The organism is Pontibacter oryzae (assembly GCF_003576375.1).
Taxonomy (GTDB): domain Bacteria; phylum Bacteroidota; class Bacteroidia; order Cytophagales; family Hymenobacteraceae; genus Pontibacter; species Pontibacter oryzae.
The window spans coordinates 632,725-748,067 of the sequence record NZ_QWGE01000003.1 but is presented as its reverse complement, the minus strand read 5'-3'; the positions used below and the strand labels follow the sequence as shown (position 1 = coordinate 748,067).

Here is a 115,343-nt window from a genome sequence, read left to right as displayed (position 1 = left end):
GTGCCGGACAATGTCCACAAAACCGATATCGTCGGCCCTGTTGCTGGATTCAAAGCTGTAGTTAAAGCTGAGCTGATTGTTTACCCTAAAGCGCGGCGAGAGACTATACCCAAAGGTGCGCCGGTTGTTCTCCTTAAAGGTGCGGTACCACGTGCTGACATCCAGGGCCAGGCGCTTGCGGTAATCCGATGACGCCCAGCCACTGACATTGTAATTAACCGGGTAGGCATAGACCCTGCCCTGCATGCGCGGCTCAAAAAAATCGTTGGTGCGCACGGGCTCCAGGTTCATGTTAAGGCCGGCACTCAAGAAATTCTTAAACGTGCCGTTCACGTTCCCGAAGATCACGAAATTCTGAAACTCATCGGGCCTGAAGCGGCGCTCGTGCACTGCCCCGATCGTAGTATAAAGATTGAGCAGCTTCCAGAACGGATCGTAGATGTTGTAGGAGAAGTATACTTCCTGCTCCGAGGAGTTATTTCTGAAAAGTATGCCCAGGTCGTTGGGGTTATACTTGTCGGAGCGCAGCACGTGCGAGGCCCCAAACTGGAAATTGCCGCTTACTTTAGACAGGCCCAGCCGGTACATATAGCCACGCTCAGTTTCGTCGGGGTGGAACTGCTGGCTCAGGGCTGCTTTGCCGTCGATGGCATACTTGTTCCCTTTGTTGGCCACCCTGAAAAGCAAGCCGGTTAGGTTGGCATCATAAGAAGAGCCCTGCCGCATCACGTTGGTGTTTACCAGCGTTACGAAGGAGTTGTTCTTCAGGGATTGGTCAAAAACGGCGATGTTATAGTTGGTAAGCGGCTGCGTTTTAACCTTCAGGCTGTTGCCTTCCTTGTCGCGCAGCTCGGCGTACTGCTCTCCTACCACTGCGTTAAACACCCCAATGCCCAAACCGGATTTGGTGCGCCCCGATACTTTGGTGCCGTTGATCATCTTGGTTTCGGAAGGGTTAGACACGATGTCGTAGCCTTCGTAGGCATCATCATACACCAAACCTGAATTGATGGGTCTGCCGCCGATGCGCCGAGAGTAAAAGAAATCGCCTTTGTTAAACAGCTCGGTGCCCTCCAGGAAGAAAGGCCGGTTCTCGCTGAACTGCTGCTCAAAAGCCGTCAGGTTAAGCACGCGGTTATCAGACTGCACCTGGCTAAAGTCGGGGATCAGGGTCATGTCCAGGGTAAACGCATCGCTGATGCCATACTTCAGGTCCATGCCGCCGCTCAGGTTGTAATCATACTTGTGGGTGGTGCTGCCGCCCTCGTGCTGCACCGGATAGCGCTCCATGTACGTGGAGATGTATGGCGTGAAGGATAGGCGCAGCGGCGCCTCTATGTTGCTGAGCCCTTCCAGCTTGCCCCACTGGTTGGCGAAGCCGTCTTTGGCCGGGTCTACGTAGTTCCAGAAGAAAGCCTCGCGCGTGGATTGCCGGTTGCGCATAAAGTTGATGCCCCACACCTGCTCCGGCTGGCTGCTGAAGCGAATGGCTGAGTAAGGTATCTTCAGCTCGGCTACCCAGCTGGTCTCGTTCAGTTTGGTGCTGCTTTCCCATACGGCGTTCCAGCTCCAGTCCTCGCCATTGGAGGAGTAGCGGGCATCCAGCTGCACGCCTTCCGGAGTGATCAGAAAGCCAAACCCGTTGATTTGGTCTAAGTATGGGTCCAGGAAAATCCCGAAGAAGTCTGTGTTGCCCAGGTCGTCGCGGCGGCCCAGTTCCCGGAAGATCGAGTCCTGCGACACATCGTGCATGATGGCTCCTACATAGATAGCGGCATCGTCGTAAAGTATGCGCACCTCGGTGGGGTGCTTCTCCAGGGGGCCGGGGTTGGGCCTGTTCTTGATAAACTGCGTCGCGATCTCGGCTTGCTGCCACACAGGCTCATTTAGCTCTCCGTCTATCTTCGGGGCTTGCTCTACACGTAGCGCCCGCATACTTTTTTGTGGGTAGTTATACTTTTTGGCCTGGTCTTGTTTTTTATCCTGCGCTTCTGCTGCAAAGCACAGCAATAGCATGACTGGCAACAGTAATAGTTTCTTCATAGAGTCCGGAAATGAATGGCTAGCGTACGTGATATAATAGATGCAGCACCAAAGGCAAAAGTTGCTTCTGGAGGACACTATTTTTTTAATGTTTAAACATGTCTTGAGGTGCTACTGGTTTATATCACTAAAGTATGAAATCTGATAATCACACGCTGAATTATTGCTGGATTACACCTTTCGTTACAAACTTCCCCAAACACAAAAAGGCCATACTTGCAACACTGCAAGTATGGCCTTTTTGCATAAATGACTTGCTGGCTAAAGATCTTCTTCACGCACCAGCATCAGCACTGCCGACTGCGGCACGATAAAGTATTTCTCGCCGAGGTAGTTGATCTCAATGGCATCGCGCTGCAGGTAAATGGCCAAGTCGCCTTCTCTTGCCTGAAGCGGGATGTAGCGCACCTCTTCCTCCTCCTGCCCCCACGATTCCTCATCGTAGCCGAAGTCTGCCGGAATCGGGTAGCCTGGGCCCACTTTCATAATATAGCCTTCCTGCACCTTTTCTTTTTCCTGCACGCCAGGCGGCAAGTATAAACCAGTCTTGGTTTGGTCGCGGGCGGTTTTGGGCTTTATGAGCACGCGGTCGCCTACTATGATGATCTTCTCTAACTTATTATCTTCTGAAATCCTCATTTGTAACGTATGCATCTTATAACGGATCTGCGGTTACTTTAAAGCGCATGTCGGCTTTAATAGTAATATCCTTTGATATGGCTTTTCTGAGCGCTGCTTTGGTTCTGATAGTATAACTATCTCCTTTAATGTACTTATCCAGCTTGGCGTTGGTAGACTCTAAGGTTAGTTCTGTCTGGCCTTCCGGCACTGCATCCAGATAAGCAATCTTTACTTCCGGTTCATCCTCGCTGGAAATGTATAGCTCGATTCGCTCCAGGAAATCAAAATTCTGTCCTTCCGGGTCCGTAACTTTTAGCGAGAGTCTGTTCAGGGTAACATCCTTTACCAGTTCAGCACGGGTCTTGTTGTTCTTGAATTTCTCCTCGGAGTTAGTAGTGATCGTAAACGGTGTGGCCGGCACTAGCACGCCCAATGGAAAGTCCGACTCAATTGTAAAAGTTTCCTCTTCGTTTATGTAGAAGGTCAGCAGGTCATCAATCTTGTCACAGGCTACTGCTGCCAGGGCTACCATCATTACTACAGCCATTGCTACTCTTCTCATCATCATTGTAAAATTATATAAGGGTGAAAAACAATTGCGGCGAGAGATACCAGCACCTGAGCACCTTCTCTCCCGCCGCAAGTTACAAAACTAGAAGCAGTTTAGTCAAACATATCTCCTTTGCGCACGTTTCCAGTGCCGTGCTCGTTCCAGCTCATCGGGTAGTTTTCGTCCAGGTAAGGTAGCGCGTCCACGGTTAAGTGTAGTGGCTTGAAGGTGTCTACCATCACGGCATACTCCTCGGTTTCCTTCTTGCCAATACTTGCCTCCACGGTACCCGGGTGCGGCCCGTGCGGAATTCCTCCTGGGTGGATGGTAAACGAACCCCGGTCCACGCCTTTGCGGCTCATAAAGTTGCCCTCCACATAGTATAGCACCTCATCGGAGTCTACGTTGGAGTGATTGTAGGGCGCAGGGATGGACAGCGGGTGGTAATCGAAGAGGCGCGGCACAAACGAGCAGATCACGAAGTTATGCGCCTCGAAGGTCTGGTGCACGGGAGGCGGCTGGTGTATGCGGCCGGTAATCGGCTCAAAATCCTTGATGTTGAACGCGTAGGGGTAGAAATAGCCATCCCAGCCCACAGCATCGAAAGGGCTGAAGTTATAGTAAAACTGGTGCAGCTCGCCTTCTTTCTTTACTTGTACCAGCCGCTCGCCCGGGCCGGTTTCGGTGTTGAGCTCCACGGGTGGGCGCATGTCGCGCTCACAGAATGGGGAGTGCTCCAGCAGTTGGCCAAAGTGATTGCGGTAGCGGCGAGGCGTTTCTATCGGGCTGAAAGACTCTATTACCAGCAGCCTTACCTGGTTCTCGCTCTTATCGAAGCGGAATTTATGGATAACGGTGCGCGGGATAACCAGGTAGTCGCCGGGGCCAAACGGGATGCGGCCCATCTGGGTAAGCAGGTCGCCGGTTCCGTCGTGCACAAACACTACTTCATCGGCCTGGGCGTTTTTATAGTAATAGTCCATTTCCTGCTCCGAGGGGTTGCAAAGGCTGATGGCCACATCGTTGTTAAAGAGCATGGTTTTGCGGGCGCTCAGGTAGTCGGGGCCGGTGGCGTTTACCTCTACGGTGCGCAGGTGCTGCGGCGCCAGCTTTACGCCCTCGGCACGCTTTGGCGCATAAGGCCTGGGCTCCCCGATGCGGCTGATCTGCGTGGGCGGGTTAATATGGTACAGCAAAGACGAAACGCCGCTAAAGCCCAGCGTGCCCACCAGCTGCTCTGCGTATAAGCTGCCGTCGGGTTGCCGGAACTGCGTGTGCCGCTTGTGTGGCACCTCCCCGAGTTTATAGTAATAGGCCATGTATGATTAGTTTTAAGGTGTCGTTGGGTTTGGAGCTGAAAGTACAGGGCATCAGGCACGTGGCCTTTTACACTGCCCAGTTCCCGTACGTTCAATCAAAAGTTAATCAATAAGTATAAACCTAGTAGCCGAAGGTTATTTTAGCCAACATATACTTACATATTGCCTGCCGCCAGCTTGCCTGCCCGGCTGAAGTACTTCAGGGCCTGCTGAAACTCTTCGTCCGACTCGTGCAGCACCGGGAAGAAGCCAGCATTGCCATACACGCTTCGGCCAATAAAGGCTTTCAGGTTGTTGCGTAGCAGGTTTTTGGATCGTTTGAACTGCGCATCGTTGTACTCTACCCCCGAGGCACGCGCCATTTTAACAACTTCCTGCAGCATGTTCTCGGTTACCTCAAAGCTCTTCTGGAACTTCTCGAAAGGCATTTTCTCAAGCTCCTTTTTATGCTTTTGGTAGTATGATAAAGTATACTCCCGGATAATGTTCTTGTTATACAGCTGGCTCAGGTACTCGGATAGCTCTGTGGTATCGCGGGGCACAAACACATCGGGCATAATGCCGCCGCCGCCATACACGGCGCGCCCCTTCAGGGTTTTATACTTCAGAGAGTCCACAAACAGGCTGCTATCGGGGTGGAAGTACTCGCCGTTCTCGAAGCGGTTCAGAATATCCATCTGGTAGTCTTCCGCGCCGTGGGTATATGGCTTTTGAATGGAGCGGCCACTTGGTGTATAGTAGCGCGAGATGGTGAGACGCAGCTCAGAGCCATCGTTTAGCGGGATCGGCATTTGCACCAGGCCTTTGCCAAATGAGCGGCGGCCCACAATCAGGGCACGATCATTGTCCTGCAGGGCACCGGCCACAATTTCGGAGGCCGAGGCGCTGCCTTCGTCCAGCAGCACGATCAGCGGGCCGTTCTCGAAAATACCGCGGCGCTCGGCAAATGTCTTGGAATCATACTTGTTACCTTTGCCATCGGTATACACGATCAGCTTATCGCCAGAGATAAACTCATCAGCCATGCGGATGGCGTGGTCCATGTAACCGCCAGGGTTGCCGCGCAAGTCCAGTATAAGTTGCTCCAGCCCTTTTCCTTTCAGGCTTACCAGCGCTTCCTTAAACTCCTCGTAGGTATTGGCCGAGAAGCGGCTCACCTTAATATAGCCCGTCTTCTTATCTACCATATAGCTCACATCCACGGAGTAAGTCGGGATCTTGCTACGCTCAATCGTAAAGTTCAGCGGCTTTTTAAGCGCTTTGCGAAGTATAGTCAGGTTTACCTGGGTGCCTTTTCTCCCGCGCAGGCGCTTAAACACTCCTTCGTTGTTAATGCCTATGCCGGCTACATTCTCCTGGTTCACTTTAATGATTTTATCGCCAGCCTGTATGCCTGCCGCCTCGGAAGGGCCGCCGCTCAGGGGCGTTATCACATAAATGGTGTCTTTAAAGATATTAAACTCAATACCGATGCCTTCAAAGTCGCCCTCTAGGTAGGACCGTGCCATGGCCAGCTCGTCAGCAGGAATGTAGGCTGTGTGCGGGTCTAGCTTTTCCAGCATTTCAGTGATTGCGAAGTCAGTAAGTTCCTCAATATCCACAGTGTCCACGTAATCGCGGTCTATATAGCTTAGTATATCCCTGAACTTCAGGTAACTTTTGGCTGTGCCCTGTGGGTTATTGGGCGATGGAGAGAAGGTTGTGGCTCCCAGCAACACGCCTATTACAAGCGCCATACCTATAATAAATGGCAATTTTATCTGAAATGGTGAGTTTCGGATCTTATCTCTCTCGTCCTCTTTCTCCATCATATCCATAGTTTTATTCTGATTTGTTTGGTGAGCCGGCACAGCAAGGGGCCGGCATGCAGTACGGTAATTTACCTTAAATATACTGAGGTGCCCTATATCTATACAAATTCAAAATTGTTAAAGTTGCGACTGGCGCTGCATAGTCATCCGGTGCATCTAGGTCAATGTTTATACACTGTATAGCTTATTTAAAATTATTCCAAATAAAGCTTGCCTAGATTAGAATAGCCTTTTAGCTTTGCATCACTATTTTAAATCAGTCTAAATAAAGAGATAAAATACCTATGCTTACCACCCTTAGAAGGCACACTACGTTAGCACTTATTGGGCTTGCAGCCTGCGTTTCGTTTACTTCTTGCTCTGATGACGAAGACGATACTGTTTCTTATCAAGTACCTGCCACTTATAACTTCGAGAACGTAAACTACTCTGGCCAGACAGCGCGTATAGCCATGCTTGATGAGTTGAACAACTACATCAAGACAGCGAATGCCGGCGCTCCCCTGGATGCTCAGAAGCTGCAGAACATGTACAGCAACACTGGCCAGCCATTCAGCGATGCCAGCCTGAATGCATCTGGTAAACAACTGAAAAACAAGACTGCCCTTACTGCTCAGCCGGTTTTTGAGCAACTCCTGACAGATGTGGCTTCTGCCAGCCAAAATGCCAATACAAACGCAACAAATGGCACAGCGGGTATACTTACCTCAACTACAGACAACACCAAAAAGTACTTTGTAAGCGCCAAAGGCGTGGAGTATGGCCAGGTTATCCAGAAGGGCCTGATGGGCGCCGTGTTCTATAGCCAGGCTGTTGATGGTTACCTCTCTACTGAGAAAATAGGCCCTGCCGTAGACAACACTACCGTAACGCCGGGCGAAGGCACTACCATGGAGCACCACTGGGACGAAGCTTTCGGTTACTTCGGTGCGCCAAAAGACTTCCCGACAAACGTAACGGACACGAAATACTGGGCTAACTACAGCAACCAGGTTAACCTTGCCCTGGGTAGCAACAAAGTGTTGATGGATGCCTTCCTGAAGGGCCGCGCCGCCATCTCGGCCAAAGACATGAAAGCCAAGGACGAGGCTATCGCCACCATCCGCACCGAGTGGGAGCGTCTGGTAGCCGCCTCTGCCATACATGAGCTGAATGCCGCCAAAAACAACCTGGCTGACCAAGCTAAGAAGAGCCATTACCTTTCTGAGGCTATTGGCTTTGTGATGGGCCTGCAGTATAAGACAGACCGCAAACTAACCGATGCTAAGTATCAGGAAGTGAGAGCGGCCATTGGAGAGAACCTGTACAATACTACCGCTGACAATATTAATACCGCCATCAACATCCTAAGCACTACTTATGGCATGGATAGCATTAAGGGCCAGCTATAAGCAAGCAGCCGCAGATTTTAGAGAGCAATAAAGCAGACGCAGCAGCTTGGGGTTCATCTATCCCGGGCTGCTGCCTTTCTCGTTTAAAAAGCAATATATCCTCATGAAGTTTAATTTCAGAAAGTATAGTTTAGTGGCATTAGCCAGTGCAGCGCTGTTGAGCAGTTGCAGCTCCTCGGACGGCGAATCCGCGCCAGCTGACACCTACGACCGCGATGCCATGGTGGCCCATTATGCCGACAACCTGATTATACCGGCATACGCCACCTTCAGTGCGAAGGCCGAGGCCATGCACACAGCCATTAATGCGTTTGCAGCCACACCTACCGCAGTAAACCTACAGGCGGCCCGCGCCGCCTACCTGGATGCCTACACGGCTTGGCAGGATGCAAGTGTATTTGAGTTTGGCCCAGCCAGCGACCAACTGCTGCGCACTAACCTGAACATTTACCCTACCTCATCCGCCGAGATCGAGGCAAACATTACTGCGGGAACTTACGACCTACAAGCTGCCGCTAACCTGGATGCCAAAGGCTTCCCAGCCCTGGACTACCTGCTTTACAATGCCGCTGATGCCACGCTGCTGGAGCAGTACACTAACGCTGCCAACGCAGCCAAGCGCAAAAAGTACCTGCAGGATGTAAGCGCATTGATAAAGCAGCGCGCAGCTGCAACATACCAGGGTTGGACAAACGGAGGCTATACTTCTACCTTTAAACAAGCCAAGGGCACAGCGGTTGGCAGCGCCATTGGCAGCCTAGTAAACGAGCTTAACCAGGACATCGACAATACAAAGCGAAATAAAATCGGTTTCCCGAGCGGCAGGTTTTCGCAAGGAACCACCCTTCCGGACAGAGTAGAAGCTTACTATAGCCAGAGCTTTTCGCTGGAGCTGTTAAAGCGCAGCATTAAAGCCGAGAAAGCCGTGTTCATGGGCATGACAACCAACGGCACCAACGGCCCGGGTCTGGACGATTATCTGGATTACGTGAAAGCGCCCTACGGACAAGGCTTGTTATCCGATGCCATTGAGCAGCAATTTGATGCCGCACTAGCTGCTGTAAATGCTATTCAAGAGCCATTGGTGCAAGCCGTTAATACGCAGCCGCAAGCCGTAACAAAAGCATACGACGAGTTACAGAAGCTCATCGTGCTCACCAAAACCGACATGCCGTCTGCCCTGGGCGTAACCATTACCTACAACGATAGCGACGGCGACTAAGCCATTATACTTTACCCTGCGCCGGCAGCAACCGGCGTGGGCTTTCTCAGGTTATCACAGCACGCATACTTTATGCTCCAAAAGCTCAAACCATACCTAACGGCTCAAGTATCGGCGGCTCCGCTGGCGGTGTTCCGGGTTATTTTCGGGGGGATGATGCTGGCCAGCATTCTGCGCTTTATGGCAAAAGGCTGGGTAACCGACCTGTACGTAACACCTAAAGTATACTTCCCCTACTACGGTTTTGAGTGGGTGCAGCCCCTCGGCGAAACAGGCATGCACGCCCTATTTATACTGATGGCGCTGGCTGCGCTCGGCCTGATGCTGGGTTTGTTCTACCGTTTGTCGGCGGTGCTGTTTTTCCTGAGCTTTACCTACGTCGAGCTCATCGATAAAACCAATTACCTTAACCACTACTACTTTGTAAGCGTGGTGGCGCTGCTGCTGGTGCTGGTGCCGGCGCATCGGCATTTCTCGCTGGATGTGTTGCGCAAGCCGCATACCTGGGTGAGCCACGTGCCGCGCTGGGCCGTGCTTATTTTTAAGCTGCAACTGGGGCTGGTATACTTCTACGCCGGCTTAGCCAAACTGCACCCTGACTGGCTGCTGGAGGCCATGCCGCTGCGCTACTGGCTGCCTGCCCACACGCACCTGCCGCTTATCGGCACGTGGCTGGATAAAGCATGGATAGCTTACCTGTTCTGCTGGTTTGGCGCGTTTTACGACCTCACCATCCCGTTTTTCCTGAGCTGGCGCAAGAGCAGGCTTGTGGCTTATGCCACGGTAATCGTGTTTCATGTGCTCACGGCCGTGCTGTTCCAGATCGGTATGTTCCCATACATCATGATGGTGAGCACCCTGATTTTCTTCTCTGAGAAGTTTCATGAGCGGCTGCTGCAAGGGCTCAAAGGTATAACCCGCGCGCGCACTCCCGCTTTCCAGAGATATAGCCATACAACCGCGCAGCCCATACTTTTATACTTGCTGGCACTGCATTTTGCCGTGCAGGCATTGGTACCATGGCGCTTTATACTTTACCCCGGCCAGTTGTTCTGGACCGAGCAAGGCTACCGCTTCTCGTGGCGCGTAATGCTGATGGAGAAAACCGGGACAGCCTTTTTCTACGTCCGTGATCCGAAGACAGGCCGCGAGACCGAGATCAATAACCGTGACTACCTGACCGTGAACCAGGAAAAGCAGGTAGCCACTCAACCCGACATGATGGTGCAGTATGCCCATTTGCTGAAGCAGGATTTTGCCAGCCGTGGCATAGCCAATGCTGAAGTGCGTGCCGAGATTTATGTCGCTATGAATGGGCGTGGCAGCAGGCTTTTTATCGACCCAACCGTTAACTTAGCGGCCGAGAAAGACAGCTTCCTGCCAAAAGCCTGGATTTTACCTTTAAACCCAAACACAGCCCCTCCGCAAGATGCATTGGGGCAGAATTAATATCTGATGCGCGTTACGTTTATAATTGCCCTCATACTTTGCAGCCTGTCTGCTGTGGCCCAGACCTTTTCCGTTTCCGGCAACATAACCAGCGCTGGCAGCCAAAAGCCTGTGACGCAGGCTGAGGTCTTGTTAACCAATACCGGCATGCTGGTAAAGGCTGATTCCAAAGGAGCTTATACTATAGACGGCTTGGTGCCCGGCACCTATACTTTAACGGCCTATAGCGTTGGCTGGGGCTCGGCTACGCAGCAGGTTAGCATCCGCAATGGCAACGCCATACTTCACTTTGAACTGAAGCCCCTGGAAGGCAAACTCCGCGAGGTAAATGTGAAGGGCGAGCGCGAAAAAACCTTTGGTATTACCCGCCTCAATTCTGTGGAGGGTGCTGCTATCTACGAAGGAAAGAAAAGCGAGGTAGTGGTGCTCAGTGATGTTACAGCCAACAAAGCCACCAACAACAGCCGGCAAGTGTTTGCCAAGGTGGCCGGCCTTAACATCTGGGAAAGCGATGGAGCCGGCATTCAGCTTGGCATTGGGGGCCGCGGCCTTAGCCCTAACCGCACATCCAACTTTAACACGCGCCAAAACGGCTACGATATTTCGGCTGATGCGCTCGGCTACCCCGAAAGCTACTACACCCCGCCTACCGAGGCACTGGACCGCATAGAGGTGGTGCGCGGCGCGGCATCCCTGCAGTACGGCACGCAGTTTGGCGGCATGGTTAACTTTGTAATGAAAGAAGGCCCGGAGGATAAACCCTTTGAATTGACAACCCGACAGACCGCTGGCTCCTGGGGCCTCTTTAATTCCTTTAACAGCATTGGCGGCACAAAGGGTAATTTGCACTACTATGGCTACTACCAGTACAAGCGCGGCGACGGCTGGCGCGATAATTCTGGATTTGAGGCACATACTGCTTTTAGCTCAGTACACTACAAGCCAAACTCTAAACTGGAAATAGGCTTTGATTATACGTACATGGATTACCTGGCCCAGCAACCCGGCGGCTTAACTGACCTTGAGTTTAACCAGGATGCGCAACAATCGAAGCGTGACCGAAACTGGTTTAAGGTGAACTGGAACCTGCTGGCCCTAACGCTGGACTATCGCTTGGCCGAACGCACCAAGCTGAACGTGCGCAATTTCGGTTTACTTGCCCAGCGTGATGCCTTAGGCTACATGGGCAAGATAAACCGCCCCGACGACCTGACCGCGCCCCGCACACTACTGCAGGATAAGTTCCGGAACGTGGGCAACGAAACGCGCCTCATCCACCGCTACGACCTAGGCAACTCTTTCTCCACGCTGTTAGTAGGCGGGCGCTATTACCGTGGCTTTACCGACCAACAGCAGGGCGATGGCTCTGTGGCCTCTAACGCTGACTTTAATTATTACACCGAGGTTAACGGCCCGAACACCTCCAGCTACGACTACTTGAGCCAGAACACAGCTCTTTTTGCCGAGAATATCTTTAACATCACCCCAAAGCTAAGTATTACCCCTGGCCTGCGCTACGAGTGGATTAACACCAATGCCGATGGCAGCTACCGAGACCAGAAAAAGGACCAGGCAGGTAACGTTGTATATGATGAAGTGGTGCCGGAAGAACGCAGCAATACCCGCCATGTGTTTCTGATGGGCCTAGGCCTGAGCTATAAAGCCAGCGATGCGATGGAAGTATACGCCAACTTTTCGCAGAACTACCGCGCCATCAACTTTAACGATATGCGCGTGGTAAACCCTAATGTGGTACCAGACCAAAACTTGCAGGACGAGAGCGGCTACAGTGCCGACCTGGGCTTGCGCGGCAATAAGAGCGGCCTGCTGAACTATGATGCCAGCCTGTTTTACCTGGCTTATAAAGACCGCATTAACTTTAAAAAAATACAGGGCACCACAGACCGCATCCGCACCAACATCGGCGACTCGTACCATTACGGCCTGGAAACCTTCGCGGAGGCTGACCTCCTGAAACTATACTATGGCGCGGAGCACCCATCCAGCCTCTCGGCCTTCTCCAACATTACGCTGGTGCATACGGTGTATAGCTCCCCGGACAAGACCGTAGACGGCAACCAGGTGGAGCTGGCCCCAGCGCTCATCGCCAAGGCCGGCCTGGCTTTCAAGCGCAACAACTTTAAGCTGGCCTACCAATACAGCTATACTTCGGAGCAATACACCGATGCGGAAAACTCAATACTGGAGCCAACCGCCGTGGTGGGCAAAATACCGGCGTACTGGGTTATGGACCTTTCGGGAAGCTATACATATAAGCGCTTCACGCTGGAGTCCGGCATCAACAACCTGACGGATAACCGCTACTTTACGCGCCGTGCCACAGGATACCCTGGCCCCGGCATTATCCCTTCGGATGCCCGCAGCTACTATGTTACCCTAGAGTTTAAACTGTAAGTATAAGGCCGCCGCAACGGGCAGTTAACAAGCAAACATTAAATTCCTTACCTTTGCGGCACAAGCATTTATACTATGGGCAGGATTTTAGCGATTGATTATGGCACCAAGCGTGTGGGACTGGCAGTAACAGACCCACTGCAGATAATCGCGAACCCGCTAGAAACCGTTCACGCCAAAGATGTGTTAGCCTACCTGAAGGCCTACATGCAGCGCGAACCCGTGGATGCTATGGTATTAGGCATGCCCAAGCGCCTGACCGGCGAGCCAACCGATGCCACACAGCATGTGGTAGGCTTCCATAGGAAGCTGGAAAAGGAGTTCCCTGGTATTCCGGTACACTTAGCCGATGAACGCTTTACCTCTAAAATGGCGCAACAGGCCATGCTTGCCGGCGGCATGAAGAAAAAAGACCGCCAGGATAAAGGCACTGTTGACCGCCTGAGCGCCACCATTATTTTACAGTCGTATTTAGAAAGCAGAAGCATATGATTTACCCAATTGTTGCCTACGGCGACCCTGTACTGAAAGAAGTAGCAGAAGACATTCCGCAGGACTTTCCTAACCTGAAGGAGTTGATCGAAGACATGTACACTACTATGTACCATGCGCATGGCGTGGGCCTGGCAGCTCCGCAGATCGGCAAAAGTATTCGCTTGTTCGTGATCGATTCTGAGCCAATGATGGATGATGAAGACGAAGGAAAAGGCGTGAAAAAAGCTTTTATCAACCCGGAGATTATAGAGGAAGACGGTGAGGAATGGGGCTTTGAGGAAGGCTGCCTGAGCATACCTGGCGTGCGCGAGGTGGTTTACCGCCCGGAGCGCATCGTTATCCGTTACTTCGATGAGGAGTGGAACGAGCACACCGACACCTATGATGGCATGACGGCCCGCGTTATCCAGCACGAGTACGACCACGTGGAAGGCATACTCTTCACGGATTTAGTTTCCGGCCTTAAAAAACGCCTGATCAAGAACAAGCTGACCAAGATATCGAAAGGCGAAGTGGACGCTGATTATAAGATGAGCTTTCCGGGGCTGTCTAAAAAGCGCTAGCCATGTATAACTTGTAAGCAAATGCCAGCCCCGTTACTGTGGCTGGCATTTGTGTTTTATTGCTCTTCTTGATTGTAATCGTAGTTTACCATCCATTGTATGCCAAACTTATCGGTGAACATGCCAAAGTAGGCGCCCCAGAAGGTCTTGTTGAGCGGCATGGTTACGTTGCCTCCCGCAGACAAACCGTTGAAAAGCCTTTCGGCCTCCTCCTCGCTGTCGGTGTTGATAGAGATAGAGAAGTTGTTTCCTGCCACGGTTGCCTGCCCAAAGGCTTCCGAAGAATCGCTGCCCATCAGCACGGTTTCCTGGCTGATCGGGAGTGAGATATGCATGATCTTGTTAACTTCCGCTTCTGGCAAAGGCTCATCAGAAGGCATGTCTTTAAACCGGCCCACATACGGGAACTCGCCCCCGAATACAGATCTGTAGAAATTGAATGCCTCCTCGCAATTGCCGCTAAAGGTTAGGTAAGGGTTGATGGTTGCCATTTTGTTTATCGAGTTTTGTGGAATAATGAGCACCTAAGATAAGGCTTTGCGCAGCAAAAACCAGTGGCTTATACTTTATGGTAGGCATCCTACGTGCTTCAGGTATGCCTTATACGTTCGCAGTTTTCAGCTTTTTCTTATACATGAGCCAACCCAAAGTGCAGGTATAATGGCGCTGACTCACGGATATGAAAGCGCGTGGCCCTCTATACTTGCACCGGAAAAGTGGTTCGGTAATATTATACCACCGAACGTAAGGCAAGAGCAGACCAATAAGAGGGAGATCAGGTCTGCTGCTAGCAACTCCACTATTCCTAAGCCTTTAAAGCTCTACAACTGACAACACACTGTACTATATAAAATAATTATACTTGATGTAACCTTGAGAATCAGCACTTCCCGTAAAAGGCAAGTATGAGAAGGCCAGCCATAAGTATACTTTTGCTAATTACACTTCTGCTGCCGCTCCAGGCTTATACCTGGGGCTTTTTTGCGCACCAGCGCATTAACCGGCTGGCTGTATTTACCTTGCCTCCCGAGCTGTTCGGGTTCTATAAAAAGCATATCCGCTACATCACCGAAAACGCCGTGAACCCCGATCGCCGCCGCTACGCCGTGGCCAACGAGGCTGCACGCCACTACATCGACCTGGATGTGTACGGCGACAGCGCCCTGTACAAACTGCCCCGCTACTGGCAGCAAGCCCTGAAAAAGTATGGCGAAGACACCCTGCAGGCCAACGGCATCGTGCCCTGGCACATCAGCCTGATGAAGTATCAGCTAACCCAAGCCTTTAAAGAGCGTAACGCCGACCGCATCCTGCGCCTGAGCACCGAGCTGGGCCATTATGTAGCCGATGCCTGCGTGCCGCTGCACACTACCCGCAACTACAACGGCCAGCTAACCGGACAGCGGGGCATACACGCTTTCTGGGAAACGCGCCTGCCCGAGCTTTACTCCGATTCCTATGACTTTTTTATAGGCCAGCCCGAGTACATTGCGCAGCCCCAGCTCAAGGCATGGCAACTGGTTGGCAGTGCCCACCTGGCCCTTGATTCGGTTTTATTCTTTGAGAAGCAGCTAACGCAGGAGTTTGACGAAGAGAAGAAGTATAGCTACGAGATACGAAGCAACCAGACCACCCGGGTTTACTCCCGCGCTTTTTCGGAAGCCTACAGCCGCAAGCTGAACGGGCAGGTAGAGCGCCAGATGCGTTTGGCCATCCATACCATTGCCAGCTTCTGGTACACTGCCTGGGTAGATGCCGGCCAACCCGACCTAAGCACCTTGGGTAGCCCGTCGGCGGCGGAGTTGCAGCGCCTTGAAATGGAGAAGCAGGAGTATGAGCACGGCGCCCACAAGCCGCGCGAGGAAGGCGTGCAGTAACACGAAACAGCGCAATTTTATACTTGCCTGCCCCTTTGCGCTGTTTCGCTATCGTTCTAAATATAAGTATATTGCTGCATCGTACAATTTCTATACTTCTACATGATACATGCCTATACTTTCCGGCAGCTCCGGTTGGCCCTGCTGCTGCTAGCCCTGCTCGTGCTGCCACAGGCCTGGGCCCAGCAAGGCAACGCTGCCACTTTAAATACCCTGGATGCCTACTATCAAAAAGCCCTGAAAGCCTGGGACGTGCCGGGAATGGCCATCGCCATCGTCCGCAACGACTCGGTTATTTTCTCGAGAGGCTACGGCGTTCTAAACAGCAAAACCGGCGGCCAGGTTGACGGGAACACGCTGTTCGGCATCGCCTCCAATACAAAAGCCTACACTGCCGCCGCGCTGGCCACGCTGGTAGACCAGGGCAAGATCCGCTGGAAAGACAAGGTGAAGGATTACGTACCATACCTGCAGCTGTACAGCCCCTATGTAACCGAAAACCTGACGATAGAAGACCTGCTGAGCCACCGTGTCGGCTTTAAAACCTTTAGCGGCGATTTGCTCTGGTACAACACCACGTACAGCCGCCCAGAAATTATCAAGCGCATGCGCTACCTGGAGCCTGTGTATGACTTCCGCGACGGATATGGTTACTCTAACCTGATGTTTATCACGGCAGGCGAAGTGATAGAGCAGGTAACTGGCAAAAGCTGGGAAGCATACATTAAGGAAACGTTTCTGCAACCGCTGGGCATGAGCCGCACTTATACTTCCGTAAACGACCTGAGAGGCGTTCAGAACGTCGCCTCGCCGCACGGCTTTGATGCCAACGGCAAGCCTTCTGCCACAACCCTCACGGCCTGGGATAGCTGGAACCCCGCCGCCGGTATTTTCACAAGTGTTAACCAGAATGCCCAGTGGCTGCGCCTGCAGCTGAACCGCGGCACCTTCCAGGGCAAAGAGATTTTTAGCGAGGAATCCAGCCGCAACATGTGGCAGGCCCACAACCCTATTCCGGTATCGAAGCAGGCAGAGGAAGCTGTGCCTTCCACGCATTTTGTGGCTGCGGGGCTGGGCTGGTTTGTGAGTGATTATGAAGGGCGCAAATTGGTTTACCACGGCGGCGGCCACGAGGGCATGAACAGCCGAACCGTGCTGGTGCCCGAAGAAAATATCGGCATCGTGATCCTGACCAACAGCATGAGCAGCATCATGACGCCGCTTGCAAACTATACTATCGACCAGCTGCTGCACGTAGCCAACAGCCGCGACTGGAGCCAAGAGTACCTGGACCGCGCCGCTAAAGCAAAAAAAGCCGCCGAAGAGGCAGCTGCTAAAGCACCGAAGGAGAAAAAACGCAAAGAGAAAATCACACGGGAGCTAGCCGCTTACGCCGGAACATACCGCAGCCAGCTGTACGGCGATGCCACCATAACACTCAAGAACGGGCAATTGCACCTGCAACTGGAGCCCGCACCAGCGCTCAGCGGCACACTCAACTTCTGGAAGCAGGACATCTTTAACCTGGACTGGAAAAATGACTTCGCCCTGCTGCACCCGACCAATGTGCGCTTCTTACCCGGCCCGGACGGAAGCATCACGCAAATGCGCCTCGACTCCGACAATCCGGATTTCCACTTTGATGAGCTGGAATTTGTTAAAGTAAAGTAACTGCTATACTTGTTTCCCTGTTAACCTACAATCAAAAGGTTTGCAGGGAAACAGTTACAAACCGGCTGCCACTGCAGCAATGGCGCTTACTACAGCAAAGTAACCAGCAATGATCCAATAAGCCATCGCATCGCTGTTTTGGTAAACCTTTTTCATGATCAACAATCTTTGAGGTAGAACATACATTGAAATAAGCCAAATATTTTAGCTTATAGTAAAACATACGTCACATTAAGAAATATGTTGATTATCCTTTATATTTTTGAACTTTGTAAGATTAACGATATATAAGTATGCTCTACTGCTTAATCAGAAGGCAGGCACTACTTGTACTTTGTTTTATTATTTAAACTATAGGTTAAAATTTTTTGCCGGGCTTGCTTTAGCAATCGGATAGGTAGCGGCAACCGATTATAACGCCACTCATAGAAAGGGATAGCCTCTGAGCCAAAGCTTTTGTAGAACCCAGCAATGCTCTCTATCATTGGGCTCTCGAAGTCTAAAACCATACTTGTTTCAGCGTTGCGCTGGATAACGTTGTCGAGGATGAGTGTACGGGCGTTAAGCTGCCGGCCTTTAGCATCGGCAGCGTTAAAAAGGTATATAATGTGGCCCCCATAGTATACAAACAAGCCGCCAGCTAGGATGTTGCCGGTTTCGGTGGTCGCATACATCAGCTGCGCTATCCCCTTTTCTAGACAGGCCGTGAATAGCCGGCGCAGCATGATATAGGCCTGCTCAGCTACGCCCCCGTATACTTTGTGCGCAATGTTCTCTCTGAAAAGCGAGATAAGCGGCTCTATATCTTGGCTATTGATCAGTTTCAGGTTTGCGCGGCGGGCCTTGTTCAGGTTGTATTTTCTATCGCGGGTATAGCCTTGCCATATCTGTGGGTAAGGGAGTTGCAAGCTTAGGTGATGGGTGTAAAGTTTGCCCCAATCCTGGCCGCCGCTAATCTGGTTTAAAACTAGGGTATTGTCTGTAGAAAAAGCATAGCCTGCAGTATACCCGAATTTAGCTTGGATGAGTTCTAAGAAAGTGCCAAGTTGGGAGTCAGAGAGCGTGCAGGTTGTATATAGCCCAAGCTGCTGACAGAACAAGGGTTGCTGCAAGTATGAAATACCATACTTCTTACGCACTGGCAGCGGCATTACTGCCACGTATTCTCCTGTCTCACCCTTCATCACCAGAGCCTGCCAGCCCGGAGATACTATATCCAAGTACCACGACAAGGCATATACCTGCCGCTGCGCCAAGTTATGTACACAAACATCCCAAGCGGTTTTATCTATTTGGTTATGATGGAGCAGATGGGGCACAGCGTTATACTTCTTCCGCAACGCCTGACGCGAACAGGGCACGGTATACTTTCATCCGGATAGCCCGGACAACCTTTACATAGAACGGCAGCGCATTATGCCGCAGCGCGAAGTACTTAACTTTATGCGCCCCGAAGCTGGCATAGAAATGGTCAATCTGCTCGATCATGGGGCTCTCAAAATCCAAAGTATAACCGGTGCCTGCATACTGCCTGATGATCTCGTCCAGTACCAGCGTGCGCCCGTTGGTTACACGCCCCTCACTGTCTGCGGAGTTAAAGGCATAGCTGATTACGCCATTATACTTTATGAACAGGCACCCAGCGTTTACCTCGCCGCCTGCCGTAGTATAAATGAGTTGGGCAACGCCTTTCTCCTGCATCACTTTAAATAGCTCCCGCAGCATCTGGTAGGTGCTCTCAGCCACGCCGCCTACCACCTTATGCTCTATATGGATTTTGAAATGCTGGATAAGCGGTTCTATATCGTCGCTCTCAAACATGCTCAGGTTGGCACGCTGCGCCCGCTTCAGGTTCATTTTGCGGTCGCGGGTATAGCTTTTATAGAGCGCCTGATAAGGTTTATCAAGTATAAGGTAGCGGGTATAGCGGCCTATTAACTCATACTTGCCCTGCAGCGTTTCGAGCGTGGAGGTATCGCTCATGTTGAAGCGATAGTTATGTATGAACCGGAAGCGCTTTACGGCTAGCTCCAGCATTTCCTTACGGATGCCGCTACTGCTTTGGGCAGTGGTAAAAACGCCAAGCTGGTGCGTATGGTAAGGCTGCGACAGATACGGAAAGCTCATTTTTGTGATGCCTGGCAGCGGCATTACCGTCACATAAGCACCACCAAGTTCCTCTACCAAACCCTGCCAGGCCGGGGCCACCACATCCAGAAACCACGACAGAGCATACACCATGTTATCAGCGGATGCCATGATGCAGGCATCCCACTTGGCTTTATCCAGCTGTTCGTGTTTTAGGTATGTGATCATGGGTAATGGGCAAAGTCTTAGGCAAGCGAAGGCCTTGCCATCAAATTTAACTGATTTTCTAACAAGCCATACTATTCTGGACCTATCGGCATGAAAAAGGCCGCTGCAAAACGCAACGGCCCTCTCTGTATTTATACTTGTGCTAAAGATGAGTTATACTTTAGGCAGCTCAGCTTTATACTAGCTTCTTATAGCGGATACGCTTCGGCTCTGTGTCGCCCATGCGCTTCTTCTTATTCTCCTCGTACTCTGTGTAGTTACCCTCGAACCAGTACACCTGCGAGTCGCCCTCGAAAGCCAGAATGTGCGTACAGATGCGGTCCAGGAACCAACGGTCGTGAGAGATAATCACGGCGCAGCCGGCAAAATTCTCCAAAGCATCTTCCAGCGCCCGGATCGCGTTTACGTCCAGGTCGTTGGTCGGCTCATCGAGCAGCAGTAGGTTACCGCCTTCTTTCAGCGTCATGGCCAGGTGCACGCGGTTACGCTCTCCACCCGACAGCTTTTCTACCTTCTTCTCCTGGTCGCCGCCCGAGAAGTTGAACTTACTCACATAAGCGCGGGATACCACTTGGCGGCCAGCCATCATCATGTGCTCTGTGCCACCCGAGATCACCTCAAACACCGATTTGGTCGGGTCTAGTTGCGCGTGCTCCTGGTCTACGTAAGAAATCTGCACAGTGGAGCCCACAGTAAAGTCGCCAGCGTCTGGTTTCTCTTGGCCAGTAATCAATTTAAACAGCGTGGTTTTACCAGCGCCGTTCGGCCCAATGATACCAACAATACCACCCTGAGGCAATGCAAAGTTAAGGTCTTCGAAAAGCAGCTTATCGCCGTATGCCTTACTTACATGGTTCACCTCGATTACCTGCGAGCCAAGGCGCGGGCCATCCGGGATAAACAGCTCCAGTTTCTCTTCTTTCTGAGAAGCTTCCTCTCCGGCTAGTTTGTCGTACTGGCTAAGGCGCGCCTTCGATTTGGCGTGGCGTGCTTTCGGGGCCATTTTAACCCACTCCAGCTCGCGCTGCAGGGTTTTCTGGCGCTTGCTTTCGGTTTTCTCCTCTTGGGCCAGGCGGCTTGCCTTTTGATCCAGCCAGCTGCTGTAGTTACCTTTCCACGGAATGCCTTCGCCACGGTCCAGCTCCAAAATCCAGCCAGCTACGTTGTCCAGGAAGTAGCGGTCGTGAGTTACGGCGATTACCGTGCCTTTGTACTGCTTCAGGTGCTGCTCCAGCCAGTCCACCGATTCTGCGTCCAAGTGGTTGGTAGGCTCATCCAGCAATAGCACGTCTGGCTCCTGCAGCAGCAAGCGGCACAGGGCTACGCGGCGCTTCTCGCCACCCGATAGGTTCTCTATTTTGGCATCCTCTGGCGGGGTACGCAGGGCATCCATGGCGCGCTCCAGACGGTTATCCAGTTCCCAGGCGTTCAGTTGGTCCAGGCGCTCCTGCACCTCACCCTGGCGCTCGATGAGCTTGTTCATCTCATCGTCGGTCATCTCCTCGCCAAACTTCATGTTGATCTCGTCGAACTCCTTCAACAGACCAACTACCTCGCTCACGCCTTCCTCAACTACTTCACGCACAGTCTTGGTCGGGTCTAGTTGCGGCTCCTGCTCCAGGTAGCCCACCGTGTAACCCGGCGACCAAACTACCTCACCCTGAAACTCTTTATCAACGCCAGCAATGATCTTTAGCAAGCTGGATTTACCCGAGCCGTTCAGGCCGAGTACGCCAATCTTAGCTCCGTAGAAAAAAGACAGATAAATATTTTTAAGTACTTGTTTCTGTGGTGGGTAAATCTTACTTACCCCAGCCATTGAGAAAATAATGGTTTCGTTGCTCATGCTATAACTTATAGTGTTCTGCTAATATATTTCTAACAAAGCTGCAGCCTGTTGTGTGCCCGTTGGCAGTTGCCCTGGCCATATACCTGGCTGTATGCTTATTATTTCCCAGAGAATTACAAATATCGTAAAAATTCATGTGTTTGCACTTCACAAAAGTGCGCCGAAATCATTAAACTTGTAAAAAACTGATGGATAAGGGCTGCACTTACTGAATTTAGCACCAAGCTGTGGCGAACGCTACTAGAATGCCTGCGTATGCTAAATCTAGTTTATTCCTGGTATATCCTTACCCAACTATTACTTACGACGCTTAACACGATCCAGTAAAATGGAAAACAACAACCTATTGGAAGAAGCCAAGAAATATGGTTTCATTCAGGACCAGCAAGTATGGCTTAAGCCCTTTATGAACTACCCGGCCAGACAGGTGGGTGAGGTGAAGGAATCGGAAGATGACTCGCTGGTATACTTTGCCAAGCGTTTCGGTATGTTCCAGGAAAAGGTGAATGGCCTGCTGGAACGCATCGCAACCTCAGAGAACAAAGGCTCTTTCCTGATGAAGGTGCTGCACATGAAAGAGCAAGTGGGCAGCTACGACGCTCTTGGTGATTTTGAGCAGATTTTCCATGCCCTTAGCAAGGCCGAGGAAGAGATCAACGGCACCATCCAGCAGAACCGAGAAAAGAACCTCACCATTAAGATTAGCCTGATACAAGAGGCTGAGGCACATAGCGAAAGCATTGAGTGGAAAGAGGCAACTGAAAAGCTGAAAGACCTGCGCACCGCCTGGATCAAAACCGGCCCTGTAGAAAAAGAACTCACCGACGAGATTGAAGAGCGCTTTAAAAACGCTGTGGAGAATTTCTTTGAGCGTAAGAAGAACTTCTTCGAGGACAAAAAACGTATGCAGAACCGTGCGTACGAGCGTTACAGAGAGCTGATCAACCAGTCTTACGCCATCATGAACTCGGAGGAGTGGGAGGAAACTACCGCTAAGCTGAAGCAACTGCAAAACCAGTGGAAAGAGGTGGACGGCACGCTGCCACGCAAAACCATGACCAACCTCTGGAACAGCTTCCGCAAGGCCCACAACCACTTTTTTGAGCGCCTGAAACGCAAAATACAGAAAGAGAAAAACGCATCCAGGGAGCAGTTCTATGAGCAGAACTACGAGCGCAAGCAAGAGCTAGCCGCAGAGGCCGAGCGCCTGCTACAGGACCAGAGCCTGAACGATGCCGTGAAGCGCGCCAAAGAACTGCAGGCCGAGTGGAAAAAAGTTGGCCCGGTTCGCCCAGAGGTGTCTGACGCGGTTTGGGAGCGCTTCATTAAAGCCTGTGACCGCGTGTTTGAAATGAGCAGCCTGGAGCACTACATCCGCAAGCGCCAGCAGGCAAGCAACGAAACCTTCTCGGAGACAGATGGCCTGCAGGCCCGCATCAACGCCCTTAAAGACTTTATCAAATCGGACAGGAGCGAGCTGGAAGTGCTGGAAACAAACCTCGACAAGTTGAACGACTCGCCGAGCAACGATGCGTTTCGTAACATGCTTAAAGGCAAGATTCGTAACTTCAACCGCAAGATTGGCACCAAGACTGCGCTTATCGAGATGTTTCAGAGCCAGTTAAGCGCTATTTCGCGTTAACAGCCTAACTCTTTTAGCATATCACTTTCAAAAGCGCCTGTTGCCTTTGCAGCAGGCGCTTTTTAGGTTTTAAGTATAGCTTATTACCATACTTACACCTAATGTTATACCTGCAAAAGAATCGTTTAAATTTGTAGGGTCCGTTTTGAACATTTGTGTTTTATTTGCGTTGTGTTGTTAAAAACGGACAAAAAAGCAATTAATATTCTGCAAAAATTTTAGTTGTTATTTTTATTTATACTTTTGCAAACTATTTTATATTAGCCAATAAGTTAAAGGAGAAAATACTATGTACTGGACACTTGAATTAGCTTCATACCTGGAGGACGCACCCTGGCCAGCAACTAAAGATGAGCTGATCGACTTTTCTATCCGCTCAGGAGCGCCAATGGAAGTGGTTGAAAACCTGCAAGCACTGGAAGACGACGGACAGCCATACGAGAACATCGAGGAGATCTGGCCTGACTATCCGACCAAAGAGGACTTCATGTTCAACGAGGACGAGTACTAAAAAATTAGAAATTGAGAATTAGATATTAAAAATTGCTCCTGGATACATTCACTCCATTTTTAATTTTTCAATTTCTAATTTTTAATTGATCTGATCTTGATCGTTGAAGCAAAAAACTTGGTTGCGGGTTATGGCCAAAGGGTCCTGATTCGCAACCTTTCGTTTTCTATCCCCTCCCCTGCCTTTGTTGCCATTGTTGGCCATAACGGCGCTGGGAAAACTACATTCTTCCGTGCCTTTCAGGGCAAGATTTCCTACCAAGGGCAGCTGCTGGTGCAAAACCACGACCTGCGCCACCTCCCCGATGCGCCTGCCAAAGGCCTTGTAGCCTACCTGCCACAAAAAAATGTAATCAACTTCCCGATTAAGGTGCACGACCTGGTGGTGATGGGCCTGTTCCGCAAGAAGCGATTTTTCGAGAATTATTCTGCGGAGGATTACATGTTGGCAGCCCATACTTTAGAGCAATTGCAACTCTTACACCTCATCGACCACGACTTCACGACGCTCTCTGGAGGCGAGCAGCAGCTTGTCTGGCTGGCACAGCTAATGCTGCAGGATGCTTCTATTAACCTCCTAGACGAGCCAACGCAGCAACTGGATGTATATTATAAAAACCAGGTGTTTGCCCTACTACAGGATTGGGTAACCCAGCAACAGAAAACCGTGCTGTGCATTACACATGATCTGTACAACCTTATCCCTTTGCAAGGCTACCTGCTAAACCTCTCCAAACCGGAGCCTATTCTGGAGAAAATCTCCCGCGAAACAGTGCTAGAGAACCAGGCCTTTCTGGAGTCTGGCCGGCAGCCAGTTGTATAGCTTTCTAACCACCCTTACCCCCTCCTTGCCTAAGGCGGGGAATTGTGTTATTACTTCAGCTTAGGGGGCGATGTTCAAGCATCCGTTACACTTTCCTTACACAAGATTTATTTAACACTGCAATTACCTCTTTTAACCTTACAAAAAGAGACTATAGCTAGCAGGCAGTTAAATTGGCAAGTATAAGTTCCCCTCCTTAGACAAGGAGGGGCTAGGGGTGGTTGGATTAAGATACTATACTTACCTGCTACCGTGCATCATCAGTCTTACAGACCCATTGTTTCATTTCTGGTTTTGGCTCCCTCAAGGCTAGGAGGCATTAACCGCCCACAATTTTATACCCTTTCCTTCAGAGTAATGGGGAAAGAATTCATCTCTAATCAGAGGGGCTAGGGCTGGCTTCCAGCAAAAGCCTCGGCAAGTATAAGGTCTTCGGGCGTGGTTATTTTGATGTTCCGGTAGCTGCCTTCTACCAGGGTTATGGCTTCGCCTATACTTTCTACAACTGATGCGTCATCGGTAAAGTGCTCTTGCTCTGGCTGCTCATAGGCTTTGCGCAGTATACTTGCCCGAAAGCACTGAGGTGTTTGCACTAATTTATACTTTGCTCGCGGCACAGCACGGCTGCCATCATCTGTCAGCTCCCGGATAGAGTCTTTCGGCGAGACGGCTACCACTGCGCTGCCATCCTTTTCAGCAGCCTCAAATGCAGCTTCAATAGTCTTTACTTCTACAAACGGGCGCACGCCATCATGCACTGCCACAAGCGCCTCCCCAAACACTGTATCCAGGCCATTCTTCACAGAACCGAAGCGGGTGTCTCCGCCCGGCACCGTCATGTGGAACAGCTTGAACTGATGTTTCTGGCAGAGCTTGCGCCAGGCATCCAGTTGCTGCTGGGGCAGTACCACCACTATCCTGATCTGGGGGTTATACTTGTAAAACTGCTCGATGGTGTGCATCAGGATGGGTTTGCCAGCCACCTCTAAAAACTGCTTGGGGATAGCTGCCTGCATGCGGCTTCCTGAGCCTCCTGCCACTATAATTGCATATTTCGGTAATTTCGCCATGGCAGCAAAGTTAGAAAGTTAGCAGTTTAAAAAGTTAGAAAATCTGGAGTTATGGCAATACAGCATAGAGATGCAATACTCTAAAATACAGCAAGCCCTTCCCCCTGCTAAAAGCAAAAACCCTGGCTTTTTAGGCCAGGGTTTTAAGTATCTTAATCTCTAGGACGCACTTACAGAATCAGCATTACATCACCGTAGCTGAAGAAGCGGTAGTTTTCTTTAACAGCCTCTTCGTATGCTTTCATCACTAGCTCGTAGCCACCAAAAGCAGCAGCCATCATAAGCAGGGTGCTCTCTGGCATATGAAAGTTGGTAAGCAGGCAGTTTGCGATCTTAAACTCGTACGGAGGGAAGATAAAACGGTCTGTCCAGCCCTCGTTTGCCTTTAGGCGGCTGTTAGCCGACACCGATGACTCTAAAGCACGCATAGTAGTAGTACCAATGGCACACACACGCTTTTTGCTATCCAGGGCCTTGTTTACGCGCTCCGCTGTGGTGCCGGGAACCATAAAGTTCTCAGAGTCCATTTTATGCTTGGTCAGGTCTTCCACATCCACCGGGCGGAAAGTACCCAGGCCAACGTGCAGCGTAACCGGCTCTACATCCACACCTTTAATTTCAAGGCGCTTCATAACCTCTTTGGTAAAGTGCAGTCCAGCGGTTGGGGCAGCCACTGCACCTACGTTTTTGGCATACACAGTCTGGTAACGCTCACGGTCTTCCGGCTCAGCCTCGCGCTTGATATACTTTGGAAGCGGCGTTTCGCCCAGGTCGTTAATGGTTTTGTAAAACTCCTCATCGGTGCCATCAAACAAAAACTTAATGGTACGGCCACGGGAGGTAGTATTGTCGATTACCTCAGCTACCAGGTCGCTGTCGCCGAAGTATAGCTTGTTACCCACACGGATTTTACGGGCCGGGTCAACCAGTACATCCCACAGGTGAATGTCTTTGTTCAGCTCGCGAAGCAGGAAAACCTCAATTTTGGCTCCTGTCTTCTCCTTATTGCCATACAGGCGCGCCGGGAATACTTTTGTGTCATTCACCACCATCACATCGCCATCCTCGAAATATTCCAGGATGTCTTTGAATACGCGGTGCTCGATCTTTCCTGTGTCGCGGTGCACTACCATCATGCGAGACTCATCGCGGTTCTCGGCAGGGTAAGGAGCAAGAAAGCTTTCAGGGAGATCAAATTTAAATTCGGATAACTTCATATATCAAATATTACGGTATTTGGTTTCCAACTAGTATAGGGCACCTTCGGTTACAGAACAGCCGAATACCCTTGCGGGGTTCATAAGCAACCGCTACTAAAAAACAAAAAATCAAGCCGCAAATTTACTCAGTTTGAGCGAAATATTCTTACTTTTAAGAAAATTACTTCGATCTGTTTAACCTGATATAAGAACATAACTATGATATACCTGCGTTTGGTAGCTGAAAGCTTCCGGTTTGCCTGGCAGGCTCTACGTGCCAACCTGTTGCGCACCATCCTGTCGTTGCTGGGGGTCACCATCGGTATCTTCGCAATTATCTCTGTGTTTACGCTGGTAGACTCTCTGGAGCGGAACGTGCGCGATAGCATGAGCTTTATCGGCGATAAGGTAATCTATGTGCAAAAGTGGCCTTGGTCTACTGGTGGCAACTACCCATGGTGGAAGTATTTTCAGCGGCCAGAACCCACGGAGCGCGAGTTTAAGCAGTTAGAGCGCTACATTACCAACAGTAACGGCATAGCCATATTTGCAAGTAAGGGCGGCAATACCTTTAAGCAGAGCAACAACAGCTACTCCAACGGCAACCTGATGGGTGTATCTTATGACTACCCCAAGGTAAGCGAGGTACCGGTGATAGAAGGGCGCTACTTTACGCCGCAGGAGGCAAATGCGGCACGCAACGTTATGATCATCGGCGACGAAGTGGCCTCTACTCTCTTCCCGTATGGCAGCCCCGTTGGCCGGGATCTTAAAGTGGCAGGTCACAAGTTTAAAGTGGTTGGTGTAATTGAGAAGCAGGGCGAGAATATGTTCGGAATGCCGAACATGGACCAAATGGGCATGATCCCGTATAGCACCTTTTCTAAAATGTATGACGTGGGGCCAAGCGGCATGGGCTCTACCATCGCGCTAAAAGGCCGAGAAGATGACCCTGGCCTGCTGGAACTGGAGTATGAAACAAGAGGAATGATGCGAAACATACGTGGCTTGCGCCCCCGCGACGAGGATAGCTTTGCCATGAACCGCCCTGAAATGATACAGGAGGCTATCGGAGGCTTTTTCCAGGTAGTAGGCCTGGCGGGCTGGGTGATTGGAGGGTTTGCCATACTTGTAGGTGGCTTTGGCATTGCCAACATTATGTTTGTATCGGTAAAGGAGCGTACCAATATTATTGGCATTCAGAAATCATTAGGCGCTAAAAACTATTTCATACTTTTCCAGTTCCTGTTTGAATCTGTGTTTCTAAGCCTGTTAGGTGGCGGCATTGGCATTATGCTGGTGTTCCTGCTTACAATCATCCCGCAGGATTTTATGAAAATCTCCCTCTCTATGGGCAACATCATACTTGGCCTTGGCGTATCGGCCGTGATAGGCATGCTCTCAGGAATTATTCCTGCCGTGATGGCATCAAATTTAGACCCGGTTATTGCAATCCGATCCAAATAGATATATTTACACTTTTGGCATTGCAGCACACCTCACCGTGCCGCAAACCACCCTTTTATTTTAATATGTGACGACGCGCGCCTGGTAACCTATGGCGCAGGAGGCAGGTGCCTCCTCAGACGATGACGAGAAAAAATTATGACGAAGCTTAGAAAAACGAGCAAAACCAAGCTGCACGAGGACTCAGTTAACAGCGGCAGCGGGCAAACCATTCTTAAACCGGATGTAAACGATAACAAGGCCAGGTCGGTAACAGACTTGCGCGAGAGCGGCCAGTCTACGGCAGCGCCAGCCTCTGAAGAAGACAAGAAAATACGCCAGGCATTTGTAGACAAAGACTGGAACGAGATTAAGATTGCCGATTCCTGGCAGATTTTTAAGGTAATGGCTGAGTTTGTGGATGGCTTCGAGAAGCTGTCTAAAATTGGCCCATGCGTATCTGTGTTCGGCTCGGCACGCACCAAGTCGGATAACAAGTACTACATTATGGCCGAGGAGATTGCCGCTAAGCTGGTGCGCCACGGTTATGGTGTAATTACAGGCGGTGGCCCGGGCATTATGGAAGCCGGTAACAAAGGCGCGCACTCTGAGGGTGGCAAATCTGTAGGCCTTAACATCCAGCTGCCGTTTGAGCAGTTCAACAACATCTACATCGACTCCGACAAGCTCATTAACTTTGACTACTTCTTTGTGCGCAAAGTAATGTTTGTAAAGTATGCGCAGGGCTTTGTGGTAATGCCAGGCGGCTTCGGCACGCTAGATGAGCTTTTCGAGGCCATTACACTAATCCAGACCAAGAAGATCGGTGCATTCCCAATTGTGCTAGTAGGCCGTTCTTACTGGGAAGGCCTGTTTAAGTGGATCGAGGATGTGATGCTGAACATGGAGACTAACATCAGTGCAGAAGACTTGGACTTGGTACACATCGTGGACGATGCCAGCGAGGCCGTAAAAATCATCGACGATTTCTATAGCAAATACCTGCTGTCTCCAAACTTTTAAGTTTACACGTTACTGCAAGTATACTTTCAGAAGCAGGCTCTCCTTGGGAGGGCCTGCTTTTTTGTTTTGGGCTGCTTCGCCGCTTCCATTGCACACTTTAAGCACCTGACTCCGTATACTTGGGCATGGGAATCAGAGCGATGTTTAGCAGGCAGGCAGCCAAAACAAGCTATCTGCGAAGACCTGAAGGTACAATAAAAGTTGAATGGCCATGGCTTTAGAACTGGCCGGGCTTACATTTATTAAACTGTTTGAGGATATGCTTTACAAAAGTATAGTATAGGTGCGGTGTTTGTACCTGCCGGGCTAGCTATTGCAGTGTATGGCTACCGCAGGTTCTGCAAAAAGCAGGTATCCATGCCAACAAGCCCCGTGCACGCCGAGGTTACCGCACAGGAAAAAGAGAAAGCCAACTCAACAGCTGTATAAGGCAAGCCTATCCTGCACTGTTTAGAATGCGTTAGAGAGTATCTGCTTACTATATAATTTGCCCAGCGGGGCGGCACTTAGATACAAGGTTATGTCGGATGCCGAGAAACAAAAGATCAAGAAGCTGAAGAAAAAGCTTCGGTTACAGGAACAACAGAACAGGGAGATCCGTGACCAGATGGCCATGCAACGCACCACATTTGCAAATGAGCGCACGCTGATGGCCTACCTGCGCACAGCTATGGCCGTAGCAGCCGGTGGCTTCGCCGCCATTAAGTTCTCCAACGACTTTTACCTGAAAGGCATTGGCATTATACTGATTCTAGGAGGCATTGCGCTGACCGTTTACTCATTGACCCGATACCGCAGCAAACAGAAAGCCATTGAGGGGCACCACCAGCGCTACGCACCCACCAGCCATCACCACGCCACGCTGCACCGAAATAGGTATAACGACGCCGATCTAATGGATTAGCCTTTTAAAGCACAAGGCCCTAAACCTATTCTCGCTTATTTCTGTTAACAATGGTTGGGGTTTTGCAGCAGCAGAAACCTAAGATTATGTAACTTTGCTATTTAAGAACAACCCATTCCGAATGGCTTTAAACCAGGAGCAAGAAACTACGACTACCGGCACCGATACCGCCGCCATCATGCCAAGCCAAAACGGCGATGCGCAGCAGATAGAAGTATACGGTGCCCGCGAGCATAACCTCAAGAATATATCCATCAAGCTGCCACGCTACAAGCTGGTGGTGTTTACTGGCATTAGCGGCTCTGGCAAGTCCTCGCTGGCCTTCGACACGATATATGCCGAGGGACAGCGCCGCTACATGGAGACCTTCTCAGCCTACGCCCGCTCGTTTATGGGTGGCCTGGAGCGCCCCAATGTGGATAAGATTGAGGGGCTGTCGCCGGTAATCTCCATTGAGCAGAAAACCACTAGCCGCAACCCGCGCTCTACGGTGGGGACCATCACCGAGATCTACGACTTTATGCGTTTGCTTTGGGCCCGGACTGCCGAGGCCTTCAGCTATGTATCCGGTGATAAGATGGTGCGCCAGAGTGATGATCAGATTGTAAACCATATTCTCGAGAACTTCGATGGCAAGCGCATTGTAGTGCTTGCCCCAGTAGTTAAGGGCCGTAAAGGCCATTACCGCGAGCTTTTCCAGCAAATCCGTAAGATGGGCTTTATACGTGCCCGTGTAGATGGTGAGCTTGTTGAGATAGCTCCGAAAATGCAGGTAGACCGCTATAAGATTCACGACATCGAGATTGTGGTGGATAAGATTGTGGTGAAAGAGGAAGATCGTTTCCGATTGTCTGGCTCCATCCAAAACGCGCTGACGCATGGCAAAGGCACGGTACTTATACTTGACGTGGATGCCGACAAAACGCACTTCTTTTCGCGCCACCTCATGGACCCCGCCACCGGCATCGCCTACGACGACCCGGCCCCTAACTCTTTCTCGTTTAACTCACCATACGGTGCCTGCCCGGTATGTAATGGTTTAGGCGAGATACAAGAGATTACCGACGAAACCGTGATCCCGGATAAAAACCTGAGTATACGCCGCGGAGGCATTGCACCACTGGGCGAGTACCGCGATATCTGGATATTTAAGCAGATCGAGGCGCTTTTCAAGCATTTTAAGGCATCCGTTTCTACTCCAATCAAAGACCTGCCCGAGGACTTGCTGAAAGTGCTGCTTTATGGCCTGGAGGAAGACCTGGAGGTAAAAACCAAAAAGGGCAATTACATTGTGGAGTTTGAGGGCATCGTCAACTTCCTGAAAAACCAGATGGAGTCCGACTCGGACAATATCCGCTCCTGGATAGAGGACTTTACCCAAACCACCACTTGCCCGGAGTGCAACGGCTATCGCCTTAAAAAAGAATCGCTGCACTTTAAGATCGATAACAAGAACATCGGGGAGCTCTCAGTGCTGGATATTAACAAGCTAGCCAACTGGTTCGAGGGCCTGGAAGACCGCATGAGCGAGCGCCAGAACGTGATTGCCCGCGAGCTGCTGAAGGAGATCCGGAAACGCATCGGCTTTCTGCTGGATGTTGGCCTGGATTATCTGAGTTTGCACCGCCCTGTGCGTACGCTTTCCGGGGGCGAGAGCCAACGCATCCGCCTGGCCACGCAGATCGGTACGCAGTTGGTAGGCGTGCTATACATTATGGATGAGCCAAGTATAGGCCTGCACCAGCGCGATAACGAGCGCCTGATAAACGCCCTGAAAGACCTCCGCGACCTAGGCAACTCCATTATTGTGGTAGAGCATGACAAGGATATGATCCTGCACGCGGATTATGTAGTGGATATCGGCCCTGGCGCTGGCATACATGGTGGGCAAGTTGTAACAGCCGGCACGCCACAGGAAATGATGCAGGCTGGCACCACCACCGCCGACTTCCTGAGCAACCGCCGCGGCATTGCCGTACCCCGCGAGAAGCGCCCAGGCACCGGCCAGACATTAAAACTGATTGGCGCAACGGGCCATAACCTAAAAAACGTGACGTTGGAGTTGCCGCTCGGTAAAATGATCTGCGTAACCGGTGTGTCAGGCAGTGGCAAGTCGTCGTTGATACACGATACGCTGTACCCTATACTTAACACGCACTTTTTCCGGGCCAAGCGCGAGCCGCTTCCTTACAAAAGTATAGAAGGCCTGGATAAGATCGATAAAGTGATCGAGGTGGACCAATCACCGATTGGGCGCACGCCGCGCTCTAACCCTGCCACTTACACGGGCGTGTTTACCGATATCCGTAGTTTGTTTGCGCAGCTTCCCGAGGCAAAGATCAGAGGGTACTCGCCGGGCCGTTTCTCGTTTAACGTGAAAGGCGGCCGTTGCGAAGCCTGTGAGGGCGCGGGCATGCGCACCATTGAGATGAACTTTCTGCCGGACGTGTATGTGCCATGCGAGGTATGCAAAGGCAAGCGCTACAACCGCGAAACCCTGGAAGTACGCTTCAAGGGCAAAAGTATAACCGATGTGCTGGAGATGACCGTGGAGCAGGCCGTGGAGTTCTTTGAGAGCCAGCCACGTATCCTGCGCAAAATCCAGACCCTGAACGAGGTTGGCTTGGGCTACATTACGCTGGGGCAGCAGGCAACCACGCTTTCCGGCGGCGAGGCGCAGCGCGTAAAGCTAGCCACAGAGCTTTCTAAAAAGGATACGGGCCAAACCCTGTACATTTTGGATGAGCCAACCACTGGCCTGCACTTTCAGGATATTGAGCATCTATCAGAGGTGCTCCACAAACTAACCGATAAGGGAAATACCGTGCTTCTGATCGAGCACAACCTGGACCTGATCAAAATTGCTGACTGGCTTATAGATATTGGCCCGGAAGGTGGTGAAGGCGGTGGCACCATTGTGGCAGCAGGCACGCCTGAGGAAGTAGCCGAAAGCGGAAAAGGGTATACTTCTCGCTTCCTGAAGGAAGAGCTAAGCACCAGCCACTACCTGGAACCGGCTACGCCAGAACCAGAGGGCTAACATAACTCGGTATCATCATAAAGTATAAAACAAAGAGCGCCGCTGCTTATGCAACGGCGCTCTTTGTTTTTAAAGGTCATCAATCGAGTCTTCTAGCTCCTCCAAAATCTCCTGGTGCTGCCTTAGCAAGGGCAGTTGCTTGCTGGCATACTGCTTCAGTTCCATAATTTGCGCATACTCTGCTATGTCGTCATAGCGTTTTACCAGCTTTTCGTTTTGCTCCACGATATTCTTCAGATAGGTCAGGTCGAAAGATATTCCGGACTTGCTTGTTACCTCTTCGTACACCTCGTGGTGAGACTTGCCAAGTGTGGTTGGCAGCACAAAACCACTCTGAGTGGCCATCTGCCTTAAATCGTTCAGCATACTTTGGTGTGCACGAATCATTTCCTGGGCCAACCCTTTTACCTCCGGGCTCACAGCCATCCCTTCGGCAGCCTCGCCTAGTTGCACCTGCAGCATGCTGGCGCTGGCAGCTTCGGCGGCAAACAAAGCATCATTCTTTAAATCGCCTTGCACACCAGCAGCCTTAAGCTGCTCCAAGCTTTGTTCAGTGGCTTGTTCAATACTATCGTCGGGGCCGCAGCCAGTCATAAAAATGAGGGCCAACACGGCAAGTATAGTTCTTTTCATAAACGGATTTTGTTTAAAGTATAAAGCATCTGCAAGATAAGACTTACAGATGCTTTATTAAAACTGGGTGAACAGCCTATTACCACTATTTCAGTCCCTCATGGATTTGCTTGGCACGGTCTAAGTGCTGCTGCAATACGGTAACTGTGCTAGAGGCAAAGCTCTTCACATCTGCGTCCTGCATATTATCTGCTGCTTTTTGAAACAGATCTACATCCTCCTGGTGGTCGTTTACCATCAACTCCATATAGGCTTTGTCAAACTCAGCGCCGGATTTCTCGCGCAGCTCATTTACGTGTTCCATGTGCTTCTCGCCCATACTGTCTGGCAATACAATGTTTTTCTGCATTGCTAGCTGCTTTAGTTTATCGTTGGCGCTTGTATGGTCAGTTACCATCATCTGGCCAAAGTTTTTCACGTCCTGGCTAGCACCTTTCTCTTGGGCCAGCTTACCTAGCTCAACTTCCATCATACCACCACTGGCAGCTTTAGTCATAAACTCCGACATATCCTCCATTTCATCTTCCATGGCGGTGTCATCAGCCATCATTTCGTTGGTTTCCTGCGCTTCTTCTACGGCACCATTCTCTTGGTTACAAGAGGCCATGCCGACTAAAAAGGCACTAAGGATTAGTCCTGTTGATGCAATTTTTTTCATAGCTTTATTGTCGTTTAGTTATCATGTGCTTACTAACAAAATTGATTATACGCCTTTAGTTACATGGAGTTATCAGAAGACCATCATACTATAAGGCTAGGCATTTTTTAGCATAATAAGCTGCAAAGTGCAACTCATACTTTTGCTTAACTTTGCAAGAATCTTCGGAACTATGACACACTTAGCTGCCTTGTACTTTGGCTTACCCCACTTCAAAATCTATATATGAGAGATAGTAACCGCTTGGCCTGCCTGTTATTGGCCTTGCTCCTACTGCCGCTTGGGGCGGCAATGGCACAACATATTAGTGCACCCCACCAGGAAGAAGAGCTTCAGGTCAATCCAGATCACGACAGAATCATAAAGCTACATCCTTTGCAACTCGGTGAAGTATACCTGTCTTATGAAAAGATGCGTGCTGACCGTGTGTCCAATGAGTTTGGTCTCAGCTATATTTACAAAGCATACTTGGATGGCAGCTCTTTTTTTGTGGAGAACGACAAGGCTGTGAACGGCATAGCTATCCGGATGAGCCAGCGGCATTATACTTCCAAGAAGCGCAGGGGCACGCCGTTCGGGTTTTTCCATGGGCCTATGTTCGGGTACCGCTTTATGGCTTTCGAGGATAATGCACTGGAGGTGGAGCAGGACCCCAGCAGCCCGGACTACCGCTACGTTGGCCGCCTGTATCAAAACTCGCTGGAGCTAAATTACCAGTTAGGCTGGCAGTTTAAACTGGGACAGCAATTTACCGGAGAAGTTTCCGGTGCGCTAGGTGGCCGTGTAAAGTATGCGCTTGCCAAAGGTGCCGGCGATCTGTTGGCCGACTATATCATAGGGCATGAACTCGTAACCGAAGAAAATTCTGCTATTTTTGTGGTGCCCTCCCCTCAACTTAACATTTCGGTGGGCTACTCTTTCTAGGCTTTAAAGCAAATTAGCTATATATAGCATTAAACCTTTATGTTGCAATTTGCTCCAAAGAGCATAACCAACCCTAAAAACCCTTAGCATATGAAGAAGCATTTTTTTACCCTAATGCCGAAAGCTTTGTTGCTTTGCGCACTGTTTGCAGCCACCAGTTGCCAGGAAGACGAAGAAACCAGTGTCTCTAACGAAGAAGTTGAATCTGCAGAGGTGAATGCCTTAATGGAAGAAGAGTACTCTTCAGTGAGTGCCTTTGTAGAGGATGCTACCCAAGCAGAGCCCGTGCAGGGAGGCCGCGTAGCCACTACCGCCGAAAGCCTGCCCAGCTGCGCCACCATCAGCTATGTTGGCCAGACTAAAACCTTAACCATAGACTTTGGCACTACTAATTGCACGTGCCGCGATGGCTTGGAGCGTCGCGGTAAAATTATTGCCGTGTTCAGTGGCACACGAGGCGAGGTTGGCTCAAAGAGCACAATCACTCTCGAGAATTACTTTGTAAACAACGTGCAGTTTACAGGCTCCATGGTACGCACCTATCAGGGTAACCATACTGTATCGGTAGCGGTGCGCAATGCTAGCATGATCACGGATGAAGGCACAGCCACTTGGAGCTCAGACCGAACGGTACAGCAGATTGCAGGCATGGATACGCGCACTATCTTTGATGATGTATGGACCGTATCCGGCAATTACACTGGGGTAAACAGACGCGGTGTGGCCTATACTACTGTTATTGAGCAGCCGCTTAAAAAGGTATTGGCTATTGGCTGCGCGCGTAATTTTGTTTCGGGTGTGATTAGCATTACAAATGAAAATGGCGGCAACCTAAAGCTAAACTATGACCCAACAGGTAAAGAGCCTTGCGACAATATTGCTGAGATTACTATAAACGGCCGCAGCAAACTTATCTCGCTGCGCTAGCCGCAAGATTATACTTTGATAAAAAGCGCCAGCCATATTTCAGGGCTGGCGCTTTTTGCTTTGGACGATGAACTTCTGCTACGTTAATTTATCTTACTGAGCACGGTATAAGACTGCAACTTACCATTGCGGTAAGTTTCGGAGCGCACCACGCCTACCTTTGGCACATAATACTCTACGGTTTCCATGCGCATGCCGGGCATCTTTATACCCATAGCCTGGTTCTGCATCTCGGTCTGCTGCCGGATTTTGTAGCTGCTATAGTTGCCGGCTGGCACCTGCACGTTTTCTTTGGCTTCTACGGTACGGTTGCTGATGTTCATTACCATCGTCATGGCGTTTTGCATGCTGCCTTTATCAGTCATCTTCAAGGTCATGGTGCCGTCAGCGAGCTTCTGCCCCACTTTCAAATTGTTTGGGTAAACCATGCGGTCGCCTTCCATGGTCATTTCCATGCTATTAAAGCCCTCCATGCTTTGCTGGTTCATCATAGAGCGCATATCCATCCAGATGGTGCCATCATCGCAGCCAATGGCAAAGTCGCCTTCGGTTACCATCTTACCTTTTTCATCGAAAACCTGCGTATGGATTTTTGCCTCCACTTTGCCACCACTTCGGCTCAAGTCGTCTAACTTATAGACCACGCTACCGGTTTGCCGGTCCTTCCGGTCGAAGCTTGTCATCTCGTAGCTTGCATTTTCGCGCAGCAGCTCGTAATCGGCACAGTGGGCTTGGGCTAGGGAGCTAACACAGGCTGCCACCATAAGCAGGCAACCCAGCATCAGGGATATAAAAATTTGGCGCATAATCAGTTAGGTTAGATCAAACGAAGCATGAGTGATATATTTATACTTTGTTTGATGGTACCGCGCCAAGCTTCTGCCTCGTTTTAAAGTATAAGCAGCTGATTGCTAAGTATAAACCGCAGTTTTTAAAGTAAAAAAGCCAGGCTCCTGGCCTGACTTTTCAGATTTATACGGATGCTATACTTTAAGCGCCCTTAAACTGCGGCTTGCGTTTTTCATTGAAGGCCGTTACCCCTTCTTTATAGTCTTCGGAGTTGCCGGCTATTTTCTGGCAGTGCGCTTCATAATCCAGCATCTCATCCAGGGTGGAGCTAAAGGATTTGTTCAGCATTTTTTTCATGAGGCCGATGGCTTTAGTAGGGCCGCCAGCAAAGCGCAGTGTCAGCTCAGCCACGGCAGCATCCAACTCCTCCGGCTCAACCACTTTGTTTACCATGCCTAGCTGCAAGGCTTCCTCAGCTGATACCTTGGAGCCCAGTGTGCTCAGTTCAAACGCCTTTAAAGAACCTACGGCGCGCGGCAGAAAGAAGGAAGAGCCTGAGTCGAGCACCAGGCCTACGTTTACAAATACCTCAATCATACTTGCTTTCGAGGAGGCCACCACCATGTCGCAGGCCAAGGCAAGCGAGCAGCCCGCACCGGCCGCCACGCCGTTAAGCTTGCAGATGATTGGCTTTGGCAGGTTGCGCATGGCCCGGATAATAGGGTTGTAGCGCTTCTCCAGCGATTCCGACAAATCCCTTTTGCTGGCGCTGGCAATCGCTTTCAGGTCCTGGCCGGAGCAGAAGGCCTTACCCGCGCCGGTTAAAATCACTACACGTACATTGCTATCGCGGCTTACCTGTTTCAGGGCATCCTGCAGGTCGTAGCTTTGCTGGTCGTTAAACGCATTAAACACATCCGGGCGATTCAGGGTAATGGTGGCCACACCATCCTGCACTTCATATAACAAGCACTCGTAAGTCATCGGTTTTGGGTTTAGGTTATACTATCAAAGTTAAGAAATACCGCTTTATCCGCAAGCCAAAGCATTTTACCTCCTGATATATAAAGTCTGCCAACCAGGAGCGCTGGTTTACGGTATTTATAACTGATCCTGTGCAACTTACACGGCATCCCTTTTATTTTGCAGTGTTAGTTTGCCACTATCCCCATCACGCGGCTTCACAGCCAGCATCACCCTTAAGTAAATTTAAAGCTATGATAATCTATGAAAAAACATTTTACGCTCCTGTTTTTCGGCCTGATTTTGCTTGGGCTTACCAGCGCCGCTTCGGCACAAAATAACTCCCAATCGGCCACAGGCCTGTTTCATAAAACCCGGCTGCAACAGCTCGAGACCACGCTGCGCGTGCCGCAGCAGGTTGTGCAGGCATCCTTTAGTGCAAACCAATGGCAGGACGAGCTGCGGACTACTTATACTTACAATAACCGGGGCTTGGTAGAGGGCCAGCTACAACAGGAGATTGGCGGCCAGCAAAGCCAGACACGCTTTAACTACACCTACGATGCCCAAGATAACCCAACAGAAGTGGTGGTGCAGGGCTTACAGGGCCAGAACTGGGTAAACCTGGGCAAAACCACGTTTACTTATGAGGGGGAAAATCTTAAGAGCCTTGAAATCTATATATGGACCGGCAGTTGGGTGTTGCTGCAGGGCATGCGGTACACGTATACCTTTGACGCCGGGCGTATCACAGAAATGGTGCGTGAGGTTTTCGATGGCACTGCCTGGGGCAACAGCGAAAGAGAAACTTATACCTACACCGGTACCGACACGCGCCCTTCCGGCACCATAACCTATGCCTGGAGCAGTAATGCCTGGCAGAAAACCGCAGAAGAAACGCAGATAACCTACGTTGGAGGGACAGATGAGCGAAGCAGCTACTTTATTCAGGTTTATGATTTGCTTACCGGCATCACCGCTAAGTATAAGCATGAGTTGCAATACACGCAGCACAGCAGCGATACCCGCACCACTACCGACAATGTGTTTCATGTAGACCTGACTAATGGTAATACCTCCCCTTACCAGCGCATCACCGAAACTATACTTACCACCAACGAGACTTTTGTGGAAGACCCTACCACGCGCTATCTCTTAGAAACCTATAACAGCAGCAACCAGCAGTGGCAGCGCACCGAGGAAGAACAAGCCATTATTACACGCGAAACAAACGGCGATATTGCCCAGATTGTGTACCAGGAGTATGATGCTTCCGCAGGTGCAATGGTCAACACCCTTCGCCTAACTTACTCCGACTATGTAAACATTACTGTGAGCAGTGTGGAGGATGACGCACTGGCAGCAGCCATGCTGGTTTACCCTAATCCGGTACAGGGCGAGCTTCGCATTCAGTTAGATGGCACTAAGGTGCAGCGTGCCTCGCTAAAAGTATACAGCATAACCGGGCAACAAGTATACCAGCAGCAGGATGTTAGAAACGGCAACACCGTAAACATGAGCCACCTGCCCAGCGGGGTTTACTTGCTGCAGCTTTCCAGTGATAAAGATGCGGTTACCACCCGCAAAATTGTAAAGCGTTAGCGAGAAGTATAAATCAGGGGTTAATAAAGCGCCACCGTAGCTGCTGTTATAGCCAGTAGCAAGCCGCTGCCAAAACCGGCGTATACTTGGGCAGGTGTGTGCGCATGCAGCGCCAGCCTGGCCGAAAGAACGGCACCCGTCAGGAAAATGGCAATAGCTATAGGAAGGATAAGCATGGCATCTGGGGCCATACTGTTGAGCACCAGCAGCAGCCCCAGGCAGCCACCCATGCCTATGCTGTGCGCGCTTATCTTCCAGAACTGCGACACAGCGAAGGTGAGGAACACAGAGGCAGCGATAATCCCCATCACGAAGTAGAAAATGGCATCGTAGGCAGACTCGCGGTAGAGAAGGTAGGTAGTGGTGGCGTAGCAAATGCCCGTGAACAAGAGCGGCAGTCCGCGTTGGGAGCGCTTGTGCATCTCTACGGAATCGAGGTGGCCGAAGCGCACCATGGCCGCCGCTGCCGCGCCAGGAATGATAAACGTGGTAAAAAAGATCATGGCCAGCACCACCCAGCGCACCCGGAGGGGCAGCGTAAGCAACGAGGCAGGCATGTAGTAAAGTATAACTGCAAAGAGGTACGTGGGCAGCAACAGCGGGTGAAAAACCACTGAGAGCACCTGCGCAAGCGAACGATTCACGCGAAAGACTTATTAATTAGAAACCAAGATTAAGTAATGCTGAACCAGCAAAGGTATACATTCACAAGAAGCTATACTTGATAACAGCGCTTTGGGTTAAATGCCGCCGATGTTACAGCGCCTGCACCTGCGCCCAGATCTCAGGATTAACCGGTATGCCCTCTTTTATATTTTTCTGCCGAGTGGCCAATGTGCCCTCGCCGGGGTAGCGCGCCTCTCCGGCATCATCACTGGCCGGGCTGCTTTTTGTGTAGCTGATGATCTGCTCAAGTATCTGCTCGTTCAGGTTCTCAGCGTTGATGCACAGGAAAAACTGTGAAACACCAGCTTCCTTCCCGTCTGCGGTTATCTGGCCCACAGTGCGGCCGCCACTCAGAGAGGCCACCAACACATCTAGCATCAGGGCCAGGCCCGAGCCTTTCCAGAACCCGATGGGCAAGGCTTTGGTTGATGCCCTGATTGCGGCCGGATTGGTACTTAAGTTGCCTTCTACATCGTAGCCTCCATAAACTGGCAACTCCTCGCCCTTCAGCTCATACTCCTGCATCTTGCCATAAGAGAACTGCGACATGGCCATATCCAGCACCATGTGCCCCTGCTTGCGCGGCACTGCAATTACCAGCGGGTTGTTGCCCAGTCTGGGTTCTGTACCTCCGTAAGGCGGCATGTTGGCAATAGCATTGGTGGCGCAAATGCCAATGCAGCCGGCATCTGCGGCTTGCCAGCCATAGGTACCGCCGCGCATCCAGTGGTTGGTGTTGCGCACGGCCACGCAGCCCATGCCGTTTTGCTTTGCCAACTCTATGGCGCGCTCCATGGCTTTGGATGCCGTGTACATGCCGGGCGCCAAGTTTCCGTCCCACTGCTCTACCACGCCGTTGCTACCTATCTTTTCTGGTTCTGCATCAGCCTTTATCAACCCTTCCTTCACCAGTTTTACAAAAACCGGGAAACGGTTAAGCCCATGCGAGTAAACGCCATCGCGGCTGTTCTCTGCAAAAATGCGGGCGCATAGCGCTGCCTTCTCTTCGCTAAAGCCATACTTCAGCAACACGCTTGTAAACTGAGCCTCTAGCTCCTCAAAGGATACTTTCATTTACTGTGGTTATATTCTTGGGAGGTTTAACGGGAGTGCAAGTATAAAGTATGAGTCAGATCGAGCCATACTTTATACTTGGCAAGGGCCATACGTATTATAGCTCTTTGCGCAGGCGGGCAACCGGTATGTTTAGCTGCTCCCTGTACTTGGCCACGGTGCGGCGGGCAATGTTATAGCCTTTGTCGTTCAGGAGCTTTTCAATCTTCTCGTCGGAGAGCGGCTTGCGCTTGTTCTCTCCATCAATAATTTCTTTCAGGATGTGCTTTACCTCGCGGCTACTCGCGTCTTCGCCCGAGTCGGTGGCGATACCTTCCGAGAAGAAATACTTGAGTGGGTAAATGCCGAACTCCGTTTGCACGGCCTTGCTGTTAGCCACGCGGCTCACTGTGGAGATATCCATCCCGATCTCCTCAGCAATATCTTTCAGAATCATCGGGCGCAGCTCGCTTTCATCACCTTCCAGAAAGAAATCGTGCTGGTACTTAATAATGGCCTCCATGGTGCGCAGCAGCGTGTTCTGGCGCTGGCGTATGGCATCAATAAACCATTTAGCCGCATCCAGTTTCTGCTTCACAAAAGTTACCGTCTCCTTCAGCTTCTTGTCCTTCTTGTCCGATTTGTCATAGGCATCGAACATATCAGAGTATGAGCGGCTGATGCGCAGGTCGGGGGCGTTGCGCGAGTTAAGCGAAAGCTCGAGCTGGCCGTTGTTGTTGGCAAGTATAAAATCCGGGATGATGTACTGCACCCGCGTCATGCTGGCGCCGGCGCCGCCCGGTTTCGGGTTCAGGCGCACAATCAGGTCGATGGCCTTTTTCAGCTCCTCTTCCGATACGTTAAACTTACTCTGGATCTTAGAGTAGTGCTTTTTCGAGAACTCATCGAATGTATCCTGCAGGATGCGCTCGGCAAGCCTGGTGGTCTCGTCCTGCTCGCGGCGCTCCAACTGCAGCAAAAGGCACTCGGGCAGGTCGCGGGCGGCAATGCCGGCCGGGTCAAAGGTCTGGATCAGGTGCAGCACCTGCTCTATCTCCTCCTCGGTAGTTTCTATGTTCTGCGAGAAAGCCAAGTCATTGGCAATGGAGCGCAGGTCGCGGCGGATGTAGCCGTCATGGTCTATACTTCCAATCAGCTGCATGCCGATGTTGTACTGCTTATCGTCCAGATCTAGGAAGCCGAGCTGGTCCATCAGCGAGTCGGTCAGCGTGGATGTCATGGCGATAGGCGTTTCCTTGTCCTCGTCATCACCGCCACGGTCGCCCTGCATTTTATAGCCGCTGATCTCGTCATCGTTCAGGTACTCGTTCAGGTCGATGTCATCGTCCTTGCTGTAGTCTTCCTCATACTCATCAGACTCGCTATACTCCTCTGTGGGTTCCTCGCGGCCTTCCTCCAGAGCAGGATTCACTTCCATCTCTTCTTTAATGCGCATTTCCAACTCGGCAGTAGGTATCTGCAGCAGCTTGATAAATTGTATCTGCTGCGGCGATAGCTTCTGGGATAAAAGTTGTCTTAAATCGAGTCGCTGCATAGTTTTTAAAGAAAATTCCGCGCCCTTGTGCGCACATCCAAATTTAGGATAATTTTACTCGCATTTACAAAAAAGGTTAAAATATCGTTACTTTGAGGGATTTTTGAAAAGACGCAAGTATAAGGGCATCAGGCACAGAACTTCTGAGATAAACTTTCACCGGTTTGGCGCAGAACTGCGGCAGCCATTGCGGCTCCAGCGAACCCAAAGCGCCTGCCAGCGCAACGGTAAGTTTTACAATGCCAGCGATAAAGTGAGGAGAAATTAAATTTAGTCTTGTATCTTGATACCTGCGTCTTGATACGCCATAAAAACCATACACATGCAACGCACAAAAGTTAAAGATCTGCTACAGGGTGCCGAGGTAGGCCAACAAGTCCTGCTGAAAGGCTGGGTGCGCACAAAGCGCGGAAACAAGTATGTGAACTTTATTGCCGTGAACGACGGCTCCACAATAAATAATTTACAGGTAGTTGCCGAGGCTGAGAAGTTTAGCGAGGAGGCACTGAAGGACGTTACCACGGGCGCTGCCGTAGCTGTTACCGGCGAGTTGGTTGCCTCGCAGGGTAAGGGCCAGGCTTTCGAGATACAGGCTACAAGTATAGAGGTGCTTGGCAAAGCTGATCCGGAAGCCTACCCATTGCAGAAGAAAGCGCACTCGCTAGAGTTCCTGCGTGAGATCGCGCACCTGCGCTTCCGCACCAACACCTTCGGCGCTGTATTCAGGGTACGCAACGCACTGGCTTTCGCCGTGCATAAGTTCTTCAACGAGAAAGGCTTTGTATACATGCACACGCCTATCATCACGGCTTCTGATGCCGAGGGCGCCGGTGAGATGTTCCGTGTAACGACCCTGGACCCGGTTAACCCGCCACGCACAGAGAGCGGCGAGGTAAACTACGAGGAGGACTTCTTCGGGAGAGCCACCAACCTTACCGTTTCCGGGCAGTTGGAGGGCGAGCTGGCAGCCATGGCGTTCAGCGATATTTATACTTTCGGGCCAACCTTCCGCGCCGAGAACTCCAACACCACGCGCCACCTGGCCGAGTTCTGGATGATCGAGCCGGAGATGGCTTTCCACGACCTGAAAATGAACGCCGACCTGGCCGAGGAGTTCATAAAATACATCATCCGCCACGCTCTGGAGAACAACCGCGAGGACATTGAGTTCCTGGCGCAGCGCCAGGCCGAGGAGGACAAGACCAAGCCACAGAACGAGCGCCAGGAAATGACCCTGCTGGAGAAACTGGAGTTTGTGGTGAACAACGATTTTGAGCGCGTTACCTACACCGAGGCGATTGACATCCTGCTGAACTCGAACCACTACAAAAAGAAGAAATTCCAGTACGAGGTGAGCTGGGGCATTGACCTGCAGAGCGAGCACGAGCGCTACCTGGTGGAGAAGCACTTCAAGAAGCCGGTGATCGTAACAGATTATCCGAAGGATATCAAGGCGTTTTACATGCGCCTGAACGACGACGGCAAAACCGTGGCCGCCATGGACATACTTGCGCCGGGCATCGGTGAGATTGTGGGTGGCTCGCAGCGCGAGGAGCGCATCGATATACTTGTTGAGCGCATGAAAGGCGTTGGTATTGAGGAAGAGGCCCTTTGGTGGTACCTGGATACACGCCGCTTCGGTGGCTGCCCGCATGCAGGTTTCGGACTAGGCTTCGAACGTATGGTACAGTTTGTAACCGGCATGGGTAACATTAGAGACGTGATTCCTTTCCCGAGAACGCCGCAAAACGCAGAATTTTAAGCGTATTTATACTTGCAGGAGAGCCCGGCTATACTTTGGCCGGGCTTTTTTATTGCACTGCTACGCCAAAAACAGATTTTTCATATATTTACCTTTCAAACCTGATCCTTAGCGTGCTATGAACAAACTTTACCAGCTTTTAGCTGCCTGTGCCCTGCTCTTTTCTTTTACCGCCTCCGCGCAAACCACTTCTCCGCAACAGGCCAAGCAGAAATACACCAGCATTAAAATCGGGCCCAGCCTTACTACGCTCGCCATTAAAGGTGCCTCCTGGCAGGACATGCAGCCCGGAGCGCACGTAGGCTTATACTTTCTATTCATGGAGAACGACAAGTTTGGCATCCAAACGGAGGTGCAGTACTCTTTACAGGGCGCTGGTGTGGAGCAAGGCCATTTAACCCTGCACTACATTAACGTTCCGGTGCTTGCCAAATACTTTATAGAGCCTAAGGTGAGCTTACAGGGCGGTGCCTATGCCGGCCTCTTGCTTTCGCAGCGCTTCGCCCGCGAGTCGAGGAGCGCTGCCACTAACCTGGATTCCAAAGATTATGGGCTTGCCTATGGTATATCGTTCGGTAACGAGAGCAAGGCCACCGTTAGCCTCCGCCACCAGGTAGGGTTGGCCAACATCAACGATGCCAAGAACCAGGTTTTTCAGCTTTCCGTGTCATACTGTCTTAACAAGTAACACCTTCTCCCCACATGAAAAAATCATTTACCCTAACCCTGCTGCTTGTGCTGCTGGCCCAACTCACCTTTGCACAGCGCCCCTTTGCAGAGCTGCCCATAGACGCCCAAAACATTAGCCGCATGCTGGCTGCCACCAACAGTACCGGCGATGTGTGCATGCTGACCTTCGGCACCATCAACACTGATTTTGTGGTGATAGACGGCAAAGGCCAGGCTGTAGCTAGCGGCGCTTACCCCTTTAACTTCAGCAGCGGCAGCACCGTGCTTGGCACCCTGGGCTTACCGGGCAGCTTCCTGTTCTTTGATAAGGCGCAGCAGGAGGAAACTAAGATACAGCCATACCGCATAGACCGCAACACAGGCGCATTTACGGCTCTTGCCTCCCTGCAAGCCGTTCCAGACCCTAAAAGCAAGCTGGTCAGGGCTTTTAACGCCGATGGCAAACTGTACATGCTTTTCATCAACAAAAAAACGAATACGCTGTACCTGAGCATTTTTAAGGATGAACAGGCCCCGGAGGTGCGCACCTATGCTTTAGAGGATAAGCACATGTATGACCGCCTGTTCAAAAATGGGGAAATACAGGTGATGGAGCCCGGCATGGACCAGAGCATGTACTCAACCTACTACATCAACAAGGTTTATACTTACCCTGACAGCCTGGTGCTCACTTTCGACCTTTTTGAGAACCCGGATGCCCCGAACCGCGGCGCCCTAACCACCGAGCTGCTGACCCTGGACCTGCACCAGGACAAGTCCTCTTTCAGAAAACTGCCTTACCTGCTCACCATGAAGGGCCTGACCTTTAACTCATACTTGCACCAGGGCAACGTTTACCGCTTCATCATCACGAAACAATCGTTGCAACTGCAGGTGCACAACCTGGCCACCGATAAAACCCAGAAGCACTATTACTACACCCAAGAAGACGCCATCGGCATTATGACGGCGGGCGTCTTCCGTGCGGGCACGGCCAACTCGTGGTCGCCGCACCCCGACACGCTGCAGAATACGGCCAAGGTGTTACGCAAAATGGGAAACGGCTACCCTGCCACAGTTGTGCAGCACCTGGAGGCCGGCAAGGTACAGTTGCTGGTGGGCACCTACGAGGTGCAGCAAAGTAAGAACAGCACCGTAGCCAGCAGCGTTGGCCGGGGCATAGCCAGTGCCGCGGGGCCGGCAGCCATACCTTTAATGATGGCCGGCCTTGCCATGCAGGTAACGAGCTACACACTGGCCGATGGGGCTGGCGTAAGCACCTACTTCCAAAGTATACTCACCAGCGATACCAAAGAACCGGCCCAGGCTAGCCCGCGCGGCTCCTTGCAGGATGAGGTAAGGGACTTTGAGAACTCGCTTGAGGTGCAAAAAACGAAAATGGGCGGGGCCATACTTTACAGCTATCAGGGCCAGGCGCACTATGCCTACCTCGACAAGAAGCTGAAGAAGCTAGTGATTACATCCTTTCCAAAATAACAGAAAAACGGTATATTTAGCCTGGCAGGCAAGGCAGCAGGAGAGCTTATATTTCTGGTGCTTTGCCTGCTTTATTTTATACTTTGGCTAAATATTTGCACGTTGTAAAACTGTAAATTCCAATCTTTTATACTATGCGTAAACTATTCTTCAGCCTGCTCTTTGTGGGGGCCTTTGCTACGGCAGCCAGCGCCCAGAAGGAGTTTGCCAATATAGAACTGCCCATGAACCGTGCCGAGGACCTTGTTTCGGTGGCAGATAAAAACGGAAATGTTTGTATTTACTTTTACCAGGGCGGCGACCTGAACTTTGCACTGCTCTCGCCGAGTGGCCAAAAACTGGCGCAGCACGAAATTCCGTATCGTTTTTCTAAAGACCCGCAGGTGCTTGGCACACGCGTAACCGATGAGGAGTTTATCTTCTATAGCCGTTACACCAACGGCCGCCGCGAGTATGTGCGGCCTTTTGCCATTAACCGTAGAACGGGCGCGTTCCGTAGCTTGCAAGATGTGCAGCTGCAGCTAGAGCGTAACGTAGACTTTATCGGTGGATTCGGGGATGACCAGCATTTTTATATGCTCTACACTGATAAGGATGAAAACCTGCACCTCTACCGCGATTCTGACCAAAACGTGGCTACCATGGAGTATAAGGTTTTTAAAACAGACCAGATGCCCCGCACCCGCGACCGCTATGCCCGCGAGTCGGGGATGATTTACGTGCACCCTGATTTGGAGCGAAACGTGTTTACCGGCCATCACCGCAGCAAGATCTACTCGCGCGGTGACAAGCTGTACATGATCTTCGATGGCTACTTCCTGCGCGGCAAAGGCTCCGACGACACAACCACCGAAATCCTGACCTTGGACTGGAACTCCGGGCAAACGCAGTACCGCACCCTGCCTGCCATAGCGCAGCGTAACTCCCCAACCTTTAACTCCTTTTTGTATCAAGATAAAATTTTTCGGGTAAACCTGGAGAAGGATAAGTTTAAGCTCACGGCTTATGACTTTAATAGCCTGCAGCCGCTAAAAGAGTATAGCTATGCCGAGAACGAGGAAATCGCGATTAAGTCTACGCCGGTGCATCAGCGTGGCGCAGGTGGCCTGTTCTCTTCCGGCGATGATATTATCGAAAAGCAGGATAAGGTGATGAAGAACCTGGCGGGCGGCATACCTGCCATCACCGTGGATACGTACAGCGACAGCACCCTGCAGCTTACCATTGGCTCATACAAGGCTCCGCGCGAGCGCAGCAACAGCCAGGACCGCAGCCGCATGGTGCGCACCCCAGATCGCTATGTGCGCACCTCGCGTGGCCTGGCCCTGATCCCGGGCCGCTGGACGCCGGCTTACAATATCCCGAGCTATTACCTGAATTCGCCATACTATAGCCGTTATTTCTATGACCCGTACGGGCAAAGCGACGGCCTGCCATCTGGCCCGGGTATTAGCACATACTTCCATAGTGTACTGGATGCCAAAAGCCTGGCTAAGGTAGAACAGGAAGGTGAGGTAGATGTGCTGCAGGAGCGCGTGGAGCGGTATGAGCGCGAATTAAAGCCTGAACCTGAGTTCCAGACGGTGTACCGCTACGGCGACAAGCTGCACTATGGCTATTACGACCGCAAGGCCCGCACTTTTCGGATTGTAGAGTTTGCACACGGCCAGGCGCCAACGCCCTCTGATAACCAGCAATAAGTATAAACACGAATCATCAAGTATAAAAAATCCCCGCCGGTTATGCCAGCGGGGATTTTTTATGGATAAACTTATTGGTTTAGTTTTGCTGCATGAGCGCATTCACGCGTTGTTGCAGGGCTTCGTCTTGGCGGTAGGCAATCATGATCTGCTCATACTTCTCCAGTGTCATACCCTCTTTTTGTATGGCCGCTTCCACGTCTTTCTCCAGGGTTGGTTGCAGTTCCATCATGCGCTGGGCAGCCTTGTTAAAAGCGGCTTTTTCTTCGGCAGAGGCCTCAACTTCGTCCAGCTTTTGCTGCTGGTGCGCCTGGGCCATTTCGTTAAACTTATCGATGCTCAGTTTCTCTTCCTCCAGAATGCTCATCATGGCTTTCTCTCCTTTTTGCTGCACCGCCACCAACCGTGAGCTGGCACTGGCAAACTGTTTCAGGTCGGTATCGGAAAAGCTCTGCTGTTGCTGCTGCGATTGCGGCGTGGTTTGCTGAGCTGAGGCTTCGGGGGCGGCCATACTTGCGGCCACAAACAGCGCGGCCAAGGCTGCGCCTTTCAGTTTATACTTAAGGTTCATAATTTCCGGATTTTGATTTAGTAGTGAGAAATTGATTTTGAGGCGGGTACTTGTGTGATTTCCTCTTTCCATATACCTATTGTATAAAGAAATTGTTCTACAGCCTTATTACAAGCATACTCCGCTTCATACCTCCCCCACTTTATTTGCCCGGATAGAATGGTGATATTATTTAACAGAAAGGTTTATTTGGTCATGTTTATAAGATGTTTCTGCGCGCTACCCAACACCAGTGGCTCACCAGCAGCTCCATGGCAAGCTGTAATAAGAATTCTTTAGATGGTGAGCCCTCAGCAGCACGCTAGAATTACGTTTTACTCTAAGCCAGCGCTTTTGTCATACTTCTTCAGCTTCTCTTTTGTCACCAGCTGCTTTTCCAGCAGCTTCTGCACCTCGGGCTTGTCGTAGTCTTCTATACTTTTGATGTGCTTCATCACCTTCTTCATGATCTTGTCCTGCTGGCGGCCAGTTTCGAGGGCGTATGAGTAGGGCAAATCGGTGAAGGTAACCATGGAGTATAGCGGAATCCATTTATCGGGGTACTGCTCTGATATTTTACCTTCAATCTTTTTGCGGAGCAGGAACCGCGGGTCGGCCACTTTGTCGCGCATCTCGATGAAGTTGAGCACGGCCAGGTCGGCGATGGCGTCGGCATTGGGTTTGCGGCGGCGCTCAAATGCCTCAAACAGCTGTCCCCAGTTTTCCCCGTCAAAGCTATCGAGCATCTGGTCCAGCACCGTGATGTCTTCGAAGCCGGCGTTCATACCTTGCCCGTAAAACGGCACCACGGCATGGCTGGCATCCCCGATCAGCAAGGATTTATCCTCGTAGCTCCATGGGAAGCACTTCACTGTAACCAAAGAGCCCACTGGGTGCTCAAAGTAATCCTGCACCAGTTCAGGCATCAACGGCAAGGCATCCGGGAAAACCTCCCTGAAGAAACCAAGCAGATCCTGCTCGTTCTGGATAGCGGCAAACGAGCGCTCGCCCTCATACGGGAAGAACAGCGTGCAGGTAAAGCTGCCATCCAGGTTGGGCAGGGCAATCATCATGTAATTGCCGCGCGGCCAAATGTGCAGGGCGTTTTTCTCGATGGCCCACCCCCCACCGGCCGCAGCCGGAATCGTGAGCTCTTTGTAGCCATACTCCAGGTAGCTTTGCTGGTAATCGAAGCGCTCGGTTCTCTGCATGGCGCCGCGCACCACCGAGAAAGCCCCATCGGCCCCGAAAAGCAGATCCGGCTGTATGGTTTCGGTGCTGCCCGTTTCCGTGTTGCGCAGCTGCACCTCGTTGGTGCGCAGGTTCACATCGGTTGCCTGCCTGCTAAAGTGGTAGGTAATGTCGTTGTTTGGCTCCGAGAGGTTCATTAGGGCCATGTTTAGCCCACCCCTGGATACCGAGTAAATGGCCTGCCCCTCTTTGCCGTAAGGCTGGTAAGTGAGCTTGCCTTGCTCGTCGTGCATCATGCGGCCATACATGGGTATAGACACTTTGCGCACCTCTTCTTCTATACCGATGCCTTTCAGGGCGCGCCAGCCGCGGTCGCTGAGCGCCAGGTTAATCGAACGGCCACCGTCGATAACGTTTTTGCGCAGGTCCGGGCGGCGCTCGTAGAGGTCTACCTTGTGGCCGCGCTTGGCCAGGTACAAAGACAGCAGCGAGCCGACCAAACCAGCTCCCATGATGGCGATGTTCTTCTTTTCGGTCATAGTGTATCCGGGGCCAAAGCCTCTTGTTGGCGTAAAGTAACGGTTTCCGGAGCGCTTTGGCAAGAGCCCTAGCTAATCACCTGCCGGAAGGTAAGGTTGATGCGTGGTTGTACGGCGCGCGTGGTTTTAGGGATTTGATGCAGCCAGTGGTGCTGCGTTGGCCCTTGCATCAGCAGCAGGCTGCCGTTTTGCAGCGGCAAGCGCACTGGCTCCACATCTTTCCGGTTGCGGTGCTTAAAGGCAAAGCGGCGCTCGCCGCCCAGGCTTAGACTGGCTATGCGTGGCTGCGGCCCCAGTGCCTGCTCATTGTCCGCATGCCAGCCCATACTATCCTGGCCGCTGCGGTAAAGGTTTAGTAGCACGCTGTTATAAGTATGCCCGGTGGCCTGCTCTACTTGCTCGCGCAGCTCCTGCAGCACCGGCAGCCAGGCCTGCGGCTTGTTCTCCAGGCCCGAGTAAGTATAACTTTTATCGCCGTACCAGGCCGTTAGCCGGGGCATGGGCTGCAGTTTGCCAAACAGCTTTATACTTTCCTGCTGCCAGTTTACCTGCTCCATCAGCTGCATAAAGTATGTGTCGGCCTGCGGGCCAGGTATAAAATCTGGGGCAAAGTATACTTCGGCATCAGGCATAGGCAGTGGCTGTAGCGTTGGGTGCATGCGGTGTTGTGTTTGTTTAGAGGTGATGGGCTAGGCTCTTAAGGTATTGCTTTTCGGTGCCGTGGTTTGCGCTCCGTTGCCATTATAACGCTTGCGCTGGTAATCGAGGTAGCGCATAGACCGGGAGGCGGTAACGCCATGCAGTACAATAGACACCAGCACAATGAAGCTCACCACCGACCACAGTTGGTCTCCTTCAACAAAGGTAACCTTATCCAGAGCAAACGACAGGTAGAAAAACGAGCCTATGCCCCGAATCCCGAAAAAGCTGATGCCCAGCTTCTCCTGCAGAGGCATAGATATCCCCAACATGCCTATCAGCCCCGCCAGCGGCCGAATAAGGAAAAGGAAGACTAACCCAACGGCTGCCCCCTGCCAGGTAAGATTATCCAATAGGCCAAAAACCAGGCTACCACCAAACACCATCAGCAGCATCACCATTAATATATGCTCTACTTGGCTTACAAAATCGTGCATTTCGGTATGGTACTCGTGCTCTGGCTCCCAACTACTAATCGTAATAGCGGCTACAAATACGGCAATAAAGCCGTAGCCATGCGCCATTTCGGTAATGCCATACACTACCAGCGTAGCCGACAGGGCCAGAAAACCTTCCTGTGCTTTTGGGAAGCTTGAGATGCGGGGTAATCTGAAAATCAGGTAAGCAAGGCCCCTACCAATCAGAAAGCCAATTAAAATGCCGGCTGCAATACGGTACAGCAGGTCGCGCAGCAGCCAGCCGCTCAGCCATTCACTGTCGGTAGCTTCGGCGGCAATGGCAATAACCACGGCCAGCCATGTAAACGGAAAAGCCATTCCGTCATTCAGTCCCGCTTCGGCTGTCAGCGAGAAACGCACTTCATCCTCTTCTTTTTCGTGAGGCGGGCCTACCTGCACTTGCTCTGCTAGCACGGGGTCTGTGGGAGCAAGCACAGCACCAAGCAGTATGGCGGCAGCCGCACTCATGCCCAGCACACCCCAGCCAAGCAAGGCCAACCCGCCAATACAGAGCAACATCGTTATACTCACCAGCCGCAATGGCACTTGCCAGTTTCGCCAGCTTACCTTACGCCTTATCTTCAGGCCAGTGCCCATCAGCGATATTATCACACTAAGCTCGGTAAGGTGCACCACATAGTCTTCCTGCCACATTGGGTCCGGGATGGGCAGCTCCACGGGCAGCAGGTAAATACCCACGCCAGCCAGCAAAAACACGATAGGGTATGAAATAAAGGTGCGTTTGAGCAAGGCGGGTACCCACGCCATAGCAAGCGCCGCTAACCCCACCAGCGTTATTACAAGTATGTATGTTGACATATAGTTGTGTTAAAACCTGAGCAGCCACTCATTGTAATGCGAGGTTAAACCTGCGCTTTAGCCGCCGTGTAGCATACATACGTGTTTTCAGGTTTTATGCCTATATTTATACTTTAGCAAATACTAAATCACGAGCAATTGAGCGCTATAGAGAATATACTGGTAGAGTTTAGCAACGCGGCCTGGGGCATGCCTTTGCTGATTTTATTGATGGGAGGTGGCTTTTACTTTATGCTATACTCCGGCTTTCTACCCTTCCGCTACCTGGGCCACGCCATCAACGTACTGCGCGGCAAGTACGACGACCCCAACGACCCCGGCGACATTAATCACTTCGAGGCGCTTTCCAGCGCGTTGGCTGCCACCGTGGGCATGGGTAACATCAGTGGTGTGGCCGTGGCCATTGCCACTGGCGGGCCAGGCGTTTTGTTTTGGATGTGGGTGAGTGCCTTCGTGGGCATGGCCACCAAGTTCTTTACCTGCTCGCTGGCTATTATGTATCGGGGCCGCGACACCAACGGCCACCTGGAGGGCGGGCCGATGTACGTGATCACGGAAGGCCTGGGCCGTAAATGGAAACCGCTGGCCGCCTTTTTCGCCATAGCTGGTTTGTTCGGTACTTTGCCAATTTTCCAGGCCAACCAGCTTACGCAGGTGCTCCGCGAGGTAGTGCTTGTACCCAACGGCATTGCCACCGAAAATCCGTTTTACTGGAACCTGGGCATCGGGCTTATACTTGTTGTAATTACCTCAATGGTGATTTTCGGGGGGATTAAGCGTATTGGCCACGTGGCCGGCAAAATGGTACCAAGTATGGTTTTGCTCTACATGGCGGCTGTTTTTTACATCATGTTCTCGCATGCCGAAAGTATACCCGCCGCTTTTGCCCTGATCCTGGAAGACGCTTTCTCGGCTAAGGCTGTGCTGGGCGGTGCCGTGGGTGCTATTATTATCGCTGGTGCACGCCGCGCGGCTTTCTCTAACGAGGCGGGCATTGGTACGGCAGCCATGATGCACGGCGCCGCCAAGACAGACGAGCCCATCCGCGAAGGCCTGGTAGCTATGCTCGGCCCTTTTATTGACACGCTCATAGTATGCACCCTTACGGGGCTTGCCATCATCATAACGGGTACCTGGCAGACTTCTGACAGCAATGGCGTAACCATGACGGCCACGGCCTTCGGGTCTTCGTTGCCGGGTGGCATTGGCAGCTATGTGCTGGTGGTTTGCGTACTGATTTTTGCGTTTACCTCGCTATTTTCCTACTCCTACTACGGCACCAAGTGCTTCGGCTTTCTCTTTGGTGCAAAGTATAAGCATTACTACAATTACTTTTATGTGTTCACGATAGCCTTTGGTGCTGTTGCTTCCATTACCGCTGTGCTGGCCCTGATCGACGGGATGTATGCCATGATGGCGATCCCTACGGTGGTATCGGCGCTCATACTTTCGCCGAAGGTAATGCGTGCCGCGCGCGATTATTTTAAGCGCATGAAAGAGTTCCGCGAGGAAAAGGTGCAAGTATAATTAGCAGCGCTCATCATCAGTTTAAAAGCTATATTTTAGCAAGCCGCTAAAGTATAGCCTTTGTTATTCATTCTTCAGATCCAGCATACTTGCCTGGCTAACTTTAATGATGGCTCGCTTTGGCCGGTCTAAGTCGATGATGATAAAAACGACCAGCGTGATCAGGACAATGAAGATGGTGGTAGGTATGCGCGATCTGTTTTTACTCAGGCCCTTCGCGTAGCCCATCAGTGCGCCTGCCACTATAAAGACCATAAACAAAAGTAGGAAAATAGGCTCTGGCACGTGCTGCTCCTGTATGGTGTTGCGTTTTTCCTGGGCATCTATCATTTTGTTGAGTGCCGTAATGAACATGCCTGTAGTAACGGGCCGGGGGTCTATTTCTACGGCAGCGGTAGCCGTTGCCCAGATGGCATCCTGAATTTTCTCGGTTTTCCGGAGCAGGCGTCTTCGCTCTGCTACTTTTGTAAGGTCCACGTTAATCAACTCCAGCCGTACATCCACGTATTGTTGCAGCAACTGATGGCCCTCTATGTGGTATGGCTCGGGTAGCAAGGCTGTTCGGAGCAGGGCCGTGCCTATGGCATTGGCCTCCTCAATCTGCGCCTCTGTTCTGCTGTCAAAGCGGTTAAGGGCTATACTAAACGTGAAACCGAGCAGCAGGGCAAGCAAGCCAAAAACGCCACCCATAATGGCATTTGTCTGCGATTTTATATCCTCCCCGGTCTTTTTGTGGTACCGCTTGCCAAACAGGTTGCCGATTTCGATGGCTACCAAAATCAGTGTAAATAAAATGCCTACGATTAAAAAACTGCTTTCGTCATACATTATATATCTGTAAACCTTCAACGCTTTTCGGCCTCATTAGCTAAAACCTGGCAGGCTTAAGTTGTGGCAGTATAGCAGCGCATATTTGTTTTACGCTCATCGGGGCTTAATTGTGCATAAGTTTTTTGACAATTAGGCTAAACACAGTCCTAACCCTCTGCTAGCTACGCTTTATCTTAAGAATAAACCGAGCCAGTAGGTTTCTGAAACATCAGCTTTAGACCAGAGCTAAATTGCTTAGACAGTTTTGCCATTCTCCCCCACAGGCTATCTGGCAATTATACCCCAAGCATTAGCCTGAAGCCAAACACAGGGAGCTGCCCCTGCATAAAATCCAGTTCCTCGGCCCTTTTAAAGCCCATGCGCTCATATAGCTGCCAGGCTACTTGCATGGCTTTGGTAGTATGTATAATTAGCTGCTTATGTTGCTTGCTTTTAGCCCTGGAGATACACGCATCAACCAGTAATTTGCCGATGCCATGCCCTCTAACGGATGGGTCTACAGCTAGCAGTCTGAAGCCCGAGGCATTTGGCTCTTTCGTGGCCGTACCGCCGGAACCGTAATACTGCATATCGCTGAAGTATACCACCCCTCCAGCCAGCCTGCCCTCCGGCGAAACGGCAACCAAAAGTTCGGCGCCAGGCTTCTGGGCAAACTCCCCGATGTTGGCAAGCATGCGGTAATAAGCTGGTTGCTCATCGGGTTTTGGGAAATCTGGCAGTTGTGCATACGCCTGTACCATTAACGCACCGAGCGGCTTAAATTCAGCTGCAAAAGCAGCCCTTGCGGAATAAGACGGGGTAGATGTCATGTTTAGGAGACCTAAGTATAAACTGCCGAAAGATAACACAATATCCTGCCTCTCTAAACTATCTATTGCAGAGACTACTCAGCACTCCTCAAACTCTCTAGCAACTCAAAAGATGACGTTGGTATTTACTATACCAAATAAGCACATTATCACTAAATTATAGGTAATAATTTGTACGCACGAAGCTTCAAGAAGCGGCACGTACCTTTAGTATTGTCGTAAAGTGGCGCTATGGCAATATGCTCTTTTATTTTACAATGCAGCTCCCTTTCATCCTCATGGTCTACAGCGTAAGTAACCCAAAGGTATTGAAGCCGTTAAAATTGGGAAACCTTACGTTATAATGCATTATCTATGAAAGCAGTACAAGTAAAATCTCCAGGAGGGCCGTTTGAAGTAGTGGAAAAACCTGTTCCTACACCGGCAGACAATGAAGTGCTTATCAAGGTACAGGCCTGCGGTATTTGCCATAGCGATGCCATGGTAAAGGATGGCACTTTCCCTGGTATTGATTACCCTCGCGTGCCTGGTCATGAGGTGGTTGGTATTGTTGAGAAAGTAGGCGCAAACGTCATGCAGTGGGAAGTAAACCAGCGCGTGGGCGTTGGTTGGCACGGGGGCCATTGCTTTGAATGTGAACAGTGCCGCCGCGGTGATTTTGTGCTTTGCGAAAAGGGCAAAGTATGCGGTATCTCCTACGATGGCGGCTATGCCGAGTACATGGTAGCACCAGAAGAAGCAATAGCTTCTATACCCGACGACCTGTCCTCTGCCGAAGCTGCCCCTTTGCTTTGTGCGGGTATTACAGTTTTTAACTCGCTGCGCAACTCGGGTGTCAGACCTGGGGGAATAGTGGCCGTGCAGGGTATTGGCGGGCTTGGGCATTTGGCGGTGCAGTATGCTAAAAAAATGGGCTTTTATACGGTTGCCATTTCCGGCACAAACAGTAAGCACGACTTAGCTATGGAGCTTGGCGCGGATGTATTTCTGAATGAACAAGACCATAATGTGGTAGAAGAGCTGCAAAAGCTGGGAGGCGCTGATATTATCATGGCTACCGCCCCTAATAGTGATGCTATTAGCTCTTTGATTGATGGCCTGGCTATTAATGGAAAGCTAATGGCACTTGCCGCAACCGTAGACCCTGTAAAAGTAACTCCTTTACAGCTGATTATGGGCAGGAAATCGATAACAGGCTGGCCCAGTGGCACAGCTAAAGACTCTGAGGACACCCTGAAGTTTAGCGCCAGAAGCAAGACTGTGCCTATGATAGAAACTTACCCCCTTGAGAAAGCAGAGGAAGCTTACGAGCAAATGATTACAAATAAGGCCCGTTTCAGGGTTGTGCTTACAATGGAGTAACTTTAGAACTTTTTCAAAAACCAAAAGCGGCTGGCATTATACTTTGCCAGCCGCTTCGGTTTTTTGTGAGTTTATACTTGCTATCTGCCCACTGTGCCTTCCAGGCACTCGTGCAGGATTTCGGAGAAGCGGTATACTTCCTCAAAGCTGTTGTAAAGTGGCGTCGGGGCTACGCGAATTACGTTGGGCTCGCGGTAATCCACAATAATGCCGGCCTCCATCAGCTTATCAAAGAGCAGGCGTGAGTTCTGCTTAACCAGCAGCGATATCTGGCAGCCGCGGGCACTTGGGTCTGTTGGCGTGATCATTTCCAACACATCTTTGCCTACTTCCACGTCGTTGATCAGGTACTCCAGGTAACCGGTTAGCTTTTCGCTTTTGGCGCGCAGGGCCTGCATGCCGCCGGCCTCGTCTACCAGCTCCAGGGCTGCACGGTGCACCGACATAGTCAGAATCTGGCCATTGCTGAGTTGCCAACCGGGTGCGCCCTGCATCGGCTTAAAGCCTTTCTGCATTTTAAAACGCTCCTGGGCATCGTGGCCCCACCAGCCGGCAAAGCGCGGAATGCTGCTATCGTTGCCGAAGCGCTCGTGCACATACACGCCCGAGGTGCCGCCCGGGCCCGAGTTCAGGTATTTATAAGTACACCACACGGCAAAGTCCACGTCCCAATCGTGCAGGTGCAGCGGAATGTTACCGGCGGCATGCGCCAGGTCGAAACCTACCAGCGCGCCTGCCTCGTGGCCTGCTTTGGTAATGGCCTGCATATCAAACACCTGTCCGGTGTAGTAATTTATGCCACCCATCATGATCAGGGCCAGCTCCTCGCCGTGCTCTTTTATACTTGCCAGGATGTCTTCGGTGCGCAGCGTGTGCTCGCCCTCTCTCGGGAACAGCTCAATAATAGCCTCGCCGGGGTTGTAGCCGTGGAACTTGGTCTGGGTCTCCAGGGCATACTGGTCCGATGGAAAAGCGCCGCCTTCGGTTATGATCTTAAATCGTTTGCCCTCCGGCCTGTAAAACGACACCAGCATCAGGTGCAGGTTCACGGTCAGCTGGTTCATGATCACCACTTCGCTCTCCTTGGCGCCTACCACGCGGGCCGCACCGGGTCCAAGCAGCTCGTGATAGTTATACCAGGGCTCCTCGCCTTTAAAGTGCGCCTCTACGGCCAGGTTGGCCCACTTGTACATTTCATGGTCTATGAAACGCTGCGCCGATTTTGGCTGCAAGCCCAGGGAGTTACCGCAAAAGTAAATGGCATCGTTGCCGTTTACCTGCGGAAAGTAAAACTGGTCGCGCAGATAGTGTAATGGGTCGTGCTTGTCTTGTTCCTGCGCAAAGGCGAGGTTATTTTGGTAATTCATACGTGTGCAAGTTTTATACTTTGGCTACAGTAGCAGCCTATACTTCTAAATCCAGCTAAGTTAAGAAATGTTTCACGGGATGGCACAACTTTACCAGGCAGCGGCCCCAAAGTCATACTTCAGGCCTACGCTAAACGATTGCGGGATATTTTCGATGAAAATAATATTATTGAGCTCAGCATAGACAGCCGTTCGTGGAAGCACCTTGGCCTCTGCCCCCAAGCTCGGGTTTAGCCTAGGTAAAAATACTGTCTTCTTCTCGCTGGGCGGGTTAGGCCACTCACCTTCGCTGTCTAGCCTGCCTATATCCGCTAAATGCAACTGAAAGTATAAGTTAAACCTATCTGTCTTCTTCAGGTCGTGCTGGTACCGGATGCCAAGGCCTTTGAACGTCAAGTTTTCTTTGTTCAGGTAAAACCGGTTGTAATCGGCGGAGAACTTAAAGGAATAGCGCCCGCCTTTAAAGATGTAATACTGCAAGCCCATTACCTGCCCTGTGGACCTTGCTATGGTGCGGTCGCCGAAAATAGACCCGAACTGGCTATATTGAGCAAAAAAGACCCAGTTCGAATCTTCTGTTAGCTTTTTCCCTGAATTCCAGAAGTATGAGGTTTCGCCTTTGTTATACCCTGTAACAATTGCCGCTAAGTCACTCTCTATCAGCTTAATTTTATACAGCTTTTCTACCAGATCCATCCTGTCGGGCATCAACGTGCTTAGGGTGCTAATGTATTTGTTATCCTTTCTTTTGTGTGTGGTGCCGCCCTCACTTTCTATAATCTCATTGTTTTCAAGTCTATACATCGCATCATCCTTGGAAACATAGAAGATTTTATCTCCTCTCTCCTCCCGAACGTAAAGGCTCATTGCCTGTGACTCTACCAGCACCTGAAACAGAAGCAGGCTATCTCGGTGCACGTATGGGCGCGCTACAAACTTCTCCCCGCTGTTTAGCTTTATCTGCTGAACTTGTTTAGGAGTATAGATTTCTTTTGAGCCTTGCTGTTGTTCAAAAATAATTTTGTTAGGCGAGTCGGAGTAATAAGTCAGGGTGCCCTGCAGTTCCTTGCCGTCTTGCAAGGTAAGGTTTCCGGCTTGATTGTTAATTTGTGCAAACCCGGCTGTAGCGCACAACAGGAGAAAAAGTAAAAGTTTGAATTTCATTTATAAGGTTCTCTTTAGTATGATTTTAAAGAACCAAATATAAATGAATATTCAAGTATTTTAATAAAGCAGGCATACCACTTTGAAGAAATAGTATGAGTAACTATACTTATGAGCGGCGCTTATACTTTCTCGCTTTTCTGCTTAGGCACAAACCGCTCTTTTTTCAGGTTTAACCACTCCAGCGCGGTGCCGCTCAGCATACGCTCTTTGGTTGCTTGGTCGTACGGCATAGATTCGATGAGTTTGCCGGGCTCCAGCTCGCCAAGCGGAAACGGGTAATCGGTGCCCAGGGCAATGCTGTTGGCGCCTACCAAGTTTACCAGATACTCCAGCGCGGCGGGGTCGTGCACCAATGAGTCGAGATAAAATTTGCCGAGGTACTCGCGGGGGTTTACGTTGTTATCAATGGCGCACAGGTCGGGGCGCACCTCAAAGCCGTGGGCAATGCGGCCAATAGTTGCCGGGAAAGAGCCTCCGCCATGGGCAAACGCCACCCGCAAGTTAGGCAGCCGCTCCAGCACACCGCCAAAGATCATAGAACAGATAGCCATACTTGTTTCGGCGGGCATTCCTACCAGCCAGGGCAGCCAGTATTTGCTCATTTTCTCCTTACCATACATATCCCAGGGGTGCACAAAAACCGCCGCGCCCAACTCTGCTGCCGCCTCAAAAACCGGGAAAAGCTCCGGTGCCTCCAGATTCCAGTCGTTGATGTGCGTACCGATCTGCACACCGGCCATGCCCAACTCCTTCATGCAGCGCTCCAGTTCTTTAATGGCCAGGTCGGGGGCTTGCATGGGCAAGGTGCCCAGGCCCACAAAGCGGTCCGGGTAGTCATACACAATGCCAGCAATATGGTCGTTCAGGATCTGTGACAGGTCGTACGTATGCTCGGGTTTGGCCCAGTAGTTAAACATAACGGGCACTGTGCTTAGCACCTGCACGCCAACGCGGTGCTGGCTACACTCGTGCATGCGCACTTGTGGGTCCCAGCAGTTGTCCTGTATCTCCCGGAAGAACTTGTCATCCATCATCATGCGGGCACAGCAAGGCTTATGGTGCTCCAACCGTACAAACCCGCCATAGCCGTAGCGCTCTCGCAGGTTGGGCCAGGTAGCAGGCAGGATATGCGTATGGATGTCTATCTTCAGCAGCTTGTCGGCGGTAAGTATAGGCTGTTTGCTTTCTGGCATACAAAAGGGTAAAGTTTATTTTAGATTTTAGACATAAGACGTAAGATTTTAGACTTCAGGCGAAGGACTTTACTGAGCCTTGAGGCAGGTTCGAATCTTAGCGCCTTTGGTTCCGTTTCAATTCTCTCAAGCAGCAAATCTGCCTTTATAAAAATCATACAATGATCTTTATCTAACGACTAATGTCTAAAATCTAACGTCTTACATCTTTGCCGGTGGCTCCATAACGGTTGCGCAATTGTTGCAGGTGCGGTGCTCCAGGCTATCCCAGAAGTGGCCCATGATAACAGGCAGCTGTCCAACAATGTCGGTTACGTCGGCATACTCTTCATAGAGCTTGTTGCCGCAGTTTTCGCAGAACCACAAGAAGCCGTCTTTCTCGCCGGGCTTGCGGTAGCGCTCCATTACCAGCCCCACCGTATTGGCCGGGCGTTGGGGCGAGTGCGGCACGCGTGGCGGCAGCAGGAATATCTCCCCTTCCTTGATCGGAATATCTACGGGCTTGCCGTCTTCAATTATCTTGAGCACAATATCGCCTTCCAGTTGGTAGAAGAACTCCTCACCTTCGTCATAATGGTAATCCTTGCGTGCGTTAGGTCCGCCTACCACCATCACTATAAAATCGTCGTTGCCTTTAAATACCTGCTGGTTGCCTACCGGCGGTTTTAGCAAGTGGCGGTGTTCATCTATCCACTGCTTAAAGTTGAAAGGTCTGCTTATAGCCATACGTGTAGCATATCTTGGTTAATAGTATGAAAGTACGAAAAAGCCGGCATATATGATAGTTTATACCTTAGTTGCCCCCTTACATCTTTAAGCATATTTCCGTACATTTAACCTATGGACTTAAACCTGAAGAACAAACGCGCCTTGGTATGCGGCAGCACACAGGGCATTGGCAAAGCTGTAGCCCTGGAGCTGGCCCAGCTTGGCGCCAGCATCACCCTTATAGCCCGAAACGAGGGTAAACTACAGCGCGTGCTCCAGGAGCTGGATGGCGAGCAAGGCCAACACCATGATTATGTAGTGGCCGATTTCAGCAACCCATACGAGGTAGACCTGGCCGTGCGCGTGCGCCTGCAGGAGCTGCAACAGGTGCATATTCTGGTGAACAATACCGGAGGCCCTCCGGGTGGCCCCATTGCAGACGCTGATACCGAAGAGTTTTTAAATGCTTTTAACCAGCACTTGGTCAATAACCATCAGCTTACGCAAGCCGTGCTGCCTTACATGAAGGCTGCCAAGTATGGCCGCATCATTAACATTGTGAGCACTTCGGTAAAGCAGCCGCTTAATGGGCTAGGCGTGTCTAACACCATCCGTGGCGCCGTAGCGAGCTGGGCCAAAACCATGGCAAACGAGCTGGGGCAATACGGCATTACAGTAAACAACGTGCTGCCGGGCTCTACCCACACAGGCCGCATTACGGCAATCATCGAAAGCCGGGCACAGAAATCCGGGATGAGTGCGCGCGAGGTGCAGCAAAGTATGGAATCCGAAATACCAGCCCGCCGCTTTGCAGACCCTGAAGAGGTGGCCGCCGCAGCCGCGTTCCTGGCATCGCCGGCAGCGGCGTATATTAATGGCGTGAACCTGCCCGTAGATGGTGGCCGAACAGGGTGTTTGTAGGTGATTAGGTTTTAGAGATGTTATTGGCGGCACTATTATTTAATGGAGGTTTTCTGGCAGCAATTTTTCTTTTATCGAAGTGGTACAGTATAAGCAATGATGAATATGTATTCCATATGATATGCCTGAACCTTACCGTGTTCCTGATGTATCTGAATAAGCATTTTAATATTGCGCCTGACTACTCCTCATTCATTAAGTTCTTTATATCGCTTGTTATAGTACATGTTTCGCTAGCACCATTCAGGAACGGTATACTTAAGCAAATTAAGCACATACGTCGCAGGTTTTCAAGCTAATAAATGCCTCACAATTCTTAACTCTTAATTCATCATTTCTCATCCGTGAAGCTCCAGAACTATATAAACGGCCAATTGATAGAACCCACTGCCGGGCAGTACATCGATAATTATAATCCGGCAACCGGCGAGCTTTACGCGTACATCCCCGACTCGGATGAGCAGGATGTGGTGCAGGCAGTGAAGGCGGCACAGGCTGCTTTTCCGGCATGGGCCGCAACGCCAGCCGAAAAGCGCGGCCAGCTGCTGATGCGCATCGCCGACCTGATAGACCAGAACCTGGACCGCCTGGCCGAAGCCGAAAGTATAGACAACGGCAAACCGCTGAAACTTGCCAAGACCGTAGACATACCGAGGGCTAGCAGCAACATGCGCTTTTACGGCACCGCTATCCAGCACTTTGCCTCAGAGGCGCATTACATGGAGGGCACCGAGGCCATTAACTATACCGTGCGGCACCCGCATGGCGTGGCGGGCTGCATCTCGCCCTGGAACCTGCCGCTATACTTGTTCACCTGGAAAATAGCGCCTGCCTTGGCCGCCGGCAACTGCGTAGTGGCCAAACCATCCGAAGTAACCCCCATGACGGCCTACCTGCTGTCGGAGCTATGCATGGAAGCTGGCCTGCCGGCTGGCGTACTGAATATTGTGCATGGCTATGGGCATAAAGTGGGGGCAGCCATTGTCTCGCACCCTAAGGTGCCTGTTATCTCTTTTACAGGTGGCACCAAAACCGGCCGTAGCATTGCCGCCACGGCCGCACCCATGTTCAAAAAGCTCTCACTGGAGCTGGGCGGAAAAAACCCGAATATCATATTTGCGGACTGCGACTTTAACAACGCGCTTCATACTTCTATCCACTCCTCGTTTGCCAACCAGGGCCAGATCTGCCTATGCGGCTCTCGCATTTTTGTGGAGCGGCCGCTTTATGAACAGTTTAAACAGGCTTTTGTGGATAAAGTGAATAAACTGACCGTAGGCGACCCCCTGGAGGACGGAACCAAACAGGGCGCTGTGGTGTCGGAGCAGCACATGCAAAAAGTCCTTTCTTATATTGCGCTCGCAAAACAGGAAGGCGGCATCATACTTACCGGTGGGCACCAGGTGCAGGTTGAGGGCCGCTGCGCCAACGGCTGGTTTATAGCGCCAACCGTTATAGAGGGCCTGCTACCAGATTGCCGCACCAACACCGAGGAAATATTTGGCCCAGTGGTTACGCTCACGCCCTTCGACTCTGAAGAGGAAGTGATTCGCTATGCCAACTGTACCGATTACGGCCTCTCCGCCACCATCTGGACACAGAACCTGCAGCGCGCCCACCGCGTGGCGCACCAGGTGCACAGCGGTATTGTTTGGGTGAACACCTGGCTGCTGCGCGACCTCCGCACACCCTTTGGCGGCATGAAAAGCTCCGGCGTGGGCCGCGAAGGAGGGTTTGAGGCGCTGCGCTTCTTTACCGAGCCGCAAAACGTTTGCGTAAAGCTATAACCCAGCTAGTTACGCCTTTACGCAACATTTCCACCCAAAACGGATTATAATTTACAGGAGGGCCATACTAAACCCCTCTTGTAATGCGCCAACACAAACCTGCCCATACCGCCACTGTATCATTCATACTTTCCGTTGTTAACAAAAGTGAGCAGGAACTGCGCGCACTGCATATAAACCCGCACGAGTTACTGGCCATTTACCAGGACTATGTACAAAGGCAAGCCGAACTCACTGATACAGCCATCTATATTTCCCGGATACTGGAGGGAGCAAGCCATGTGCATAGTATAAAATTCAGGGTGAAAGAGCCACAGCACCTGCTCAAAAAGATCATCCGAAAGAAACGGGAGTACCCAAACCGCCACTTTAACCGCCATACATACCTGCACCTGATTAACGATCTGATAGGCATGCGGGTACTGCACCTGTACAAGGGGCACTGGGCAAAAACCGGGCATTACATAAACAAGCATTGGCAGCTTAAAAGGCCGCCATACGCCTATGTGGTTAGCAGCGAGAGCAACCTAGTGCCCCATACTTTCGGGAGGTTTGGTTGCCAGATAATGCCGCACCCTTCGGGATATAAGGCTGTGCACTTTGTGATAGAGACCCAACCGGGCAGGCAGCGATACTTTGCCGAGATACAGCTGCGCACCTTGTTTGAGGAAGGTTGGAGCGAGATAGACCACAGCCTGCGGTACCCCGACCATAACAACAACGAGCTTACCAACCTGCTGCTTCAAATACTAAACAGGTTTACCAGCCAGTCCGATGCCATGGCCTCGTTTATGCGCCAACTTACGATTGCGCTGCATTCCTGCAAGCACCCGGCCGCCCTAGATGCCTTGTATGCACAGCTCGCCAACCTGCCTCTTACGCAAGCAGAAAAACAACAGCTTTATACTTTAATCTCCAGCGCAAGCAGGCAACAGTAGCTTTCAGATCCTTTGTAAAGTATAAAGGCCCACCGTTTCCGGCAGGCCTTTATACTTTGGTTTATACGATATGCTTACTGGTTCACAGATTCCCCTTTCGGGTTGATCAGGTTGCGCTCCAGGAAGTCAGTCATCATGGTGAAGCGGTGCATGTAGGTGTTGCCTCCATAGATGCCGTGGTTACGGTTCGGGTAGTAAAAGCTCTCGAACTGCTTGTTGGCATCGATCAGGGCATCCTGCATGGCCACTGCGTTTTGGAAGTGCACGTTATCATCGCCGGTACCGTGGATGAGCAGCAGCTCGCCCTTCAGTTTGTCGGCAAAGAACAGCGGGGAGTTATCATCATACCCTGCAGCATTTTCCTGTGGTGTTTTCAGGTAGCGCTCCGTGTAGATGGTATCGTAAAATCTCCAGTTCGTAACCGGAGCCACCGAGATACCCGCTCTAAACACGCCCTCGCCTTTGGTAAGGCCCAGCAGCGTCATGTAGCCGCCAAAGCTGTGGCCCCAGATACCGATGCGGTTTTTATCTACGTAAGATTGGTTACCTAACCACTTGGCAGCCTCAATCTGATCCTCGATCTCATACTTGCCCAGGTTGGCGTAGGTCACTTTCTTGAAGTCTGCGCCACGGGCACCTGTACCGCGGTTGTCCACGCTCACCACAATCAGGCCTTTGTCGGCCAGCACCTGGTACCATAGGTAGTTGCTTCCGCCCCAGCTGTTGGTTACCGTTTGCGAGCCCGGGCCACCGTACACAAACATCAGCACCGGGTACTTCTTGTTCGGGTCAAAATCGGTTGGCTTAATCATCCAGCCGTTCAACTTATTACCTTCCGAAGTGCTCATGGTAAAGAACTCCTGCTTGGCAAGGTCATACTGCGCCAGTGTGTTCTGCAGCTTCTGGTTATCCTCCAGCATCTTGATCAGTTTTCCGTCTTTGGCGGTGTGCAGGCTAACGGTAGGCACCTGGTTGGCAGCCGAATAATAGTCCAAGTAGTAGGTAAAGTCGTTGCTCATGTTCACGTGGTGCGTTCCTTCCTTGTCGGTCAGGCGCTGCTTCTTTTTGCCTTTGCTGCTGATGCTGTACAAGTGGCGTTCCAGCGGCGACACCTCCGTAGACATGTAGTACAGGCGGTCGTTCTTCTCGTCGTAGCCCACGTACTCGCTTACCTCCCAGTTGCCATCCGTGATCTGGCGCACCAGCTTACCGTTCATGCTATACAGGTACAGGTGGTTGTAGCCTTTTACTTCTGATGAGTGGATAAAATACTTGCCATCTTTCAGATAGGTCAGGTCGTCGGTGATGTCGATGTAGGCTTTGTCGGTTTCCTTCAGCACCACGCTGGTTTTGCCGGTGGTAGCGTTGGCGTGCAGAATTTCCAATGTGTTCTGCAGGCGGTTCATCTTCTGGATCGACAGCAGGTTGGCATCGTTCGTCCACTTAATGCGCGGGATGTAGATATCGGCCTCGTTGCCGGTATCCATTTTCACGGTTTTGCCGCTGTTCACGTCATACACCGATACTTTTACTGTAGAGTTGGCCTCGCCGGCTTTCGGGTACTTAAACTTGTTATCCTGCGGATACAGCTCGCCCCACATCTGCATGTTAAATTCTGGCACGTTGGCCTCATCAAAAGTATAAAAAGCTATCTTTTTACCATCCGGCGACCAGTGGAAGCCTTTGGCAAAAGAGAACTCCTCCTCATACACCCAGTCCGCATACCCGTTTATGATGGCGTTGAACTTGCCATCCGTGGTAATCTGCGTTTCCTGCATGCTGCTCAGGTCCGTCACGAACATGTTGTTGCCACGGGCAAAGGCAACGCGCTTGGCATCCGGCGAGAAAGAGGCATACAGTTGCTTGCCGCCGTCGCTCAGCTTGGTCAGTTTTTTAGAGGCGATGTCGTAGATGTAGAACTCTGCCTTGGAAGAACGGCGGTAGATCTGCTCGGTATCGGTAGAAAAAAGCACCTTCTGCTCATCCGAAGAGAAGGTATAATCGTCGTACTGAATTGGCTGGTTGCTGCCAGTTGGTACCAGGTTCTCGCCTTCGATGATGGTGGCTACGGGCTTGCCGGTAGTTACATCATACTTTACGATGTCGTATACTTTGTTGGTGGCATCCGGCACCTGCGAGCTGTAGTAGCGGCCGTCGTTCATCCAGTTTACGCCGTACACCGACTGGCTACGGAAAGTACCTTTCTTGTAGATATCCTCCAGGGTTATATCTTTCTTCTGCTGCGCCTGCGCCACAAAGGCAAAACACAGAAGCATGGCAGCCAAAAGGTTTGATCTAAGTCTGATATGCATGTTTTTAGTTGAAGTTTAGTTTTTGCTCCTCTAAGTTAGAAGAATAATGTGGTTTCGCCATAATAGCACATCCAAAACCATACCTGGGGTTTGAATAGTTTTGAATGGATAATTGATTGAATGACCCGGAGAGCTGCTCATACTTTAACGCTGGCTCACAAAGCTTAAACCAAAAGCGACAGCCCATGTAAATGGACTGCCGCTTTTGGTTTATACTCGGGCCGTTAGAAGTTAAAGCCCAGCGTTACAAGCACTGTATTCTGTTTTTTATCGATGTTCACGGCAGGCTCCCCGGTTGTTTTAAAGGTATACGGTGAGTAGCTGGTACCGCTCACGAAAGGCGCATATACTTGATCCTGCTGTGAGTGCACATAGGCAGCATCCACATAAAATTTTTGCAGCCTTACACCAGCCCCTAAAGTATAATGCTTGGTGGCACCGTACTTGTAGTTAATGAACCCATCTCTGTAACTGGAGCCGTTATCAAGCTCGGCATTATATGCATAGCCTGCTCGCAACCGAAACACATCATATCTACCCTCAGCGCCTAATTTATAGTTTACTGCTGATCTGTTGTTTGTTGCTATACCGTTGTTGATGTCATCAAAAAAACCGCCAGACGAGAAGTCATCATCTTCGCGGAACTTCGCGTCGCCATAATCTACATACTCCACATCGGCGGTGATAAAGCCATACTTACCAATGAAATAAGCCACGCCGCCCGTTGCTTTAAAGGGAGTTACCAAACGGTAAGAAAATTGCCCGGGCACTTCTGCTGCGCCCTCTATCCCATCATCAAAGGTTGTTATTATGGAGCGCTGGTAATCGTCGTCAAATGTATAAGCTGTTGGGGTTTGTACGCTCACACCTAACCGAAGCGCATCTATCGGGCGGGCAATCATACCCACTTTAAGGTTTACACCTGCACCCGTAGTCGAAAACTCATCTCTGTACTCTAAGCTGGCAAAGGGTGTGGTTGGGTCGCCTTCGGATTCTGTGTAAATGGTTTCTTGCGAGAAATCCACGGTTACGATGCCAAGCGACGCGCCTATATATAGCTTGTCCTTGTAGCTGGAACCTATTCCAATGTCAATCTGGTTCTGAGATCCTTTTCTGATAATTTCCTCGCGATGTGTTATTAGACCATTTCTATACTCAGGCAGAATATATCCATCATTATTATACCCAAACAAGAAGCTTCCGTATGCTAAGCCTTCCAACGACGTAATTCCATCATCGTATTCTTGATTCAAACTAGCTTCTGTCCTTGCATTATACTCTGCTAAATCAGCAAAGTATCCAACTATCGTAGGATCAAACTCAGATATAAGCGGCATTGCCCCTTCAAAATTATTATCCTCCCAAGCTTTCATAGCTTCTAGATACTGACCATACTTTTGCTGATACATTTCCCCATTAATATTTGTATTAGTTCGATAGGAAGTATAACGCTCATTAAAATCATTGAGCCTGGTTATGCCAATCCCGAAGGTCGTACCGCGCCAATCGCTGCCATCGCTGTCGCCTTTTCTGTTGGATATGACAACACCTAGCTGCGGGAAGACAAAATTACTGCTGCTACCTGTGCTACGTTCAGAGGAACCGTCTGACAGTCTTATTGAATTATTATAGTTAGCAGACTGGATGCCCGGCGTAATAGTAAACTCAGAACGGCGGAACATGCCCAAACCCGCAGGGTTGCCGGAAAGGCTGGAAATATCTGCTCCGAGGGCTGTTTGGGCGCCACCCATACCCTGAATGCGCGCAGTACCTGATACCCCGGTCTGAGAGTAGCGCAGGGCGTCTACCTCGGTTTGGGCAAAAGCAGTACCACCCCAGCCCAGCAAAAGCGCCAGGCTGGCCAAAAGTGTCTTCTTCATATGCTTATAGGAAGTTTATGCTAGATTAATTGTTTCCTCTTCTTGATGATCGCCCGCTACTCTCCCCAGACGAAGAAGAGGACGATGAACTGCTGCTGCGCTCAACAGTGCGTGATGGCGTGCTGCTTGGGCGGCTCTCAAAAGTCCGGCTCGGCCGGCTTTCTATGGTACGGCTTGGTCTGCTCTCTATCGTGCGGCTCGGTCGGCGTTCAATAGTGCGTGCTGGTCTTTCGCGTTGCTCCGGTGAACGGCTTGGCGTATACTCACGGGTGCGGCGGCTGCGGTTAGCGTTTTCTGGCTGTGGCTGTACATTTTGCTCACGGGGCTGCACCGTAGTATTGCGGCTTGGCCTGCTTGGCAACGAGGGCTTAGCAGACTCAGTGCCTCTGGCCGGAGATACTGTACTGCGGCTGCTGCGCGATTGGCGGCCGACCACTCCCTCTGTTTGCTGCTGCCCCGTGCTTTCACCACGGTTTACACGGCCTCTATCTGGGCGCCCGGCGGCACTGCTGTTATCCACAGAGGTTCTGCGGCTGTCGCGTGGCCCATACTGCACTTTAGCAGCCTTGCCAAAAACAACGGGTCTGTCGTGGTACCAATTATATGGGTTATGGGCGTAATAGCCATTAGCATAGCCTCTGTAGTAGCCATTATAAAAGCCGTGCCCATAGCTGTTTGGCCACCAGTTACTATACCCGTAACGCGGATAGCCATAAAAACCACCGCCCCATCCTACACCGTAGCTAATGCTTACTGTCAGGCCGCTTCTGTAGCGCGATGGCCCCCAGAAAGGATCATAGTAAAAAGGATCGTAATAAAACGGGTCGTAGAAAGGATCATAAAAGGCATAACTTGCGCGGCGAGGCACATAAGCTGCGCCCCAATAAGGATCTACGAAAGAGTAATCAGGCCGATACCAGTTATCGCGAGGGTTATAATCGCGCCCATCGTAATACTCATCGCCGCTATAATTTTGAGTGATAGAGTTATCGGAGTATTCCGGGTTAAGCACCTCTCCTTCGGCAAGCTGATCGTTGCTGTAAGCGGAGGTGTTATCGTTATAAGTTTGGTAAGCCCGCCCCGAGGATTGTGCCTCCGGCTCTACGTACACGGTCTGGTCGGCTGAGCTGTAATACATATCGTCGTACTCCGACGATTGCATTGCAGTGGGGCTGCTACAGCCAGCTGCCAGTAAAGCGAGCGCGGGGGCTATGGTAAAAATCGTATACTTTTTCATGGCCTTCTGCTGTTGTTCTGCTGGGATTAACTGGTTCTATATCAAAGATAAGCACACAATGGGGCAAAACCTTATCATAGTATAATATATTAACGTATTTTTGGGCCGGAATGATGTCCAGCCCTCATACTAACGCTGCAAACTTTGTTCCAAAAGCATCATAAATTAGCCATATAAGATAATATTAAAGAAAAATGAGCAAAGGGTTACCTAAAAGAAGCGAAGATTACTCTCTGTGGTACAACGAGCTAGTGAAGAAGGCGGGCCTGGCTGAGAACTCAGCCGTGCGCGGGTGTATGGTGATCAAGCCATACGGCTATGCCATTTGGGAGAAGATGCAGCGTGTGCTGGATGATATGTTTAAGGCAACCGGCCACCAGAATGCGTACTTCCCGCTGTTTGTGCCCAAAAGCTTGTTCGAGGCCGAGGAGCAGAACGCAGAAGGCTTTGCCAAGGAGTGCGCCGTGGTAACCCATTACCGTTTACAAACCGACCCGGATAAAGCCGGCAAGCTGCGCGTTGACCCAGCCGCCAAACTGGAAGAGGAACTGATTGTACGCCCTACCTCCGAAGCGATTATCTGGAGCACTTATAAAAACTGGATCCAAAGCTACCGCGACCTGCCCCTGCTGGTAAACCAGTGGGCAAACGTAGTACGCTGGGAAATGCGCACGCGCCTGTTTTTGCGCACAGCGGAGTTCCTGTGGCAGGAAGGCCACACGGCTCACGCCACCGCCGAAGAAGCCGTAACCGAGACAGAGCAAATGCTGGAAGTATACGCCACCTTTGCTGAGCAGTACCTGGCGCTTCCGGTTATCCGAGGCGTTAAAACACCAAACGAGCGCTTCGCCGGCGCCCTAGACACTTATTGCATCGAGGGTCTGATGCAAGACGGAAAAGCACTGCAGGCAGGCACATCTCACTTCCTGGGCCAGAACTTTGCCAAAGCGTTTGATGTGAAGTATGCTACCAAGGAAGGCGGCTTAGAATATGTATGGGGCACCTCGTGGGGCGTGAGCACACGCATGATGGGCGCCCTGGTTATGGCTCACTCCGACGACGAGGGGCTTGTGCTTCCTCCAAAGCTGGCTCCGATACAGGTTGTAATTGTGCCGATTTATAAAGGCGAAGAGCAGCTGGCACAGATATCTGAGAAAGTACACCAACTGAAGCGCGAACTCGAATCTAAAGGCATAAGTGTAAAGTATGATGACCGCGACACAGAGCGACCAGGCTTTAAGTTTGCTGAGTGGGAGCTGAAAGGTGTGCCGGTGCGCGTAGCCATCGGGGCACGCGACCTGGCAAATGGCACTGCCGAAATTGCCCGCCGCGACACCAAAGAGAAAAGCTCACAGGAGTTCGCCGGCTTGGCCAACTATATCCCTGCCTTGCTAGACGAGATCCAAGAGAATATTTACAACAAGGCATTTACTTACCGCGAGGAGCACACTACCAAAGTTGATACCTACGAAGAGTTTAAGGACGTGCTGGAAAACAAGGGTGGATTTGTACTGGCTCACTGGGATGGCACACCAGAAACAGAGGAGCGCATTAAGGAAGAGACTAAAGCCACTATCCGTTGCATCGCCCTGGATACGCAGGAAGAAGAAGGCGTGGACATGCTAACTGGCAAGCCAAGCAAACAGCGCGTATACTTTGCCAAAGCGTATTAATTGCTGCTTGTTTGTGGCTGATTGTTGATCGGCTTTAACATATTTATACTTGAAGCGCCACCTGCACACAAGCAGGCGGCGCTTTTGCATTACAGCATTCATGCCTACACCACCCAGAATCCGTAGATATAAGTATAACTACTCTATTTAAGTTGCAGAAGTATAAAACTCTGCCGCGCACGAGATAGGGTTGCATAACAAACGGTAATTCGTAATTCGTAATTCGTAATTCGTAATTCGTAATTCTATCTAAAAATCTCTATATTTACTTAACAAGCACACAAACTTATGCTACTGGACTGGATAACGGTAATACTGCTCATCGGCATCGGCCTGCTACTTGTAGTGGTGGAGCTCATATTTGTGCCGGGCACTACCATAGTAGGCGTGCTGGGATTTATACTTACCGCTATCGGCATCTGGATTGGCTACGCAGCCTTGGGCACCGAAACAGGCCATATCATACTTGGAGCCACTGTGCTGATAAGTGGCCTGGCCTTTTTCTATAGTTTCCGGTCGGATAGTTGGGCGCGCTTTGCCCTGAAAAACCAAAATAAAGGCCGCGTTAACGAAGACCACCAGCACACCCTGGAAGTGGGCGTCACTGGCAAGACCGTATCTGCGCTGCGGCCCCAAGGCACTGCTCTGTTTGCCGAGCGCCACCACGAGGTGCAAACCCGCGGCGAGTTTGTAGCGCCAAGCACACCCGTGCGCATTATCAGGCTTAACCAAAACAAGATAATTGTAGAAGCAATCTCCTAACCCTTTTCAGATGGAAAACCTATCCGTATTATTTTTAGTGGCAGGCGGAATTATCCTGCTCATCATCTTTTTATACTTCGTGCCGATCAGCCTATGGATAACAGCGCTGTTCTCGGGCGTGAAAGTAGGCCTGCTGGAGCTCGTGTTCATGCGCATCCGGAAGGTGCCGCCAAGCCTGATCGTGAACTCCATGATCAACGCCACCAAAGCCGGCATCGACGTAACCACCACCGAACTGGAAACGCACTATCTGGCTGGCGGTAACGTGCCAAACGTTATCAAAGCGCTTATTTCTGCTGACAAAGCTAACATCCCGCTATCGTTTAAACAGGCAACCGCCATAGACCTTGCGGGCCGTAACGTGTTTGAGGCCGTAACTACTTCGGTAAACCCGAAAGTAATTAATACGCCAAATGTGGCAGCCGTAGCCCAGGATGGCATTCAGCTGATTGCCAAGGCCCGTGTAACGGTGCGCGCCAATATTATGCAATTGGTGGGTGGTGCTGGCGAGGAAACGATTCTGGCCCGTGTTGGCGAGGGTATCGTAACCTCTATCGGTTCTTCTACCTCACATAAGAGCGTGCTCGAAAACCCGGACATGATCTCGAAGCTGGTATTGCAGAAAGGCCTCGATGCGGGCACGGCCTACGAAATTCTCTCGATTGATATTGCCGACATTGACGTGGGTGAAAACATTGGCGCCAAACTTCAGATAGACCAGGCCGGAGCCGACCTGCGTGTAGCGGAGGCTAAAGCCGAAGAGCGCCGCGCTATGGCCGTAGCCGTGGAGCAGGAAATGAAAGCCAAGGCACAGGAAGCCCGTGCTAACGTAATTCAAGCCGAGGTGGAGGTGCCGCAGGCCATCGCGGCGGCTTTCCGCAACGGCAACCTAGGCATTATGGACTACTACCGTATGCAGAATATCCAGTCTGATACTGATATGCGCAACAACATTGCCAACCCCGGCGACCAAGGCAGTTCTGGTAAGCCGAAAGAGTAATTAAAAGTAAAGTATACAATAAACAAAGAGGCCGCCTCAGTTACTGAGGCGGCCTCTTTGTTTATGCAGATTTATACGGTGCAGCATAAGCCTCAGCTAATAACCAGTTTATACTTATCTAGCAGCCCAGCCAAGCCATCAGCCGAAAAGCGTGCGCCTTTCATGCGGTTATTCTCGGGGTTGATAGAGTAGTTGTATGCCATCCGGAAGTCAGCTTTCTCTAGCACCGAGCCATCGAAGGTGACACTGGCCAGGTCGCAGTTTTCAAAGCTGGCTTTGGTAAGGTCGGCTTCGGTAAAATCGGCTTCGCGCAGGCTACAGTTTTTAAAGGCGGTGTTCTTCAGTTTTAGCTTGTAGAACGATGCCAGGTTAAGCACACAGTCCTCAAACCCAACCGACAGCAAAAAACTGCTACAATTGTTAAAGCTCAGGCCCAAAAGCTTGCAATTGCTGAACTTCACATCCTTCAGCGCCGTGCCGCGGAGGTTTGCCATACTGAGGTTACATTCCCGGAATGTGCACTCCATAAAAACCACTCCCGCCAGGTCGGAGCCTGAGAAATCGCAGTTCAGGAAGGTGCAGTGCTCATACTCTCCTTTTGGCAACGCACGATTTGTATAGTCAACCCGCTCAAATACTTCGTCTTCAATTATACTTTCTGCCATAGTCATAGCTCTTTGTCTCCGGGTTAAGTTAAGTATACTTCGGATACAAGTGCAACTCATATTCTGCGGCATATTCCCTAAAAACCCAAAAGGCCCTGCTCATTTAAGAACCGGGCCTTTTAGGTAATACTTTAAGGCGATAAATATTATTGCGCCTTTAGGGTAAACGTACGGGTTACGCTGTTATATGGGCCAGGCAGCACGTTGCCATTGTTGCCGATCAGCTCTAGCTTAACGGTATTCTCACCCATTGGCAAGCCTTCCATAATGTATGGCATCCAGCGGTCAAGCATAAATTCGGTACCGTTTATGGTAGCGCGCACTTTGTTGCCAGTAGTAGACAGGTTAGTATTTACCAGGTAGAAATCCAGCATCACTTGCTCTGTATCCTTACCAACATACTCGCCTTTCGGGCGGCTGTAGAACATGTGCGGGGCATCCAAGTCAATATCCAGTTGCTGTGCCGGGCGGCCTACGGTTATCTTGCGCAAGTCATAAGCGCCTTTGTGCTTAAGGCTTTCGTGGTATGAGCGCGATAAGAACGAAAGTATTACGTGCTCGCCTTCCGCAATGTCTTTGGTGAACTCAGTCTCGTAGTGTGCTGTATAGGGCTCGTTATCCACGATGTTATGGATGTGCTGCCCTTGCTGCGAGTTGGCCATGTGGTCTGCATTGGAGTGCGGCGTCATGCGCGTGAGCTGGTAGTTAGATAACGTATAGGAGAACTGCACGGGGCCGGGCTCCACTACGCTGTTTGCAGCGGGCGTGTTTAAACGCAACTGCGACTCAGGGTAGCGCTGCGAATTATCAAAAGCAAAAACCCGGAGGCCATTCTTACTCATTACTGCTCCTACGGGTTCCGGGCCTTCACTCACCGTGCCCTCATTAGGCTGCTGTGTTTCGGCTTCCTGCGTCTGGCGTGCAGTATCACAGGCAGAAAAGCAGAGCATTGCGGCTGAGGCCAGGAGTAAATACGTTTTTTTCATGTATAAAGTGTTTGGTTAGCAATTCAGCTAATTTAGTGATTTTCTTCGTATATTGCGAAGTACGTGAACATCACAAAAAAGTATACGCTAGAATAATATGAGCGAGATTTTGTTTGACGAGATCCCTTCCCTTGACTTGGCGGATTTCACCTCTGGAGATGCAGAAAAAAGGGCTCGGTTTGTAAAGCAGTTAGGCGATGCCTATCAGAATATCGGCTTTATAGCCCTACGCAACCACGGCCTTAGCGACAAGCTGACAGAACAGCTTTACGCAGCCACTAAAGAGTTCTTTGCCTTGCCAGACGAGGTAAAACAAAAGTATGAGAACCCGGAGCTTGCCGGCCAGCGCGGCTACATTGGTAAAGGAAAAGAAAAGGCCAAAGGCTTTAACACCGGCGACCTGAAAGAGTTCTTCCATGTGGGCCAAGAACTGAGCGACATTCCAGACAGTGACCCGATTAAGGCAGAGTATCCTGAAAATATCTTTCCAGAAGAAGTTCCTGATTTTAAAACCGTGTCGCTGGAGGCTTACCGCAAGCTAGAGGCAGCCGGCAAACAAGTGCTGCGTGCCATTGCCATCCATTTAGGTTTAGAGGAAACCTACTTTGATGAGAAAGTAAAGTATGGCAACAGCATTTTGCGCCCTATCCATTACTTCCCGATCGAGAACCCGGACAGCGTACCGGCTGATGCGGTAAGAGCTGCCGAGCACGGCGACATTAACCTGATCACCCTACTAATGGGTGCCAGCGCCGATGGCCTGCAGGTATTACGCCGCGATGGCCAATGGATTCCGATAACGGCCTTGCCGGAGCAGGTGATCGTGAACGTGGGCGACATGCTGGCGCGCTTGACCAACAACAAGCTGAAGTCTACTATCCACCGTGTAGTTAACCCGCCGCGCGAGCTGATGCACACCTCACGCTACTCTATTCCGTTCTTTATGCACCCACGCTCCGAAATGGACCTTACCTGCCTGGAGAGTTGCATTGATGAGAAAAACCCTAAAGCTTACCCGGATGCAACCGCAGGCGAGTACCTGAATGAGCGCCTGATTGAGCTGGGTCTTAAAAAAGCCTAAGTATAAAAATTTACTATAAAAAAGAGAGTCGGCTGAAAAGCTGTCTCTCTTTTTTTATTTTTATGCGATTATGAGTTTGCGCTACTACATCTTCCTAAAAGACGTACTGTTGCTGGCCCTCACTGCGTTTGGCGGGCCACAGGCGCATATTGCCCTCATGTTTAAGCTACTCGTGGATAAGCGCCGCTATGTTACCGAGCAGGAACTGATAGAGCTCAACGCCCTCTGCTCCATACTTCCGGGGCCAACCTCCACGCAAACCATCACCGCCATCGGGTTTAAGATCGGTGGGCCCAACCTAGCATACCTCACCCTCCTGATCTGGATTTTGCCTGCTGCCTCCATTATGGCCGTGGCTGCGCTTGCTATTTCATACTTGCAGGAACAGGGTATCTCGCTGGAGTTTCTGCGCATTATTCAGCCCATGGCCGTGGGCTTTGTGGCCTATGCCGCCTATATGATCAGCTCTAAAGTAATCCATACCAAAACAGCGGTGGTACTGATGGTGATTTCGGCTATACTTGCCTACTTCTTTTCTTCGCCGTGGGTATTTCCGGCCTTACTGATTGCAGGAGGCGCCGTAACAGCGCTGCGCTTTAAGCAGCACCCCATGGAAAAGGATAAGCAACTCAAGATACAGTGGGCCAACTTTATACTTTATGTGGCGGTGCTAGTGGTAGCCGCTGTGCTGGGTGCCTATACTTCATCGTTGCCAGTGCGCTTGTTCGAGAACTTTTACCGTAACGGCAGCCTGGTGTTCGGTGGCGGCCAGGTGCTCATCCCGCTGCTCTACTCCGAGTTCGTGGATTTTAAGGAATACCTCACCGGAGAGGAGTTTCTGTCGGGCTATGCCATTGTGCAGGCGCTGCCGGGGCCAACTTTCTCTTTCACTTCCTTTATCGGTAACCTGGCCATGCGGGAGTATGGCCTTGGCGGGCAACTATTGGGCTCCTTTGTGGCCACGGTGGGCATATTCTTGCCGGGCACATTCCTGATCTTCTTCGTGATTCGGTTTTGGGATGAACTGAAGAAGTATAGAGTGGTGCGTGCCTCGCTGGAGGGCATAAGTGCCGTGAGCTCGGGCATGGTGGTGGCTGCCGCCATTCTGCTCTATCACCCCATCGAAAATACTATCATCAATTTCAGTATTGTAGTGGCTACATTTTGCCTCCTCATGTTCACCAAAATCCCTGCGCCAGTGCTTATACTTACCGGGTTATTGCTGGGGTTCTTAATTTGAGGGAAGGGTTTTGATATACCTTAAGGAAGGAATACTCTATCTATAAGTTTGCTCGACAAGTAAAAAGGCCACCCTCTCAGGTAGCCTTCCATGTTATATTTTCTCTTTCAGCATCCGGAGCAGATACTCGCCATAGCCGCTCTTGCGCAGCGGCTCAGCCACCTCGCGCAGCTGCTCCCCGTTGATGAATCCCATGCGCCAGGCCACCTCCTCGATGCACCCGATCTTGAGGCCCTGCCGCTCCTCGATCACCTGCACAAAGGTAGCCGCCTGCATCAGGGACTGGATGGTGCCCGTGTCGAGCCAGGCGGTGCCGCGGTTGAGCACGCCCACCTGCAGCTTGCCCCGTTTCAGGTACTCCTTGTTCACGTCCGTGATCTCGTACTCGCCCCTAGGGCTTGGTTTCAGGTTCTTGGCAATCTCCACAACCTCGTTGTCATAGAAGTATAAACCGGGCACCGCGTAGCTGCTCTTCGGCTCCCGGGGCTTCTCCTCTATCGAGATGGCCTTCATTTGCTCATCAAACTCCACCACGCCGTAGCGCTCTGGGTCGTGCACGTGGTAGGCGTAGATCACGCCGCCGTCCGGGTCTGCGTTAGCCTGCAGCAGCTTGCTCATGCCCGAGCCGTAGAAGATGTTATCGCCCAGCACCAGCGCCACCTTGTCCGTACCGATAAACTCCTCCCCGATCACGAAGGCCTGCGCCAACCCGTTAGGCTCCTCCTGCACCTTGTAGCTGAACCTGCAGCCGATCTGGCTGCCGTCGCCCAGCAGGCGCTCAAACATTGGCAGGTCGTGGGGCGTGGAGATGATCAGGATCTCGCGGATGCCCGCCAGCATGAGCGTGGAAAGCGGGTAGTAGATCATCGGCTTGTCGTAAACCGGCATAAGCTGCTTGCTCACGGCCAGCGTAAGCGGGTGCAGCCTGGTGCCGGAGCCGCCGGCAAGTATGATTCCCTTCATATTATTTATACTTTAGGTTACTTTATAGCAGCTGCTTTATCGGTATCTCTGTAAATAAATTCCTGGTTGTGCTTGAACCACTCAAAAGTTAGCTTCAGGCCTTCGCCAATGCGTACTTTCGGGTCGTAGCCCAGCAGGCCTTGCGCCTTGGAGGTATCAGCCAGACTGTCGCGGATGTCGCCGGGGCGGTCTGGGCCATGGATAGGCTCCACATCGGCTCCTGCCGTTTCTTTCAGGATGTTGAACATCTCCAGCAGCGAGGTTCTATCGCCCACGGCAATGTTGTATACTTGGTTCACAGCCTCCGGATTCTCTACCAGCGCTGCTCTGATATTGGCCTGCACGCAATTCTCCACAAATGTAAAATCGCGGGTTTGGCCACCATCGCCGTTAATCTTCGGCGATTGGTTATGAATCAGGGCATCAATAAACAAAGGAATAACGGCCGCGTAGGCTCCGTTAGGGTCCTGCTTCGGCCCGAAAATATTGAAGTAGCGCAGCCCGATAATCTCCATGCCATAGGTTTTACCGAATACATCCGCATACAGCTCGTTGGCATACTTGGTCACGGCGTACGGCGAGAGCGGCTTGCCGATGCGGTCTTCCACTTTCGGCAGCTCCTTGCTGTCGCCGTAGGTGGAGGATGAGGCCGCGTATACAAAGCGTTTGATATTGTTCTCCTTGGCCGCGACCAACATGTTCACAAAGCCGCCCACGTTCACGTTGTTACTCGTGATCGGGTCGTTTATACTTCTCGGCACAGAACCCAGCGCCGCCTGGTGCAGCACCACGTCCATTCCGGCGCAGGCATCCATACAGGTCTGCGGGTCGCGGATGTCGCCTTCTAATAATTCAAAGGCAGGGTTATCCAGAAATTGCTCAATGTTTTTGCGGAAGCCATTCGAGAAGTTGTCCAGCACACGCACCTTGCCCACGTTATACTTGAGCAGGTACTCTACAAGGTTAGAGCCGATAAAGCCGGCGCCTCCGGTTACTAAAAAAGACAGGTTCTCGAGTGGTTTCTCGTGGTAAGGAAAATCGTACATGTATACTTTGCTTGATAAATTAGCGATCAGTGTATTGCTGCTCGTAGTAACTCTGGTAGTTGCCAGAGGTCACGTTTTCGAGCCATTCCGGGTTTTGTAGGTACCAGTCCACTGTTTTGCTCAGGCCTTCTTCAAAAGTCACCGATGGTTTCCAGCCCAGCTCGTCCATCAGCTTGGAGGAGTCGATGGCATAGCGCAGGTCGTGGCCGGCGCGGTCCTTCACGAAGGTGATCAGCTTGCGGGAGTGGCCTTTCTCGCGGTTCAGCTTCTCGTCCATCTGGTCGCAAAGCAGCTCGATCAGGTCCAGGTTCTTCCACTCGTTTACGCCCCCAATGTTGTAGGTATCGCCCAATTTCCCCTCATGGAATATTACATCGATCGCGCGTGCGTGGTCCAGCACGTAGAGCCAGTCGCGCACGTTCTCGCCTTTGCCATATACAGGCACCGGGCGCTCGTTTTTGATGTTGTTGATAGCCAGCGGAATCAGCTTCTCTGGGAAGTGGTTCGGGCCGTAGTTGTTCGAGCAGTTCGAGATCTTCACCGGCAGGCCATATGTATGGAAGTATGCCCGCACGAAGTGGTCAGAGCTTGCTTTTGAGGCTGAGTACGGAGAACGCGGGTCATAAGCCGTCTCTTCGGTAAATAGGCCGTCCTCGCCCAGCGAGCCGTATACTTCGTCGGTGGAGATGTGGTAGAACAGGTGCTTGCTCAGGTCATCGGCCCAGTGCTTGCGCGCTGTGTTCAGGAGGTTTACCGTGCCGATCACGTTTGTCTGCACAAAGGCCAACGGATCAGAAATGGAACGGTCCACATGCGACTCGGCCGCCAGGTGAATCACCGCATCAAACTTATACTTTGCGAAAGCCTCCTCCAAAAAAGCCGCATCCACAATGTCACCCTTCAGGAAAGTATAGTTCTCGCGCTCCTCTATGTCCGACAGGTTCTGCAGGTTACCCGCATAGGTAAGCTTGTCGAGGTTGTAGATCTGGTAATTCGGGTACTTGGTTACGAACAAGCGCACCACATGCGAGCCAATGAAGCCCGCACCGCCTGTAATCAATATTTTCATACTTATACTTTTTCTTTTTGAAGGGATAACTGCCAATCCCAGGCGCTTTTCATAGCCTCTTCCAGAGTGCTGGTGGTTCTGAAGCCAAGCTCCTGCGTGGCTTTTGTCACGTCGGCATAAATTTTCGGCACATCGCCGGCGCGGCGCGGGCCTACTTTATAGTTGAGCTTTTGGCCGGATGCCTTCTCAAACGCATGAATTGCTTCTAACACAGTGTTGCCGTTGCCGGTGCCCACATTAAAGAACTCTATACTTTCGGCTTTGCCTTGCAGCAGACGCTCTACTGCCACCACATGCGCTTTGGCCAGGTCTACCACATGGATGTAGTCACGAATACACGTGCCGTCCGGTGTATCATAATCTTTACCGAAAACAGTTAGCTGTTCGCGTATACCTGCGGCGGTTTGTGTGATAAAAGGCACCAAGTTGTTTGGAATGCCAAGCGGTAATTCCCCAATCTTTGCAGATGGATGCGCCCCAATCGGGTTGAAGTAACGCAGCGCCGTGGCTTTGATATGGCTATTGCCGCTGTTGGCCAGGTCCGTCAGGATTTCCTCGCATACTTTTTTGGTGTTACCGTAAGGTGAGTTGGCTTTCTGCACCGGCGTTTGCTCGGTTACCGGTAAAGTATCCGGAATACCATACACTGTGCACGACGAAGAAAATACCAGGTTAAACACGCTAAACTCAGCCATCACCTGCAGCAGCGTTACCAAAGAACCTACATTGTTGTGGTAATACTTCAGCGGCTCTGCCACCGATTCGCCCACAGCCTTGTAAGCCGCAAAATGAATTACGCCTTTGATGTCCTGCTCCTGCGCAAACACCTCACGCAGCGCCTCGGCATTGGTGCAATCAATGCGGTGGCACGGAATGTTGCGGCCAAGTATGGCGGCTATTCCTTCCAGTGCACTTTCCTCAGAATTTGAGAAGTTATCAATAATAATAGGCTCGTAACCAGCTTCTACTAGTGCTACCACCGTGTGGGAACCAATATAGCCTGCGCCTCCTGTTACCAGAATCTTTTCGTTTGCCATAGCTTATAAGCTTGTATATTCTATCTCGTTAATTTTGCCGCGCAGAATTCCCTTCAAGTCTACCAGGATCGGGGTGTCGTTCATGATCCTCTTGAAATAATTCTCGTCTAGCTCCAGGTATGGTTGGTGCGGCACCGCCACTACCACTGCATCGTAATCTTTGCCAGCTTCTTCTACCAGCCCAAAGCCATACTCGTGCTGCAGTTCCTCAGAGCTTGCATAGGGGTCTACTACCTCAACGTTTACCCCAAAGCTTTGCAGCTCACGGATCACATCTACCACTTTGGAGTTACGGATATCCTCTACATTCTCCTTAAACGTGGCACCCATCACCAGCACTTTGGTTTGGGAGATGTTCTTGCCGCGCATGATCATCATCTTCACCAGTTTGTTGGCAATGTGCGCGCCCATGTTATCGTTGGTGCTGCGGCCGCTCAGGATCACTTTGGCATCGTAACCCAGCGCTTTTGCTTTGTAAGTAAGGTAGTATGGGTCCACGCCGATGCAGTGGCCCCCCACCAGTCCTGGCGAGAAGCGCAGGAAGTTCCATTTTGTCCCGGCTGCTTCCAGCACCTCGTAGGTATTGATGTTCATTTTCTCGAAGATGATCGATAACTCGTTCATCAGGGCGATGTTAAGGTCGCGCTGCGTATTCTCGATTACTTTGGCGGCCTCGGCCACTTTTATAGATGACGCACGGTGCACGCCCGCATCAATCACCAGCTCGTATACTTTGGCAATTTCCTCGGCTGCCCCGGCATCGCTGCCAGAAACTACTTTCACGATCTTAGCCAAAGTATGCTCCTTATCGCCTGGGTTGATGCGCTCCGGCGAGTAGCCAACTTTAAAGTCATCTCCGAACTTAAGGCCTGACTCGCGCTCCAGCACTGGCACACAATCTTCTTCGGTGCAGCCAGGGTATACCGTAGACTCAAACACGGCGTAATCACCTTTTTTCAGTACTTTCCCTACAGTGCTTGATGCTGCTAGCAGTGGTTTCAGGTCCGGTTGCGCATAGCTGTCGATAGGCGTTGGCACAGCCATGATAAAGAACTTTGCCTCGCGCAACACCTCCAGACTATCGGTAAATTCAATATCAGCTCCCTCAAAATCATTGCTCTCCAGTTCACCGCTTGGGTCAATGCTGTTGCGCATCATCTCCACGCGCTTTGCGTTGATATCGAAACCGATCACTTTTATCTTTTTAGCAAATGCCAGTGCAATAGGCAAACCTACATAGCCCAGGCCGATCACGGCAAGTTTGGCTTCTTTGTTAAGCAGTTGTTCGTACACGCTATCTATTGTTTTTTATACTGATACAAATTTACACGCTCCGGCCTGAAGCATATAACGCTCCCCTGTTTCGGGGCACTGTGCCTCTCCGTTAGCGTTAAAAGCTAATTTATGTCCGTTGCGGCTCACCCAACCATGCTGCCGGGCAGGGTTACCATACACCAATGCATAGGCAGGTACTGTTTTAGTGATTACTGCCCCGGCTCCTATCATGGCATACTCTCCAATCTCCAGGCCGCATATTACGGTGGCATTCGCACCGATGCTTGCGCCACGCCGCACCAACGTTTGCCTGAACTCCTCTTTGCGGTTCACAAAGCTGCGTGGGTTGGTGACGTTGGTAAAGACCATGGATGGACCCAGAAACACATCGTCCTCGCAGATAACGCCAGTGTAGATCGACACATTGTTCTGTACCTTCACGTTGCGGCCCAACACCACACCCGGCGACACTACCACGTTTTGCCCAATGTTACATTCATCACCCAGCCGGCAGCCTGCCATTAAATGGGCGAAGTGCCATATTTTGCTACCCCGGCCAATCATACTGCCGGCATCTATCACAGCGGTTTCGTGGGCAAAATGGTCCATTATACATATGGGCAGCTTATCGACTGCCCTTTATACTTTTATATCCGGCTCCTTTGGCCAGCTTACTTCAAAAGTACAATTTAAAGCTATACTTTTGATGATTTCATCTTAAAAAGGTATGTACTCTTAGCGAACGGCACGTACCATACGGTCTTTGCCGAACAGGTCTGATACGACTTGCGCTTGTCTAAACCTCACTGCCAATAGCAGCTCTTTCACCTCCTGCCCATAGCGTTCGTTTATCTCAAAGTATAGCTTGCCACCTTCGCGCAGCAGCTCAAAAGCTACTTCGGCTATTCTCCTGTAATATTTCAGCGGATCCTGGTCAGGTACGAAAAGCGCCAAGTGCGGTTCATACTGCAGCACGTTTTCACGCATCTGCAGCTTTTCCTCCTCCAGCACATACGGAGGGTTACTGGTGATGATATCTAGGGAGTTTGGATTTATACCCGAAACCGGCTCAAAAATATCAGCGTGCAGCCAGGTAACGGGCAGGTTATACTTTGCCGCGTTGGCACGCGCTACCGCCAGCGCCCCTTCCGATACCTCCAGTCCATACACCTTGGCTTGGTATAGGTTTGCGGCTAGCGCCAACGGAATACAGCCGCTGCCAGTGCAAATATCCAGCACGTGCAGGTTATCCCGGCCTTCATGCTCTTTCAGCGCCAGGTGCACCAGCTCTTCTGTTTCGGGCCGCGGGATCAGCACCCGTTCATCTACATCCAGGTCCAAGCCATAGAAATGCGCCGTGCCCAGCACATACTGCACCGGCTCCTGGGCCTGCAAACGCTTAATAACCTGTTCCGCTTGCGCCTCCTGCGCCGGGGCCACAAGCTCCTGCTGCGCCAGCGAAAGCTGCAGTCTGTCTTTATGAAGCATATGCTCCAACACCAACTGGGTTATACTTCCTGCCTCCGGCTCAGGATAAACATCCTGTATACTTGCCCTAATATGCTGCTGCAACTGTTGGATGGTAGCCACGGTTATACTTTCTGTTGATTTAGGTATCTTTGCAAAAATAAACTATTTGAGTTAGAAAGCTGAAGAGTTATAGAGTTTAGGAGTTATACTCTCTAACACACTAACTTTTTAACCTTCTAACTTCCAAACTTCCCAACTTTCCCTATGTCTGACGAACGATACATGCGACGCGCTTTGGAACAGGCCCGGTTAGGTGCCGACCACGCTAGCCCAAACCCAATGGTTGGCTGCGTGGTGGTGCACAAGGGGCAGATTATCGGGGAAGGCTGGCACCGGAAGTATGGCGGGCCGCATGCCGAGGTAAACGCTATAGCCGCCGTGGCAGATAAAAGCCTGTTGCCTAAAAGCCGGATATATGTTACGTTGGAGCCCTGCTCGCACTACGGCAAAACGCCTCCTTGTGCCGATTTGCTCATCAGCCATGGCGTGAAAGATGTGGTTATATGCAACACCGACCCGAACCCACTGGTGGCAGGCCGAGGCATCAGGAAGCTTTTCGAGGCTGGCGCTATGGTTAAAGTTGGCATGCTGGAAGACGAGGGACTAGAGCTGAACAAGCGTTTCTTCACGTTTCATAGCCAGAAGCGCCCTTTTATACTCTTAAAGTGGGCCGAAACCGCCGATGGGTTTATTGCTGCGGCAAATTATCAGCAAGAGCAAATCAGTGGCAAGCTGGCGCAGCGGCTGGTGCACAAGTGGCGCTCCGAGGAGCAAGCAATTATGGTAGGCAGCCGCACAGCCCTTTACGATAACCCGCGCCTGAACACCCGCCTCTGGCACGGGCAGCCTCCCCTGCGCCTGGTTATCGACAAGCAACTGCTACTACCACCGCACCTCCACCTGTTTGATGGCAGCCAGCCTACGGTAGTTTATACTTACAAGCAACAGGAAAACCGCGAGAATGTATACTTTGCGCAGCTAGACGAGCAACAGCCTATCCTTCCGCAGATTATGCAGGACCTGTACCAGCGCAACGTTCTTTCTGTACTAGTTGAGGGTGGCACGTTTTTGCTGGAAAGTCTGCTACAGGCAAACCTCTGGGACGAGGCAATGGTTTTTAAAAGTCTGCATAAAACACTGGCTGCCGGCATAAAAGCACCAAGTATGGTTTACGGCCAGCTAAAAAGCATTCAAACATTAGGCCCCGACCAGCTGTTGCATTTCCTTAGGCAGTAGACTTTAGCCGATTTCACAGATCCGGACTTACTTATTCAGTCATTCATACATCACTCATTCAAAATTATCACATGGCAGAATCACTTTTGATAGATGCAAACCTCAGCAAAGAGGAAAAATACAAAGCACTTCTCCCGCAGATCGAGGCACTCACAACTGGCGAGACCGACCTGATTGCCAATATATCCAATCTGGTGGCTGCCTTGCGCCAGGGTATGGGCTTCTTTTGGGTGGGCGTATACTTTAACAAGGAGGGGCAGTTGGTGCTGGGTCCGTTTCAGGGGCCGATTGCCTGCACGCGCATCCCCTACCACAAAGGCGTTTGCGGCGCTTGTTACACACAGCAAAAAACCATGCTGGTACCCGATGTGGAGGCTTTCCCGGGGCACATCGCCTGCAGCAGCGACTCTAAATCAGAAATTGTACTGCCAGCCATCGTAAACGGCGAGGTAAAACTGGTTTTGGATGTAGACAGCGACAAGCTAAACGACTTCGATGAGGTAGATCAGAAATACCTGGAGCAGGTTATGAAGCTGGTAGAAAGCTGGTATTAGATTTAGCGTATCAGGTAGCACGACACACGTAGTACGACTTCCAGATAGTTACAATTACTGCAGTTACTGCCGCGAGTTTAGCGTAAGCGTAACTCGTGGCTGAAATGGGGCAAGTTTTCAACTTGCGTTCTGGGCGATAAGAGAGAAGGCAAAAGACTATAGATATGCATCATTGCAAAGCAGAAGTGCTCTCATGGTTTGCTTTGTCCCTTCGGGACAGTTGAGTTGACAACTCAATCTTATACTTAGCCACGAGTTACGCTTACGCTAAACTCGCGGCAGGGCAAGGCGCTCATGCGAATCCTGATTCAGATAAATTAAGAAGGCCGCTGCAGTTTATACTTGCAGCGGCCTTTTTAATTAACTATCGTGATACGTAATACGTGTGTCGTGATACGCAGAAGTATTACCCAAACAGCGTAGGTGCTGGCGTTTTTAGCTGCGCGATTACCGTTTGCCCGCCTTTGGTTTTCTGGCCTAGCTCTGCTTTAATCTCTGTATCCAGTGGCACGAAGATATCTACGCGGGAGCCGAATTTAATAAACCCGAATTCCTCGCCCTGGCTTACTTCATCACCTTCGCTTACATACCATACGATGCGGCGCGCCATGGCTCCGGCAATCTGGCGGAAAAGCACCTCAGGCCCAGCCGTAGACTCCACCACAACAGTAGTACGCTCATTTTGCGTGCTCGATTTTGGGTGCCAGGCCACAAAGTAGTTGCCCGGGTGATACTTGAAATACTTTACGATGCCAGAAACTGGGTTGCGCGTAATGTGCACGTTGATCGGCGACATGAAGATCGAGATCTGCTTGCGCTTGTCCTGGAAATATTCTGGCTCTTCCACTTCCTCAATCACTACCACCTTGCCATCGGCTGGGGCAATAATCAAGTCTTCGTGCAGCAACAGGTTGCGGTAAGGGCTACGGAAAAACTGCAGGATCAGCAGGAAGAGAACGGCTGAAACGGCGGAGAATATTCTGTTAAAGGTGCCATTCTCTGCATTAAAGTTATAAAGCAGCAGGTTTAGCACTACCAGAATTAACAATGTGATAAATAAAATTCTCCGTCCTTCTTTATGAATTTTCATCCGTTTATGTGTTTGCCGCAGGTACTTTTATAACTCATAATAGCCCATCCAGTTTTATGGATGGGCTATTACCTGCTTCAAAATTATATAATCTTTCGCTTATTCTTCTAAAAAATATATTTTAGAATCCGCCGCGGTACTTATATGTCATCGCTACTTTGTCGATTGCAACGATGTAGGCCGCTATTCGCATTGGCACATTATATTTTTGTGATGCCGCATAAACGCGCTCAAAGGCTTCATTCATAATGCGCTCGGCGCGTTCGTTTACGCGGTCCAGCGTCCATTTAAAGCCCATGCGGTTCTGTACCCACTCAAAGTATGATACGGTTACACCACCAGAGTTCGCTAGGATATCCGGCACAACCATAATGCCTTTTTCGTTGATGATGTTATCGGCCTTGTAAGAAGTAGGGCCGTTGGCACCCTCCACAATCAGGCGGGCCTGGATTTTATCCACGTTATGGATCGTGATCACATCTTCCACGGCGGCAGGCACCAACACGTCTACCTTAGCAGTCAGTAGGTCGTCCGGGTTCATTTGCTCGGCGCCGGTAAAGCCTTCTAAGCGGCCATTGTGTGCGTTTTTATACTCGATGGCTTCTTCTATATCGATGCCTTTATCGTTCCAGTATGCTCCGCTTACGTCGCTTACGCCAAGTATTTTAACACCGCGCTCGGCCATCAGTTTAGCAGCCCATGAGCCTACGTTACCAAAGCCCTGCACCACGGCAGTAGATTTATGCGGGTCCATGCCTAGCTTCTCCATGGCAGCCATCGCCGATACCATCACGCCACGACCGGTAGCTTCTACGCGGCCCAACGAGCCACCAAGTACAAGCGGCTTGCCTGTTACCACAGCGTGCGTGGTTGAACCTTTGGTTTTAGAGTATTCGTCCATCAGCCAGGCCATCTCGCGTGGGCCTGTGCCCATATCCGGCGCCGGAATATCCTGGTCGGGGCCAAAGATATCTACCAACGAAGATGTATAGGCTCTTGTTAAGCGCTCAATCTCGCCAGCCGACATAGAGTATGGGTCGCAGATGATACCGCCTTTGGCACCACCGTAAGGTATGTCCACAACAGCGCACTTCCAGGTCATCCAGGCAGCCAGGGCCTTTACTTCATCCAGGAAAACGTCCGGTGCATAGCGGATACCGCCCTTTGATGGCCCCAGAATGTTAGAGTGCATTACACGGAAGCCTTCGAACACGCGCACTTTGCCGTCATCCATCGTAACGGGCACGTTCACGATTACCTGGCGAGTAGGAGATTTAAGGACGTTGTACACTTCCTCATCTAACCCAAGCACCTCAGCTGCTATGTTGAAGCGCGACATCATCGACTCGAAAGGATTTTCTCTGTCCTTTATCGGTGCTGGCTCTTTATATAACATCATCTACTCAAAAAATTTAGGGGTGAGTAATCAATCATTGTATGAATTTCGGGGCAAAGTTGAGAATTATACTTACAACCTCCTACAGGGCGGCTGCAATTTTTTTCAGAAGATCTCCAGGAAAGTAACTATAAACGGAATTGCCATCAAAAGGCTGTCAAAACGATCTAATAATCCGCCATGGCCCGGCAGCAGTGTACCAGAGTCTTTTACGCCCAAGCTGCGCTTCAGCATGGATTCGGTTAAGTCGCCGAGCACGCCAAACACAGCCACGATAACGGCCATGCCTACCCACTGGTACAATTGCAGATCCACGAACGAAAAAGACATGCCGTAGCCTACCAGCACGGCCAGCAGTGTGCCGCCACCCCAGCCCTCCCAGGTTTTGCCCGGCGAAATACGCTCAAAAAGTTTATGCTTGCCAAAGCTTTTGCCAAAGATGTAGGCCCCCGTGTCGGCCGCCCAGATAAGCAGCATCAGGCCAAGTATGGGTTGCCAGCTATACTCGCCGTGCAGGTAGCCCAGCAGGTTAAGCAAGCCAAATGGCCCGGCCACGTAGGCCACACCAGTGATGGTAAAGGCAATGTTAGTGAAAGGCTGCGCTTTTTTGCGATACATCTCCAGAATCAGCGTCAGGAACAACACAGGCAACGATAAGTATAGCACCTCGCCGGGCATGGATTCTTTTTGCACCAGAAACATCGAGACAAAAAACATCCCGCCAAGTATAAGCCCCAATGGTTTGTTTGGCTTTATACCCTGCACCCGCACTAAATTGTAGAACTCGGAAATGCCCAGCAGCGTGAGCCCCAGAAATAGCAGAAAATAGGTCCACTCGCTATACCAGATGCCGCCTATAAAAACAGCGGCGCCCAGCACCCCTACTATGATTCGTTGGTTTAGATTGCTGAGGGTGGAGATCTTTTTACTCATGAACAGGAATTGCGCCGGCGCTGCGGCAAGTGTAAGGGTTAGGTTTTAGCTTGTTTAGGTTCGCTCCTCTATCTCGTTGGCCTCGGCCAGGCTCTCCTGCCGCAGGGGCAGGCGGGCAAAGTTCTGGTAAAGGTAGTATAGAATTGCCGCACTTATCAGCACCGACAACGCTATACTATAGAGCGGCATTGTGTCCGTGCTCTCAATATCTGCGTCGATGGTGCGGGTTTGATGCAAGTATAGCATAAATACAGTAAACCCGTTGTTAACAAAGTGCGCTATTATAGGCACGCTGATGCGCCCGGACCAGAAGTATAGGTAACCGAACAGCGCCCCAAGTATGGCCCGCGGCACAAACCCGAAGAACTGCACGTGTATCGCCCCGAAGATGATGCCCGTTACCCAAATGGCCACGTGCATATTGCCGCTCCAGCGATACAGCTGCCGCTGCGTAATGCCCCGAAACACCAGCTCCTCGCCAATAGCAGGTATGGCTGCAAAAACCAGCAAACCCACCAGCAGCTGCGGTACCGTTTCGAAGCGCGTAATTAGTTTGGTAAGCTCTGCCAATTGGTCTTCCTGTTGCCGGGCCCACTGCTCAAAGCCACTCATAAAATCCGGGAAGTTCAGGTTGGCGTTCCAGTTGATGATCACGGAGTTGGCTGGCATAATCAGCACGATAAGCGCTCCGCTGAGCAGCACCAGCAGCCAGGCCGGCCGCACTTTCCAGTTCAGGTAGTTATCCAACTTGTAGCCCAACGACATCAGCAGAAACAACGGCGTAACGATAAAGGCAAAGAACTGCAATACGCCCTGTAGCAGCAACATTACGCCGGGGCCCTGCGGGTGCGCGGCAGGGTTCGTGGCCACATCGGCCAGCTGAAAAAGGCTGATACCGAAGATCCAATCTGCCAGCAGGCCTACCACAAACATGGCTATAAAATAGCCGCCCGCCATGTATACTATCAGCAGTAATAATACCCAACTTGGATGCAGATCTTTGGAGATGAAACCTTTCATACTGGTAATTAGGTTTAGTTGACGTAAATTTACGCGAAAATATAGATTTTGCTTTGGTAAAGATTGCTAACATAGAGCTAGGAGAGTTTCCGTTGCTGCTTGCCCCCATGGAGGACGTAAGCGACCCGCCGTTCCGTAAGGTATGCAAAGCCAACGGTGCCGACCTGATGTACACGGAGTTTATCTCTTCTGAGGGTTTGATACGTGACGCTGCCAAAAGCGTACAAAAACTCGACATTTTTGACTACGAGCGCCCTATCGGTATTCAGATTTTCGGTTCTGACATCGAGTCGATGCGCGAGGCGGCCATTGTTTCATCGCAGGCTGGCCCCGACCTGATAGATATAAACTACGGTTGCCCGGTCAAAAACGTGGCCTGCAAGGGCGCAGGTGCCGCTTTGTTGCGCGATATCCCTAAAATGGTAAAGATGACCGAGGAGATCGTGAAAGCGACCAACCTACCGGTTACCGTGAAAACCCGCCTGGGCTGGGACGAGAACACCAAATTTATTGTAGAAACCGCCGAAAGACTGCAGGACATCGGCATTAAAGCCCTGAGTATACATGGCCGCACCCGCGTGCAGATGTATAAGGGCGAAGCCGACTGGAGCCTGATTGCAGAGGTCAAGAATAACCCGCGCATGCACATCCCGATCTTCGGAAACGGTGACATCGACTCGCCGCAGAAGGCCCTGGAGTACCGCAACAAGTATGGCGTGGACGGCATCATGATCGGCCGCGCAAGTATAGGTTACCCCTGGATCTTTAACGAGATCAAACATTATATGAAAACCGGCGAGATTTTACCGGGGCCAACCCTGGAGGAGCGTGTGGAAGTATGCCGCCAGCACTTTACGCACTCGCTGGAGTGGAAGGGCGACAAACTCGGCATTTTTGAGATGCGCCGCCACTACACCAACTACTTCCGGGGGCTGCCGCACTTTAAGCCCCTGCGCATGAAGCTGGTGCAGTCCGAGGACATCCAGGAAATCTACGACACACTGGACGAGATTGCCCAAACCATGAGTTACGAGGCCGTGGAAAGATAAAACAGCTATACTAAAGCCCTTGCAAGCACCAGCCACTGCGAGGGCTTTTTTCTGTTTCTTGCTATTAGTTTTGCACCATCGCCCTCCTTTCAGATCATTCTTATACTTTTGCCCAGGATATTAAACGCCTAACTTTTACCGCCATCAAAACTGCAACTACTCCTGCCCCGGCCAAAGCCACTAATAACGCGCTGTCTTGGCTCCTAATTATCGTGCTCACGCTGATCTGGGGCACCTCATTCATACTTATGAAAAAGGGTTTGGTAGTTTACTCTTCGGGGGAGCTGGGCGCGTTGCGCATGGTGATTGCCTGCATGGCCTTGTTGCCATTCTCTTTGCAGCACATCCGGAAGGTGGAGCCAAGCCGCTGGAAGTACCTAGCGGGTAGCGGGGTGTTGGGTAATTTTCTGCCTGCGTTTCTGTTTGCCTACGCTGAAACCCGACTGGCAAGTGGGCTGGCCGGCGTGCTTAACTCCTTAACGGCGCTTTTCACCCTGCTGGTTGGCGCCATGTTTTTCCGGCAGTCTATTACCTGGCTGCGTATGCTTGGCATTTTGGTGGGCATTGCCGGTACAGCCATACTTATTTTTTCAGGAAATGGCAGCGCCGACCTCGATAACAAGTACTACGGCCTATATATTGTTATCGCCACAATTTGCTACGGCGGCAGTGTTAACATCATCAAGCACCGCCTCCACGACCTCAAGCCTTACGTAATCTCCGGCCTGGCTCTGCTTACCGTTGGCCCAATTTCGCTGGGCTATCTGCTTACCACAGACTTTGCGCATAAACTGCAGCATACGCCCGGCGCCTGGGAGGCCCTCATGTACATTGCCATACTTGCCGTGTTCAGCACGGCCATTGCCCTGGTGCTTTTCAACAAGCTCATCCACATTTCCACTACGCTGTTTGCCAGCTCCACAACTTACCTTATTCCAATTGTGGCCTTAATGTGGGGTGTGTTGGATGGCGAAACCATTGAGCTCTGGCACTATTTGGGCATGGTGATTATACTTGCCGGTGTATTTATAGTAAACCGAGCCAAGTAAGTCTTCTGCCCCACAGGGCCTAGTAGGCACACAGCGAGCCTTTTACATTAACAGCACAACATCAATCAGGTTTATAGGGCGTCTCCGGTATAGCACAAATTTTCTTTATAAAGTTTTACTACCCTAATAGCTTGCAATATCAGAATATTGCTATACATTTAGCGTGCTCAAAATTTACTCGAGCTCTTCTACCAATTTTCTAACCTATCACCTTTATTGATGAATCACCTGTACTTTAACGCAGGGCTATTGCCCCTGCTGTGCGCCAGCAACATGCTGCCTGCGCCTCCAGATGCCGTAACGCGGCTTTTTCAACACACTGATTATTAGCACATCATGAAAAAGCTACTTTCATATATTTCTGTGGCAATAATGGTTATGGCTACAGGGGGCGCCCATGCCCAGACAACCGGTAAAAGTGCGCTAAAAGCAAACCAGACAGAGCTGCAGCGCATGCGCACCGTGCTAGGCGAGAAGTACTCGCGCAACAAAGACTTGGCCTTGCAAATGGCAAAGCAACGCAATTGGGCAGTGCAGCAGGTGCAAGAAGATGGCACGCTTGCCTCTCTCGAAGGCATTGATGCACTTGGTTTTCCGGTATACTACATCACTCAGAACAATACCCGTGCGGCTGCCACTATCAGCACTAACCAGCTTTGGGCAGGTGGCTCTACAGGCCTTAACCTGAGCGGAAACAGTGCGATTCTATCGGGCAAGCTAGGCGTTTGGGATGGCGGCGCTGTACGCGCCACGCACCAAGAATTAACGGGCCGCATTGTGCAGCGCGATAATGTAACAAGCATTAGTGACCATGCCACCCACGTGTCGGGCACGATGATCGGTTCAGGTGTAAACGCGCTGGCTAAAGGCATGTCATTTGGCGCGCTTAACCTGCAGGCCTGGGACTTTAGCAACGATGGCCCGGAAATGGCCGCTGCCGCTGCCGGGCTCCTCATCTCTAACCACTCGTATGGCACTATTGCGGGCTGGCGCTACAACTCTAGCCGTGCTGGCACCACTTCTAACCCATACTGGGAATTTTATGGCAACCCAAACGTCAGCACTACGGAAGATGCCAACTTTGGCTATTACAATGACCGCGCTCGTGAGTGGGACCAGATTGCTTACAATGCCCCATATTACCTCATTGTAAAATCGGCGGGCAACAACCGCAGCGAAAACGGCCCGGCTATAGGGCAGCCTTTCTGGAAGCTAGACGCTAACGGTTACTGGACGCTGGTAACTGCACGCCCTGCAGGTATCAGCAGTAATAATGGCTACGACATTATCTCAACCTACGGAAACGCTAAAAATATACTTACAGTAGGTGCTGTGGAGCCGATCGCTAATGGCTACCGCGCCAAGGAAGATGTGAAGATATCCTCGTTCAGCTCTTGGGGACCTACTGATGATGGCCGTATCAAGCCCGATGTAGTCGGTAATGGTGTTGGACTTCTGTCCTCGATAGGTACAGCAGACAACACATATGCCAGTTACAACGGCACCTCTATGTCTTCTCCGAACGTCTCAGGCTCTCTTAACCTGCTTCAGGAATATTATCACAAGCTAAACGGCAACTTTATGCGTGCCGCTACCCTGAAAGGCTTGGCCATACATACTGCCGATGAGGCAGGTGCATCTCCTGGCCCGGACTATGTATATGGCTGGGGATTGGTAAACATGGAGCGCGCTGCCAATCTACTATCTAACAAAGGCAACAACTACCAACTGGCCGAGAAAACGCTGGCCGAAGGCGAAACTTATACTTTTAATGTTACTGCTTCCGGTAAAGGCCCGCTAATGATAACCATTTCCTGGACGGACGTGGAGGGCGAGACACTGCCATTTACGGCTGCAATGCTTAACAACCGCGCCCCAAGGCTGGTAAACGACCTGGACCTGCGCATAAGCAAAGGCCTTGAAGAGTATAAACCTTGGGTACTAGACCCAGCTAACCCTGCCAACCCGGCTGGCTTTGGCGACAACATCCTTGACAATGTGGAGCAAGTATATATTGCCAATGCTGTGCCTGGCGCCAGCTATACTGTAACTGTATCGCACAAAGGCACATTAACCCGTGGCCCACAGGCATATTCCATTTTAGCTAGCGGAGTAGGAGGCTCAGCATATTGTGCCTCCGGCGCAACTTCTGATGCCGACTCCAAGATCGACAGCTTCTCTTTTGCGGGAATCAGCAACACTTCAGGCACTAGCTGCTCTGCCTTTGCTGACTTCACAAACCTTACTGGCACTGCAGAACCTGGCCAAACCTTGCCGTTAAGCATAGGCTTAGGCACTTGCGGCGCGGAAAACAACAAAATCGCTAAAGTATTCATCGATTGGAACGGAAACAGCAGCTTTGACGATGCTGGTGAACTGGTTGCGACCAGCGGCACCGTAAGCGGCAGTGCTACATTCAACACAAGCATTACCGTGCCATCCTCAGTAACTCCAAATACCCAGACAAGAATGCGCGTGGTGTTGGTTGAGACGAATGATGCAGCCGATGTAAAGGCCTGCGGCACTTATGCCAAAGGAGAAACCCAGGACTACTTACTGCGTTTTGCACAAGCCTCTAAAGATGTGGGTGTGGCCAGCCTGGCCTTCCCGGATCAGAACCTGTGCGCAAACCCAAGCCAAGGCATTATTGTGCTGCTGCGCAACTATGGTACAGTGGCACAATCAAACATTCCTGTTACGGTTGCCATAACCAACAATAACGGGCAAACTACTACACTGACGGGCACCTACACTAGTTCGCTTCCTGCAAACGGTGAAGCACGCTTCTACATGCAGGGCAGCTTTAATGCACAGGCTGGCAAGACATATACTTTTGCCATGCATACCTCGCTTGCTGATGACCAGAACCCGGCTAACAACGCTAAAACTGAAACTCGCGTAGCCAGCAACCCGGCTGCAGCGCCTACCGCCACCGCCAGCATTTGCGCAGGCACGCAGGTAGCGCTAAAGAGCGCTGGCGACGGAACAACGTTCTGGTATGATGCCGCTATAGGAGGCAATCTGCTTGCCGCCGGCAACAACACAAGCATTCCGGCAGCCCCGGCTGGCAACGTACTCTTTGCTGCCCTTAATGATTTTACAGGGCAGGTTGGCCCGGCTGCCAAGACTAGCTTTACAGGCGGTGGCTACAACCAGTATGGCCCTTCTGTATATGTAACCGCCAAAGTGCCATTCATATTGGAGAGTGCAAGGTTATATATTGGCAACCCCGGTAAGATTACCTTCACAGTGGAGACACTTGCTGGCGTGCCTGTTTCAACAACCACGTTGGATGTGACAAATACCCGCACTCCGGCAGCCGCAGGAAGCGTTGCAGACGACCCGACTGACCAAGGCGCTGTATATCCGCTTAACCTGGCCTTCCCTAGTGCTGGCGACTATCGCATCTCTATTGCGTATGAGAATGGCGCTACCATTTTCAGAAACAACGCAGGCGTAACGGGCTATCCGTTTACAATCCCTAACGTGATGTCTATTACAGGCAACAGCGCGACAGCAGCTTCTTACTACTACTTCTACAATGTAAAAGTAAAAGCCTACGGCTGCGCCGGTCCGCGCGTGGTGGTTCCAGTTAATACCTCTGCTCCTGTTCAGGCTACTATCACAGCAGAGGGCGCTACAACTTTCTGCGAAGGAAACTCAGTAGTGTTGAAGTCGAACACAGGCACGGGTTATACTTATGCCTGGTTCAAGGGCGGGCAGGCTATTGCCGGAGCCACTGCAGCTACATACACAGCTACCACTTCAGCCGAGTACACAGTAAAGGTTACTAACGAACTGGGCTGCGATGCCACATCGGCGCCAACCACAGTTACAGTCAATGCATTGCCTCCTGCCACCGTTGTGATTGAGAAGGACTTCACCCCTGGCATTTGCCTTGGTGATGCGTTCTCGCAGACACTACGCGCAAAGCTTAGCACCCAAAACGCCATTTATACTTACCAATGGTATAAAGACGGTGCTCCAATTGCCGGAGCAGACCAAAGCACGTACACGGCCACAGCCAAAGGCAGCTATACCCTTGCCGTAGCTACAACCTGCGGAAGCACTGTTTCACAGCCAGTAGTACTTAACAACGATGTGGCCCAGATAACTGTGGAAAATGCAAGCGCTTGTGCTAACAGCAGCGCCACCATCAACGCCCAAACAAGCAGCGGGCAATTGTATTGGTACAGCGCAGCCACTGGCGGCGAGTTGCTCTACACAGGAAATAGCTTTACAACGCCTAAACTGGAAAGAGGCACTAGTTATTTTGTAGCTGCCAGCAACGCTACAGGAGGCAAGTTAAACTCCCCTAGCAGCACAACCGGGGGCTCCTATTCTTCCTTTACCGGAGGCCGCATGTATTTCGATGCCGCTGCACCTTTTGTTCTGGAGAAAGCCACCATCAACGTAGCCACTGCCGGCACCATGACAATCGGAATCATGGACATGGGCAAGAGCGATGTGATCGTGAATCGTGTAACGATAGAGGTAACCCCTGGCGTTAAAGAGTATACTTTAAACCTGGTAGTACCAAATGCAGGCACGGACTACGGCATACAAGTGATTGATTTTGGCGGCGGCGCTACGGCTTACCGTAACAATACTGCAAACGCAGCCACTTACCCTTATAAGCTTGACGGTTTAGTAAGCATCACGGGCAACAACCAGACGGCGCCAACCAGCTTCTATTACTTCCTGTACGAGTGGCAGGTAAGCACGCCAAGCTGTGCCACTGCAGCCCGCACGGAGGTTCCGGTAACCGTTACTACCCTGTCGGCGGCTATTGTAGCAGAAGGCCCTACCGAGTTCTGCGAAGGCGGCAGCGTGGTACTGAGCGCAAACACAGGCGTAAGTTCAGAAGAAGCATTGACCAATGGTTATACTTACCTCTGGTCTAACGGCGCTACCACGCCGAGCATTACAGCAAGTGCCGGCGGCAGCTACACAGTTACTCTTACCAGCAAATCATGCCAGGTTACCTCTGAAGCTATTGAGGTTATCATCCAACCGCTACCAGCTAAGCCAACTATAACGCAAAACAGCGCTGAACTTAGCTCTTCTGCTGCAGAAGGCAACCAGTGGTTCCTGAATGGCGTGGCTATAGAAGGCGCTACCGGCCAAACGCACACTGCCACAGCAAGCGGCAAGTACAACGTGCAGGTTACATCAGCGCAGGGTTGCTCCAACCTATCCGCAGATCTAAACCTGACACTGACTGGCCTGAGGGACTTCTCTGCTGAAAACGGGTTACAGGTAACACCTAACCCAACTAACGGGAAGTTCTCGATCAAGTATTCCACCACCAGTGCAGCGCCAGTACAGGTACGCCTAGTAAGTATGGTTGGCAAGGTAGTGTTTGTGGAAACTGCTAAAAACGTTGGCGCCACCTACACCCGTGAGCTTAACCTGCCAAACCTGGCCGACGGCATGTATGTGCTGCACCTGCAGCAAGGCAACCGAACCGTTACCAGAAAAGTAGTGGTAAGGCACTAGCTCTTTCTAATATTTAACAAAACCGCCCCTGCGCCATTGGTGCAGGGGCGGTTTTGTTTTAACCAAGCCGCAAGTATAGCCGCGATGGCATTATTTCAATGTTTATCAATTCTTTCTTAACTTAGGGAGTTTTGTAAAAACCCCACAAAAACTAAATGAAGCTACATAAGCCCCTCCTGAGCTTTTTGCTGCTCCTGCTGCTTACCGTGCAAGCCATGGCCCAGGATGCAATCTCGAAAGACGCTATAGAAGAATTACAACTGCAAGCCATCAATGACACGGCCTTTACCCTGCGCACCACCTCTGAGGAGGGCAACCTGGTAAAGTATAACGGGCCGCTACCCCTCCGGGTCAACGGGGATCTGCTGGAAACGGCATTCCTAAATGGCGAGGCAACGTTCTCGCTCTCCGAGCGCGCAGAATTGGTGCAAGTTAGCGCTAACATGGGCACCCACACCCTGGCAAGGCTCTATCGCCTCAACCCGGAGGCAGAGAATGGCGTGCGCGAGTTTCCGATGTGGCTTTCCATACTTCCACCACTCATTGCCATTGTGCTGGCCCTTATTTTCAGGGAGGTACTGCTGGCGCTCTTTGCAGGCATTTGGGTAGGCGGCTTCGTGATTTACGGGTTATCCGTTAAGTCTTTTTTCACAGGCTTGCTGGCTGTTGGCGATACGTACCTGATGGAGGCGCTCACCGACGGAGACCACGTTTCTGTAATCATCTTCTCGATGCTGATTGGCGGCATGGTGGCCATTATCTCTAAAAACGGAGGCATGGCCGGAGTGGTAAACCTGCTCTCACGCTATGCCAAATCAGCTAAAAGCTCGCAGGTGGTAACCTGGGTGCTGGGCGTGGCAATATTTTTTGATGATTATGCAAACACGCTGATCGTGGGCAACACCATGCGCCCCGTAACCGACGGGCACCGCGTATCCCGCGAGAAACTGGCTTACCTCGTTGACAGCACAGCTGCCCCGGTAGCGGCCATTGCCTTCGTAACCACCTGGATCGGTGCAGAGCTAGGATACATCAAAGATGCAGCCATCAGCCTTGGCATTGAAGAAGGCGCTTATTCCATGTTCTTCCACTCGCTGGAGTATGCTTACTACCCAGTGCTTACATTGGTATTTATGCTGATGCTGATCCTGATGAACCGCGACTTTGGCACCATGCACAAAGCCGAGATGCGTGCCCGCACCACGGGTGCCGTTACCTCGTCCAGCCTGGATGAAAGTGGCCAGGAAAGACAGCAACAGGAAATGGCCGAGTTTGAGCCCGTAGACGCCACACGCACCCGTGCGGTTAATGCCTTGCTCCCGGTGCTTACCGTTATTTTCGGCACAGTTATCGGGTTACTTTATACGGGTTATGCCCCCGAAGTATGGGCTGATACCAGCATGGGCTTTCTGCGTAAGCTATCAACTACCATCGGCGATTCCAACTCATATGTAGCATTGGTATGGGCCTCCCTGAGTGGTGTGATTGTGGCTATTGCCTTAACGGTAAGCCAGCGCATCATGAGCCTCACATCTACCATGGAATCACTGGTGGTAGGCTTTAAAACGATGCTCCCGGCCATACTTATACTTGTGCTGGCCTGGTCTTTGGCGGCTGTAACCAAGGAGCTGTATACGGCCGAGTACCTTACTTCGCTGTTCTCAGGCAACATTTCGCCGCAGTTCCTGCCGGAAATTACGTTCTTCCTGGCTGCCATCATCGCGTTCTCGACGGGCTCTAGCTGGGGCACTATGGCCATACTTTACCCGCTGATGCTACCCGCTGCCTGGTATGTGTGCCAGCAACAAGGCTACCCGATGGATGAGACCATGCCGATCATCTACAATGTAATCTCAGTGGTACTGGCTGGCTCCGTTTTCGGCGACCACTGCTCCCCAATCTCAGACACTACTATTTTGAGCTCGCTTGCCTCAGGCTGTAACCACATAGACCACGTAAAAACGCAACTGCCCTATGCTGTTACAGTAGCACTGGTAGCTAACATTGTCTGCACGAATCTTTCCAGCTTTGGGGTGCACTGGCTACTGGTTTACCTGATCGGCGCAGTTATACTTTGGGGCTTCATTAAGATTTTCGGTAAGAAGAACGAGGAGGTAGTTGTTCCTGCCACAGAAATGGCATAAAGCTATCTATTCATCTTACCTTAAATTAAAAAGCGTCGGGCTACCCCTATCTGAAGTAGCTCGACGCTTTTTTCATGCTTATACTTTATACTTTGGCTAGAGCCTCAATTCGTAAAAATCGTGCATTACAGCGCGTGCGCCGTAGCTTTCCTTGTTCCACACCAACCCTTCGTTTAGATACTTGCCGGCCTGCTCCGTAGAAATACCAAAGCTAAAGTATGATTTGTGGGAGTATACTTCTTGTAGAAGCCAATCTACCAACAGGTCTAAAGCACTTGCCTTGCGGCCCTCTGCAGAGGCTCCCATGTATTGGCAGTGCGCTACCGTTGCTGTTTCATACACGAGTATGCCGGCAAGCAGTTCATCACCCAAAGTTGCCGTGTACAGCTTTATGTTTTCCGGGAAGCGCGCCGCCAGCAGTTCTATTTCGGCTGCCGTATGCACTGGCACCAGGTTATAGCGCTCCTGCAGCACCTGCTGCTCCAGCTGCATAAAGGCCCCATAGGATGTAGCTAATTGCAACTGCAGTTCGCTTTTGCTGGCCTTGCGCACCTCCCACCTACGGGTTTTACTATAAGTCAAAGCGTTAGCCATAGCTATTACCGAGTTTACGTCTCTTCTGTAAAGTATGGCTTCATGCCTGAAAAGGGCGTACAGGTCTTCCTCGGCGGGTAACTGGTGATAAATATGCGGGATGGCTTTATACTTTATACTTCGGAAACCCAGCCCGGCAAAGTATGTTTTCATGGCTTTTACAACCTCCAGCATCAGCGCGGCCTTCATGCGTTTATCCGTGATAAAACCGCCATAACTCAGGCCGCCGTGGCTCTCAATCCCCTCCTCCGCCTCATTTGCGGGCAGCAGTGCAACCAGCTTGCTCTTATGGTAAAACAGCAGCGAGTGGTCGGTAAAGCGTTCGGCATGATACTCCATGTAATCGCGCAGCAGCAAAAAGGTGCCATTCTTTGATGTCCGCACAAAGGCATTCCAATTCAGTTTATGCGTTGCGCTATACTTTACTACTTCCAGCATTAGCTTGACAAAAGATTACGAGACAAAGAACAAAAGACATTTCTCATACTTTTCATCCGCCCTGAATTCTCTAACTTTTTAACTCTCTAACTCTTTAACTCTCTACCCTACCTGTTCAGCACGATACGGAAAGTGGTGCCTTTTCCTACCTCCGACCATTTCACGTAAAGTTTGCCCTCGTGGTAATTGTCGATGATGCGTTTGGCAAGCGCCAGGCCCAAGCCCCAGCCACGCCGCTTAGTAGTATAGCCAGGCAGGAAAACAGAATCGACTTTGCTCTTGGGAATGCCTTTGCCCGTATCCGTGATATCTACGGCAATGCTGCCTTTCCCCAGTAACACTAACTGTATGTTTATACTTCCGCGGCCCTCCATCGCATCCACAGCATTTTTGCAGATGTTCTCGATCACCCAATCATACAACGACACGTTGACCTTAGCAGTAATTTCGGGCGCAAAAGCCGACTCCACAGTAAAGGTAACTTTTCGTGAGATTCGGTTTTGCAGGTAATTGATAGCGTTTTCCGTAACCTCCAGGATGTTCTCGTCGCGCAGGGTTGGCACCGAGCCAATATTAGAAAAGCGCTCCGTAATCACCTCCAATCGGCGCACGTCTTTGCCCAGCTCCTCCAGAATTGGCTCGTTCTCAAACTTCGGGTTAGCCTTGATGTACTCGTACCAGGCCATAAGCGAGGAGAGTGGCGTGCCCAGTTGGTGCGCTGTTTCCTTGGCCAGGCCTACCCATACCCTGTTCTGCTCGGCGCGGCGCGAGTAACTAAAGGCAAAGTATGCCACCAACGCGAAACAGGAAATAACGATCAGCTGCACATAAGGGTAGTAACGCAACTGCGAAAGCAACTCTGAATCCTTGTAAAACACGTAGTTAACCGACCCTTCAGCCCAGGGCACCACAATCGGCTCGTGCTGGGCTTTCATCTTCTCTATTTCGCCCTGCAGGTAATTATTTATTTTATCAGGCTTATCCGAAATGTTTTCGGGTATACTTATGTTCTTGGAATCGAGAATATTCTCGTTTTCATCCGTCAGGATAACAGGAACCGTGGTGTTGGAGGAAAGAATCTCTTCTTCGATGAACACGATGTTGTCGTCGCTGGGAGCATTTATCATGTAGCGTAAGCCCTTGGCGTACAGCTGCACTAGCTCCTGCTCGCGTTCCGATAACTTGCTGACAAGTATGTTTGTATAGGTAATGGTAGCGGCACCAATAATCAGAGCAATGATAACAACTATAAGCTTTATCCTGTTCTTCTGGGAGTAGATGGGAATCATGCAGTAAACACGTAATTTATTTGAAATTAGTATAAATTAAACATAGCGGGCAAGTAAGTTTCATTTTAAAAAATTGAGCTTTACCTTTGTACCCTAGTAGAACCCACGTTATTATGCTTCAGAATTTTAAAGCAATCAGCCTGTCGTATAAGAAAGCGCCGTTGGATATCAGGGAACTGATTGCCTTAGACGAAACCTCCTGCAGGCTTTTTCTACAGACGCTCAAAGGCTTTATTCAGGCTTCTGACATATTAGTACTCTCTACCTGCAACCGCACCGAAGTATACTACAACGCTGATATTGATTATAGTACCGAAATTGTAAAGCTGCTTGGCATTACCAAGGGCATTGATAATATTACCAAGTACTTCGATTTTTTCACCATCGTGAACGAGCACGACGATGCTGTGCAGCATCTTTTTGATGTTTCGATGGGGCTGGAGTCTCAGGTGGTAGGCGATATGCAGATCTCGAACCAGGTGAAGACGGCGTACCAGTGGAGTGCCGACAACGAAACCGCCGGCCCTTTCCTTCACCGCCTGATGCACACGATTTTCTTCACCAACAAGCGCGTAGTGCAGGAAACCTCCTTCCGCGATGGTGCCGCCTCTACCTCGTATGCCGCTATTGAATTGATCGAGGAGCTCACGACAGATATTATTAACCCAAGCATTTTGGTGGTAGGCTTAGGCGAGATTGGTGCCGATGTTTGCCGTAACCTTAAGGATCTTGGGTATAAAAACGTAAAAATCACGAATCGTACCCAGGCCAAAGCAACAGCACTGGCCCAGGAATGCGGCATGGAAGTGCTTCCGTTTGAGAATATCGTTCAAGGCCTGAAGGATGCCGATGTGATCATCTCATCAGTAGCCCGCGAAACGCCTTTCTTCACCAAAGAAATGATCCAGCGCCTGAACGTGCTCACGTTTAAGTTCTTTATCGACCTGTCTGTGCCGCGCAGCGTAGAGCAGGATGTAGAGAACGTGCCGGGCGTGTTGGTTTATAACATTGATACCATTCAGAATAAAGCATCGGAGGCATTGCAGCGCCGCATCAACTCTGTACCGAAGGTTAAGGAGATTATCACAGAATCCATTGAGCAGTTCAACGACTGGTCGAAAGAGATGATGGTGTCGCCGACGATCAACCGCTTGAAGAACGCGTTGGAAACTATTCGGCAGGAGGAGATGGCCCGCTACATGAAAAAGATGGGCCCGAAAGAAACGAAGCTGATCGACAACATCACAAAGTCTATGATGCAGAAAATCATTAAGTTACCAGTGCTTCAACTGAAGGCTGCCTGTAAGCGCGGCGAGGCCGAAACACTGATCGATCTGCTGAACGACCTGTTTAACCTCGAAAACCAACCCGAAGAAGCAGATCATAAATCTGTGTAAACGGTACATTTTTTTTAGTAAAAAAACGGCTGCGGCCTCCGCGAATTTTCACTTAGTGTGAAATACGGAGACCGCAGCCGTTTTTTCTCCTGGCAGAGAATGGTAGCCTTCGGTTGCTTGTAGCGCTTAAATATCGATGCAGCATTCTTCCAGGCAGTCGATCACATCGATCAGCTTTGGAATAGCCAAGGAGTAGTAAATCTTCGTTCCCACTTTAAAAGACGAGAGCACGCCCTTGTCTTTCAGTGTAATCAGGTGTTGCGATGCGATAGCCTGAGGCAGGTCTAACTGCTTATATATTTCGGTAACAGTCATTTTATCCTCTTTCCCGAGTAAATCCACTATCGCTAATCTTTTAGGGTGGGCCAACACTTTAAGCATGGCTGCCGCCTTATCTATCTTCTTCGACTCAACTCTTGACAACAAACTTTTCATAATTAAAATTATACCTAACAGTTTCTACAAATCAATTTTCAATCTCATTCATAATAAGATATATACGAAGCCTGCACTATTTGGCTGAAAATCATTGCCGTGCTTTTACTATTTTTGGCTAATGGATACTTCTTATCATGTAATCGGGCTAATGTCAGGCACCTCGTTAGACGGCCTGGACATAGCACATTGTAGATTTACGTATGAATCCAAAAATTGGATATATGATATACTAAATACTACTACATTAATATATTCCGATGAACTAATTGGCCAACTCCAAGGCGCCGAGACTGCAACCGCCCTTGAGTTGGTAGCGTTAGACCATGCCTTCGGCAGTTTTATCGGCCAACGGGTTCAGGAATTTGTACAACAACACGAGATACAGCCAGATTTTGTTGCCTCGCACGGCCATACTATCTTCCACCAGCCCGGCAAACACATCTCGTTGCAGCTGGGACATGGAGCATACATCGCGGCAAACTCCAATTTACCCGTCATCTGTGACTTCCGAACGCTGGACATAGCTCTTGGCGGGCAGGGCGCACCACTGGTACCAATTGGTGATGCGCTTCTTTTCGGGGACTATGACTACTGTATAAACCTGGGAGGTATTGCCAATGTTTCTTATGCACAACAGGGCAAACGCCTGGCTTTTGACATTAGCGCTTGCAATATGCTGCTCAACTCATTGGCTAACAGCGTGGGCAAGCCCTATGATAACAACGGTGATTTGGCCCGCTCCGGTTCCTTACAAGAAACTCTTTTAGAGCAACTTAACAAGCCAGCATACTTTTCTGAGCCTGCACCAAAGTCTTTGGGCAAGGAATGGGTGCTAGAGTATAGCCTCAAAAGTATAGCAGAAAGCAATACGCCTGTAGCTGACAAATTACATACCACCTGTGTGCATATCGCGCAGCAGATAAAACTGGCTTTGCCGCTACTCCACGATGGGCAGCACCGCGTACTGTTAACCGGCGGTGGTGCCTTTAATTTATACTTGGTGGAGCTGATCCGTGAGCAGCTGGGGCCAAAGTATACTGTGGAGGTCCCAAGCCCGGAGGTGGTTTCGTTTAAAGAGGCGTTGATTTTTGCCTTTCTGGGGGTATTGCGCTGGCGCGGGGAGTATAACTGCCTGAGCAGCGTAACCGGTGCCAGCCAAAACAACATTGGCGGCGCTATTTACCTTTGCTAAGGCCCTGCTTAATTTCGTAGCTTTGCTTACATAACTGCATTACAATAAGATAATAGCATGAAAGACTTACTTGCCAAATTCGAGAATAAGCAACCTGAAATAGTTTTTGAGTGGAAAGACCCCGAGACTGAAGCAGAGGGCTGGGTAGTGATAAACTCGCTGCGCGGCGGCGCGGCCGGCGGTGGTACGCGTATGCGCAAGGGCTTGGATAAGCGTGAGGTGGAATCGTTGGCGAAAACCATGGAAGTAAAATTTACCGTGTCTGGCCCGGCCATCGGAGGCGCTAAGTCCGGCATTAATTTCGATCCTGCTGACCCGCGCAAGCGTGGCGTGCTGGAGCGTTGGTACAAAGCCGTTATTCCTCTGCTAAAAAGCTACTACGGCACAGGCGGCGACCTGAACGTGGACGAGATACACGAGGTAATCCCTATTACGGAGGACTATGGCCTGTGGCACCCGCAGGAGGGTGTGGTAAACGGGCATTTTAACGCCACAGAGCCTCAGAAGATAAACAAGATCGGGCAGCTGCGCCAGGGTGTGATCAAAGTTATAGAAGACCCGCACTTCTCCCCTTCCACGGCTCGCAAGTATACCATCGCTGATATGATTACGGGGTTTGGTGTGGCCGAGGCCGTGCGCCATTTTTATAGCATCTGGGGTGGCAAGTTTGAGGGCAAGCGCGCCATTATACAAGGCTGGGGAAATGTGGGTGCAGCAGCAGCATATTACCTTGCCTCGAAAGGCGTAAAAGTAGTTGGCATTATTGACCGGGCCGGTGGTTTGGTCAAAGAGAGTGGCTATACTTTCGAGGAGATCACTGATCTGTTTCTGAGTCGCCAGGGCAATGCCTTGAACCCAGACACAGCAGGCATCATACCATTTGAGGAGGCGAACAGCCGCATCTGGGATTTATCTGCCGAGATTTTCATACCTGCGGCGGCCTCCAGGCTTGTATCGCGCGAGCAGGTAGAGCGCATGATCAGCAGTGGCATGGAAGTAATCTCTTGTGGCGCCAACGTTCCCTTCCAGGACCCAGAGATCTTCTTCGGCCCAACCGGTGAGTTTGCCGACCGCAACCTGTCCCTGATCCCGGATTTTATTGCGAACTGTGGTATGGCCCGTGTATTTGCTTACCTTATGGAGAGTGAAGTGGAAATTACCGATGAAGCAATCTTTACCGACATCTCAGACACTATTCGGGTAGCACTGGAGAAATCCCATGAAAAGCAGGTGCAACGCACTGAGATTGCAAAAACCAGTTTTGAGATTGCCCTGAGCCAACTGCTCTAAATCTTCACCTATGAACCTGGAAAAGTTTTTTTTAGACAGCAGGGTGTTGCAATACGAGTTTCTAGGCAATACGCTGGCCGAGTACCTGATTTCTGCAGGCATCTTACTATTTGGCTTTATCTTCAAGACCGTTCTATCGCGCCTGCTTTCCGGGTTGATGTACAGGCTCGGAAGCCGCTTCTGGAGTGAGGAGAACCTGCCTGCATTTAGGCGCCTGCTTATACAGCCGCTGGAAGTGTTGCTGTTTCTGGTGTTTTTATACTTGTCGTTTCAGGTGCTAGATTACCCTTTGGAGCCAAGCGACCTGCGCAAAGGCGACCCGTTCCTGAAGACCTTCTTATTTCGCACCTACCAGGTATTTGTGATTGTAGCGCTAACCTGGGTGCTGTTGCGCTTCGTGGATTTTATAGGCTTGGTATTCAAGCATCGCGCCGAGTTAACCGCCTCGAAGCTGGATGACCAGCTTGTGCCATTTTTCAAGGATTTCACGAAGGTGATGGTCGTGGTTTTCTCTTTCTTGGTGATGCTTGGCTCTGTGTTTGATGTGAACGTGACTGGCCTTGTTGCCGGACTTGGTGTGGGTGGCCTGGCCATTGCATTTGCCGCCAAAGAGAGCCTGGAAAACCTCTTAGCATCCTTCACCATCTTTCTCGATCAGCCCTTTATGGTAGGCGACCTGGTGCAGGTAGGCGATCTGGTTGGTGTTGTAGAAAAGATCGGCTTCCGGAGCACGCGCCTGCGCACGCTGGAGAAAAGCTTCGTAACGCTGCCAAACAAGCACATGATTGATAAGCCATTAGATAACCTGACGCTGCGCACGTTCCGCCGAGCCAAGTTCGACATCAATCTAACGTACGACACTACTTCTGAGCAGATCCGGGCCATTACCCGCGACATACAGGAATACATTGATCAGCACCCGCGTACCAATCAGGATGGCCGCATTCGCTTCCTGAACCTTGGCGCGCACTCTAAAGATGTAATGGTGCTATACTTTGTGGATACAATGGACTGGAATGAGTTTATCGACATTAAGGAGGAGATTAATTACCGCATTGTGGAGATTGTAGAACGGCATGGAGCAGAGTTTGCCTTCCCAACACAAACTCTATACATGCACACGCAGACACCTGATAAGCCAAAGCCTCTTGCATCGGCTGCACACTTTAATAATACTGATTTCAAATAAGCAGAAATAAAAAAGCCGGAGAAGCTCCGGCTTTTTTTTCACCCTTATTTCTTAAGATTCATATGATCTCCATTGATTTGAAAAAATGTAATTTATCTTCTCTCTAATTATGTTCAACGAAAGTTTACAATAGTAACTTAATTGCAGTTTTGGTTTCTTATAACGACCATTTGTAGCCTTAGTTTCATTAAAAGTATAATTTTTCCTACTTAACTACTTATTTTAGAAGTAAACGTGCCCTATCTCTGTGTAAACAAATAATAGGGAAGCATATATATTATCCTAAACCTTGGGCTTGGTGGTATAATTTAGTCGAAATCGAAGTATTCGTTTTCTTGGAGTTCCACCTCTTTTTCCTTGGTTTGCGGCTTCTTGCCTCGCAGTAGGTCGCGCAGCTCCTGCCCCTCCTGCTTCAGGTCTGTTTTAATCTTTTGCCGCACGCGCTCGTCGTCATAAGCAATCTTAAAATCGCTCTCGCTGCCCTTCAAGGTCAGGAAGAGGTTGCTGTTGCCGGCATTTGGGTCCTCAGCCACGGTGCCGTAGCGTGCGTCCTTGTCCGGGCGGCGGCTATGGAAAAGTGGGAGTTTGATCTTGTAGTCCATTCGCTGGTCAAAAGTATGCGTGCCGGATACCGACACCACAGGCGCTGCGGACAGGTTTGAGCGGATATCCATTTCAGGTATAAAAATGGTGCCCTGCTGTATCCAGAACGAGTTATGCAGCTCCGCAAAATTCATATTGGCCAATTCTGTGCGCTTCACGAAGGCAGACATCTTCTGCATGGGCGGGAAGTTGATCAGCTGCCCGCTGCGCACGGTTGCCACTATCTCGGCCTGCAGCAAATCAGTGATCGGGTTAAGCTGGCTGTCAAAGTATACATCCGACACGATGTTGGCCGTTAGTTGGCCGCGCAGGTGCCGCTGCTCAATAAAATTCTGATGAAAGTTCTCGAACACGTAGAAGAGGCTATCCACGTTCATGTTATTCAGCTTTGCGGCGGTGCTCACCTTAATATGGTTGCGCGAGCGGGCATCCAGGTTACCGCGCACCGCAAAGTCGCCGCCAATGGCCCGAAACGAGATATTTGCCGTAGATAGCACCTGGTTGCGCAGCTTTACCTCGCCCCGGATGTTCTTGCCCCTGAACCTACGGAACCGGAGCCTGTCGATGGAGGCGCTCAGGTCGAAAGCAATGTTTGGCGACACGATGAGCTTGTAGCTTTCGCCGGTGCGGGCTGCTTCCGGTGTGTTCAGCTCCTCGCTTAGCAGCTGATCGAAGTTCAGGTACTTGCTACTGAAGTCAGCTTCTACGAGCAGGCGTTGGTTCTCCAGCAGCAACCAAGCCATAACGTTCTTAAACATCCCGTTAACGGCAAAGTCAGACTCGCCCAGCTTGCCCTTAAAATCCGATACGCCAACATCATTCCGTTTGAACATGAAGTTGCCGCTCAGGTTACTTAAAGGCAGTGGCAGCTCCTGCAACGCCAGCGATACGTTGTGCAGCGTTACTTCGCCGGTAGTGTTCAGGGTGCTGTTGCCAGGGCGGGCCTTAAACTCATTAACGTTACCCGAGAAGGCAATGCGCACATCGGCCAGGCCACTGCCACTCCGTACCTGCTCCAGCTTAGCCAGGCCCAGTATATAGCCTACATCCAGCATGCCCTGCACATCAAAGGCAATGTAGGGGTTCTCGAAGTTGCTATACTTTAGGTTGCCTTTAAACGGGCGCCCATTAAGCACGCCGCTCAGTTCTTTCAGCTCTAAGGCAGAGGTTGCTGCAGTATGCTTCTCACCATTGGTAAAACTCCCTTTCAGGTTGATCTTATCCACACGCTGTTGCACATCGGGGTGGAAAAAGGAGGCATTGCGCGCACCGAAGCTAACGTTAACCTGAGGCGTATACTTTCCGGAGGCCTTCCCTTTTACAGTGCCGTTAAAGTATATCTCGCCTTCGCTGCGGTACTGCGCCAGCTCCTGCGTCATGGATTGGGGCAGCAACGAAAGCAGCGACTGTATGTTCGTGTTCTTGCCCTCTAGTTTCAGGTCCAGCTCTGTGTCTTTCCCTCCATAGGCAATTGTGCCGCCCAACTCGTAAGCTGCCTGCTCTACCTCCACTACCGAGGGTTGCAAGGCTATTGTTTGCGCCTGCCGGTTTATACTTAGCGCCGTGGCCAGGTTTACGCGCTTGTCCTTAAAGTATTCTCCGGTGCTGAGCTTGATCGTCTGGATCGTGGCCTGCCCCTTTGCTTCGATAGCTATGGTTTCCGGTGAAATGGCCAGCGCAGCCGCCAGGCTATGCGCGCTTACCTCATAGGTCTGCTTTTGCTGCTGATCGATGTAGTGCAGCCGCACCTCATCCAGGTTTATCTGTTCCAGGTCAAAAGAAAATTCGCTTTCTTCGGTAGTCGTAGTGTCTGTAGCGATGACCTGGTAGTTCACGGTGCCATCGGGAAGCACCTTGACGTATACTTCGCCTTGTTCCATGTAAAACTGCTTTACGCTATACTTGCCCCGCACCACATCCCAGAGGCTGAATGTAAAGTATAGCTTATCGGCCCGCGCCAAAGACTCCTCGCTTTCCGGTAGCCCCTCGTGCACGTTTACCTGGTCCAGGGTTACGGCCACCTGCGGAAACTTATCGAACAGCGAGAGCGAGATTTGCTGCACATCCACTTTTGTTTTGATGTGCTTGTTGGCTTCGGCCACAAAAAGCTCGATTATTTTATCCTGATATGCATACACCAGTGCCAACGCCATGCCCACCGCCACAACTAATCCTGTGGCCCCATAAAATAGCACTTTTTTTACCGCTCCTTTTCTCACGCGCCGAAAGTTCAGATTTATAGCATCTTATAAAACCTAAAGGTACTGCAGCAATAACTTGCGTACAACAGGAACTACTGGGCAGAAAAAATTTTTAAGAAATTTTCATCAAATGTTTTGCAGTTAAAAAAATATGCCCCATATTTGCATCATCAAAAGGGGACAAAAGGTCTTCAAAAACAAAAAACGGGGTGTTAGCTCAGCTGGTTCAGAGCACCTGCCTTACAAGCAGGGGGTCACTGGTTCGAATCCAGTACGCCCCACAAAAGGACAACTGCAAAGTTGTCCTTTTTTTATATCCATACTTTTCTATTCTCCCTGCTTAACTGCCTGTTTCTTAGCACTTCCATACTTCAGAAACGCCTTGGCTACAAGTATAGTATACCCTGCCCGCCTGTTAGTTTACAGCCGGCATACTTACTCCACGAAATAAATCGGATTTATACTTTAGGCTTGCGCCCCAGAAATTGCTTGTGCAGTTTGAGCACCTGCGGGATAAGCAGCCGCGCATCGTCGTTATAGATGATGTGCTCCGCACGGCGCATTTTCTCCTCTTCGCTCAGTTGCTTGGCAATAATTGATCGGATATCTGCCTCTGTGCGGTGCGTGTCGCGTTGCAGCAGCCGCTTCAGGCGCACCTCCATGGGCGCGTAAACCGCAATGATCTCATCCATCTGCTTCCAGGCCTCAGACTCATACATCAAAGCTGCCTCCTTGAGTACATATGGCGCGTTCTTTTGCGCCATTACCCATGCTTCAAAATCATCGCGCACGTGTGGGTGCACTAGCGCGTTGAGCTGCTCCAGGCGTTGCGGGTCGTTAAAGACCACACTTGCCAGGTATGGCCGGTTTAATTCGCCTTCGCTTGTGAAGGTATCCGGGCCGTAGGCTTGCTCCAGTTCCTGGCGCAGGGCCTGGTTATGATGCATTACCCATTTTGCACGTGTGTCTGCATCATAAACAGGCACGCTAAGTATGGCAAACATACGCGTCACGATGGTCTTGCCAACGCCAATGCCACCGGTGATACCTACTTTCAGCATTATCGTCTGGAAATTTTTATGCGGTTTGGCCACACTTGCACATTGCGGATGCCGCGTGGTTGCTGCACCAATTCAGGCACTAGCGTGGAGTCGATGGGGTTGTAGCGGTTATAGTCCAAGACCACTTTAAACGCCTCGCGGTTAAGCAACGGCACCGAGTCTTGCAACACCTGGTAGCGCACTACCACAATTGGCGGCCGCAAGTTAAGCAGCATGCCTTCCGGCACATTTACCAACTCCGGCAGCACTTGCCGCTCCTCAGGCACCAGGCTTCTTACATTTACCGATACCTCTGCCCTTTCAATATCCGCTTTCACCAAAGATTTATAGTCATAGTTGATGGGCACAGGTATTTTAGAAGGCTCAGTGAGGCTTTGTGTAGGCAACTGCAGCAGGAATGGGTCTGGCAGGCTTTCCACTAAAGTAGATGGCCCGGTAAACGTTATAGAGTCCGGTTTTATACTTACCCGGCCAATGACTACGTGTTGGTTATCCGTCAGCCTTTGGTTGGGCGCAAGGCGCAGGGCTACCCGTTTCTCTACCTTCTGGTTAAAGTTAAAGTAGATGGTATCCGTTACCACAAAGTTTAGCTGCAAGCCATCCAGGGCATTTACCAAGGCAGGCCGTAATGCTGAGCCCAGCAGGTAATTGTTGCGTGGCATGTTACGGATGTATACTTCGGCGGGCTGCACTTCCAGCATCAGGCTTTTGCGTAGCAGCTTCCAGCCTTTTCCGGTAACATTGATTGTGATTTCCTCGGGAAGGGGTTTTATGGGGATGAGCTCTTCCTCATCATACACAAACCGGATAGGATAGGTAGTTTGCGTATTGTAACTTTTGTTAAGGGCATTAAGCAGCCAAAAAGTAGAGGCCGCCACAAAACAAAGCAGTACTACTCGCCAGTACTGCTTTGTCCGTGGCTGAAATGGCCTCAGAAACCAAATAGCTATATTTCTAACTCCTTCAAATGGCAATGTTACTGTACCTTTTGAGCTTTCATGGTTGCCTCCATAGAGACAGCAGATTTATCGAACATCAGACGAACGCCTTTGTCAACCTCTAACGTAATCGTGTCGTCGTATATTGCAATCAGTTTGCCGTGCAAGCCGCCAATTGTTACGATTGACATGCCTTTGGTCAGCTCCTCGCGGAATTTCTTTTGGTCGCTCGCCTTTTTTTGCTGCGGGCGGATCATGAAGAAATAAAACACAAGGATAATTGCTCCGAACATAAGCAGCTGTGGTAGCATGCCTGCATCCGGGGCCTGAAGAAGTAGTGTATTCATGTAGTGTATTCTCTAATCAGCTTTAAAAGTGTTTCTTAGTTACGGCGCACAGGTCCGTCAGAGCCGGCGGCAGGAATGCTGCTAGCCTCTACGCTTCCCTTCATCGATACCTTTACGATATTTGGCTGCGTATTGGCGCGGATAGTTACGGTTGGCTGCTGCTGGCCCATTTTGCCAGTGCTGTTAAACTTAACGGCAACTGTGCCTTTCTCGCCTGGGGCAACTGGGGTGCGCGTCCACTCAGGCACGGTGCAACCGCAGGTAGCAGAGGCATTCTCGATGATAAGCGGAGTGGCTCCTGTGTTAGTGAACTCAAATGTATGCTCTACTGTCTCGCCTTGCTTGATGCTTCCAAAGTCATACTCTGTCTGCTCAAACGTCATCACTGGTGCGTCCTCTGAGGCTACAGCATTAGTCTCGCCAGCTACGTTAGGGTTGCTAACCGGCGGTGGCGGTGGGGCCATTTCAGCGCTGGCAGTGCTCTCGGTTACCGTATCATTGCCTGCATTATTGTCGCAGCTGGTGGCAAAGAAAGCCATTGCCAGGCCAGCGGCCATAAACAGATTCTTTTTCATCTTACCTTAAATTAAAGCTTAGAAATGATGTTTTGCGCGAACTCCATGGTGCTTGCCTTGCCGCCAAGGTCGCCGGTGCACTCTTGCTGGTTGGCAAGCGTAGCTTCCAGGGCAGCCTCAATGCGGTTTGCCTCCTCTTTCAGCTCGAGGTGGTGCAGCATCATGATGGCAGAACGAAGCAAAGCCGTTGGGTTAGCAATGCCTTTGCCCGCGATATCCGGAGCAGAACCGTGCACAGCCTCAAAAATAGCCATATCATCGCCGATGTTGGCACCGGCTACCACGCCAAGGCCACCTACCAGGCCTGCGCACAGGTCAGACAGGATATCACCGAACAAGTTTGTTGTCACGATCACATCGAACTGCTCTGGCTTTGCCACCAGCTGCATGCACATATTGTCGATGATCTTATCGTCGGCTTGTATGTTCGGGTAGTCCTTTGCAATTTGGTTAAACTCGCCCAGGAACATCGCGCCAGCACTTTTCAGGATGTTGGCTTTGTGCACTGCCGTTACTTTTTTGCAGCCATGTTTGCTGGCATACTCAAAAGCG

Annotated in this window: 96 protein-coding genes and 1 tRNA gene (2 of these 97 only partly in view); 44 read left to right on the top strand and 53 right to left on the bottom strand. The window is 50.9% G+C overall.

What is annotated here, in order from left to right; genetic code table 11:
• The 5 genes from D1627_RS12010 to D1627_RS11990 all read right to left on the bottom strand — a co-directional run.
• Positions 1–2,043 carry the 5' portion of a DUF5916 domain-containing protein gene (locus tag D1627_RS12010; RefSeq protein WP_119432468.1) on the bottom strand. It extends 468 nt beyond the left edge of the window, so only the first 2,043 of its 2,511 coding nucleotides appear in the window; the start codon lies at positions 2,041–2,043; its stop codon lies off the left edge, out of view.
• 261 nt (positions 2,044–2,304) lie between these two features.
• Positions 2,305–2,682, bottom strand: a complete 378-nt coding sequence (locus tag D1627_RS12005; RefSeq protein WP_119432467.1) for a co-chaperone GroES — start codon at positions 2,680–2,682, stop codon at positions 2,305–2,307.
• A gap of 16 nt (positions 2,683–2,698) precedes the next feature.
• Positions 2,699–3,232: a hypothetical protein gene (locus D1627_RS12000; protein WP_233555613.1), complete on the bottom strand. Its 534-nt coding sequence runs from the start codon at positions 3,230–3,232 to the stop codon at positions 2,699–2,701.
• A gap of 95 nt (positions 3,233–3,327) precedes the next feature.
• A complete protein-coding gene (locus D1627_RS11995; protein WP_119432466.1) occupies positions 3,328–4,533 on the bottom strand; it encodes a homogentisate 1,2-dioxygenase in 1,206 nt (401 codons plus the stop codon).
• A 155-nt stretch (positions 4,534–4,688) separates the two neighbouring features.
• Positions 4,689–6,341, bottom strand: coding sequence for a S41 family peptidase (locus D1627_RS11990; protein WP_199688429.1), 1,653 nt, complete (start codon positions 6,339–6,341; stop codon positions 4,689–4,691).
• Between the two features lie 287 nt (positions 6,342–6,628).
• Here D1627_RS11990 and D1627_RS11985 point away from each other — a divergent pair, with 287 nt between their 5' ends.
• The 6 genes from D1627_RS11985 (at position 6,629) to def (ending at position 13,879) form a co-directional block, all read left to right on the top strand.
• Positions 6,629–7,735, top strand: coding sequence for a DUF4856 domain-containing protein (locus tag D1627_RS11985; protein WP_119432464.1), 1,107 nt, complete (start codon positions 6,629–6,631; stop codon positions 7,733–7,735).
• A 103-nt stretch (positions 7,736–7,838) separates the two neighbouring features.
• The gene (locus D1627_RS11980) at positions 7,839–8,957 is read left to right on the top strand and encodes an imelysin family protein (protein ID WP_147383288.1); all 1,119 of its coding nucleotides are present in this window, start codon (positions 7,839–7,841) and stop codon (positions 8,955–8,957) included.
• A 72-nt stretch (positions 8,958–9,029) separates the two neighbouring features.
• On the top strand, positions 9,030–10,406 hold the full coding sequence (locus D1627_RS11975) for an HTTM domain-containing protein (RefSeq protein WP_119432462.1): 1,377 nt from the start codon (positions 9,030–9,032) through the stop codon (positions 10,404–10,406).
• Between the two features lie 6 nt (positions 10,407–10,412).
• Complete coding sequence (locus tag D1627_RS11970) at positions 10,413–12,821, top strand: TonB-dependent receptor (protein WP_119432461.1); 2,409 nt, start codon at positions 10,413–10,415, stop codon at positions 12,819–12,821.
• 75 nt (positions 12,822–12,896) lie between these two features.
• A complete protein-coding gene (ruvX, locus tag D1627_RS11965; RefSeq protein ID WP_119432460.1) occupies positions 12,897–13,313 on the top strand; it encodes a Holliday junction resolvase RuvX in 417 nt (138 codons plus the stop codon).
• Positions 13,310–13,879: a peptide deformylase gene (gene def, locus D1627_RS11960; protein ID WP_119432459.1), complete on the top strand. Its 570-nt coding sequence runs from the start codon at positions 13,310–13,312 to the stop codon at positions 13,877–13,879. Before ruvX ends, def begins: the two co-directional genes overlap by 4 nt.
• Positions 13,880–13,935: 56 nt before the next feature.
• Here def and D1627_RS11955 read toward each other — a convergent pair whose 3' ends face one another.
• Positions 13,936–14,370: a VOC family protein gene (locus D1627_RS11955; protein ID WP_119432556.1), complete on the bottom strand. Its 435-nt coding sequence runs from the start codon at positions 14,368–14,370 to the stop codon at positions 13,936–13,938.
• 414 nt (positions 14,371–14,784) lie between these two features.
• Between D1627_RS11955 and D1627_RS11950 the strand changes: the two genes are divergently transcribed.
• The gene (locus D1627_RS11950; RefSeq protein ID WP_119432458.1) at positions 14,785–15,756 is read left to right on the top strand and encodes a zinc dependent phospholipase C family protein; all 972 of its coding nucleotides are present in this window, start codon (positions 14,785–14,787) and stop codon (positions 15,754–15,756) included.
• A 102-nt stretch (positions 15,757–15,858) separates the two neighbouring features.
• Complete coding sequence (locus D1627_RS11945; protein WP_119432457.1) at positions 15,859–17,427, top strand: serine hydrolase; 1,569 nt, start codon at positions 15,859–15,861, stop codon at positions 17,425–17,427.
• 323 nt (positions 17,428–17,750) lie between these two features.
• Here D1627_RS11945 and D1627_RS11940 read toward each other — a convergent pair whose 3' ends face one another.
• The 3 genes from D1627_RS11940 to ettA form a co-directional block, all read right to left on the bottom strand.
• Positions 17,751–18,788, bottom strand: a complete 1,038-nt coding sequence (locus D1627_RS11940; protein ID WP_147383286.1) for a GNAT family N-acetyltransferase — start codon at positions 18,786–18,788, stop codon at positions 17,751–17,753.
• Complete coding sequence (locus D1627_RS11935) at positions 18,751–19,743, bottom strand: GNAT family N-acetyltransferase (RefSeq protein ID WP_119432455.1); 993 nt, start codon at positions 19,741–19,743, stop codon at positions 18,751–18,753. Before D1627_RS11935 ends, D1627_RS11940 begins: the two co-directional genes overlap by 38 nt.
• Positions 19,744–19,918: 175 nt before the next feature.
• On the bottom strand, positions 19,919–21,589 hold the full coding sequence (gene ettA, locus D1627_RS11930; RefSeq protein WP_119432454.1) for an energy-dependent translational throttle protein EttA: 1,671 nt from the start codon (positions 21,587–21,589) through the stop codon (positions 19,919–19,921).
• A 331-nt stretch (positions 21,590–21,920) separates the two neighbouring features.
• On the opposite strand from ettA, the gene D1627_RS11925 reads away from it, so the two are divergent.
• From D1627_RS11925 to D1627_RS11915, 3 genes are all read left to right on the top strand, one after another.
• A complete protein-coding gene (locus D1627_RS11925; RefSeq protein ID WP_119432453.1) occupies positions 21,921–23,234 on the top strand; it encodes a DUF349 domain-containing protein in 1,314 nt (437 codons plus the stop codon).
• Between the two features lie 289 nt (positions 23,235–23,523).
• On the top strand, positions 23,524–23,745 hold the full coding sequence (locus D1627_RS11920) for a DUF2795 domain-containing protein (protein ID WP_025608825.1): 222 nt from the start codon (positions 23,524–23,526) through the stop codon (positions 23,743–23,745).
• A gap of 96 nt (positions 23,746–23,841) precedes the next feature.
• A complete protein-coding gene (locus D1627_RS11915; protein WP_119432452.1) occupies positions 23,842–24,567 on the top strand; it encodes an ABC transporter ATP-binding protein in 726 nt (241 codons plus the stop codon).
• Between the two features lie 389 nt (positions 24,568–24,956).
• Here D1627_RS11915 and D1627_RS11910 read toward each other — a convergent pair whose 3' ends face one another.
• A complete protein-coding gene (locus tag D1627_RS11910; protein WP_119432451.1) occupies positions 24,957–25,637 on the bottom strand; it encodes a 2-C-methyl-D-erythritol 4-phosphate cytidylyltransferase in 681 nt (226 codons plus the stop codon).
• 170 nt (positions 25,638–25,807) lie between these two features.
• Positions 25,808–26,854, bottom strand: a complete 1,047-nt coding sequence (gene queA, locus D1627_RS11905; protein WP_119432450.1) for a tRNA preQ1(34) S-adenosylmethionine ribosyltransferase-isomerase QueA — start codon at positions 26,852–26,854, stop codon at positions 25,808–25,810.
• A 201-nt stretch (positions 26,855–27,055) separates the two neighbouring features.
• On the opposite strand from queA, the gene D1627_RS11900 reads away from it, so the two are divergent.
• From D1627_RS11900 to uvrA, 5 genes are all read left to right on the top strand, one after another.
• Entirely contained in the window at positions 27,056–28,303 is a 1,248-nt protein-coding gene (locus tag D1627_RS11900) for an ABC transporter permease (protein ID WP_119432449.1), read from the top strand.
• 138 nt (positions 28,304–28,441) lie between these two features.
• Positions 28,442–29,305, top strand: a complete 864-nt coding sequence (locus D1627_RS11895; RefSeq protein WP_119432448.1) for an LOG family protein — start codon at positions 28,442–28,444, stop codon at positions 29,303–29,305.
• Positions 29,306–29,593: 288 nt separating this feature from the next.
• Positions 29,594–29,734 carry a hypothetical protein gene (locus D1627_RS18360; protein WP_158607181.1) on the top strand — a complete coding sequence of 47 codons (141 nt, stop codon included), beginning with the start codon at positions 29,594–29,596 and terminating at the stop codon, positions 29,732–29,734.
• A gap of 91 nt (positions 29,735–29,825) precedes the next feature.
• A complete protein-coding gene (locus tag D1627_RS11890; RefSeq protein WP_119432447.1) occupies positions 29,826–30,209 on the top strand; it encodes a YidH family protein in 384 nt (127 codons plus the stop codon).
• Positions 30,210–30,330: 121 nt separating this feature from the next.
• The gene (uvrA, locus tag D1627_RS11885; protein ID WP_119432446.1) at positions 30,331–33,249 is read left to right on the top strand and encodes an excinuclease ABC subunit UvrA; all 2,919 of its coding nucleotides are present in this window, start codon (positions 30,331–30,333) and stop codon (positions 33,247–33,249) included.
• Between the two features lie 69 nt (positions 33,250–33,318).
• On the opposite strand, the gene D1627_RS11880 is transcribed toward uvrA, so the two are convergent.
• Positions 33,319–33,882 carry a DUF4142 domain-containing protein gene (locus tag D1627_RS11880; RefSeq protein WP_119432445.1) on the bottom strand — a complete coding sequence of 188 codons (564 nt, stop codon included), beginning with the start codon at positions 33,880–33,882 and terminating at the stop codon, positions 33,319–33,321.
• A gap of 85 nt (positions 33,883–33,967) precedes the next feature.
• Positions 33,968–34,540 carry a DUF4142 domain-containing protein gene (locus D1627_RS11875; RefSeq protein ID WP_119432444.1) on the bottom strand — a complete coding sequence of 191 codons (573 nt, stop codon included), beginning with the start codon at positions 34,538–34,540 and terminating at the stop codon, positions 33,968–33,970.
• A gap of 225 nt (positions 34,541–34,765) precedes the next feature.
• Between D1627_RS11875 and D1627_RS11870 the strand changes: the two genes are divergently transcribed.
• Together D1627_RS11870 and D1627_RS11865 are read left to right on the top strand one after the other, a co-directional pair.
• Positions 34,766–35,464, top strand: coding sequence for an ABC transporter ATP-binding protein (locus tag D1627_RS11870; protein ID WP_119432443.1), 699 nt, complete (start codon positions 34,766–34,768; stop codon positions 35,462–35,464).
• Positions 35,465–35,554: 90 nt separating this feature from the next.
• Entirely contained in the window at positions 35,555–36,391 is an 837-nt protein-coding gene (locus tag D1627_RS11865; protein ID WP_119432442.1) for a hypothetical protein, read from the top strand.
• A gap of 83 nt (positions 36,392–36,474) precedes the next feature.
• On the opposite strand, the gene D1627_RS11860 is transcribed toward D1627_RS11865, so the two are convergent.
• Both D1627_RS11860 and D1627_RS11855 read right to left on the bottom strand, forming a co-directional pair.
• Positions 36,475–37,197 carry a TapB family protein gene (locus tag D1627_RS11860; protein WP_119432441.1) on the bottom strand — a complete coding sequence of 241 codons (723 nt, stop codon included), beginning with the start codon at positions 37,195–37,197 and terminating at the stop codon, positions 36,475–36,477.
• Between the two features lie 184 nt (positions 37,198–37,381).
• Entirely contained in the window at positions 37,382–38,164 is a 783-nt protein-coding gene (locus tag D1627_RS11855) for an enoyl-CoA hydratase-related protein (RefSeq protein WP_119432440.1), read from the bottom strand.
• Positions 38,165–38,407: 243 nt separating this feature from the next.
• Between D1627_RS11855 and D1627_RS11850 the strand changes: the two genes are divergently transcribed.
• Positions 38,408–39,745, top strand: coding sequence for a T9SS type A sorting domain-containing protein (locus D1627_RS11850; protein ID WP_119432439.1), 1,338 nt, complete (start codon positions 38,408–38,410; stop codon positions 39,743–39,745).
• Between the two features lie 20 nt (positions 39,746–39,765).
• On the opposite strand, the gene D1627_RS11845 is transcribed toward D1627_RS11850, so the two are convergent.
• From D1627_RS11845 to rpoN, 3 genes are all read right to left on the bottom strand, one after another.
• A complete protein-coding gene (locus tag D1627_RS11845; RefSeq protein WP_119432438.1) occupies positions 39,766–40,389 on the bottom strand; it encodes a hypothetical protein in 624 nt (207 codons plus the stop codon).
• Positions 40,390–40,501: 112 nt separating this feature from the next.
• Positions 40,502–41,485 carry a 3-dehydro-L-gulonate 2-dehydrogenase gene (gene yiaK / locus D1627_RS11840; protein WP_119432437.1) on the bottom strand — a complete coding sequence of 328 codons (984 nt, stop codon included), beginning with the start codon at positions 41,483–41,485 and terminating at the stop codon, positions 40,502–40,504.
• A 97-nt stretch (positions 41,486–41,582) separates the two neighbouring features.
• On the bottom strand, positions 41,583–43,019 hold the full coding sequence (gene rpoN, locus D1627_RS11835; RefSeq protein ID WP_119432436.1) for an RNA polymerase factor sigma-54: 1,437 nt from the start codon (positions 43,017–43,019) through the stop codon (positions 41,583–41,585).
• Positions 43,020–43,341: 322 nt separating this feature from the next.
• Between rpoN and asnS the strand changes: the two genes are divergently transcribed.
• The 4 genes from asnS (at position 43,342) to D1627_RS11810 (ending at position 48,647) form a co-directional block, all read left to right on the top strand.
• Positions 43,342–44,781, top strand: a complete 1,440-nt coding sequence (asnS, locus tag D1627_RS11825) for an asparagine--tRNA ligase (RefSeq protein ID WP_119432434.1) — start codon at positions 43,342–43,344, stop codon at positions 44,779–44,781.
• Between the two features lie 118 nt (positions 44,782–44,899).
• A complete protein-coding gene (locus D1627_RS11820) occupies positions 44,900–45,469 on the top strand; it encodes a porin family protein (protein ID WP_119432433.1) in 570 nt (189 codons plus the stop codon).
• A 14-nt stretch (positions 45,470–45,483) separates the two neighbouring features.
• Entirely contained in the window at positions 45,484–46,947 is a 1,464-nt protein-coding gene (locus D1627_RS11815; RefSeq protein WP_119432432.1) for a hypothetical protein, read from the top strand.
• A gap of 134 nt (positions 46,948–47,081) precedes the next feature.
• A complete protein-coding gene (locus D1627_RS11810) occupies positions 47,082–48,647 on the top strand; it encodes a hypothetical protein (RefSeq protein WP_119432431.1) in 1,566 nt (521 codons plus the stop codon).
• A 79-nt stretch (positions 48,648–48,726) separates the two neighbouring features.
• Here the strand turns inward: D1627_RS11810 and D1627_RS11805 are convergent, their stop codons facing one another.
• The 4 genes from D1627_RS11805 to D1627_RS11790 all read right to left on the bottom strand — a co-directional run bounded on the left by D1627_RS11805 (position 48,727) and on the right by D1627_RS11790 (position 52,903).
• Complete coding sequence (locus D1627_RS11805) at positions 48,727–49,290, bottom strand: DUF4168 domain-containing protein (protein WP_233555611.1); 564 nt, start codon at positions 49,288–49,290, stop codon at positions 48,727–48,729.
• A gap of 242 nt (positions 49,291–49,532) precedes the next feature.
• Positions 49,533–50,927 carry an FAD-dependent oxidoreductase gene (locus D1627_RS11800; RefSeq protein WP_119432430.1) on the bottom strand — a complete coding sequence of 465 codons (1,395 nt, stop codon included), beginning with the start codon at positions 50,925–50,927 and terminating at the stop codon, positions 49,533–49,535.
• A 68-nt stretch (positions 50,928–50,995) separates the two neighbouring features.
• On the bottom strand, positions 50,996–51,586 hold the full coding sequence (locus tag D1627_RS11795; RefSeq protein WP_119432429.1) for an alpha-ketoglutarate-dependent dioxygenase AlkB family protein: 591 nt from the start codon (positions 51,584–51,586) through the stop codon (positions 50,996–50,998).
• 30 nt (positions 51,587–51,616) lie between these two features.
• On the bottom strand, positions 51,617–52,903 hold the full coding sequence (locus tag D1627_RS11790) for a cation:proton antiporter (RefSeq protein ID WP_119432428.1): 1,287 nt from the start codon (positions 52,901–52,903) through the stop codon (positions 51,617–51,619).
• Between the two features lie 147 nt (positions 52,904–53,050).
• On the opposite strand from D1627_RS11790, the gene D1627_RS11785 reads away from it, so the two are divergent.
• Positions 53,051–54,430 (top strand): alanine/glycine:cation symporter family protein, encoded by a 1,380-nt coding sequence (locus D1627_RS11785; RefSeq protein ID WP_199688428.1) that lies wholly within the window; start codon positions 53,051–53,053, stop codon positions 54,428–54,430.
• A 63-nt stretch (positions 54,431–54,493) separates the two neighbouring features.
• Here D1627_RS11785 and D1627_RS11780 read toward each other — a convergent pair whose 3' ends face one another.
• Together D1627_RS11780 and D1627_RS11775 are read right to left on the bottom strand one after the other, a co-directional pair.
• Entirely contained in the window at positions 54,494–55,258 is a 765-nt protein-coding gene (locus D1627_RS11780) for a bestrophin-like domain (protein ID WP_119432427.1), read from the bottom strand.
• 278 nt (positions 55,259–55,536) lie between these two features.
• Positions 55,537–56,070, bottom strand: coding sequence for a GNAT family N-acetyltransferase (locus D1627_RS11775; protein ID WP_119432426.1), 534 nt, complete (start codon positions 56,068–56,070; stop codon positions 55,537–55,539).
• Between the two features lie 354 nt (positions 56,071–56,424).
• Between D1627_RS11775 and D1627_RS11770 the strand changes: the two genes are divergently transcribed.
• Positions 56,425–57,432: an alcohol dehydrogenase gene (locus D1627_RS11770; protein WP_119432425.1), complete on the top strand. Its 1,008-nt coding sequence runs from the start codon at positions 56,425–56,427 to the stop codon at positions 57,430–57,432.
• 80 nt (positions 57,433–57,512) lie between these two features.
• Here D1627_RS11770 and kynU read toward each other — a convergent pair whose 3' ends face one another.
• The 4 genes from kynU to D1627_RS11750 form a co-directional block, all read right to left on the bottom strand.
• A complete protein-coding gene (kynU, locus tag D1627_RS11765; RefSeq protein ID WP_119432424.1) occupies positions 57,513–58,799 on the bottom strand; it encodes a kynureninase in 1,287 nt (428 codons plus the stop codon).
• Positions 58,800–58,889: 90 nt separating this feature from the next.
• On the bottom strand, positions 58,890–59,963 hold the full coding sequence (locus tag D1627_RS11760; protein WP_119432423.1) for a hypothetical protein: 1,074 nt from the start codon (positions 59,961–59,963) through the stop codon (positions 58,890–58,892).
• A gap of 122 nt (positions 59,964–60,085) precedes the next feature.
• Complete coding sequence (locus D1627_RS11755) at positions 60,086–61,159, bottom strand: amidohydrolase family protein (protein ID WP_199688422.1); 1,074 nt, start codon at positions 61,157–61,159, stop codon at positions 60,086–60,088.
• Between the two features lie 201 nt (positions 61,160–61,360).
• Entirely contained in the window at positions 61,361–61,885 is a 525-nt protein-coding gene (locus tag D1627_RS11750) for a 3-hydroxyanthranilate 3,4-dioxygenase (RefSeq protein ID WP_119432422.1), read from the bottom strand.
• A gap of 114 nt (positions 61,886–61,999) precedes the next feature.
• On the opposite strand from D1627_RS11750, the gene D1627_RS11745 reads away from it, so the two are divergent.
• The 3 genes from D1627_RS11745 (at position 62,000) to D1627_RS11730 (ending at position 65,513) form a co-directional block, all read left to right on the top strand.
• Positions 62,000–62,788, top strand: coding sequence for an SDR family oxidoreductase (locus D1627_RS11745; RefSeq protein WP_119432421.1), 789 nt, complete (start codon positions 62,000–62,002; stop codon positions 62,786–62,788).
• 344 nt (positions 62,789–63,132) lie between these two features.
• Positions 63,133–64,575, top strand: a complete 1,443-nt coding sequence (locus D1627_RS11735; protein WP_119432419.1) for an aldehyde dehydrogenase — start codon at positions 63,133–63,135, stop codon at positions 64,573–64,575.
• Positions 64,576–64,658: 83 nt separating this feature from the next.
• Complete coding sequence (locus D1627_RS11730) at positions 64,659–65,513, top strand: RelA/SpoT domain-containing protein (protein ID WP_119432418.1); 855 nt, start codon at positions 64,659–64,661, stop codon at positions 65,511–65,513.
• Positions 65,514–65,587: 74 nt separating this feature from the next.
• Here D1627_RS11730 and D1627_RS11725 read toward each other — a convergent pair whose 3' ends face one another.
• From D1627_RS11725 to D1627_RS11715, 3 genes are all read right to left on the bottom strand, one after another.
• Positions 65,588–67,825 carry a S9 family peptidase gene (locus tag D1627_RS11725; protein WP_119432417.1) on the bottom strand — a complete coding sequence of 746 codons (2,238 nt, stop codon included), beginning with the start codon at positions 67,823–67,825 and terminating at the stop codon, positions 65,588–65,590.
• Positions 67,826–68,049: 224 nt separating this feature from the next.
• A complete protein-coding gene (locus tag D1627_RS11720; protein ID WP_119432416.1) occupies positions 68,050–69,705 on the bottom strand; it encodes an OmpP1/FadL family transporter in 1,656 nt (551 codons plus the stop codon).
• A gap of 25 nt (positions 69,706–69,730) precedes the next feature.
• Positions 69,731–70,942, bottom strand: a complete 1,212-nt coding sequence (locus D1627_RS11715; protein WP_147383284.1) for a hypothetical protein — start codon at positions 70,940–70,942, stop codon at positions 69,731–69,733.
• A 194-nt stretch (positions 70,943–71,136) separates the two neighbouring features.
• On the opposite strand from D1627_RS11715, the gene proS reads away from it, so the two are divergent.
• From proS to floA, 3 genes are all read left to right on the top strand, one after another.
• The gene (gene proS / locus D1627_RS11710; RefSeq protein WP_119432414.1) at positions 71,137–72,615 is read left to right on the top strand and encodes a proline--tRNA ligase; all 1,479 of its coding nucleotides are present in this window, start codon (positions 71,137–71,139) and stop codon (positions 72,613–72,615) included.
• A gap of 288 nt (positions 72,616–72,903) precedes the next feature.
• Positions 72,904–73,377 (top strand): NfeD family protein, encoded by a 474-nt coding sequence (locus D1627_RS11705; protein ID WP_119432413.1) that lies wholly within the window; start codon positions 72,904–72,906, stop codon positions 73,375–73,377.
• A gap of 10 nt (positions 73,378–73,387) precedes the next feature.
• On the top strand, positions 73,388–74,377 hold the full coding sequence (gene floA / locus D1627_RS11700) for a flotillin-like protein FloA (RefSeq protein WP_119432412.1): 990 nt from the start codon (positions 73,388–73,390) through the stop codon (positions 74,375–74,377).
• A 92-nt stretch (positions 74,378–74,469) separates the two neighbouring features.
• On the opposite strand, the gene D1627_RS11695 is transcribed toward floA, so the two are convergent.
• Both D1627_RS11695 and D1627_RS11690 read right to left on the bottom strand, forming a co-directional pair.
• Entirely contained in the window at positions 74,470–75,042 is a 573-nt protein-coding gene (locus D1627_RS11695; RefSeq protein WP_119432411.1) for a pentapeptide repeat-containing protein, read from the bottom strand.
• 146 nt (positions 75,043–75,188) lie between these two features.
• Positions 75,189–76,028, bottom strand: coding sequence for a hypothetical protein (locus D1627_RS11690; protein WP_119432410.1), 840 nt, complete (start codon positions 76,026–76,028; stop codon positions 75,189–75,191).
• Between the two features lie 97 nt (positions 76,029–76,125).
• Between D1627_RS11690 and D1627_RS11685 the strand changes: the two genes are divergently transcribed.
• Together D1627_RS11685 and chrA are read left to right on the top strand one after the other, a co-directional pair.
• Entirely contained in the window at positions 76,126–77,109 is a 984-nt protein-coding gene (locus D1627_RS11685; protein WP_119432409.1) for an isopenicillin N synthase family dioxygenase, read from the top strand.
• Positions 77,110–77,179: 70 nt separating this feature from the next.
• Positions 77,180–78,349, top strand: a complete 1,170-nt coding sequence (chrA, locus tag D1627_RS11680) for a chromate efflux transporter (protein ID WP_119432408.1) — start codon at positions 77,180–77,182, stop codon at positions 78,347–78,349.
• A gap of 93 nt (positions 78,350–78,442) precedes the next feature.
• Here chrA and rfbA read toward each other — a convergent pair whose 3' ends face one another.
• The 7 genes from rfbA to prmC all read right to left on the bottom strand — a co-directional run bounded on the left by rfbA (position 78,443) and on the right by prmC (position 85,329).
• Positions 78,443–79,312 carry a glucose-1-phosphate thymidylyltransferase RfbA gene (gene rfbA, locus D1627_RS11675; protein WP_119432407.1) on the bottom strand — a complete coding sequence of 290 codons (870 nt, stop codon included), beginning with the start codon at positions 79,310–79,312 and terminating at the stop codon, positions 78,443–78,445.
• Positions 79,313–79,329: 17 nt separating this feature from the next.
• A complete protein-coding gene (locus D1627_RS11670; protein WP_119432406.1) occupies positions 79,330–80,358 on the bottom strand; it encodes an SDR family oxidoreductase in 1,029 nt (342 codons plus the stop codon).
• A gap of 19 nt (positions 80,359–80,377) precedes the next feature.
• On the bottom strand, positions 80,378–81,427 hold the full coding sequence (gene rfbB / locus D1627_RS11665; RefSeq protein WP_119432405.1) for a dTDP-glucose 4,6-dehydratase: 1,050 nt from the start codon (positions 81,425–81,427) through the stop codon (positions 80,378–80,380).
• 2 nt (positions 81,428–81,429) lie between these two features.
• Positions 81,430–82,464: a UDP-glucose 4-epimerase GalE gene (galE, locus tag D1627_RS11660; RefSeq protein ID WP_119432404.1), complete on the bottom strand. Its 1,035-nt coding sequence runs from the start codon at positions 82,462–82,464 to the stop codon at positions 81,430–81,432.
• Positions 82,465–82,467: 3 nt separating this feature from the next.
• On the bottom strand, positions 82,468–83,757 hold the full coding sequence (locus tag D1627_RS11655) for a nucleotide sugar dehydrogenase (protein WP_119432403.1): 1,290 nt from the start codon (positions 83,755–83,757) through the stop codon (positions 82,468–82,470).
• 15 nt (positions 83,758–83,772) lie between these two features.
• Entirely contained in the window at positions 83,773–84,348 is a 576-nt protein-coding gene (locus D1627_RS11650) for an acyltransferase (RefSeq protein WP_119432402.1), read from the bottom strand.
• 126 nt (positions 84,349–84,474) lie between these two features.
• On the bottom strand, positions 84,475–85,329 hold the full coding sequence (prmC, locus tag D1627_RS11645) for a peptide chain release factor N(5)-glutamine methyltransferase (protein WP_119432401.1): 855 nt from the start codon (positions 85,327–85,329) through the stop codon (positions 84,475–84,477).
• Positions 85,330–85,473: 144 nt separating this feature from the next.
• Between prmC and ribD the strand changes: the two genes are divergently transcribed.
• Complete coding sequence (gene ribD / locus D1627_RS11640) at positions 85,474–86,505, top strand: bifunctional diaminohydroxyphosphoribosylaminopyrimidine deaminase/5-amino-6-(5-phosphoribosylamino)uracil reductase RibD (RefSeq protein WP_119432400.1); 1,032 nt, start codon at positions 85,474–85,476, stop codon at positions 86,503–86,505.
• Positions 86,506–86,576: 71 nt separating this feature from the next.
• Positions 86,577–87,059 carry a GAF domain-containing protein gene (locus D1627_RS11635; protein WP_119432399.1) on the top strand — a complete coding sequence of 161 codons (483 nt, stop codon included), beginning with the start codon at positions 86,577–86,579 and terminating at the stop codon, positions 87,057–87,059.
• A gap of 406 nt (positions 87,060–87,465) precedes the next feature.
• On the opposite strand, the gene D1627_RS11630 is transcribed toward D1627_RS11635, so the two are convergent.
• The 4 genes from D1627_RS11630 to D1627_RS11615 all read right to left on the bottom strand — a co-directional run bounded on the left by D1627_RS11630 (position 87,466) and on the right by D1627_RS11615 (position 91,498).
• Positions 87,466–88,149 carry a phosphatidylserine decarboxylase family protein gene (locus D1627_RS11630; RefSeq protein WP_119432398.1) on the bottom strand — a complete coding sequence of 228 codons (684 nt, stop codon included), beginning with the start codon at positions 88,147–88,149 and terminating at the stop codon, positions 87,466–87,468.
• Between the two features lie 121 nt (positions 88,150–88,270).
• A complete protein-coding gene (locus D1627_RS11625) occupies positions 88,271–89,545 on the bottom strand; it encodes a Glu/Leu/Phe/Val family dehydrogenase (protein ID WP_119432552.1) in 1,275 nt (424 codons plus the stop codon).
• A 105-nt stretch (positions 89,546–89,650) separates the two neighbouring features.
• A complete protein-coding gene (locus D1627_RS11620; protein WP_233555610.1) occupies positions 89,651–90,478 on the bottom strand; it encodes a phosphatidate cytidylyltransferase in 828 nt (275 codons plus the stop codon).
• Between the two features lie 54 nt (positions 90,479–90,532).
• The gene (locus D1627_RS11615; RefSeq protein WP_119432397.1) at positions 90,533–91,498 is read right to left on the bottom strand and encodes a CPBP family intramembrane glutamic endopeptidase; all 966 of its coding nucleotides are present in this window, start codon (positions 91,496–91,498) and stop codon (positions 90,533–90,535) included.
• 53 nt (positions 91,499–91,551) lie between these two features.
• Here D1627_RS11615 and dusB point away from each other — a divergent pair, with 53 nt between their 5' ends.
• The 4 genes from dusB (at position 91,552) to D1627_RS11595 (ending at position 101,239) form a co-directional block, all read left to right on the top strand.
• Positions 91,552–92,547: a tRNA dihydrouridine synthase DusB gene (gene dusB, locus D1627_RS11610; RefSeq protein ID WP_119432396.1), complete on the top strand. Its 996-nt coding sequence runs from the start codon at positions 91,552–91,554 to the stop codon at positions 92,545–92,547.
• 212 nt (positions 92,548–92,759) lie between these two features.
• Positions 92,760–93,596, top strand: coding sequence for a DMT family transporter (locus tag D1627_RS11605; protein ID WP_449421207.1), 837 nt, complete (start codon positions 92,760–92,762; stop codon positions 93,594–93,596).
• Between the two features lie 336 nt (positions 93,597–93,932).
• A complete protein-coding gene (locus D1627_RS11600) occupies positions 93,933–99,095 on the top strand; it encodes a S8 family serine peptidase (RefSeq protein WP_119432394.1) in 5,163 nt (1,720 codons plus the stop codon).
• Between the two features lie 155 nt (positions 99,096–99,250).
• Positions 99,251–101,239: a Na+/H+ antiporter NhaC family protein gene (locus D1627_RS11595; protein WP_233555608.1), complete on the top strand. Its 1,989-nt coding sequence runs from the start codon at positions 99,251–99,253 to the stop codon at positions 101,237–101,239.
• A 96-nt stretch (positions 101,240–101,335) separates the two neighbouring features.
• Here the strand turns inward: D1627_RS11595 and D1627_RS11590 are convergent, their stop codons facing one another.
• The gene (locus tag D1627_RS11590) at positions 101,336–102,271 is read right to left on the bottom strand and encodes a GNAT family N-acetyltransferase (RefSeq protein WP_119432393.1); all 936 of its coding nucleotides are present in this window, start codon (positions 102,269–102,271) and stop codon (positions 101,336–101,338) included.
• A 107-nt stretch (positions 102,272–102,378) separates the two neighbouring features.
• A complete protein-coding gene (locus tag D1627_RS11585) occupies positions 102,379–103,560 on the bottom strand; it encodes a sensor histidine kinase (RefSeq protein ID WP_119432392.1) in 1,182 nt (393 codons plus the stop codon).
• A 113-nt stretch (positions 103,561–103,673) separates the two neighbouring features.
• On the opposite strand from D1627_RS11585, the gene hemA reads away from it, so the two are divergent.
• Positions 103,674–104,957 carry a glutamyl-tRNA reductase gene (gene hemA, locus D1627_RS11580; RefSeq protein WP_119432391.1) on the top strand — a complete coding sequence of 428 codons (1,284 nt, stop codon included), beginning with the start codon at positions 103,674–103,676 and terminating at the stop codon, positions 104,955–104,957.
• 126 nt (positions 104,958–105,083) lie between these two features.
• On the opposite strand, the gene D1627_RS11575 is transcribed toward hemA, so the two are convergent.
• Positions 105,084–105,392, bottom strand: a complete 309-nt coding sequence (locus D1627_RS11575) for an ArsR/SmtB family transcription factor (RefSeq protein WP_025608763.1) — start codon at positions 105,390–105,392, stop codon at positions 105,084–105,086.
• 121 nt (positions 105,393–105,513) lie between these two features.
• On the opposite strand from D1627_RS11575, the gene D1627_RS11570 reads away from it, so the two are divergent.
• From D1627_RS11570 to D1627_RS11560, 3 genes are read left to right on the top strand one after another with little or no spacing between them, the layout of a single operon-like run.
• Complete coding sequence (locus D1627_RS11570) at positions 105,514–106,587, top strand: anhydro-N-acetylmuramic acid kinase (RefSeq protein WP_119432390.1); 1,074 nt, start codon at positions 105,514–105,516, stop codon at positions 106,585–106,587.
• A 57-nt stretch (positions 106,588–106,644) separates the two neighbouring features.
• Positions 106,645–107,877: a Glu/Leu/Phe/Val dehydrogenase dimerization domain-containing protein gene (locus tag D1627_RS11565; RefSeq protein ID WP_119432389.1), complete on the top strand. Its 1,233-nt coding sequence runs from the start codon at positions 106,645–106,647 to the stop codon at positions 107,875–107,877.
• Positions 107,878–107,887: 10 nt separating this feature from the next.
• On the top strand, positions 107,888–109,066 hold the full coding sequence (locus D1627_RS11560; protein WP_119432388.1) for a mechanosensitive ion channel family protein: 1,179 nt from the start codon (positions 107,888–107,890) through the stop codon (positions 109,064–109,066).
• 308 nt (positions 109,067–109,374) lie between these two features.
• Here the strand turns inward: D1627_RS11560 and D1627_RS11555 are convergent, their stop codons facing one another.
• Complete coding sequence (locus tag D1627_RS11555) at positions 109,375–111,888, bottom strand: AsmA-like C-terminal region-containing protein (RefSeq protein WP_233555607.1); 2,514 nt, start codon at positions 111,886–111,888, stop codon at positions 109,375–109,377.
• A 188-nt stretch (positions 111,889–112,076) separates the two neighbouring features.
• Between D1627_RS11555 and D1627_RS11550 the strand changes: the two genes are divergently transcribed.
• Positions 112,077–112,151: transfer RNA gene (locus D1627_RS11550), tRNA-Val, on the top strand.
• A 177-nt stretch (positions 112,152–112,328) separates the two neighbouring features.
• Here the strand turns inward: D1627_RS11550 and coaE are convergent.
• From coaE to D1627_RS11525, 5 genes are all read right to left on the bottom strand, one after another.
• Positions 112,329–112,931: a dephospho-CoA kinase gene (gene coaE / locus D1627_RS11545; RefSeq protein ID WP_119432387.1), complete on the bottom strand. Its 603-nt coding sequence runs from the start codon at positions 112,929–112,931 to the stop codon at positions 112,329–112,331.
• The gene (locus D1627_RS11540) at positions 112,931–113,809 is read right to left on the bottom strand and encodes a hypothetical protein (RefSeq protein ID WP_233555606.1); all 879 of its coding nucleotides are present in this window, start codon (positions 113,807–113,809) and stop codon (positions 112,931–112,933) included. Before D1627_RS11540 ends, coaE begins: the two co-directional genes overlap by 1 nt.
• 98 nt (positions 113,810–113,907) lie before the next feature.
• Positions 113,908–114,216 (bottom strand): preprotein translocase subunit YajC, encoded by a 309-nt coding sequence (yajC, locus tag D1627_RS11535; RefSeq protein ID WP_119432385.1) that lies wholly within the window; start codon positions 114,214–114,216, stop codon positions 113,908–113,910.
• Positions 114,217–114,251: 35 nt separating this feature from the next.
• Positions 114,252–114,791 carry a DUF1573 domain-containing protein gene (locus D1627_RS11530; protein ID WP_119432384.1) on the bottom strand — a complete coding sequence of 180 codons (540 nt, stop codon included), beginning with the start codon at positions 114,789–114,791 and terminating at the stop codon, positions 114,252–114,254.
• Between the two features lie 11 nt (positions 114,792–114,802).
• Positions 114,803–115,343: the 3' portion of an isocitrate/isopropylmalate dehydrogenase family protein gene (locus D1627_RS11525; protein WP_119432383.1), read on the bottom strand. The gene runs 458 nt beyond the window's last position; only the last 541 of its 999 coding nucleotides appear in the window; its start codon lies off the right edge, out of view; it ends in the stop codon at positions 114,803–114,805.

Bases quoted from the DNA above. Each gene is read 5' to 3' on its own strand.
- D1627_RS11585 (WP_119432392.1), bottom strand. From the start codon at position 103,560: ATGATTCCCATCTACTCCCAGAAGAACAGGATAAAGCTTATAGTTGTT.
- floA (WP_119432412.1), top strand. From the start codon at position 73,388: ATGGAAAACCTATCCGTATTATTTTTAGTGGCAGGCGGAATTATCCTG.
- D1627_RS11945 (WP_119432457.1), top strand. From the start codon at position 15,859: ATGATACATGCCTATACTTTCCGGCAGCTCCGGTTGGCCCTGCTGCTG.
- rfbA (WP_119432407.1), bottom strand. From the start codon at position 79,312: ATGAAGGGAATCATACTTGCCGGCGGCTCCGGCACCAGGCTGCACCCG.
- D1627_RS11685 (WP_119432409.1), top strand. From the start codon at position 76,126: ATGAGCGAGATTTTGTTTGACGAGATCCCTTCCCTTGACTTGGCGGAT.
- D1627_RS11705 (WP_119432413.1), top strand. From the start codon at position 72,904: ATGCTACTGGACTGGATAACGGTAATACTGCTCATCGGCATCGGCCTG.
- kynU (WP_119432424.1), bottom strand. From the start codon at position 58,799: ATGAATTACCAAAATAACCTCGCCTTTGCGCAGGAACAAGACAAGCAC.
- D1627_RS11575 (WP_025608763.1), bottom strand. From the start codon at position 105,392: ATGAAAAGTTTGTTGTCAAGAGTTGAGTCGAAGAAGATAGATAAGGCG.
- D1627_RS11715 (WP_147383284.1), bottom strand. From the start codon at position 70,942: ATGAAAAAGTATACGATTTTTACCATAGCCCCCGCGCTCGCTTTACTG.
- D1627_RS11985 (WP_119432464.1), top strand. From the start codon at position 6,629: ATGCTTACCACCCTTAGAAGGCACACTACGTTAGCACTTATTGGGCTT.
- D1627_RS11690 (WP_119432410.1), bottom strand. From the start codon at position 76,028: ATGAAAAAAACGTATTTACTCCTGGCCTCAGCCGCAATGCTCTGCTTT.
- D1627_RS11850 (WP_119432439.1), top strand. From the start codon at position 38,408: ATGAAAAAACATTTTACGCTCCTGTTTTTCGGCCTGATTTTGCTTGGG.
- D1627_RS11875 (WP_119432444.1), bottom strand. From the start codon at position 34,540: ATGAAAAAAATTGCATCAACAGGACTAATCCTTAGTGCCTTTTTAGTC.
- D1627_RS11720 (WP_119432416.1), bottom strand. From the start codon at position 69,705: ATGAAGAAGACACTTTTGGCCAGCCTGGCGCTTTTGCTGGGCTGGGGT.
- uvrA (WP_119432446.1), top strand. From the start codon at position 30,331: ATGGCTTTAAACCAGGAGCAAGAAACTACGACTACCGGCACCGATACC.
- D1627_RS11780 (WP_119432427.1), bottom strand. From the start codon at position 55,258: ATGTATGACGAAAGCAGTTTTTTAATCGTAGGCATTTTATTTACACTG.
- D1627_RS11725 (WP_119432417.1), bottom strand. From the start codon at position 67,825: ATGCATATCAGACTTAGATCAAACCTTTTGGCTGCCATGCTTCTGTGT.
- D1627_RS11925 (WP_119432453.1), top strand. From the start codon at position 21,921: ATGGAAAACAACAACCTATTGGAAGAAGCCAAGAAATATGGTTTCATT.
- D1627_RS11635 (WP_119432399.1), top strand. From the start codon at position 86,577: ATGGCAGAATCACTTTTGATAGATGCAAACCTCAGCAAAGAGGAAAAA.
- D1627_RS11760 (WP_119432423.1), bottom strand. From the start codon at position 59,963: ATGAAATTCAAACTTTTACTTTTTCTCCTGTTGTGCGCTACAGCCGGG.
- galE (WP_119432404.1), bottom strand. From the start codon at position 82,464: ATGGCAAACGAAAAGATTCTGGTAACAGGAGGCGCAGGCTATATTGGT.
- D1627_RS11860 (WP_119432441.1), bottom strand. From the start codon at position 37,197: ATGCGCCAAATTTTTATATCCCTGATGCTGGGTTGCCTGCTTATGGTG.
- D1627_RS11630 (WP_119432398.1), bottom strand. From the start codon at position 88,149: ATGAAAATTCATAAAGAAGGACGGAGAATTTTATTTATCACATTGTTA.
- D1627_RS11935 (WP_119432455.1), bottom strand. From the start codon at position 19,743: ATGATCACATACCTAAAACACGAACAGCTGGATAAAGCCAAGTGGGAT.
- D1627_RS11880 (WP_119432445.1), bottom strand. From the start codon at position 33,882: ATGAAAAGAACTATACTTGCCGTGTTGGCCCTCATTTTTATGACTGGC.
- D1627_RS11570 (WP_119432390.1), top strand. From the start codon at position 105,514: ATGGATACTTCTTATCATGTAATCGGGCTAATGTCAGGCACCTCGTTA.
- D1627_RS11970 (WP_119432461.1), top strand. From the start codon at position 10,413: ATGCGCGTTACGTTTATAATTGCCCTCATACTTTGCAGCCTGTCTGCT.
- D1627_RS11625 (WP_119432552.1), bottom strand. From the start codon at position 89,545: ATGTTATATAAAGAGCCAGCACCGATAAAGGACAGAGAAAATCCTTTC.
- D1627_RS11900 (WP_119432449.1), top strand. From the start codon at position 27,056: ATGATATACCTGCGTTTGGTAGCTGAAAGCTTCCGGTTTGCCTGGCAG.
- def (WP_119432459.1), top strand. From the start codon at position 13,310: ATGATTTACCCAATTGTTGCCTACGGCGACCCTGTACTGAAAGAAGTA.
- D1627_RS11770 (WP_119432425.1), top strand. From the start codon at position 56,425: ATGAAAGCAGTACAAGTAAAATCTCCAGGAGGGCCGTTTGAAGTAGTG.
- D1627_RS11595 (WP_233555608.1), top strand. From the start codon at position 99,251: ATGAAGCTACATAAGCCCCTCCTGAGCTTTTTGCTGCTCCTGCTGCTT.
- rfbB (WP_119432405.1), bottom strand. From the start codon at position 81,427: ATGAAAATATTGATTACAGGCGGTGCGGGCTTCATTGGCTCGCATGTG.
- D1627_RS11955 (WP_119432556.1), bottom strand. From the start codon at position 14,370: ATGGCAACCATCAACCCTTACCTAACCTTTAGCGGCAATTGCGAGGAG.
- D1627_RS11910 (WP_119432451.1), bottom strand. From the start codon at position 25,637: ATGGCGAAATTACCGAAATATGCAATTATAGTGGCAGGAGGCTCAGGA.
- D1627_RS11995 (WP_119432466.1), bottom strand. From the start codon at position 4,533: ATGGCCTATTACTATAAACTCGGGGAGGTGCCACACAAGCGGCACACG.
- D1627_RS11810 (WP_119432431.1), top strand. From the start codon at position 47,082: ATGCGTAAACTATTCTTCAGCCTGCTCTTTGTGGGGGCCTTTGCTACG.
- asnS (WP_119432434.1), top strand. From the start codon at position 43,342: ATGCAACGCACAAAAGTTAAAGATCTGCTACAGGGTGCCGAGGTAGGC.
- D1627_RS12005 (WP_119432467.1), bottom strand. From the start codon at position 2,682: ATGAGGATTTCAGAAGATAATAAGTTAGAGAAGATCATCATAGTAGGC.
- D1627_RS11620 (WP_233555610.1), bottom strand. From the start codon at position 90,478: ATGAGTAAAAAGATCTCCACCCTCAGCAATCTAAACCAACGAATCATA.
- D1627_RS11695 (WP_119432411.1), bottom strand. From the start codon at position 75,042: ATGGCAGAAAGTATAATTGAAGACGAAGTATTTGAGCGGGTTGACTAT.
- D1627_RS11755 (WP_199688422.1), bottom strand. From the start codon at position 61,159: ATGCCAGAAAGCAAACAGCCTATACTTACCGCCGACAAGCTGCTGAAG.
- yajC (WP_119432385.1), bottom strand. From the start codon at position 114,216: ATGAATACACTACTTCTTCAGGCCCCGGATGCAGGCATGCTACCACAG.
- D1627_RS11920 (WP_025608825.1), top strand. From the start codon at position 23,524: ATGTACTGGACACTTGAATTAGCTTCATACCTGGAGGACGCACCCTGG.
- D1627_RS11730 (WP_119432418.1), top strand. From the start codon at position 64,659: ATGCGCCAACACAAACCTGCCCATACCGCCACTGTATCATTCATACTT.
- D1627_RS11650 (WP_119432402.1), bottom strand. From the start codon at position 84,348: ATGGACCATTTTGCCCACGAAACCGCTGTGATAGATGCCGGCAGTATG.
- D1627_RS11800 (WP_119432430.1), bottom strand. From the start codon at position 50,927: ATGACCGAAAAGAAGAACATCGCCATCATGGGAGCTGGTTTGGTCGGC.
- yiaK (WP_119432437.1), bottom strand. From the start codon at position 41,485: ATGAAAGTATCCTTTGAGGAGCTAGAGGCTCAGTTTACAAGCGTGTTG.
- D1627_RS11820 (WP_119432433.1), top strand. From the start codon at position 44,900: ATGAACAAACTTTACCAGCTTTTAGCTGCCTGTGCCCTGCTCTTTTCT.
- D1627_RS11980 (WP_147383288.1), top strand. From the start codon at position 7,839: ATGAAGTTTAATTTCAGAAAGTATAGTTTAGTGGCATTAGCCAGTGCA.
- D1627_RS11950 (WP_119432458.1), top strand. From the start codon at position 14,785: ATGAGAAGGCCAGCCATAAGTATACTTTTGCTAATTACACTTCTGCTG.
- ettA (WP_119432454.1), bottom strand. From the start codon at position 21,589: ATGAGCAACGAAACCATTATTTTCTCAATGGCTGGGGTAAGTAAGATT.
- D1627_RS11805 (WP_233555611.1), bottom strand. From the start codon at position 49,290: ATGGAAAGAGGAAATCACACAAGTACCCGCCTCAAAATCAATTTCTCA.
- D1627_RS11815 (WP_119432432.1), top strand. From the start codon at position 45,484: ATGAAAAAATCATTTACCCTAACCCTGCTGCTTGTGCTGCTGGCCCAA.
- ribD (WP_119432400.1), top strand. From the start codon at position 85,474: ATGTCTGACGAACGATACATGCGACGCGCTTTGGAACAGGCCCGGTTA.
- ruvX (WP_119432460.1), top strand. From the start codon at position 12,897: ATGGGCAGGATTTTAGCGATTGATTATGGCACCAAGCGTGTGGGACTG.
- D1627_RS12000 (WP_233555613.1), bottom strand. From the start codon at position 3,232: ATGATGATGAGAAGAGTAGCAATGGCTGTAGTAATGATGGTAGCCCTG.
- D1627_RS11560 (WP_119432388.1), top strand. From the start codon at position 107,888: ATGAACCTGGAAAAGTTTTTTTTAGACAGCAGGGTGTTGCAATACGAG.
- D1627_RS11615 (WP_119432397.1), bottom strand. From the start codon at position 91,498: ATGAAAGGTTTCATCTCCAAAGATCTGCATCCAAGTTGGGTATTATTA.
- D1627_RS11530 (WP_119432384.1), bottom strand. From the start codon at position 114,791: ATGAAAAAGAATCTGTTTATGGCCGCTGGCCTGGCAATGGCTTTCTTT.
- D1627_RS11895 (WP_119432448.1), top strand. From the start codon at position 28,442: ATGACGAAGCTTAGAAAAACGAGCAAAACCAAGCTGCACGAGGACTCA.
- D1627_RS11750 (WP_119432422.1), bottom strand. From the start codon at position 61,885: ATGGCTATAAGCAGACCTTTCAACTTTAAGCAGTGGATAGATGAACAC.
- D1627_RS11990 (WP_199688429.1), bottom strand. From the start codon at position 6,341: ATGGAGAAAGAGGACGAGAGAGATAAGATCCGAAACTCACCATTTCAG.
- D1627_RS11865 (WP_119432442.1), top strand. From the start codon at position 35,555: ATGAAGAAGCATTTTTTTACCCTAATGCCGAAAGCTTTGTTGCTTTGC.
- D1627_RS11870 (WP_119432443.1), top strand. From the start codon at position 34,766: ATGAGAGATAGTAACCGCTTGGCCTGCCTGTTATTGGCCTTGCTCCTA.
- D1627_RS11855 (WP_119432440.1), bottom strand. From the start codon at position 38,164: ATGACTTACGAGTGCTTGTTATATGAAGTGCAGGATGGTGTGGCCACC.
- D1627_RS11565 (WP_119432389.1), top strand. From the start codon at position 106,645: ATGAAAGACTTACTTGCCAAATTCGAGAATAAGCAACCTGAAATAGTT.
- rpoN (WP_119432436.1), bottom strand. From the start codon at position 43,019: ATGCAGCGACTCGATTTAAGACAACTTTTATCCCAGAAGCTATCGCCG.
- queA (WP_119432450.1), bottom strand. From the start codon at position 26,854: ATGAAGTTATCCGAATTTAAATTTGATCTCCCTGAAAGCTTTCTTGCT.
- D1627_RS11670 (WP_119432406.1), bottom strand. From the start codon at position 80,358: ATGTACGATTTTCCTTACCACGAGAAACCACTCGAGAACCTGTCTTTT.
- coaE (WP_119432387.1), bottom strand. From the start codon at position 112,931: ATGCTGAAAGTAGGTATCACCGGTGGCATTGGCGTTGGCAAGACCATC.
- D1627_RS11795 (WP_119432429.1), bottom strand. From the start codon at position 51,586: ATGCACCCAACGCTACAGCCACTGCCTATGCCTGATGCCGAAGTATAC.
- D1627_RS11745 (WP_119432421.1), top strand. From the start codon at position 62,000: ATGGACTTAAACCTGAAGAACAAACGCGCCTTGGTATGCGGCAGCACA.
- D1627_RS11590 (WP_119432393.1), bottom strand. From the start codon at position 102,271: ATGCTGGAAGTAGTAAAGTATAGCGCAACGCATAAACTGAATTGGAAT.
- D1627_RS11975 (WP_119432462.1), top strand. From the start codon at position 9,030: ATGCTCCAAAAGCTCAAACCATACCTAACGGCTCAAGTATCGGCGGCT.
- hemA (WP_119432391.1), top strand. From the start codon at position 103,674: ATGCTTCAGAATTTTAAAGCAATCAGCCTGTCGTATAAGAAAGCGCCG.
- D1627_RS11890 (WP_119432447.1), top strand. From the start codon at position 29,826: ATGTCGGATGCCGAGAAACAAAAGATCAAGAAGCTGAAGAAAAAGCTT.
- D1627_RS11775 (WP_119432426.1), bottom strand. From the start codon at position 56,070: ATGACATCTACCCCGTCTTATTCCGCAAGGGCTGCTTTTGCAGCTGAA.
- D1627_RS11790 (WP_119432428.1), bottom strand. From the start codon at position 52,903: ATGTCAACATACATACTTGTAATAACGCTGGTGGGGTTAGCGGCGCTT.
- chrA (WP_119432408.1), top strand. From the start codon at position 77,180: ATGAGTTTGCGCTACTACATCTTCCTAAAAGACGTACTGTTGCTGGCC.
- proS (WP_119432414.1), top strand. From the start codon at position 71,137: ATGAGCAAAGGGTTACCTAAAAGAAGCGAAGATTACTCTCTGTGGTAC.
- D1627_RS11600 (WP_119432394.1), top strand. From the start codon at position 93,933: ATGAAAAAGCTACTTTCATATATTTCTGTGGCAATAATGGTTATGGCT.